This is a genomic window from Nonomuraea jabiensis, assembly GCF_014204795.1.
Taxonomy (GTDB): domain Bacteria; phylum Actinomycetota; class Actinomycetes; order Streptosporangiales; family Streptosporangiaceae; genus Nonomuraea; species Nonomuraea jabiensis.
Map to the genome: position 1 here is coordinate 57,148 of NZ_JACHMB010000001.1, position 115,343 is coordinate 172,490.

Below are 115,343 nucleotides of genomic sequence, written 5' to 3' on the forward strand. Positions count from 1 at the left end.
GCACCTGACGAACCTCGTGCTGCCGCTCGGCGACCTGCTGGGGCCATGGGCGGACACCGTGCTCGACCGGCTGGCCTCGACGCCGTCGTGGCCGGACCGGCTGGCGCTGGCCGACCGGCTGCTCCGCGAACGGATCGCCGCCGGGCCCTGCCTGCGCCCCGAGGTGCCGTGGGCCTGGGCGCGGCTGCTGGAGTCGGGCGGCCGCGTGAGCGTGTCCCGCCTCGTGGAGTCGCTCGGCTGGAGCCACCGTCACCTCGTCGCCCGCTTCCAGGACGAGGTGGGGCTGCCTCCCAAGACGGCGGCGCGGGTGATCAGGTTCGGGCGGGCGACGCGGCTGCTGCGGTCGGGGCTGTCCATCGCCTCCGTGGCGGCGGAGTGCGGCTTCTACGACCAGGCGCACATGAACCGCGAGTTCCGGGTGCTGGGCGACACGACGCCAGGTCAGATTCGTCCAAGACCCCCGGCGGCGTATCCGGCATCCTGAGTCCCATGAGCCGAACCGTTTACGCCATCGCCCGCTACCAGGACTGCCAGGCCGCGATCGACTTCCTGACCGGCGCGTTCGGGTTCCGGGTGCACGAGGTCTCCAAGGACGACGAGGGCCGGATCAAGCACGCCGAGCTGCTGGTCGGCGATGATCTGATCATGATCGGACCGGGGAGGGCCGGCGGGCCGGGGATCTACGTCGCCGTCGAGGACGTCGACGCCCATCACGATCGCGCCAGGGCCGCGGGGGCCGAGATCACGATGGAGCTCGTGGACCAGCCGTACGGGTCCCGCGAGTACGCCTGCGAGGACCCGGAGGGCAACCCCTGGTACTTCGGGACGTACCGGCCGTAACCGCCCGGCCACAGCCTCAGCCCGGGGTCAGGGAGTCGGGGGCCGGGACAGGGAGCGGGTGGGCGGCCTCGGGGCGCAGCCCGTCGAAGATCAGTCTCAGGTAGCGCCGCCAGAGCCCCGGAACCGCGTCGCCCAGCGGGGCCACCGCCTGGGCGGCGGCATTGATCAGCAGCACGACGTCGTGCCCCGTGACGTCGTGCCGCACGACCCCGTCGCGGCCGGCCCGGTCCGTGAGCGACCGGGCGACCGCCACCAGGCGATCGCTCGCGGCCCTGATCTGCGGGTCCTCGCGCATGGCGGGGGTGAACGCCGCGCAGAACGAGCGCAGCTCGACCCCGGCGGCCATGAACTCCAGCAGCGCCGCCCCGGAGTCCGCCTCCTCGCACAGCGCCTCTCCCCTGGCCGCCAGCGACTCCAGCTGGTCGCTGAAGATCGCGGCCATGAGCTGCTCCTTGGTGGCGAAGTGCCGGAACACGGTGCCCTTGCCGATCCCCGCCCGCGCCGCGATGCGCGCGATCGAGACCTCCGTGCCGTGCTCGGCGACCTGTCCCGCTGCCGGGCCCCGGCCAGGTCCAGGTCCGCGTCGCGGCGGCGGGTCTCAACCCCGCGGACGTCCGGCTCGTGAGCGGGGCGTTCAAGGAAGTGGCCCCGCTGGAGTTCCCGCACGTCCTCGGCAGCGACTTCGCCGGCACGGTCACGGCCGTCGGGGCGGGCGTGGCACGATTTTCCACGGGTGATGAAATATTCGGACTCGGCCTGGCGCGGGCCGCCGGGAGCATGGCGAGCATGACGTCCTCGCCGCCGTCGTTCACGACGGGCACGATGGCCGAGTACGCGATCTTCGACGCCGACACGCCGGCCCTCGCGCACCGGCCGGCCGGCCTTCCCGCCGAGCAGGCCGCCACCCTGCCCATCGCCGCCCTGACCGCCCTTGCGCTGCTTCGCGCGGGCAACTTCGCGCCCGGCACGAAGGCGCTGGTCATCGGGGCGGCCGGCGGGGTGGGCGGAGCCGTCGTGCCGCTACTGGCGGCCCAGGGCGTACACGTGATCGCCACCGCGATCCCGGCGGACGAGAGCTACGTACGCGGCCTGGGAGCCGCGGAGACGATCGACCACAGCTCCGCGGACACCGCCGCCGAGACCCTGCGCCGCCACCCCGGCGGCGTCGACGCCCTGGTCAACCTGGTGCTCCCCGGCCCTGCCCTGGCCGGGCCGGCGCGGGTCGTCCGTCCGGGAGGCCCGCTGCTGACCGTCGCCTTCCCCAGCCCCGACCCGTCCACCGGCTTCAGGACCGTCTACACCCGCGCCCGTCCCGGCGATCTGGACGAGGTGGCCGCCCTGGCGGTGAAGGGCACGCTGCCCTCCACCGTCAGCCGCCGCTACCCGCTGGCCGAGGCGGCGCGGGCGTACCGGGATCTGGTCCACGAGCACGTACGAGGCAAGCTGATGATCAACGGGTAGCTAGCGCGGGAAGACGACCGTCTTGTGGCCGTCCAGCAGGACCCGCTGCTCGGCGTGCCACTTGACCGCCCTGGCCAGCGCCAGGCACTCCACGTCGCGCCCGATCGCCACGAGGTCCTCCGGGGAGTGGCTGTGGTTGACCCGGGCCACCTCCTGCTCGATGATCGGCCCCTCGTCCAGGTCGGAGGTCACGTAGTGGGCCGTGGCGCCGATCAGCTTGACGCCGCGGTTGTGGGCCTGGTGGTACGGCTTGGCGCCCTTGAACGACGGCAGGAACGAGTGGTGGATGTTGATCGCCCGCCCGGCCAGCTTCTCGCACAGCTCGCCCGACAGCACCTGCATGTAGCGGGCCAGCACCACCAGGTCCACCTGGTAGTGCTCCACCAGCGCCAGCACCTCGGCCTCCTGCCTGGCCTTGGTCTCGGGGGTGACCGGCAGGTGGTGGTAGTCGATCCCGTTGGACTGGGTGAGCGGCCGCAGGTCGGGATGGTTGGAGACGACCGCGACGATCTCGATGTCCAGGGCCTTGGACCTGACGCGGTAGAGCAGGTCGTTCAGGCAGTGGTCGAACTTGCTCACCATGATCAGCACCCGCGGCTTCCTGGCCACGTCGCGCACCTTGAACTCCATGGCGAAGTCCGGCGCGAGCGCCGCGAAGGCGCCGTTGAGCTCGTCCTCGCCCAGCGGCCCCGCGAACTGGACGCGCATGAAGAAGCGCTGCCCGACCCGGTCGCCGAACTGCTGGCTCTCGATGATGTTGCATCCGTGCCGGGCCAGCAGGCCGGAGACGGCGGCCACCACACCGGGCCGGTCGGGACAGGACAGCGTCAGGATGTATTCGGCGGGGCTGGTCATGCCTCTTCACTCTCGCGGGCGTGGAATCGGCGGTCACCGCAGGGCTGAGCCCTGGCCGGTGACCATCACAGAGAGTACCCGACACACGTTACGCGCCTGATCGTCCATCATCCAGGTGAACCCGGGTAGTCAGGGGGGAACGCGGATTCGGCAGGGGCGACCCCGGTTGTCCCGCAGCTTGGGATGGAGCGTGGTCCTTGGACGTCGCCGTGCTGATCGTGGTCGCCGGCCTCTTCGCCGTCGTGTCCGGGGTCAACGACGGGGGCGCCCTCCTCGCCACCGGGCTCAAGCTGCCCTCGGTACGCCCGGCCACCGGCGTCCTCGTGCTCGTGGTGCTGGTGGCAGTGGTCCCGCTGGTCACGCATCAGGTGGCGGTGACGTTCACGACCAGGCTGGCCTCGTTCCAGGCGCCGGGCGGCGAGATCGCGATGACCATCGCGGTGATCTCGGCGCTGGCCGTGGTGACCGCGCTCAGCATGAAGGGCCTGCCCACCAGCCTCACGCTCGCCATCGTGGGCGGGCTCACCGGTGCGGGGCTGGGCTGGGGGCTGCCGGTGTCGCCCGGCTCGGTGCTGCTGGTGCTGGCGTTCGGGGTGGCGGCGCCCTTCGCCGGCGGGCTGCTGGGCTGGCTGCTCGTCCGGGTGCTCCTGATCACGACCTCGGGCCGCGGGCTGTGGCGCTGGCACCAGGTGGGGTTCCTCCTGCAGAGCCTCGCCTACGCCGCCAACGACGGGCAGAAGATGCTGGCCGTGTTCATGATCGTGCTGGGCTTCTCGGACGCGCCGCTCCCGTACACGTCGCTGGTGGCCGTCCTCTTCGGGCTCGGCACCATGTACGGGCTCCCCAGGGCGGGCCGGACGCTGGGCCGCGAGCTCATCGCCTCCCGGCCTCCGCACGGAGTCGCGGCCGAGCTGGCCGCGGGCACGGCGGTGATCGCCTGCGCGGCCGTGGGCATGCCGGTGAGCATGACCCAGGCCATCGCCGGCGGGCTCATCGGCGCGGGCGTGGCCCGGGGCAGCGGCCGCGTCCGCTGGCACGCCACCGGCAAGATCGTCGCGGCCTGGCTCCTGACGCTGCCGAGCGGCGCCCTGCTGGGCGCGGGGCTCGCGACGCTGGTGAAGGGCATTGCGAGCGTGGAACTCTCATGAAGGGACGGCGAACGTGAAGCACTCTTCGAGACCGGCTCCACCCGTGACGCGCTGCCCCGCCTCCCCGAAGGAGGCCAGATCATGAAACGGCTGCGGCGGATCCGCAACCTCATGACCGGCCGCATGGACAGCGCGCTCACGGAGGCCCTGCTCGGCCAGCTCCGGGCCACCAAGGAAGGCGCGTGGCTGGCGATGGCGATGATCGGGGGCGAGGTGGGCAGGACGGGCGCGCACGAGCAGATGCGCTCGATCGAGCACATCGGCGACGAGGAACGCGCCTGCCTCATCGAGGAGCTCAAGACGGCCCTGGTCACCCCCATCGATCCGGAGGACCTGTTCCGCCTGTCCCGCGCCATCGACGACATCCTGGACTCCTTGCGGGACTTCGTCCGCGAGTCCCACCTCTACCGGATCCCGGACCAGATCCGCTTCACTCCCCTTCTCGACCAGGTCATCGTCGGCATCGACGCCCTGGAGAACGCGGTCCGCGACCTCGCCTCCCGCCCCTCCGCCGTGGCCCACGACGCGCTGGAGGCGAAGAAGGTGGGCGGGTCGATCCGGCGGATGTACCAGTACGAGATCTCGCACATCTTCTCGGGCGAGGTGACCGCGGAGGCGCTGAAGAAGCGGGAGCTGGTGCGCCGCCTCGAGATCGTCGGCGTCGCCATCGGCAACGCCGCCGACGCCATCGCCGACGGCGCCATGAAGCGCTAGCCGAAGGCGTTGACCCCGGTCAGCTCGGCGGACAGCGCCCACAGCCGGGCGGCCTGCTCCGGGTCGATCGCATAGTCGCGCACCCCTGGCCCGGCGCCCTCCGTGGTCGGCTCGGCGAGGTCGCAGTCCTCGCAGTAGACGCCGCCCATGCCCGCCAGCTGCGGCGAGGTGGCCGCCCACACCTGGGTGGCCGCGCCCTGCTCGGGGGTCTTGAACGTGGGGTCCAGGGCGTTGCCCTCCTCGTCGATCCACCCCGCGGCGACCATCTCCTCCTTGCGGAGGTGGCGCTGCAGAGGCGTGAGGATGGCGCCCGGATGCAGCGCGAACGCCCGCACCCCCGCGTCCCGGCCGAGCGCGTCGAGCTGGACGGCGAACAGGACGTTGGCGGTCTTCGCCTGCCCGTAGGCCTGCCACTTGTCGTAGCCCCGCTCGAACTGCACGTCGTCCCACCGGATGCCCGCATGCCGGTGCCCCGCGGACGAAACGGACACGACCCGTCCCCGGCCCTGGGCCACGGCCGGCCAGAGGCGGTTGACGAGCGCGTAGTGGCCCAGGTGGTTCGTGGCGAACTGCGCCTCCCACCCGGGGCCCACCCGCGTCTCTGGGCAGGCCATGATCCCGGCGCTGTTGATGACGATCTCGACGCTGCGGCCGGTGGCCAGGAAGCGCTCGGCGAACTGCCGCACGCTCTCCAGATCGGCGAGGTCGAGCTCGTCCACCTCGACCCCGCCGATGCCCGCGACCGCTTCCTCGGCGACCTCGCGGCGGCGCGCGGGCACCACCACGCGTGCTCCGGCTCGGGCGAGCGCCCGCGTGGTCTCCAGGCCGATGCCGGAGTAGCCGCCGGTGACGATCGCCAGCTTTCCCGAGAGATCGATCCCGTGGAGCACGTCGTCCGCGGTGCTCCTGGCCCCGAACCCCGACCCGATCTTGTGTTGTGGCGTTGTCATGCGACTCACGCTACGAGTTGGAGCCCACTCCAGGTCAAACGCCCGCGGGCGTCACAGGCCGAGGGGCTGGGCGAGCTCGGTCAGCTGGGTCAGGGCGTGGGCGAGGTCCGGGGTGTCCGGGGAGAGGGGCTGGATGACGACGTGGTCGGCCCCCGCGTCCAGGTGGTCGTGCACGCGCTTGGTGATCGCGTCGGCACTGCCCCAGGCCACGATGGCGTCCACGAGGCGGTCGCTGCCGCCTCCGGCGACGTCCTCGTCCGTGAAGCCCAGCGTGCGCAGGTTGTTGAGGTAGTTGGTCAGCGTCAGGTAGTGGGACATGTGGGCGCGGGCGATCTCGCGGGCGCGGGCCGGGTCGGACTCCAGGACGACCGCCTGCTCGGGGATCAGCAGCGGGCCCGGGCCGAGGATCCGGCGGGCCTGCGCGGTGTGCTCCGGTGGCACGAAGTAGCTGTGGGCGCCGTCCGCCAGGTCCCTGGAGAGCTCCAGCATCTTGGGCCGCAGCGCGGCGAGGATCCGAGGAGCCGGGGTCGAGGGCACGGGCAGCGTCTGGTCGGCCTGCTCCATGGCCGCCAGGTAGGTGCGCATCGCGGCCAGGGGCTTGGCGTAGTCGTGGCCGCGGCCGGTGACCAGCGGGGCGTGGCTGACCCCGATGCCCAGCAGGAAGCGGTCGGGGAAGGCGTCGCCCAGCGCGGCCGCGCCCGCGGCCATGGCCGTGGCGTCGCGCACCCAGAGGTTGGCGATGCCGGTGCCGACCGCGATGCGCCGGGTGGCCGCCAGCAGGACGGCGGACATGACGAGCGGCTCCTTGCTGCCCATGCCCTCGTTGACCCAGAGCGAGCCGTAGCCCAGCGACTCGATCTCGGCCGCCGCGCGGCGGGCCTCCTCGGCGGGGGCCTTGCTGATCATGGGATGCCACACTCCGACGCGCCCGATGTCCACGGCCGCTCCCCTCGCATAGAATGTTCGATCGAGATGGAACACTACAGTAATGTTCGATCGCAGTCGAACAGGACGCGCGGTCTGACACACACATCCCCGATCGAGGTCTCGCTGCAGGCCGCCCTCGACGCGCTGGGCGATCCGATCCGGCGCCGCATCGTGCGGGAGCTGGCGGACGTCCCCGACTGGACGCGCGCCTGCGGCACGTTCTCCCACCTGCCGGTGGCCAAGTCCACGCTCAGCCACCACTTCTCGGTGTTACGCAACGTGGGGCTGCTGGAGCAGCGCGACGAAGGCGCCCGGCGGCTCAACCGCCTGCGCCGGCAGGAGTTCGACCACCGCTTCCCCGGATTGCTGGGGCTCGTGCTGGAGGAGGAGCGACAGGGGTAACGTCTGGCGGGTGGGTGCCATGGAGGGGCAAGCGGGCAGCAGCGACCGGCCGGCGGCCCGGGTCGTCTGCCTGGATCGCGACGGCAGGGTGCTGCTCATGCACTGGTACGACTCCGTCAGCCGCACGGACGTCTGGGAGCCGCCCGGCGGCGGGATCGACCCCGGCGAGACGGCGCTGGAGGCGGCCAGGCGGGAGCTGGGCGAGGAGACCGGGCTGCCGGGCTCGGCGGTGCGGGAGCGGTTCGTCGAGGTCGAGCGCGACTTCTCGTGGCTGGGAGTGCGATATGTGAAGACCGAGCCGTTCTTCCTGGCCATCTTCGAGGAGGCGCGGCCGGAGGTGGATCCCGGGCAGCTCACCGAGGAGGAGCAGGCGGCCTACCGGGGATACGCCTGGGCCGAGGAGCTGCCCGCCGACGTGGAGCCGCCCGAGCTGGCGAAGGTGATCGAGCGGCTCACCACGCGGTGGGTCACAGGTCCAGCGTGACGCCCTCGGAGGCGACCGCCAGCGTGCCGTCATAGGACTTCGCGGCGGCCAGCAGCGCTAGCGCCGCCGACGTGTCGGGCCACAGGTGGGTCAGGAGCAGGCGGGCCACCCCCGCCGAGGCCGCGGTGTGGCCCGCGTCCAGGGCGCTGGACAGGTAGGGCGCGTCCTCCTCGGGGACGCGTTCCGGATAGGTCGCCTCGGCCACCAGCAGGTCCGCCCCCTCCGCCAGCGCCACCAGCTCGGGGGACGGCCCCGTGTCACCGGTGTAGGCGATCACGCGACCTCCCGCGCTCAGCCGCAGGCCGGCGTTGGACACGTGGTGCGGCAGGTCGAACACGTCCAGGCGGAACGGACCGACCTCGTACGGCACGCCGGGCGCAAGATCGCGCGTCACGAAGCTGCCCGCCAGCATGCGCGGCTTGTCCAGCGCCAGGACGGCGTCCAGCGCGCCCGGTGGCGCGTACACCGGCAGGGCGGGAGCGGGGACGTCGGCGAGGGCGCGGGCGCGCAGCAGCGGGTTGAGGTCGGCGCAGTGGTCGGGGTGGCCGTGGGTGACCAGCACCGCGTCCACCTCGTCGGCCCGTATGTGCCCGAGGAGCCTCGGCAGCGTGGCGTAGCCGGGATCGACGAGGACGCGGAACCCCTCGGCCTCGACCACGTAACCGCTGCACGCCTGCCCCGCCGCGGGCCAAGCCCCGCAGCCCCCCAAAACCGTAAATTTCACACTAATCCCCAGAAAGTAGCCGTGCCCTCACGCATGGGGGCCGTCGCGGAAATGGCCGAGTTCGTCGAGCGTCGTCACCAGGAGCCCGCGCAGCAGCCGCCCCGCCACCTTCTCATGATCGGGCTCCACGGGCACGCCCTTGCCCACCTTCTCCGCGTACACCTCGCGCTCCCGCAGGTCGGTGTACGGCAGCGCGGTCATCCCCACGGCCACGGCGACCCGGGTGCCGCCTCGGGGCAGCACGGCCACGGTGTGCGTACGCAGGCAGGTCTCGTCAGGGGCGCCGTACCAGCCGCTCTTGACCCCGGCGCCGGGCGAGCGGATCGCCTCCCGGGCCCCGAACGCCTGCGACGCGCTGACCTGCCGCATCCACCCCAGGATGGTCTCCGCGACCGGGTCACCGGCGACGGCGGCCTGCGCGAGCACCGCGTACGCGATCGCGACCTCGTCGGCGGCCACCTCGACGGAGCCGAACCGCGAGGGGTCGCCGTTGGGCGGCGACCAGGCGATGCCGGTGCGGCTGCGGAGGTCGTCGAGGATGACCCGGGGGCCGACGGCCAGCCACAGGTTGAGCGTGTCGGCGTTGGAGGACACGACCACGGCGGGCTCGGCGTGCCGCCGCCACCGTTCGGCGTCGGGGATGCGGGCCGCGCTCACCCACGCGTACAGGGGTTTGAGCAGCGAGGCGCAGCGCAGCCGCGCCAGGCCCACGGTGACGCCCACCGTGCGGGCGGGCGGCCCGCCGTAGCCGCGCCTGATGCCCGCGGCCTGGACGCTGGCGCTGGGATCGAGGTTTTTGAGCAGGTCGTTGAAGCCCACGCCACCACCGTAGACCTACGGAGGGCTCCCCCAGCGACCTTCGTACCACTCCAGGCCCGGCGGGTCGCCGGGCAGCTCGGTCGCCCCCGGCGCGCGCAGGCCGTCGAGCGCGATGGTCAGCAGCCGCTGCTTGGCGTGCGGATGCTCGCCGCCGGGCGCCGGCCGGCTGAACTGCTCTATGAGCAGCGAGATGTCCAGCGTGGTGACGTCGCCCCTGAGCACGCCGGCCGCGCGCGCCCTGGCGATCAGCCGGTCGGCGAGCTCGGTGCCCCTGCGGGCCGTGCGCCACATCTCGTCGGTGACCTCGATGGTGCCGGCGACCGGTGCGAGTGCGCCCGCCCTGAACCCGACGCACGCGCGGAGGTAGGAGGCCAGCCCCTCCCACGGGTCCGGCTCGGCCAGCCCCGCCTCGGCCGCCTCGGCCCCGCGCTCCATGGCGATCACGCACAGGCGCTGGAGCAGCTCCTCCTTGGTGCGGTAGCGGCGATAGAGGCTGCCCATGCCCACGCCCGCCGCCTTGGCGATGGCCGACACCGGCGCGTCGAACCCCTGCGTCGTGAACACCTCGTGCGCGGCCCGCAGCAGCCGCAGATCGTTGCGCGCGGCCTCGGCCTGCCTCCCGCGGGTGCTCATGCCGTACAGGATATTAGTATTTTCGGAGCGGATCGCTCCGATAAAGAAGGGCTCATCATGCGTGCGGTGGTCTTGAGGCGGTACGGCGGGCCGGAGGCGCTGGTCGTGGAGGAGGTGCCGGACCCGGTGGCCGGGCCCGGGCAGGTGCTCGTGGACGTGTCGGTGGCGGGCATCACGTTCGTCGAGACGCAGGTACGCGCCAACCGGGGGCCGCGGCAGGCCGAGCTGCCCGCGATCCTGGGCAACGGCGTCGCGGGGACGGTGGCCGCGACCGGCGAGGGCGTCGACCCGGCGCTGACCGGCACGCCGGTGGTCAGCACGCTCGGCGGTCACGGCGGATACGCCGAGCTCGCGGTGGCGAGCGCCGACGACCTGATCCCGATCCCCGACGGCCTGTCGCCCGAGTTCGCGGTGGCGCTGCTCGCGGACGGGCGCACCGCCGTGGGCCTCGCGCGGGCCGCCGCCCCCCAGCCCGGGGAGTGGGTGCTGGTCGAAGCGGCCGGCGGCGGCGTGGGGAGCCTGCTGGTGCAGCTCGCCACGGCCGCGGGGGCGCGCGTGGTGGGCGCGGCGAGCAGCGCCGCCAAGCGCGACCTGGCGGCGGGCCTGGGCGCGGAGCTGACGGTCGACTACACCGACCCCGGCTGGACCGAGCTGGTACGGGACGCGACGGGCGGCCTCGACCTGGTCTTCGACGGGGTCGGCGGCGAGGTCGGCGCGGCGGCGCAGGGGCTGCTCAAGGACGGCGGCCGGCTGAGCGTGTACGGCATGGCGGGCGGTCCGATGACCACGCCGGAGCCGCGCGTGACGGCGGTCGCCTGGCCGCAGGCGGACCTGCGCGAGCTGGCCAGGCAGGCTCTGACGCTGGCCGCCGCCGGACGCCTGCGCCCGACCGTCGGCGCCGTCTACCCCCTGGAGTCGGCCGCCGAGGCGCACGCCGCCATCGAGGCCCGCGCGGTGACCGGCAAGAGCCTGCTCACGATCCGGCCCCTTTAGGAGCCGAAGCGCGCCCACGACACGACGAGCGCGGCCGGCACCAGCGCGACCACGCCCAGCGCGGTCACCACCTTCCACCGCCGCGCCACCCCCGGCTCCGTCATGAACGCCGCCACGGCCCCCGCCCCGGCGAAGACCGCCCCGGCCGTGACGGCGTGCGCGAGCGAGGACGTCCACGAGGGCATTGCCTCGCCGACGAGCCGGAACACCACCAGCACCCCGCCTGCCACCAGCGCCACCCGCCGCCCGGGCCGTACGTCCACCCGCTCCAGCACGAGCGTGGCCCCGGCGAGCAGGGCCAGTGTGATCACCACCACGACGCCGACGGCGGGGGCCAGGCACCCCCAGTCCTCGCAGCCGATGCCCGCCCAGGCCAGGCGCACGCTGGCCCACCACAGCACCCCCAGAGCGGCGCACACCGCGGCCGCTCGCCCCATTCGCCCCCGCATGCCCCCATAGTCCCACCGCGCCCAGGCGGTCGTCAGGAGAGGCGATCGGCCCGCCGCTCGTCCGCGTCGGCCTCGGCGGCGCGCCCGAGCGCGCGCAGGGCGACGGCCCGGTTGGTGTACAGGTCGGGCTCGGGCCGCAGCTCGATGGCCCGGCTCAGGTCCTCGACCGCCCCTTCCAGGTCCCCGGCGGCATACCGCAGCACCCCCCGGTTCCCCCAGGCGGCGGCGAGCCCGGGCGCGCCCTCCACCGCGCGGTCCAGCGCCTCCCCCGCCGCCGCCAGCCGCCCCGCCGCCGTCTCCAGCTGCCCCAGCACCGTGAGCAGGTGGGGGTTGCCGGGCTCCAGGACGAGCCCGGCGACGACGTCGGCCAGGGCCTCCTCGTCCCGGCCCACCGCGGCCAGCAGCCCGGCCCGGTTGATGTACGCGTCCAGGTAGGACGGGTCCAGCTCGATCACCCGCCCCAGGTCGGCCAGCGCCCCGTCGGTGTCGCCCCGCACGGTGTGCAGCTCCGCCCGGTTGTAGTACGCCTCCGGCAGCGGCGGCCCGGCCCGCATGGCGCGTTCGAAGTCGGCCAGCGCCTCCTCGTGCCGCCCGAGCTTGAACAGCAGGTTCCCCCGCTCCAGGTAGTAGTCGGGAAAGGCCGGGTCCAGCGCGATCGCGGCCGCGTAGTCCTCCATCGCCTCCTTGACGTGACCGAGCGCGGCCAGCAGCTGGGCCCGGTTGGCCAGCAGCACCATCCGGTGCAGCGGATGCCGCTCCCGCAGCTCGCGCGCCAGCTCGACGGCCGACTCGACCAGCGACAGCGCCGCGCCCGGCCGGCCGTGCCGCAGCTCGATCAGCGCCAGGCCGTTGAGGTCGAAGCCCAGCTTGAACGCCCGGTCCAGCGGCTCCGGCAGCAGGGTGGAGATGGCGATGGCCTCGTTGATCCAGCGCCGGGCCCGGCCCAGGTCACGGTGTGCGGGGTCGGGGTGGCGGGCGTCGAGCATGGCGGTGCCGTACGCGCTGGCGGCGTGCATCGCCGGATCCTGGCTGGCCGCGCGCACCTGGTCCCAGATCGCCCGGGCGTCGTCGGTGCGGCCGAGGCCGCCCAGCGCGGTCGCGGTGCGCTGGGCGAAGCGCCACCACTGCTGGCCGCCCGGCTCGGTGCGCGCCATGCCGCGCTCCCCCAGCTCGACGGCGGCGTGCAGGAATCCGTCGCGCATGCACCGGTCCACCAGGGCCCAGAGCTCGTCCGCGCTCCGGGTGTCGGGCGGCGGGTCGGGGCCGCCTGAGTAGCGCATGATCGTGAGGAGGTCCGGCGGGATGCGCCGCATCATGACGTCCAGGAGTTCGGTGTCCGTCGGGTCGGCCTCGGCGCCGTTGCACACGGCGATCGCCTGCCCGGGGCGTACGGCGACCATGAAGAACTCCGCGAGCCCGTTGGCCAGCCGCAGCGTGCGGCGCGGCGCGGGCACGAGGATGCGCTCGTCCTCGGACAGCCCGGCGTCGATCGTGGTGCGCCGGACCGGCACGAGAGGGGCCAGTTCGGGCGCGGCGGCCCGGATCTCGATGTCGTGCGCCGCCACCAGGTCCCCGTCCCGCTCCAGAGCCTGCGGCACCAGGTGACGCAGCAGGGCGGCGGCGACAGTGTAGGGGCCGCGCGGCCGACGATGTCCGTCGATCAACGGTGTCAGCAGCCGCACGGCCCCCCATTGAGCGGGTGGTTCGCCCTGGACTCTGAGATGGGACTTTGCCTCGGTCACCCCTTGTGAAGGACGCTGGAGGTCCCCGCCAGCCTCGCGGTGCCAGGCTTGCGGACAATGATGCGCTTCATGACGTACCTCTCCCCTGGTGCTATTTCCCCATTATTGGTGCACCCCGCCGAATATCAAGATTTATGGTGAATAAGTGGGAGGTTAAACTCCAAAAAGCAGTTGCCTTTTGATTGACACCTGTAACCTATTGGGGCCGAAACCAACGCGGGAGGGCTTTCGTCCGGGATTGCTGCTCGGCCTCCTCCATCAGATCGCACAGGCACCGGCCGAGCAGGGTGACCGACCGGCAGCACCCCGGCCCCGGCAGATTCCTCGCCCGGACGATGAGCGTGGCCCGCTCGATCAGCCGCTCGAGGCTGGGCTCCCCGCCGCCCTTGAGCGAGCGCGTGTGCCAGGGGCACGTCTCGACGTTCGCACAGGCCCCTCTGTCGAGGTACGGCGGCTGGCCGCCGCCGCCGAGCGGCAGCGCGTCCTCACGTTTGATCCTCAGGTCGGCCAGCGTCCTGGCCGCCCGGGCGGCGACGGCGAGCAGGGCCTGGTTGGCGCTGGGGCGCTCTTTTCCCAGCGCGGCGGTCCTCGCGGGCAGCGCGAGCAGCATCGCGCCGGCCATCAACCCCCCGCCGACGACCATGCCCCAGCCGATCTGCTCGTGGAACCAGATCACCGAGATCGCGGCCACCCAGAGCGGCTGCGACGACATGAGGATCGCGCTCGGCACGGCGGTGACGTGCGCCTGGCCGTACGAGCGGGCCAGGAACCCCAGCGCGCACGACACCACCGCCAGGTGGCCCAGGATCAGCCAGTCGGACCCTCCCGACGGCAGCACGACCCCGTCGCGGACGGCGACGACCCCGGTGAGCAGCCCGATGGTGAACAGCTGGATCACCGTCAGCGCGTACGCGTGGAAGGTCTCACCCCGCTTGGACAAGTGCGCCAGCAGCAGCGTGTGGCCGGAGTAGAGCGCGGCGGCGGACAGCGTGACCCCGAGCGCCAGCACCGAGATCTCGTGGCCCTCCACCCCCCTCAGCAGCGTGAACACGGTCATCCCGGCCAGCGCGAGCACCACCCCCACCCAGATCCGGGTCGGCACCTTCACCTTGAACAGGACGAGCGCCAGGATGGGCGTGATCACCACGCTGCAGCCGACGGCGAACCCCGACAGCGAGGACGGCAGGCCGTGCAGCGCGGCGGCCTGACCCGCCTGACCGAGCCCGAACATCACCCCGAGAACGACCCCGTTGATCCAGGTCCTGCGCGGCAGCTCCCGAAGGCAGCGCGGCCTGATGGCGAGGAGGGTGAGCGCGGCGATCAGGTAGCGCTCGGCGAGCAGATCCTCCACCGGTAACCGCTGGATGAGATCCTTCATCAGCGGGAACGCCGACCCCCAAGCGGCGCTGACGAACAACAGAAGCACGGCTCCCAGGAGGGGTCGGGGAGCGGGCACGACTGCCATGGCAAAAGCATCTCACTACTATTCGCAGCCACTGATGTACAGGGAGCAGTCGGTGAGGTTCCTCTACAACTCGGTATTAGGAGCCTCACCCGCGGGTTCGTACATCCATACCGCGGACACCGGAATCGGCGTCGTCGCGTACTGCGGGTGACGGAAGGAATGTCGGCGGAGAAGTCACGCCGGGAGCCCGGGAAAGATCACCGGGGAAGGGGTGGAAGCGGCCCCAGGAGGGGTGCCCCAGGAGGGGTGAGGGTGGGGCCGTGCGCCAGGGTGGCTCTCAGAGCTCGATGACCGCCGGAGGGGCCAGGCGTTTCTCGAGGTACACGACAGTGTGGTCACCGACCCGCTGTCTGGACAGCTCGCGCCATCCCTCTCGCTCGTAGAGCGCCAGGGCGGCCTCCTGGCTGAGCGTGGTGTCGCCTCTGACGCGCTCGAAGCCGAGGTCCACCGCGCGCCGTTCGAGTGCGAGTAGCATGGCCGCGCCGTAGCCGCGCCGCTGGAAGTCCGGGTGGACTCTCAGCCGGCACATCTCGACCGTGGCCGTGTCGACGGGTTTGAGCCCGCCCATCGCGACGACCCGCTTGTCCACCTCGCCGACCAGGAAGTCACCGCCGCAGCCCAGGTAGATCTCCTGGATGCGCGGGAAGTCGTCGTCGTAGTAGACGCCGTCGCCCGGCACCAGTCCCACCTCGGCGAGGGAGATCCGGTGGAGTGCGAGGATGGTGTCGAGATCGGACCACCGATAGCGCCGGATCTCCAAGTTCATGCACCGCCGCCTTTCATCTGGACCTTCGGCCGGCGCAGTTCGGCCCTGTACTCCTCGAGTTTCGCGTGGTTGGCGTCACGGGCCATGATCGCCTGTTCGAGCGCCAGGGCGGGACGCATGATGAAATCGGTCATGTACTCGTCGCCGAGCATCCGCAGCGCCCTGGTGCCGATGTCCAGCGCGGAGTCGAGCTCCCCGTCGATCACGCGGCACTGGGCCTGGTCGAGCCTGATCAGCGTCTGGTCGAGGATGTGGTCCTCGTACTTCTCCAGCGCCTGGTCGAGCACCACCTCGGCCTCCAGCGTCTGGCCGAGCTTGGTGAGCACGTCGCCCTGGTAGAAGTAGAGCTGCTTCTCCGTGTAGCCGAACGCCATGTCCGACTGGTGCTCGGGCCGCATGTGGGAGAAGGCGCTCCTGGCCCTGGCCAGCGCGCGTTTCGCCTGGTCGACGATCTCCTTCTTGTTCTCGGAGCCCGAGAGCATCGCCAGCGCCCGCGCCTCGACGACCGGTGCCATCGCCTGCGCGGGGCAGGCCACGGCGCCCGCCAGGTCGCGGCTCTTCTTCGCCAGGTTGAGGGCCTCCCGGGCGTCGCCGAAGTAGAGCGGGACGAGCGACTCGCGGGCGGTGATCCACGCGCGCAGCGCGCGGTCGCCCGTCTCGTCGGCCGCGGTGCGCCCGGTCCTGAAGAAGGAGCGGGCCAGCCGGTGGTCACCGAGATTGATCATGATCATGCCGCCCAGCCCCGCCAGCTGGGCCGCCATCCGCAGCAGGCGGTCCTGCAGGTCGACGGGCTGCCGGCAGCCCAGCGCCTGGCGTACGGCGCTCATCTCGAGCATCACGTCGCACAGCAGGCGCAGGGGGGCCGTGGTCGTGTACTGGCGGCCGAAGCTCTGCGTGGCCTCTTCCCACTGGTCGAGCATCGCCGCCGACACCGTGGCCTTGACGAGCGTCTCGTCCATCCGGCGCCTGATGCCCTCGCACGCGCCGAGCACCGGCCCGTCGAGCTCGGTGGCGGCGCTGGTGCCGGGGTTGAGCAGGTTGAGCATGGTGCGCCGGAGGATGTTCTCGTCCTCGTCGCTCTCCGCCTCCGGGGGCGAGCCGGGCTCGCGCTCCGCCGGCGCTAACGGCCGGTCCGTGCCGTCTTCCAGCGGCACGCCCGGAGTGCGGTGCCCGCGGCCGCAGATGCACGGCCCGTCGAAACCGAGCTCCAGCGGCTCCACCCGATAGACCGTGCACAGATAGTGCAGGTATTCGGGCCCTGGGCGCTTGAGCCCGCTCTCGTAGGCCGACAGCAGGGTCTCTCCGATGCCGGGCATCGCCTTGTTGTCACGTTCGAACAGGGCTCTGATCTGCTCGATGACATCCGCCAGCGCGATGCCGTAGGAAAGACGGTGGGATTTGACGCGGCTGGTACCGAACTGCGGAGTGCACTGCTCATGGATCTCGTCAGCTATCTGGGCCGAAGTGCGCCCGGCGGCCAGCCCCTTGGCTCTGATCCGCCGTGCGATCTCCGTTTCCCTGTGCTGTCTGCCGGACATCCCGGCCCCTCTCGCGCGTGTCTCGACCGGTCCACAACTGGTGACTCAGCGTAGCGTCCATGTAGCTGTGCGCCTACCCAAGAGTGTGAACCAATGTCGCCAGCTTGAAAACGCCCGGCATCCAGCGTACGGATAAGGATCGTCCTCCGAGGGACTGTTTCTTACATCCCACGAGGGAGAAGCAACTCCCCGTGACCGGGGGGCCGGCGTTGCGCCCGCCCTTGACATGAGCCATGTTTGGCCCACCAGCCGATTCCCAAAAGGAGGGGACGAAAGGTGGGGGACGACAACTTCGAGCATCTGAAGCGTCTCGTATCCGAACTCGACGCTCACGGGTTGCTCGCGAGAGTGGTCCAGACCCAGGGCGGGCGCATGTTCGCACGGGTCATCAACCCGAACGCGACCAGCCTGTCGGAGAACGTCACCTGTCGGTCGACGAGCGCATCCGACGCACCGGACTGGTGGTACTGCTGGTCCTGGGGAGAACGGATGCACAAGGCCGACGACCCGGCTGGAGCGGCCACGAAGGTCGCACGCGTGCTGGCCGCCGTGGGCGAGTGACAAAGCGGTGACCCGGGTGGAGCGCAGCCACCCCGGCTCACCGCACCCACGGCGGCTTCAACGGAGCCGGCGGGGTGGCCGGTGCGGAGGGACTCCCGTATGCCGGAGCCCTTGGTCGCCCCGCCGGTTCCGGCCCCAGGCACGGTCTCGCACGCCGTGCCTGTCCACCCCTGGGCACGGTCGCGCAGCTCGTATGCCGTGCCTGACCACAGCCACCCGACCGGTCTTCCCGGGCGGGTGTTCGGGGGATCCCTCCCGGAACCGGCACGGGACACGCTTCCGGGTGCGCGTCCCGTTCCGAGCCGTCCGTCATCGGAGCGTCCGCTCTCTCCCTCCGCGGCCCAGAGAGCAGGCGTCCCCGTCTTCCCCGGCGTGATGTGACGGCGGGCGGTCCGGTCGGCGGTATTTTTGGATCGAATCGGTCCAAAGCAGCCGACCGAACCGCTTCCGGAGGGGGATCTACCCAGTGTTACTGCTGGTGACAGCGTCGCCACCACCCGCTTCTCCGTCGGGCCTGTCCGACTTCGAGAAGCTGACCCAGCAAATGGCTGGGAGCTGCGAGAACGACCCGGCGGGCATTTGCTCTACCCTTGTCGGGATGTGGGACAACCCGACCTGGGCGCCCTTGGTGGCCAGCCTGATCACCATCGTCCTGATCCTCGTGCTCGCGATCGTGCTCCGCAAAGTCGCGCACCGGGTCATCACGAGGGTGGTCAACCGCGCGGCCACGGGTGGTTCGATCACCAGCAGGTTCCGCAAGAACGCGGTGCCCGACAGCATCGACGCGCTGCTGCACGAACGGCGCAAGCAGCGCGCCGAGACCATGGGCTCCGTGCTCAAGCACGTCGCCTCGATCGTCATCCTCGGCACCGCGGTGCTGACCGTGCTCGACCGGCTGACGATCCCGATCGCGCCCCTGCTGACCAGTGTCGGCATCCTCGGCGTGGCCATCGGCTTCGGCGCCCAGGAGCTGGTCAAGGACTTCATCGCGGGCATGTTCATGCTGCTGGAAGACCAGTACGGCGTGGGCGACGTGATCGACGCCGGCGCCGCGGTCGGCACGGTCGAGGCGGTCACCCTGCGCGTCACCAGGCTGCGCGACGTCGACGGCCGCGTCTGGTACGTCCGCAACGGCACCATCACCCGGGTCGGCAACGAGTCGCAGGGCTGGTCGCGGGCCTATATGGACGTCCCGGTGGCCTACGACGCGGACATCGTGAGCGTCCGGGTGCTCCTGGAGCACGTGGCCGAGGAGATCTGGGCCGACGGCGAGTTCCGCGAGACCAAGATCGTGGAGCAGCCGCAGGTGTACGGCGTCGAGCAGATGTCCGACAGCTCGCTGGTGTTCCGCATCAGCGCCAAGACCCTGCCCTCGGCGCAGGCCGAGGTGTCCAGGGAGCTCAGGTTCCGGGTCAAGTCCGCACTCGACTCCGCCGGCATCCCCATGGTCGCCACCGCATAGGCTGAGACGGTGAGTGAGACCTCCTTCTACGACGCCGTCGGGGGCGACGAGACCTTCCGGCGCCTCGTGCACCGTTTCTACGAGGGCGTCGCGGAAGACCCTTTGCTGCGGCCGCTCTACCCGGAGTCCGATTTCGAGGGCGCCGAAGAGCGGCTGCGGGGCTTCCTGATCCAGTACTGGGGCGGGCCCAACACCTACAGCCAGCAGCGCGGCCACCCGAGGCTGCGCATGCGGCACATGCCGTTCGTGATCGGCGAGCCGGAGCGGGACGCCTGGCTGCGGCACATGCGTGACGCGGTCGACTCGCTCGACCTGCCGGAAGAGCTGGAGACCAGGCTCTGGGACTATCTGGTCTACGCGGCCCACAGCCTGGTGAACTCCCCGACATAGCGGGCAGAACACGCCACATGGATATCCCCTGGTGGCGTGATGCCATCGTCTACGAAATCTACGTTCGCAGCTTCGCCGACGCCTCAGGAGACGGCGTCGGCGATCTGGCCGGGGTGCGCGAGCGCCTGCCGTACCTTCGGCGGCTGGGGGTCGACGCCATCTGGCTGACGCCCTTCTACCCCTCCCCCATGGCCGACGGCGGCTATGACGTGGCGAACTACCGGGGTGTCGATCCGCTGTTCGGCACGCTGGCCGACTTCGAGTCGCTGGTCGAGCAGGCGCACGAGCACGGGTTGCGGGTGCTGGTCGACATCGTGCCCAACCACAGCTCCTCCGAGCATCCCTGGTTCCAGGCGGCGCTGCGCGGCGAGCGGCGCGACCGCTACATCTTCCGCGACACCACCAACAACTGGCAGTCCACGTTCGGCGGGCCCGCGTGGACGAAGGTGGCGGACGGGCAGTACTACCTGCATCTGTTCGCCCCCGGGCAGCCCGACTTCAACTGGCGCAACCCCGAGGTGCACGCCGAGTTCCTGGACATCCTGCGGTTCTGGCTGGACCGGGGCGTCGACGGGTTCCGTATCGACGTGGCCATGGGGCTCTACAAGGCCGAGGGGCTGCCCGACGTGGGCGACCAGTCGTTCAAGTCGGTCTCGCCGGTGTGGGGGCAGCCCGAGGTGCACAACGTCTACCGCGACTGGCGGCGGCTGCTGAACGGCTATCCGGGCGAGCGGATGGCCGTGGGCGAGGTGTGGACGGACAGCTCCGAGGACCTCGCCCTCTACGTACGCCCGGACGAGCTGCACCAGAGCTTCAACTTCGCCTGGCTGCAGGCGCCGTGGTCGCCGACGGCGTTCAAGAAGGTGATCGACGACACCCTGGCCTCCGTGCCGTTCGCCACGTGGGTGCTGTCCAACCACGACGTTGTACGCCACCGCACCCGCTACGGGACCGCCGACCCCGGCACGGGGCTCGCGCGGGCCAGGGCGGCGCTGCTGACGATGCTGGCCCTGCCCGGCTCCGCCTACCTCTACCAGGGCGAGGAGCTGGGACTGCCCGAGGTGACCGACCTGCCCGACGAGGCCAGGCAGGACCCCGTCTTCTTCCAGTCGAAGGGCAAGCTGCCCGGGCGCGACGGGTGCCGGGTGCCGATCCCGTGGACGGTGGACCCGCCCTCCCACGGCTTCTCCCCCGGCGGGGTGGAGCCGTGGCTGCCGCAGCCGGCCACGTTCGCGGAGCTGAGCGTGGAGAAGCAGGAAGGGGACGCCGGCTCGACGCTGGAGTTCTACCGCCAGGCCCTGGCCTGCCGCCGTGACCTGGTCGGAACGATTCCTTATACCTTGGAGTGGCTCGACTCACCCGAGGGTGTGCTTTTCTTCTCCCGCGGCCCGCTGACCTGTGCCATCAACTGCGGGCTCCAGCCGGTACACCTGCCCGAGCACGACACCGTGCTCCTGTCGAGCGGTCCGCTCAAGGGCGACCTGCTGCCGCCCGACACCGCGGCGTGGCTCATGACTTCCTAGAACGCTCGCCGCGCCAGGGGATGACGGGCAGCGAGAGCAGCGCGCACGCCAGACCCCCCGCGAACCCCGCCCAGAACCCGGCGTGCTCGATCAGCACGCCGGCGAGCGGGGTGATGACGAGGGAGACGGTGTTCTGGATGGTGTTGTGGGTGGCCAGCACCCTGCCGGCCCAGGCGGGTCCGGCCAGCTCGCCGGCGGCGAGGTAGGCGAGCCCGTTGCCGGCCACGGTCATCACCGCGGCCAGGGCGAGCATGGCCGGTCCCAACGCGCCGCCGGTGAGCGTGCCGGTGACCAGCAGCACCAGCACGCCGAGGGTGGCGATGGTGATGAGCAGCAGGGGCCGCATGCGCAGGCCGGTCCTGTCGGACCAGCGCCCGGCCGCGATGCGCACCACCGCCCCGCCGATCGCCGCCACCCCGAACAGCTGCCCGGCCGCCACGCTGTCCCAGCCGTACAGGTGCACCAGGCAGGTCACGCCGTACGTGCTGACCACCATCTGGGGCGCCACGTGCAGGGCGCTGGTGGCGTGCACCCGCCACAGCGCGGGCTGCCGGTACGGCGTGCCCGCCGGCGCGGTGCCCGGCCCGGAGATCGTACGCGGCGGCTCGGCCAGGAAGATCGCGGCCAGCACGGCGGCCAGCAGGCTGAGGGCGGCGCAGACGGCGAGCACGCCGGGCAGGCCGTGCGCCCGCGCGACCGGCGGGAGGACGAAGGCGCCGATGGCCATGCCGAGGGTGAAGGAGACCTGGCGCACGCCCATCGCGACGCCGCGTTCGGGCGGCTCGAACCAGCGCAGCACGATCCGCCCGCCGCCGACCAGCGCTGCCGAGCCGGCCGCGCCCGCCAGGGCCAGCAGCGCGATCACCGCCCAGGTCCGGTCGACGAACGCGACCACGGCGAACAGCACCGCCGCCAGGCCCACGCCGGTGCCCAGGACCACCCGCTCGCCGTGCCGGTCGGCCAGCGCGCCCCAGGCGACCAGGGCGAACAGGATGCCGATGGCCGGGGCGTTCGCGATGATCCCCGCGACCGGCAACGAAACTTCGAAATGTCGCTGTATTTCGGGCAGGATCAGGGGCAGGCCGCCCAGTCCTAAGGTGACGCTGGTGTGCGCGTTGACGCCCAGCGCCAGCATCAACCATCGCTTCACGAGAAGCGTTTGAGGTAGGCCAGTTCGCCCTCGGTGAGCCTGCGCGGTGCCGCCCGCTCGACGTCGTAGGCGGCGAGGACCGAGGTGGCGGTCACGTACACGTCGCTGTCGTCGCGGATCTCGTACTGAATCGTGAACCGCACCGACCTGATCTCGGTCACCCACGTCTCGACCCGCACGGGCTCGGCACGGAAGCCGAGGGGGCGGCGGTAGTCGATCTCGTGGCGGGTCACCACCAGCCCTTTGAACGGCTCCTCGCCCGCGTTGTACGGATCGATGTGGAACATGCCGAAGCGGGCGTCCTCGAGGTAGTCGAGGAAGCGCACGTTGTTCACGTGATCCTGGGAGTCGATGTCGGCAAATCTCACCGTTCGGAGGTATATGTGCCGCTGGGCTTCGGAGCGTTCAACCACGTCCGCCACCGTACCCGCCCGGGTCCGGTGTCCTGGCGTCAGGTCTGTTTCTCGTGGTTGGGGGTGTCGCACGAACGGGATGGCCAAGGACCGCGTGATGACCACCGGGGGATCGATCAATTACCCAGCGTAATCATCCCTTCGTCCCGCCCACCACCAAGTCCGCGCCCACCATCCGCCCCGCCTCGCCGTTGCACGCCCACCATCCGCCCCGCCTCGCCGTTGCACGCCCACCACCCACCACTCGGCCCCCCGTCATTGCACGCCCACCACCCACCACTCAGCCCCCCGTCATTGCACGCCCGCCACCCACCACTCAGCCTGTCCCGTCGATGCACGCCCACCACCCAGCCCGCCCCGCCGTTACACGCCCACCACCCACCACCCAGCGCGCCCAATGCGCCGTCGACCCGGCCGGTTCCAGCGCGCCCGCCGCTCATCGCGCAACGCGCCCATTGCGGATCGATCAGCATCCTGGTCAACCCGAGTACAGGTTGTCCCCACACCGGTCGATCGGATCACCCCTGTTCGCCCAGGGCTCTCACATCGGGACGCCCTGATGGCCTGGCGTCCGTGCAAACCGCCTGCCGCCCCACCACAACCGGCCGCCCGCACGAGGGCGCACCTCAGCCCGGCAGCGGAATCCGTACAGAAATATGGGTCCCCTCACCCGGCGCCGCCTCGAAACTCACGGTCCCGCCAACAGACGCCATCCGTTCGATGATCGACCGCGAGATCCCCAGCCCGTCCGGCCGCTCCCCCATGTCGAACCCCGCCCAGTTGATCCAGCACGCTCAACCTCACCACGCCCGCCCGGACCTCCGCCCACACCACGGCATGCTCAACGTCGGCGTGCTTGACCACGTTCGTCAGGGCCTCGCGTAGCGCGCCGGCCAGCGCGTCCACGATCTCGCCCGGGAAGCCGCGACGCACCGGGGACCACGCCAGGCAGCCGAAACCGAACGAGCCGCGACTCACCGCAGGTCACGCCTGGAACGCGGGGATGTGCTGGCGTTCTTCCGGATCATCTACTGCTTCGTGGAATCTCGCGCCGCCCTGTCTCAGGTCCCCGTCGAACCCTGAAGGTCGAGCCCTGGAAGAACACTGCGGCCGATCGGCGCTACCTGCCCCAGCGCGCCCATCACATCGCCGGTCACCTGTCTGTCCACCACCGGACTGACCGCAGGTTCCGGCACCCCCACACCACCTGACGATCCTTACACTCGTACACCACCCGGCGGCCGGTCGACGATTCCGACGACCGGCCATGTGCGGCAGGCGATGTCACCCGCGCCCCGCCGTACACGACGAGGGTTCCCCCCGGAACGGCGGAGCGCGTGCGGATCAGCTCAGTCGCGGTGCAGCTTCCGGTACGTGACACGGTGCGGACGCGCGGCGTCGGCGCCCAGCCGCTCGATCTTGTTCTTCTCGTAGTCGGCGAAGTTGCCCTCGAACCAGAACCAGTTCGAGCCTTCCTCCCACGCCAGGATGTGGGTGGCGATGCGGTCGAGGAACCACCGGTCGTGCGAGGTGATCACCGCGCAGCCCGGGAAGTCGAGCAGCGCGTTCTCCAGCGACGACAGCGTCTCGGTGTCGAGGTCGTTGGTGGGCTCGTCGAGCAGCAGGACGTTGCCGCCCTGCTTGAGGGTGAGCGCGAGGTTGAGCCGGTTGCGCTCGCCTCCCGACAGCACCCCCGCCTTCTTCTGCTGGTCGGGCCCCTTGAAGCCGAACGCCGCGATGTACGCCCTGGACGGCATCTCCACGTTGCCGACCTTGATGTGGTCGAGCCCGTCGGAGACGACCTCCCAGACGTTCTTGTTCGGGTCGATGCCGCCGCGGCTCTGGTCCGCGTACGAGATCTTGACCGTCTCACCGACGGTGATCGAGCCGGCGTCAGGCGTCTCGCTACCGGTGATCATGCGGAACAGCGTCGTCTTGCCGACGCCGTTGGGACCGATGATGCCGACGATGCCGTTACGCGGCAGGTCGAACGTCAGCCCCTCCATCAGCAGCCGATCGCCGAAGCCCTTGGTCAGCACGTCGGACTTGATCACCGTGGTGCCCAGGCGCGGGCCCGGCGGGATCTGGATCTCTTCGAAGTCCAGCTTGCGGTACTTGTCCGCCTCAGCCGCCATCTCCTCGTACCGCTGGAGTCGGGCCTTGCTCTTGGTCTGGCGGGCCTTCGGGTTGGACCGGACCCACTCGAGCTCGTCCTCCAGGCGCTTCTTGCGCTTGACGTCCTTCTGGCCCTCGACCTTGAGGCGCTGTGCTTTGGCCTCCAGGTAGGTGGAGTAGTTGCCCTCGTACGGGTACGCGCGGCCGCGGTCGAGCTCCAGGATCCAGTTTGCGACGTTGTCGAGGAAGTAGCGGTCGTGGGTGACGGCCAGCACCGTGCCGGCGTACTTCTCCAGGTGCTGCTCCAGCCACTGCACGCTCTCGGCGTCGAGGTGGTTGGTGGGCTCGTCGAGCAGCAGCAGATCGGGGGCCTCGAGGAGCAGCTTGCACAGCGCGACCCGGCGACGCTCACCACCGGACAGCTTCGTCACGTCGGCGTCGGGCGGCGGGCAGCGCAGCGCGTCCATGGCCTGCTCGAGCTGACTGTCGAGGTCCCACGCGTTGCGGTGCTCAAGCTGGTCCTGGAGCTTGCCCATCTCCTCCAGCAGCTCGTCGCTGTAGTCGGTGGCCATCTGCTCGGCGATCTCGTTGTAGCGCTGGAGCATCGCCATCGTCTCGGCGACGCCCTCCTGCACATTGCCGAGGACGGTCTTCTCCTCGTTGAGCGGCGGCTCCTGCTGGAGCATGCCCACCGTGAAGCCCGGCATCAGTCTGGCCTCACCATTGGACGGCTGCTCCAGGCCGGCCATCATCCGGAGCAGCGTCGACTTCCCGGTGCCGTTCGGGCCGAGAACACCGATCTTGGCTCCGGGCAGGAACGACAGCGTGACGTCGTCAAGGACAACCTTGTCGCCGTGCGCCTTGCGCACGCGCTGCAGCGTATAGATGTACTCCGGCATGCCCTCTAGCTTAGGGGCTCTCCACCCAGGCTTCCGCCGCTCCTCCCAGTAAGCCCCGAAAGACCAGCCAGCACCCACCCGTCCAGGGAGCGTGGAGGAGGCGGGGATCGGACGACAGGCATGCAGACACGGTCCCGCCCCACCAGAGCCACCGGCAACCCAGTCAGGCTCAGGAGATCAGAAGTTGTGATCGCCACTGGGGAAGGGAACGCGGAGGAGGCGGGGATCGGACGACAGGCAGGCAGACACGGTCCCGCCCCGCCAGAGCCAGTGGCAACCCGAGGGGGCCCAGGAAGTCAGGCGTTGTGATCGCCACTGGGGAAGAAAACGTGGAAGGGGCGGGGACTGGACGACAGGCAGGCAGACACCGTCCTGCCCCGCCAGAGCCAGCTGCAACCCGGTGGGGCTCAGGAGGTCAGGGGTTGTGATCGTCGCTGGGGAGGGAGCGTGGAGGGGGTGGGGATTGGACGACGGGAATGCAGACGCGGTCGCGGCCCAGCTCCTTCGCCCGGTAAAGAGCCAGGTCAGCAGCTGCCAGGAGGTCGATCAGGTCGTCGCCGTGCACGCTCATCAACGCGACCCCCGTCGAAATGGTCACCCTGACGAGGGCGTCGTCGACGGGGATGGCCATGTGGCCGATGCGGGTGCGGAGGCGTTCGGCCACCTGGCGGGCCTCGTGGATGTCGGCGCCAGGCAGGAGGACCACGAACTCCTCGCCCCCGAACCGGCCCACAACGTCGTAGTCCCGCAGTTGGCTGCGCAATGTGGACGCCACTCCCACCAGCACCTGATCGCCGACCAGATGTCCGTAGGCGTCGTTGACGCGTTTGAAGTGATCGATGTCGATGATCAGGAGCGCCAGCGTTTCACCCGTCCGGCGGGCCCGGACGATTTCGGTGTCGGCCTCGCGCTGCCAGGCGGCGGCGTTCAGCAGGCCTGTCTTGGCGTCTGTGCGGGCTGCGGCCTGGAGCTGGGCGTGGAGGAGGCTGCGCTGCAGCAGCACCACCGGCGGCAGCGTCAGGATCAGCAGGGCCAGGTTGAGTCCGCAGCAGATCGAGACCGTCACGCCCAGGCAGAGCTCGACGATGTCCAGCAGCACGCTCTCCCTGTTCCACAGGACCTCCCGCCACGGCATGTCGGGGTCTGCGGTGTGCGCGGCGATGGCGATGAGGGCGATGTTGAGCAGGGAGAACAGCACCGCTGCCCCGACCGCACAAAGGATCGGCGGCCCGCTCCCCAGTGACAGCACCCAGGGGTCCTCGATCATCCAGTGGAACGCGACCGACGCCGCGCAGCCGGCCAGACCGATGGCGGCCGCGCTGAACACCCGGCGGTACAGAACGGTCGCGCGCACGCGTACCTGGAGCAGAATCTGCAGGACGATCGGCGCGAAGATGGCGTAAAGCGGCGGCAGGAGCAGCGCAACCGGCAGCCACCAGGCCGACAGCAGGTCTCGCGAGACGCCGGCGGGCATGCCCAGCCGCCGACTGGCCTCGATGCAGACCGCGCCGCAGGCCATGAGGGCGCCGAACGTGACCAGGTCCCACCATTGGAAGACCGTGGTCACCGCGAACACCATGATCGCGGCAAGGTCGAGAGCGACGATCGCACACAAATAGATCACGAGCGGGCGACGTTGCCCGAGCAACGGCCAGCGGCCGGCCAATGTTGACACACCGTCGCGAGACCCGATCGAGGCGTGACTGGTCGCCGCCATCTCGTCTCCTCCCTGACTAACGATGTGTAACACAATAATTGCGGAGTGTGCGATGTGCGATGGGAACGGATACGTTGGCAATGACTACACACAGCCTGCTCATGCCGCGAGTGGGTCGTGTTGGACAGCCGTGCCGGAAAGGAGCAGCCATGGTGCGGGGCGTGACCTGGACCTGACAGATGCTCTAGCCATCTGCCGCGGACAACACACCATCGGCCGCCCTCGGGGGTGCCAGTCAACGGGCCACGGCCGGTGCCCCCCTCCCTCTCCTTCCCTCCACCTCAGCCTTCGGCTGCTCCCTCTTCGCTCGTCTGCCTGTTCAGCGCCCTTTGTGGCTCGATTTCCGGGAGTCGCTCGCCTTCGGTTTCTCCGTTCGCCCCGCCCCGCCGCGCCGCCCACGGGTCACGTCCCGCGGCGCGGCGCCGCGCCCGCCACCATCACTTCGAGGAGCCCTCCGCTTCCGCTGCCACTTTTTGAGGGTTGGCTGTGTCGATGCCATCCGTTCGAGGGGGCTTCTTTCCGCTCGCGCGTGCGCTCGATGTCGTTGGTGCTGCGGCTTGCGGTCCCGCCGCTGGCATTCGCAGGTGCACAGGACAGCGCCGTTGGCCGGTCGGCGTCTGCCTTGGGTGTGAGGGGCACCGGGGCCGGGCGGTGCCCCCTTCGCGTGCTCCTACGCCGCTACTCGTTCCTCCAGCAAGGGCTCTTCGGCGTGGCCGTCTTCCTCGTCCACGCCTACCTTGCTCGCTGTCTCGTCGGTCTCGGGGCCCAGGAAGCGGAGCGTGTGGTCTCCCGTGCTCGGCGTGCGCTTCTTCCTGCTCGTCTCCCCTGCGGAGCCCTGGGTGTTGTCATCGCCTTCTGAGAAGCCTGCAGGGCTGGTGGCTTCTGCTGATCGCAGGGTGTCGGCCTCGGACGCCTGGGTGTGTGCCACGTCGTCCGGGCCCGAGGTGTGGGGGAAGTCGCCGTCCGTGCTGACGGTGTGGAAGGGGTTGGCTTCGGGGGTGGAGCCGGAACGGGGGAGGCTTCGGAAGCTGCGGGTGCCCATGGCCCAGTCGCGGGTCTCCTCGTCCAGGCGGTCGCGCATCTCCTTGCTCATCGAGGTGATTCCGGAACGGTCCGGCTTGGCGAAGACGCCGGTGCCCCAGCGCAGGTCGTGCCCGACGGCGCTGGCCTCTATTTCGGGCACGAAGCGGCGGTCACCTTCCGGGCCGAACTCGCGGATGCGCAACTTGCCGGAGACCACCACAGGGTGTCCTGCCCGGATGGAGGAGGCGACGTTGTCGCCCAAGGTGCGCCAGCAGCGGACCGTGAAACAGACCCTGTCGCCGTCCATCCATTGCCCTGCCTTCTTGTCGAAGTAGCGGTGTGAGGAGAACACCTTCAGCGAGGTGACCCTGCTGCCGTCATCGAAGCTGTACTGCCTCGGCTCTGCTGCGACGTTGCCGGTGAGCGTGATGTAGATGTCGTTCATCCCGTGCCTCCCATGCGGCGGGCCGGCTGCCCGCGATCTGGGATCAGGGTGCCGGGGAAGGGCTTGGTCGCGAGCTCTGGAACGGGGTTCTGTGGATAGGCGGGGCTGTATGGGTGGGCCTGTGGATGAGGGTGCTGTTGGAGGTTAGGCCGCTGTCGAGCAACTCGAAACCGAATGGCTTAGCAGGTGAGCCCGCCCAAGCGGCCGTGGGGCGCGACCCCGAACGGCCGTAGACCCGCAGGCCCGAACGGCCCGGCCGTAGACCCCGTCCGCACGACCGTAGAGCGCGTCCGGGTGGCCGTGGGATGTGGGAGTCCCGAAGGGTCATAGGACGGGTGCCGGGCGGGCGTGGGCGGTGGAGGTCGGGGGCTGGTGGGGTCTCGGGGTGTGGGTGTTCAGGGGCTGGTGGGCGCTCGGGCCGGTGGGGTGGGCACGGCGTGCATGGTGACCGGATGTCAGGAGCTGGTGGGGTGGTTGGAGCTGGTGGGGTGTGGGTGGTCAGGGGGACAGGTCGCGTAGGGCTGTGTAGAAGGCGTGGTGGCGGGTCAGTTCGCGTTCGACCGGCTCCACGACCATCGTGGTCGACACGGCTGCCACGCGGCGGCGCATTTCGCGTTCCAGGCGCTCCCGTTCCCGCGAAGCCCCCAGTTCCACGAAGTTGCGGGAGGCGATGCCCGACAGTGCTCCCAAGCCCAGCACCGACGCCATCATCAGCCCCACCCACGGCAGCGTCGCGCTGTCGCCCAGCAGTTCCAATGCCGGAGGAAGCTGTCCCGGCATCAGCAGGCCCGCGGCCAGCCAGGCCAGGCCGGCGACGAAGGCGACCACCAGGACGTACTGCCACACCTTGAGCGCGCGCCACCACCCGGGTACCCGGTCGAGCTGCGGCGCGATCTCCGTGAGGTCCTCGGTGAGGGCCTGCGGGAGCTGGCTGGAGCGGGAGCGGGCGGCCTGGTGGACGGCGGTGCGCCACACCGGGTGCATCCCCACCGACAGGCCGTCGGCGAGTGCCTGTACGGCGTTGGCGACCTCGGCCGACTGCGCGCTCACCGAGCCGGTCGTGATGCCGCGGATCTCCTCCCCGAGGTCCTGCAGGCGCAGGCTCTTGAGGGGGTCCGAGCGGAACTTCGAGAACCACCGCGGGTACGGCCAGCCCACCCAGTGGCTCGACCGCTCGGCGTAGACGTTCTCCATGGCCTCGCCCACGGCCGGTACGCCCACCGCGTCGCACAGCGCGTCCGTGAGCCCCATCCGGCGGGCCTCGTCGACCGAGGACGGCGCCGACAGGGCCTCGCCCAGCGGCATGGCCTTGCTGAGGCGCTGTTCCAGCCGGTGGAGGTCGGCCTCCAGCTTCTGGATGGCGGCGCGCCGGCGTGCCACCGCGGTCGCGATGACGCTCCTGAGGCTCTCGATGCCGCGGCCGGTGACCGCGGAGGTGGGTACGACGCTGGGATGCTCGACGCCCTCGCGGCGCAGCAGGTCGTTGAGGTCGATGACCAGCTCGGCCAGCTCTTCCTTGGTGAGCCTGTCGGCCTGGTTGAGTGCGAACACGGTCACCGCGTCATGCCCCGCCAGCTCCGTCACGTAGCGGCGGTGCGTGGACGCGTCGGCGTACTTCTGCGGGTCGAGCACCCAGACCACCAGGTCGGCCAGGCCGATGAGCCGGTCGGCCTCGGTGTCGGTGAGGGCCCTGATCGAGTCGTGGTCGGGCAGGTCGAGCAGGATCAGCCCGTGGAGCTGGCTGTCGCCCTTGTCGAGCGCGCTGGCCCGGGAGAAGCGGTGCCGCCACTGGATCTGCAGCCAGTCGAGCAGCGGGCCGGCGCCCTCCAGCCCCCAGACGCAGGCGTGCGTACGGGCGGTGGTCGGCCGGCGCACGCCGGTGGGCGACAGCTCCAGCCCCGAGATGGCGTTGAACAGCGACGACTTGCCGCTGCCGGTGCCGCCGGCCAGAGCCACGACGGTGTGCTCGGAGGACAGCTTGAGCCGATCTCCGGCCTGCGTGAGCAGCGTGTTGGCCTCGGTGAGCAGCTTCTTTTCCAGCCGCCCCGGGCCGTGCTCCACCACCTTGGTGAGCGCGGTCAACCGCGGAGCCAGCCCGGGCCTGGTCGCCATGGTGGTCATCGGGCGACCTCGAGGTTGTACGTCGCCTGGTAGAGACGGGTCGCCACGGACTCGTCCGGAATGCCCGCGGTGTCGAGGGCTTGCACGTAACGCATGGATTCCTCGTCGAACAGCATGCCGATCCTGGCCCGCAAATCGCTGAGCGCCTTGGCCCCGATGCCGCGCAGCGACTCTGCGCCGAGCAGGGCGTTGACCAGCCGGTGCGGGACCCCTTCGCCGTTGGTCCCGCTGAACATCGCGACCGTGAAGATCAACGAGAGCGCGTCGGGATCGAACGACACCAGCTTCGACACCGACCGCTTGGCCACGCCGTCGGTGCGTACGAGCTCGCTCAGGTGCTCCTGCCACGACGCGATGGCGCGACCGGCGTGACGTACGAGATTGTCGGAGGGCCTGTCGAGGCCCTCACCGAGCTTGGCGCCCAGCTCGGAACGGTGCCGCCAGCGCGCGACCACCTCCTCGGTGGCGCGGTTGGCGGCGGCGATGATGACCGCCTCGAGCCCGGCCCGGATCGCCGCCTTGAACGCCAGCACCCGCTCCGGCGCGTATTTGGCCGACCGGCCGCGTTTGCGCACCTGGAGCGAGCGCATGAGGTCGCCGGAGCCGGCGAAGTCCTGCCAGCGGGCCAGCACCTCGCCGTGCAGCAGCGAGCCGTTCTTCGACGCCTTGTCGACCTCTTTGAGCGCGCCCCGGAAGGCCGCCTCCACGTCGCTGCGCAGCTCCGTCCTGAACGCGACCTGCCCCTCCAGGTGTCTGGCCAGCGCGGGTACGCGGGTGCGGAAGCTGTTGAGCACGCCGTTGAGCGTCTCGCGTACGGCCTGGGCCCTGCGCTCTTCGTCGACCGACAGCTCAGCCAGCCAGAGCCGCAGGTCGGTGACCTCCGCGTCGGGCAGCCTGCCGTCGGTGACCTTCGCCTCGTTGATGACGAACCTGTCGATCTCGCCCAGACCGTACTCGGTGAGCATCCGTACGAAATGCTTCAGAACCACGTCGGCGGACCTGGGCTGCACCCGCGACAGCACGATCGCGAGCCGGGCGCCGCGCTCCTTGGCCAGCTTCAGCAGCTTCCAGGCGGGGGCGTCGGCGTAGCGGGCCGCCGTGGTCACGAAGATCCACAGGTCGGCGGCGTCGAGCATGCGGTGGGCGACCTCGTGGTGCTCCTCGACGACCGAGTCGATGTCGGGGGTGTCGAGCAGCGCGACGCCCTGCGGGAGCTTCTCCGTCGCGACCACGACCATGCTCCGCACCCCGGCTTCCGGGGCGGGCTTGTCGAGCCGCCGGAGACTGCCGAGCAGCTCTCCCTCCGCGAACCACTTCCGGTCCTCCGGGTGGCAGACCAGCACCGGGGTGCCGGTGGTCGGGCGGCGTACGCCGGTGCGCGAGACGTTCTTCTCGGCCAGGGTGTTGACCAGGGTGGACTTGCCGGCGCCGGTGGAGCCCGCGACCACGATCAGGGCCGGGGCGGCGCTGGTCCTGACCCTGGGGAGCACGTAGCCCTCCAGCTGGGCCAGCAGCTCGGCCTGCGTCTGCCTGGCCTCGTCCGCGCCGGGCAGGTCGAGGCCGAAGCGCAGGTCCGCGACGCTCTCCCGGAGCGTGCCGAGCGCCGCCATGAGCGCCTCGGCGGCCTCGGCGGGCAACTCCTCCCCACGGCCCGGCTTCTCGCCACGGTCTGGCTTCTCGCCACGGTCTGGCTTCTCGCCATGGCCGGGCTTCTCTCCGGTTGCCGCGCCGCCTTCGGTCTTCTCGCCCGTCGCCGACGGCTGGTCACCCTGCGGCTCAGCGCCGTCCCGCGGCTCTGCGCCGTCACGGGGCTCGTCACCGTCGCGGGACTCTGCGCCGTCACGGGGCTCTGCGCCGTCACGCGACTCCGCGCGATCATGCGGGTCCTCGCCGTCGCGGGGCCGCCGCTCGGCCTCCGGTTCGTCGCCATCCGCCGCCTCGGGCTGCGGTCGCTCGTCGTCATCCGCGCTGTCGGCCTGGTACGGCTCGTCGAGCGTCGGCTCGGCCTGCGACTGCTCATCGGCCGTATGGACGTCCTGGGGCTGCCCGTCGCCCGGCTGCGCGTCCTGGGGCTGCTCTGAGGCCAGCTGCGCGCCTTGAGGCTGCTCGTCGCCCAGCTCCGCGCCGTGAGCCTGCCCGGAGGCCAGCGCCGCGCCTTGAGGCTGCTCATCGCCCGGCTCCGCGCCGTGAGGGTGCTCGTCGCTCAGCTCCGCGCGGTGAGGCTGCCCGTTGCTCGGCTCCGCGTCCTGAGGCTCGTCGTCCTGCGTCGCCACGTCGTCCAGAGTCTGCTCGTCGAGTGACGGCGGCCCGTCCAGCGACGACGGCTCCTCGGCGCGCGCCACAGGCTCCGGCTCCCGTTCAGGCGCAGGCTCGCGCTCAGGCGCAGGCTCCCCCTCAGGCTCCGGCTCGATGTCGGAATCCTCGGCGGACGAGTCCTCCGTCGGGAAGGACGGCTGGTCGCCGCCGGACGGACGCACGCGCCGCTCCTTCCCGCCCCCCGGACCGCCCAGCGCCGCCGGCTTCACGAAGAGGGACGGCCGTTCGGCCTCCTCGGGCACGTCGTCATCGGCCGGACCCGCCTCGGCGACGGCCGGAGCGGTGGCCTCGCCGGGCTCCTCCGGCACCGGTGGCTCGGGGGAAGACGCGGCAGCCTCCCGCTCCCCCGGAGCCGCCGGCTCCGGGGACGCCGCAGGCTTCTTCCGCGCCTTCTTCGTGCCGAAGGCATCGAAGGCGTCGTCGCCCTGGACCTCTGCCAGGTCCTCGTCACTCACCGGGCGAAAGCTCAACGTCTGCTCTCCCGGTGACTCCTGCCGCCCGTCATCCATGGCCGTGTTCACGGCAAGCGCTCCGCTCGAACCATCTCGACCTCCTGGCCGACCCTCACGACGTCGCCGACGATGACGATCGCCGGCGGCCGGATCCCAGCCGCGGACACGCGGTCGGCCACGGTGGAAAGCGAAGCGGTGACCGCCCGCTGGGTCGGAAGGGTACCGTCCTGTACCACCATTGCGGGAGTCTCCGGGGGACGTCCGTCTCGGATGAGCGCTTCTGCCACCTTCGCGAGCCGCTCGACGGCCATCATCAGCACCAGCGTGCCCTGGGAACGGGCCAGGGCGGGCCAGTCGACGGTGGACTTGGGGTCGTCGGGCGCGACGTGCACGGAGATGACGTGGAACTCCTGGCTGACGCCCCGATGCGTCACCGGCACCCCGGCCGCGCCGGGCACCGCCACGGCGCTCGTGATGCCGGGGACCACCAGCACGGGAATGCCGGACCGGGCGCAGGCGATCATCTCCTCGCCGCCGCGCCCGAACACGAACGGGTCGCCGCCCTTGAGCCGGACCACGAACTTGCCCTGTCTGGCTCGATCCACGAGCAGCTCGTTGATGGTCTCCTGGGAGAGCGAGCGGCCGTAGGGGACCTTGGCGGCGTCGATCAGCTCGACGTCGGGGGCCAGCTCGTCGAGCAGGGCCCGGGGCGCGAGCCGGTCGGCGACCACCACGTCGGCCTGGGCGAGGAGCTGCCGCCCGCGCACGGTGATGAGGCCGGGGTCGCCGGGGCCGCCGCCGACGAGCGCCACGCCGACCGGTTTGGTGCGGTTGCGCCGGGCGTCGACCGTGCCGTCGCGCAGAGCCCCCACGACCGCGTCCCTGATGCCGGCGGCCCTGCGCGGGTCACCGCCCGCGGTGACGGCCACGTTGATCTCGTCGACGCGCCCGGTGGCGGGCGTCCAGGCGGCCGAGGCGTCCTTGTCGTCGGCCCGCACGCACCACACGCGTTTGGCCTCAGCCTCGGCGGCGATCGCCGTGTTGACGGACCTGTCGTCGGTGCAGGCCTGTACGAGCCAGGCACCGTCGCAGTCGCCGACCTCGTAGGGCCGGGCGTGCCAGGTGACCCTGCCGGCGGCGATCAGGTCGTCGAGCGCCGGCGTCACGCTCGGCGACACGACCGTGACCTCCGCACCGGCCTCTAGCAGCGCGGGAACCCGCCGCTGCGCGACGCGCCCGCCGCCCACGACGAGGACCCGGCGGCCGGAAAGCCGCAGGCCGAGGAGGTAGGGGCCCATGGGGGGAATCTCCCGTTCGCGAAGGTTCTGTGTTAGGACGTAAACCTACCGGCTCCGGAAGCGTCATTTGCTGCGCACTGGTCAACGACCGTCGAGAAGGGGCTGCCGCGGGTCCCAGCGCGGCCCGCCCTGAGCGTCCTTCCGGCGTCTGGCCATCGCTGAAAGCGCTTCAAGGATAACCCGGTTTCCCAGGTAGGCGGTGATGTCCGCGTGGTCGTACGGCGGCGCCACCTCGACGACCTCCATTCCGGCCACGGGCAGTTCGTAACAGATGCGACGAACGGCATCGAGCAACTGCCTGGCGGTCAGTCCCCCCGGCTCGGGCGTGCCGGTGCCGGGAGCGTGGCCGGGGTCGCAGACGTCGATGTCGACGGACAGGAAGATCTGGTCGCATTCGTCGAGCGCGATCGCGAACGACTCCGTCAGGCACTCTTCCAGCCCACGAGCCACGATCTCCGTCATTTCGTACGAACGCATGTTTTGAGCGGCCATCCAGCTCAGCGTCTCCGGCTCCGGCCAGTAACCGCGCAGCCCGATCTGCAGGAACCTGTCGCCCCGGATGGCCCCCGACTCGATGAGCCGCCGCATCGGCTGGCCGTGCCCGTAGAGGTGGCCGAACGCGATGTTCCCGGTGTCGGCGTGCGCGTCGAAGTGGATCATCGACGTACGGCCGGGCGCGTACGCCCTCGCGGTGCCGCGGGCGTCGGGCAGCGCCACCGTGTGGTCGCCCCCGAGCACCAGCGGGATCGCCCCGGAGGCGGCCACGCGGTGGACCGCCTCCTCGATCGCGGCCAGCGAGCCCTCGACGTCGCCCGAGTAGCACTCGACGTCACCGGCGTCCAGCACCCGCAGGTCGCGCAGGGCGTCCACGCGCAGCGCCAGGCTGGGTCTGGAGCCGTCGTGCGGCAGGTAGCAGGCCTGGCGCAGCGCCATCGGGCCGAACCTGGCGCCAGGGCGGTTGCTGGTGCCCCCGTCGAAGGGCGCGCCGACGATCACCACGTCGGCGCCCTCGTAGGAGGCCGGATCGTTGACGTCGCAACGGTCCACGCCCAGGAAGGTGATGTCAGGACCGTACATGGGGCCGTAACGGGACACCCCTCCATCATCACACGGTCTTTTCGGTCACTCCCGCCGAATCGAACGTCGCCACGTCGTGCATCACCCGTACGGCCGCGCAGACCACCGGATACGCCAGCAGGCCGCCCGTGCCCTCCCCCAGCCGCAGCCCCAGGTCCACCAGCGGGCGCAGCCCGAGGTGGGCGAGCGCGGCGGCATGGCCGGGCTCGGCCGAGCGGTGGCCGGCGATGCAGTGGTCGAGCGCGGCCGGGTCGAGGGCGGCGGCCACGAGGGCGGCGGCACCGGCGATGACGCCGTCGAGGATCACCGGCACGCGGGCGGCGGCGCCGCCCAGGATGAAACCCGCGATGGCCGCGTGCTCGAACCCGCCCACCGCCGCCAGGGCGCGCAGGGCGTCGCTGGGCGCGGTCAGGGCCCCCGACAGGCCGTTCGTGCGCAGGGCCGCGCGGACGATGTCCACCTTGCGGTCGAACGTCTCGTCGTCGATCCCGGTGCCCCTGCCGGTCACCTCGGCCGGGTCACGGCCGGCGAAGACGGCGATGAGGGCGGCGGAGGCGGTGGTGTTCGCGATGCCCATGTCGCCGGTGATCAGGCACCGGGCTCCCGACGCCACCAGGTCGCGGGCCACGCCGATCCCCGCCTCCAGCGCCCTGACCGCCTGGTCGACGCTCATCGCGGGGCCCTCGGACAGGTCGGCGGTGCCGTACGCGATCTTGCGGTTGACCAGGTTGGGCGCCTCGGGCAGGTCGGCGGCGACGCCCACGTCCACGACCGTCACCGACACGCCGGCCTGGGCGGCGAAGGCGTTGGCGACCGCGCCGCCGGACAGGAAGTTGGCCACCATCTGCACCGTGACCTCCTGCGGCCACGGGGTGACGCCACGCGCGTGCACGCCGTGGTCGGCGGCGAAGATGGCCAGCGCCGCGGGCTCGGGCATGGGCGGCGGGGTGGCGCCGGCGGCGCCCGCGAGGCGTACCGCGATCTCCTCGAGCGCGCCCAGCGAGCCGCGCGGCTTGGTGAGGCGGTCCTGGTACGCGCGGGCCTCGGCGATGGCTCGAGGATCCGCGGGACGGATCGCGGCGAGCGTCTCAGCGAGCACGGCAAACCTCCACTTACGGGACGAGTTGGAGCGCTTCCTCATATCGGTCGATCACGACGTCGGCCAGGGTCTCACAGTCGCCGATCACCTCGGCGCAGCGGATGTCGAGATCGGGGTGTCCCGCGCCGTACGCCAGCGCCTGGGCCCACACGCGCTCCAGCAGGCCGCCCGCGAACAGCAGGTACGGCACCACGATCACGCGCTTGGCCCCCAGACGGCGGCAGCGCTCGAGCCCGCCGGGCACCCCGGGCGGGGTGACCGACACGAACGCGGTCTCGACGGTCATGAAGTCGTAGGCGTGCGTCTCCCAGAACAGCCGGGAGACCCGGTGGATCTCGGCGTTGGCGGTCGCGTCCGTCGAGCCCTCGCCGACCAGCACGACCGCCGTCTCGCCCGGCTCGATGTGGACGGGATGGTCCTCGACGGGCAGGGAGTCGACCGCGCGGAGCCGGGGCCTGGCGCCCACGAGCTCCAGGGCGGCGCGCGGCTTGGAGATCTCCGTCGCGGCCTCGTTCAGCCGCTCGGCCAGCAGCCCCAGGACGCGGGGGTCGGGGCCGAGGGGACGGCCGTAGTCGTACATGAGCGTCGGATGCCGCTTCTGCTCCAGCTCCATCGCGGCCGGGAACTCCTCGCTCATCCTGCTGAGGCTCATCGGCAGCGCCACCAGCCGGTGGTGGCCCCGGGCGACCAGGGAGGCGACGGAGTCGCTCAGCCGCGGAGAGGCACGTTCCAGATAGCCGCCGGACACGTCGGCGCCTGTCTGGTCCAGCCGGCAGCGCAGCCGGTGTACGAACCTGCCGAACTCCGCGGCGTAGGCGTCATCCTGGGAGCCCTGCCCGATCAGCAGGAGCGGCGGCTTCATTGTGAGGGAATCTCCGGTGCGTTAGACAAAGACACGCGAGGATAACCGATGCGCCCCGGTAGGGAACAGGTCACGCTGTGTGCGCGGGCGTCGCATGCACGACGAACACGGGGTCGGAGGCGGTCAGACGGTGTGATCCGTCGGGGTCGAGCGTCAGTCTCGAGGCCAGGATCTGGGTGCCCTCGCCGCGGTAGCCGTGCTCGCGCAGCCGTTCGAGAACGGCCGTGACCTGCTCGACCTTCCTGAGCGAGCACACCAGCGTGCGCGGGCCGCGGGCGGCGCAGGCCACGACGACGTCAGGACCGCCGCCGCCCACGTAGACGGCGTCGGGGTCGGGCAGCGGCTCCAGCGCCGGCGGCGCCTGGCCCCTGGTCAGAGCCACTTTGACGCCGTGTTCGAGCACGTTGGCCCGCAGCCGGGCGCAGGACTCCTCCTCGCGCTCCACGGCGACGACGGCGGCGCCCATCCGCGCGCACTCGACGGCGATCTCGCCCTCGCCCGCGCCGACGTCCCAGACCAGGTCCCCGAGCCGCGGGCCCAGCTTGGCCAGGATGAACGCCCGCACCTCCGGCGGCAGCGCCCCCTCGAACGGCAGCGCCCACTCGGCCGGGCCCGGCTGGGCGCCCGCCAGCCAGCCCGGCTCCTTGGGCTGGTGCAGCGGGTCGATGACGAGGACCACGTCGGGGTCCTTCCACGGCCTGGTCGTGGCCTCGCCCATGCGGCTGTGCGTGACCCGCTCGTCGGGACCGCCGAGGTCCTCGCAGACGATCAGCGCGCGGGGCGTGGTCGGCGCCAGCTCCCTGGCGATCTCGCCGGGGCCGACGCCGGGCGCGACCAGCAGCGCCACCTTGGGATGGGCCCGGCAGGCGTTCACGACCCGGTCGATCTGGCCCGGGCCGGACGGAGCCACGACCAGCGCGTCCTCCCAGTTGATCCCCGCGCAGGCGAAGGCGCGGGTGATCAGCGAGATCGCCGGCACCACCTCCGGATTGAGGCCATGGGCCCGCAACGTGCGGACGACGCCGAAGAATCCGGGATCGCCCTCGGCCACCACGACCGCGGGACCTTCTCCGTGTTCGAGGTGATCGTCCAGAACGTCGAGCAGCGCGCCGTCGGCCACCGTCGGCGCGGAGAGCTTGAGCTGCCCGAGGACGGCGTCGGGCCCCACGACGAGCCGCGCCTCGCGGAGCTTGTCCACCGCCTTGGCCGAGAACTCGTGCCCGTCCCACCCGACCACCGTGATCATCACGCCTCACCGTCCTCATCTCAAGGGTGACGGCTGCGACCGGGTTTCACAAAGGGTACGAAGGTCAGTCCGGTGTGCCCTCAGGCCAGGTCGGACGGGATGAGGCTGTAGACGATCACGTCCTGGCCGCCCAGCGAGGACCTGGCGACGCCTTCGCGGACGAAGCCCGACTTCTCCGCCACCCGCTGGGAGGCCGTGTTCGTCGCGAGGGCGCGCAGCTGCAGCCTTCTGAAGCCCTGCCGCTCGAACAGCCAGCGCGCGATCGCCACCACGGCCTCGCCCGCGTACCCGTTGCCGCGGGCCCACGGCGCGGTCATGTAGCCGATCTCGGCCGACCTGTGGGTCCAGTCGACGTCCCGCAGGTCCACGTTCACGGCGAACCGCCCGCTCTCCCGCTCCACGACCGTCCAGGTGATGCCCGTGCCCCTCATCCGGATCCGTTCGGCCGTGCCGACGGATGCCCGCGCGTGCTCCTGCGTGTAGTCGCGCGGATAGCCCGTCATGGCCTGGGTGACCGGGTCGGCGACGGTGGCGGCCAGGTCGGGCGCGTCCTCGGCGGTCGGCTGGCGCAGCAGCAGCCGCTGGGTACGCAGCTCCGTCCTGGGCAGAGCGTCGGCCGGCCGGCGGCGGTCATAGGCCAGCAGGCCGAAGATGACCAGATCGTGCGGCCCGTCCTCGTCCAGCACCGCGTCGCGCAGCAGGCCTTCCCAGGTGAAGCCGGCTTTCAGCGCCACGCGGAGCGAGGCGAGGTTGTCCAGCTTGGCGGTCAGGTCGACCCGGCGCAGCCCGACGGTCTCGAACGCCCAGCTCACCAGCCCGCGCACGGCCTCGGTGGCGAAGCCGCGGCCCCGGTAGAGGGGGTGGACGCCGTACCCGACCTCGGTCGTCCCCGCGGTCCACGAGGTCTTGAACAGGCTGATCGCGCCCACGATGACGCCCTCGGCGTCGGCCATGGCCAGATGCAGGCCCTGCCCCGAGCGGCGCAGCTCGTGGACCCCGATCGAGAGCCACCGGGGGATGCCGGAGGTCTTCTCGGGGGCGCCGGGCGGGAGGAACCGGACGCCGGACCGCACGATGGTGCGGATCCTGGCGGAGTCCTTGAGGCTGAACGGCCGCAGTGTCAGCCGTTCCGTGGCGATGCTCACGTCAGCGTCGAACACGTCGGCAGGGTACACACTCGCGATGTTTGCCCATGAAAGCGGGGGTAGGGGCGCAATTGAGAGGAGTGACGTGACTATGGAGCAACGTGGGAGCGACAAGCACGGTCCTCGGCTGGACGACCAGCAGAAGCACGAGACCGAGGGCATGGTACGCGGCGGCGGATCGACGCACGCCGAGGAGTGGAAGGAGCCCGAGGCCATGCCGGGTCCCGGCGAGGAGTCGTCGAAGTCGTACCCGCCGGGTCACGAGCCCGGCACGCCGTCCGGCATCACGCAGGAGGGCGTCGACATCCGCAGCGACCTCGCGAAATGGCTGAGCGACGCGCACTGGCCCGCGGGCCACGACGATCTGGTGCGGCACGCCGACAGCGCGGGCGCGCCGGACCGGGTGGTGGACATGGTGCGATCCCTCCCGGACCGCCAATACCGGAACGTGGCCGACGTGGCCAAGGCGCTCGGGCTCGGCGTGGAGAAGCGGAGGTGGTGAACGGTGCGGCTCGACTTCATCCGCCCGCTGTACGAGCGGCAGGGCCCGTACGCGTCCGTCTACCTGGGCGCGTACACCGGGCAGGAACGTGAGGCCCACTGGCGCGGCGTGCGGGACCCGCTCGAGAAGGACGGGGCCGACAAGGCCACCCTGGAGGCCCTCGACGAGGCGGCCCTGCGGCCGGTGGCCGGGCTGGCGATGTTCGCCTCCCGCGGCGACGTGGTGCTGGCCGACTCGCTCCCGAAGCCGCCGGGGGAAGTGGGCAGGTGGTCTCCGCTGCCGCACGTCACGCCCATGCTCATGTACCGCGGCGAGAACGTCCCGCACATCCGGGTCATCGTGGACCACGCGGGCGCCGAGCTGACGGTGTTCGGCGGCGGGTCGCCGCGCCGGGCCGTCGTGGAGGCGGAGGACTGGCCGCTGCAGAAGACCGCGCAGGGCGGCTGGTCGCAGAAGCGGTACGAGCGGGCGGTGGACGAGACCTGGGAGAAGAACGCCGTCGCCGTCGCGCACGAGATCGACGAGCAGGTACGCCGCATCGGCCCGGAGCTCATCCTGGTCGCCGGCGAGCCGAAGTCGCGCTCGTACCTCCTGCACCACCTCAACACCAAGTCCGCGGACCGGGTGATGATGGTCGAGCACGGCAGCCGCGCCGACCACGGGCAGTTCGAGGAGGACGTGGAGCGGGCGCTCGACCAGTGGCTCGACCGCAAGCGCGCCGAGCTGCTGGGGCGCCACCAGGAGACGTCCGGCCCCACCGGGGTGGCCCGCGTGGCACACGCGCTGCGCGAGGGCCGCGTGCAGGCGATCCTCGTGCCCGGCGAGCTGCCGCGGGAGATCTGGATCGGCGCGGGCGGCACCCAGCTGGCCACCGATCCGCAGGAGCTGCGGCGCTGGGGCGTCGACGAGCCCGTCAAGGAGCGCGCGGACTCCGCCCTGGCCAGGGCCGCCGCGATGACGGACGCGGAGCTGTGGTTCTGCGACGGCCTCTCCGACGTGGCGGCCGTGCTCAGGTACTGATGATCACCTCGAGGGTCCTGGGGCCGTGCACGCCCTCGACCCGGTTCAGCTCGATGTCGCTGGTGGCCGAGGGGCCGCTGATCCAGGTGAGCGGGCGCGCCGGGTCGAGCCTGGCGATCGCCTCGGGCACCCCGGCCACGATCTGGTCGGCCCGCACCACGCACAGGTGGTAGTCGGGGACCAGCGTCTGGGCGCGCGTGCCCTGGCCGGGGCCGTGGTCGAGCACGATGGTGCCGGTCTCGGCGATGGCCACGGCGCAGGACGTGATCACGCCGTCGGCCGTGTCGAGGTCGGCCCAGCCGCCCTCCCGGTCGAAGCCGTCGGGGACGACCATGCGACGTCCCGCGACGGCTTCGTCGATCTTGGCGGGCACCTCGGCGGCCGGCAGCACGTGCACGATGGCCCGGTAGTCGTCCACCCGCTCGGCGAACAGCCCCACGATGTCCTCGACCTGCTGCGCCGTGCGGTAGTGGCGGGGGATCTCGACGTCCGCCGCCCCGGACACGGCCTTGCCGATCCTGGCGAGGATCTCCTCACGCGCGCTCATTCCGCTCCCACCAGTCTCTGAAGGATTCTTCCGGAATCTCGGGTATGTCCCTGGTGTCCGTCCAGGCCGACATCGGCCCCGGCAGGCGCTTCGGTACGAGCCCCCGCAGGCGGGTCGCCGCCCGCTGGGCCTTGGCCAGGCGTTCGTGGTCGTTGAGGATCCAGCCCGCGACCTTCATCCCGGCCCGCTCGGCGGCCGCGTGCGGGGCCTTGGCACGCAGGTCGACCAGGACCTCGGGGATGTCGATGGCGACCGGGCAGACCTCGTAGCAGGCGCCGCACAGGCTGGAGGCGTACGGCAGGGAGGCGTCCAGGTCCGACGACATGCCGCGCAGCTGCGGGGTGAGGATCGCGCCGATGGGGCCCGGGTAGACCGAGCCGTACGCGTGGCCGCCCGCGCGCTCGTACACCGGGCACACGTTCAGGCAGGCCGAGCAGCGGATGCAGCGCAGCGCCTGGCGGCCCACCTCGTCGGCGAGCACGTCCGTGCGGCCGTTGTCCAGCAGCACCAAGTGGAAGTCCTGGCCCTCGACGGCGCCCGTCCACATGCTCGTGTAGGGATTCATCCGCTCGCCCGTGGAGCTTCTCGGCAGGAGCTGGAGGAACACCTCCAGATCCCGCCAGGAGGGCAGGAGCTTCTCGATGCCGACGACGCTGATGAGGGTCTCCGGGAGCGTCAGGCACATCCGGCCGTTGCCCTCCGACTCCAGGACGACGAGGGTGCCGGTCTCGGCGATCATGAAGTTGGCGCCGGAGATCGCGACCTTGCTCTTGAGGAAGCGTTCGCGCAGGTGGAGCCGGGCCGCCTCGGCCAGGGCGGGCGGGTCGTCGGTCAGGTTCGGCGGGACCTTGGGCATCTTCTCCAGGAAGATCTCGCGGATCTCCGACCGGTTGCGGTGGATGGCCGGGACCAGGATGTGGCTGGGGAAGTCGTCGCCGAGCTGGACGATCAGCTCGGCCAGGTCCGTCTCGTACGCGGTGATGCCCTGCGCGGCCAGCGCCTGGTTGAGCTCGATCTCCTGGGTGGCCATCGACTTGACCTTGACCACCTCGGTCTCGCCGGTGGCCTTGATCAGGCTCGCGACGATGGCGTTGGCCTCGGCGGCGTCCCTGGCCCAGTGGACGGTGCCGCCCGCCCGGGTCACGGCCGCTTCGAGCTGGATCAGGTAGCGGTCGAGGTTGCGGAGGGTGTGATCCTTGATCGCCTTGCCGGCCGCGCGGAGCTCCTGCCAGTCGGGGAGCTCGCCGACGACGTTCGCGCGCTTGCCGCGGATTGTGTGCGTGGCTTTGCGGAGGTTGTAGCGAAGCTGCGAGTCCTGTACGGCTTTAGCAGCATTTTTCGGGAAATTTCCGGGCATTCCGAGGAAAGTCGCGCTCACTGGTCCTCCTCCGTCGATGCGAGGATCTCGGCCAGGTGCATCGTCCTGACGCCGGTCTTCTGGCGGCTCAGCGTGCCGCCGATGTGCATCAGGCACGAGTTGTCCGCCGCACAGAGCACCTCGGCGCCCGTGTCCAGGATGCTGCGGGTCTTGTCGGCGCCCATGGCCGCGGAGACGGCCGGGTTCTTGACCGCGAACGTGCCGCCGAAGCCGCAGCACTCCTCGGCTCCCGGCAGCGGGACCAGTTCCAGGCCGCGGACGTTCCGCAGCAGCCTGGTGGGCCGGTCGCCCAGGTGGAGGCCGCGGAGCGAGTGGCACGTCGGGTGATATGTCACCCGGTGCGGGAAATATGCGCCTACGTCGTCGACCTTCAGGACGTCCAGCAGGAACTCGGACAGCTCGTACACCTTCGGCGCCACCTCCGCGATGGCCGCCGCTCCCCTGCTGCCCGGCTTGGCCAGCTTCGGGTACTGCTCGCGCACCATGGCCGCGCACGACCCCGACGGCGCCACGACGGCGTCGTACCCGGCGAACACCTCGGTGAAGTGGCGGGCCAGCCGCACGCCCTCCTCCCGGTAGCCGGTGTTGACGTGCATCTGGCCGCAGCACGTCTGGGCGGCAGGAAAGTCCACGTCGCACCCGAGCCTGCGCAGGAGCGACACGACGGCCTTGCCGGTGCCGGGGAAGAGCGTGTCGTTCACGCACGTGATGAACAGGGCGACTCGCACGGCTCTCCTTCCACAATATGGTCCGACCACAGTATGGTCAGACCATACCGAACCACATCCTTTCCAGCCACCACCGAGGGGGTCCGTTGGACGACACCGGCTGGCGTCCCGTCAAGCGCACGCGGACGTTCGAGGACGTTCTCGCACAGATCGAGCGGCGCATCGCCGAGGACGGCCTCACCGTGGGCGACCGGCTGCCCGCCGAGCGCCAGCTTGCCGAGCAGCTCGGCGTCAGCCGCTCCTCGGTACGCGAGGCCATGCGCGTCCTGGAGACCCTCGGCGTGGTGTCCTCGCAGGTGGGCCGGGGACCCGACGCGGGGGCCGTGCTCACCTCACGCCCCGACACGGCGCTGACCGACCTGCTCAGGCTGCATCTCGGCCTGGCCAGCCTGGAGATGCGCGAGGTCATCGACACCCGGCACATGATCGAGCAGTGGGCCGCCGCGCACGCCGCCGCCGCGCGGGCCGACACCTCCGCGCTCGCCGCCGCCCTTTCCGGGATGGACGGGGCGAAGAGCGCCGAGGAGTTCGTGGAGCACGACATCGCCTTCCACTGCGCGATCGCGGACGCGTCGGGCAACCGGCTCATCGCCGCGATCATGCGCTCGCTACGCGACTCGATGCGGAGATACTCGGTCGAAGCGGTGCAGCGCCTGGGCGACACGTCGATCCTGCGCGCCGACCACGTACGCATCCTCGGCGCCATCGACCGGGGCGAGCCGGACGAGGCCACCCTGGCCGTCTCCGACCACCTGGCGCACGCCTACCCCTCCCTGTTCGACGAGCTCGATCACTGACGGAGGTCGGCCTGCCGGCACGTGGCGCCCGAGCAGGCCACCATCGCGTCCAGCCGCTGCCGCAGTCCTTCGAGCAGCGCGGGATCGGCGGTCACGGCCAGGTTGCGCAGCTCGTACGGGTCCGCGCGCAGGTCGTAGAGCTGGGTCTCCCCCGTCGCGTACCGGACGTACTTGTACTGATCCGTACGCAATGCTCGATAGGGCGGCACCGGCGTCTGCGCGGCCGACGACTGGTCCGTCGGCCTGGCGAACTCGACCAGGATGTTGCGCCGCCACACCGCCGGCGGCTTGCCCTTCAGCAGGGGCACCAGCGACCGCCCCTCCGCGAACGGCGGCGCCGCGGCCCCGCCCAGCTCGGCGAACGTCGTCGCCAGGTCGACCGACGAGGTCAGCTGGCTGACCGTGGCGCCCGCCTTGATGCCGGGGCCGCGCACGACGAGCGGGACCTTGATGGCCTCCTCGAACGGGGTGGTCTTGCCCTGCTTGAGCCGGTGCGTGCCCAGATGGAAGCCGTTGTCCGAGGTGAAGAAGATGTAGGTGTTGTCCAGCTGGCCGGTCCGCCGGAGCTCCTCCACCACGGTCCCGACGAGGTCGTCCACACCGAGCATGGACCGCATCCTGGCGCGGTAGCGCTCGTCGACCTCGTCGATGGTCGCCTGGTCGAGGCTGGGCCGCTCACGCAGCCACTGCGGCTCCGCGCTCACGTCCTCCTGGTTGAACGACGGAGTGCGCGGCGCGATCGCGCCGGGGAACGCGTTCGCGTGCCGGACGGCCGGGTTGGCCGGGTTGTGCGGGCCGATCGGCGCCAGATAGAGGAAGAACGGCTCGCCCTTCGAGCTCGCGATGAAGTCGCGGGCCTTCCCGGCCAGCACGTCCGACAGGTAGGCCTGCTCGGAGAGGCCGTAGTCGTTCAGGGAGCCGTTCTCGTTGAGCCGGTAGTCGTACTCCTCGTACAGGCGCCGGGTCGGCACGTCCCACTCGTCCCAGCCGGGCGGCACGAACGTCTCCTCGGCCGACCCGCCCGGGTAGTGGTTGAGATATTTGCCCATCAGCGCCGTGCGGTATCCGGCCTGCTTCATCCAGGTCCCGACCGTGGAACGTTCCAGATCGCCGGTATGGAAGCGGTCGAACCCGCCCTCCGGCGGCGTGTTGGTCCACACGCCATGGCTGTGGACGTACTGGGAACGCAGGATCGACGATCTCGACGGGCAGCACCAGGAGTTCGTCACGAAGTACCGGTCGAAAGAGGTGCCCTGCTGCACGAGTTGCCGGGTGATATTGGGAAAGTACGGCAACGTCCCGGATTCGAGGTCGTCGGCCATCACGAACACGATGTTCGGCCGGGACTCTACCTCGGCCATCGCGGGCCCTGCCGCCAGCAGTAGTAGCAGCAAGCACACGAGTCGACACAGACCGTTGACCACACGGTCTGAATACCCCGGAATATCCGCCATTGACACTCACCGCTGTCACAGCCGTAATAGAACTTAATTCCGGAGGTGTCCTATGAAGCTCGGCCTGAACCTGGGTTACTGGCAGCGCAACGCCGACGACGCGACCGAATCCGTGCTGGCGGCCGAGCGGCTCGGCTACGACTCGGTGTGGACCGCCGAGGCGTACGGCAGCGACGTCTTCACGCCGCTGGCCTGGTACGGAGCGCGTACGAGCCGCATCAAGCTGGGCACCTCGATCGCCCAGATCTCCGCCAGACCGCCCGTCACGACGGCCATGACCGCCATGACCCTCGACCACCTGACCGGCGGCCGGCTGCTGCTCGGCGTGGGCGCCTCGGGCCCGCAGGTCGTGGAGGGCTGGTACGGCCAGCCGTTCGCCAAGCCCCTGGCCAGGACGCGCGAGTACGTCGAGATCATGCGCAAGGTGTGGCGCCGCGAGGAGCCGGTCACCAGCGACGGCCCGCACTACCCGCTCCCCCTGGCCAACGGCCTGGGCAAACCCCTCAAGCTCATCACGCATCCGCTCCGCGCGGACATCCCCGTCTATCTCGGTGCGGAGGGCCCCAAGAACGTCGCCCTGGCCGCCGAGGTGGCCCAGGGCTGGCTGCCGCTGTTCGCGTTCCCCTCCAAGATCGAGGAGATGTACGGCGAATCGCTCGCGGGCGCTCCCCCGGGCTTCGACGTGGCCGCGATGGTGATGGTGGTCATCTCGGACGACGTGCAGGCGGCGCTGGACGGCGTGAAGATGATGCTCACGCTGTACATCGGCGGCATGGGCGCCCGCCAGCGCAACTTCCACGCCGACATCATCGGCCGCATGGGGTACGCCGAGGCCGCCGAGCGCATCCAGGCGCTCTACCTGGCGGGCCGCAAGGACGAGGCGTTCCGGGCGATCCCGGACGAGCTGGCCGACGGCATCTCGCTCGTCGGGCCGCCCGGGCGGATCAAGGAACGCCTGGAGCTCTGGCACAAGAGCCCGGTCACGAGCCTTCTGGTCATGGGCCCGCGCGACGAGCCCTCGCTGAAGCTCATCCGCGACCTGGTGCTCGGCTGACCCCGCGCTAACCCGTACGGCCGATCGCGGTCGAGCCCGGCGCCGGTTGGGGCGGCTGGGACGAGAACGCGTGAACCGTGCCCGGCTCGGCGGCGCGGGGCACGCGGGCGGCCCGCTGGAGGCGCGTCAGCTCGCGTACAGTCCCCGCGCACAGCAGGGCCGCCAGCGCCGAACAGAGCAGCTCGGGCAGCCCCACGCCCGTCAGGTCGCCGGCGGAGGAGTCGAGCGGGAGCCGGATCGTGACCAGCGCGAGCATGGCCAGCCAGCTCAGCCACCACCCGGTCAGCAGCGCCAGCCACCTCACCCGCCGGCCCGCGGGCGGCCTGGTGCCACGCCACACCTCGTCCACCAGCACGGCGGGCGCCACCAGGTTGTAGCCGGGGATCAGCCAGGCGGCCGCCACGGGGCCGGAGACGGCCGAGCGGTCGTTGGCCTGCCTGGCACGTACCAACCACGTCACGTAGGCGGCGGCCGCCGCGATCGAGGTGCCCGCCACCAGCATCATCAGCACCGCGAACGCCGTCACCGCGCCGACCACGGCCTCTGCGTCGGCTCCCTGCGGGCGGCCGCCGAACTCGGCGAGCTGGGCGGCGAGGTGGCGCCCGCGGGAGTACTCGAAGATCACAAGTGCGCCGAGGGAGAGAACCTGGGCGGCAAGCGTCACATATACGGCAGAGGCGGCTCTCGTCGGTGTTGTCTGGTCATAGCGCACGTTGTTCTCCCCCCGGGCCATGCGCTGAGGTTCTGATTCACTTGTATCCCGGGAGCCCCGCTGTTAATCAGCTCACCACGCCGGATTCCCACGCCCAAGCTGCGATTTCGACTCGATTTCTGACACCGAGCTTGGCGAAGATGCTGCCCAGGTGCGTCTTGACCGTCGAGAGCGACACGAACAGCTCAGCGGCCACCTCCTGGTTGGTCCGGCCCCTGGCTATCAGGCGCACGACGTCCAGCTCCCGATCGGTCAGCGGGTCGTTCATGGGGGGCACGGTCCGCCTGGGCCGGGCCAGGTGCTGCAGCAGCCGTACCGTCACCGACGGCGACACCAGCGCGTCGCCCGCCGCGGCCGCCCTGACCGCCTCGATCAGCAGGGTGGGGCCGCTGTCCTTGAGCAGGAAGCCGGTCGCGCCGGAGCGGAGGGCTCCGTAGACGTACTCGTCCAGGTCGAACGTGGTGACGATGACCACCCGCAGCGGGTTCTCCACCCCCGGCCCGGCCAGCGCCCGGGTCACCTCGATCCCGTCGAGCTTCGGCATCCGGATGTCGAGCAGGCACACGTCCGGCCTGAGCCGCCTGGCCTCCGACACCGCCTCCGCGCCGTCGGCCACGGCGGCGACGACCTCCATGTCCGGTTGAGCGTCCAAAATCATCTGGAAGCCGGTTCGTACCAGTTGCTGGTCGTCGGCGATGAGAACCCGAATAGTCACGGCCCCAACTCTAAGGATCGGCCGTTCGGCCGAGGCGGAAATGGTCGCACGGCCGATCCGCCGCACCCCCGCCCGCCGAGATTCTTTACGGCATGAACGACGTGCTTGTTGGACGAACCCTGACCAAGAGGTTCGGGCAGACGGTCGCCCTGGGCGGCGTGGACATCACGGTACGGGCGGGCGAAGCCGTGGCGATCATGGGGCCGAGCGGTTCCGGCAAGTCGACGCTGCTGCACTGCCTGGCCGGGATCATGAAGCCGGACGCCGGGGAGGTGCACCTGCTCGGCCAGCGCATCGACGCGATGGGCGAGCGGGAGCGCAGCGCGCTGCGCCGCACCCGCTTCGGCTTCGTCTTCCAGTTCGGCCAGCTCCTGCCCGAGCTGCCCGCCGAGGAGAACGTGGCCCTCCCGCTCATGCTGGGCGGGGTGGCGAGGACCCAGGCGGTACGCCAGGCGCGCGAGTGGTTCGCGCCCCTCGGCCTGCACTCGATGGAGGCCCGGCGGCCCGGCGAGCTGTCCGGCGGGCAGGCCCAGCGGGTGGCCATCGCCAGGGCGCTGGTCACCAAGCCGGCCGTGGTGTTCGCCGACGAGCCCACGGGGGCGCTCGACCAGCAGACCGGGCAGGACACGATGCGGCTGCTCGTCGAGGCGACCAGGCACAACGGCGCCTCCCTGATCGTCGTCACCCACGACCCGAACGTGGCCGCCTGGTGCGACCGCACGGTCGAGGTCCGCGACGGCCAGCTCCTCACCACGAGCGGGGCACGCGCGTGAACCTCGACCTGACCTGGCGGCTGCTCAAGGGCGGTGGCCGCAAGGGGATGCTGGGCACCTGGCTCACGCTGGGCGCCGTCGCCGTGTCCACGGCTCTGCTGCTGTTCGCCGTGGCCGCGAACTTCGCCTTCGAGGCCAGGGGCGACCGCGGCGCCTGGCGCAACCCCGTCCCCGCCAAGGAGAACGCGGTCGCCATCGAGGCGGCCCGCTTCGACTTCGTCGGCGACCAGTCGATCACCGTCGTCGACCTGGCCGCGCTCGAGGCCGGGGCGCCCGCGCCGCCCGGGATGCCGCGCTTCCCGGCGCCGGGCGAGGTGTGGCTGTCGCCGGCGCTGGCGGAGCTGGCCAGGACGCTGCCGGCCGATCAGCTCGCCAAGCGTTACCCCGACCCCAAGGGCGTACTGGGGGACGAGGCGCTGGTCCACCCCGGCGAGCTGGTCGCGGTCGTCGGCCACGAGCCGGACGCGCCCGCCATGACGGCCGCGCGCAGCGACGACTGGATCATCGGCAAGGGCCCGGCCCGGGTGGCCGACCTCGCGGGCGCGCCGTCGGAGGACTCCGAGGCCTACCGCGCGCTCACGCTCGTCGCGAGCGTGCTCATGGTGGTGCCGCTGCTGGTGTTCGGGGGCGCGGCGGCCAGGCTCACGGTCGCCCGGCGCGACCAGCGGCTGGCCGCGCTGAGGCTGGTGGGCGCGACGCCGGGCCAGGTGATCCGGATGACCGTGGCCGAGGCCGTGATCGTCGCGCTGGCGGGCGCGCTGCTCGGCGCCGTCGGTTACGCACTCGCCGCGCCGCTGCTGGCCCGCATCCCGATCGGCGGCGGCGCGTGGTTCGTCTCCGACCTGTTCCCCTCCCCGCTGATCCTGGCCGCGATGCTGGTCGCGGTGCCGCTGCTGGTGGGCCTGTCCGCGGTCGCCGGGCTGCGGCGGGTCGTGGTGAGCCCCCTCGGGGTGGCCAAGCGCGAGACGCCGCCCGGCATGAAGTTCGTCCGGGTCCTCGCCCTGCTGGCCGTGCTGGCCGTGTTCCCGCTGCTGACCAGGGGGACCAGCATCGCGGTCGTGGCGGTGGCGCTGGGACTGGCGTTCCTGTGCATCAACCTGGCCGGCCCGTGGGTGGTCGGCGTCATCGGCCGCGTCACCGCCAAGAGCGCCCGGGCGCCCGCCCGGCTGCTGGCGGGCCGCCGGCTGGTCGACGATCCGCGCTCGGCCTGGCGTACGGTGAGCGGCGTCGCCCTGACCGGCTTCGTGGCGGGCTTCCTCGGGCTGCTCAGCCCGGGCGCGTTCGCCGGCGACCAGGAGCCCCCGCAGCTGCGGGTCTCCGCGCCCGCCGCCCAGGCGACGGCCGTCGCCGGCCAGGCCCGCGACCGGCTGCGGGCGGCCGGGATCACCGCGACGGTGAAGGTCACGGGCCGCTCCTCCGATCGGGTCGTGGCCGCCGCCCTGGGCAGCTCGGCCGACCCGGCCACGATCGACCGCGCCCGCACCGCGCTCGCCGGGCTCGTCCCCGGGCGCACCCCCACGACGGGGGACGACGACCGGCGCTTCGGCCTGCAGCTCCTGGCCGACGTCCGGGTGGGCACGATCGTGGTGCTGTCGGTGTCGTTCCTGGTCGCCATCGCCAGCTCCGGCATCACGGCCGCGTCGTCGGTGCTGGACCGGCGGCAGACGTACGGGCTGATGCGGCTGGCGGGGACCCCGCTGGAGGTCCTCGACCGGGCGCGGCGCGCGGAGACGCTCATCCCGCTGACGGTGATGGGCGGCGGGGCGATCCTGGTGGGGGCGTTCTGCGCGGTGCCGTTCATGATCGGCGCGATGAACGTGGTGGGCGTGGTCACCCTGGCGGGCTGCGTCGCCGTCGGCTTCGGCGGCGTGATCGCCGCGGGCGCCCTGAGCCGCCCCCTGCTCCGCTCCGTCACCACCGACCCGGCACCCCGCCCGGACTGACCCGTGACCGGGAGGGGGTCAGGCCGCTGTGGGGCCGGAGCTGCCCGGGCTGGCGTGCCAGAGCTGCCGGGGCGGGTCGGTGACGGCCGGGCCGAGGTCGGAGTAGGGCGAGAGGCGGAAGCCGTTGGCGTACTCGATCTTGCGGCCCCCCACCCCCGCGACCTGCTCCGGCGCCTGGGAGAGGAGGGCGCGGACCGCCTCGATGCCCTCCGCGCGCCAGAGCCGGTCGAGGTCCACGAGGTCCCAGCAGTCCACCGCGCGCATCGACACCGCCCGCGTCCCCGTGCGCCTGACCACCCCCCTGGCCAGCATCAGCCACGAGCCGAACACCGTGGCCGCGCACCGCCCCTGCACCGACTCGAAGAACGTCAGGTCGATCGGCCCCGTCGAGTCGTCGAGCGTGGTGAAGATGACCCGCTGCCCCGAGCGCACCGCCGGCGTCTGGGTCGCCACCTTGACCCCCGCGACCAGCACCTCCGCGCCGTTGCGCTGCTTCAGGAGATCTCTGGAACGTACCACTCCGAGCGCGTCGAGCAGCTCGTCATGGAAGCTGATGACGTGGCGGCTGATGTCGATGCCCAGGATCTCCAGCTCGGCCTCGACCATCTCCGTCTCCGTCATCTCCGGCAGCTCCCCCGGCGGCAGGTGCTCGGTGAAGCCCAGCGGGAGCTGCACCGACGGCGCTTCCTCCACGTGGGCGGGTCGCGGGGTGTAGCGCCGGGAGGCGCGCGGGCCCGACCGCACGCCGCTCGACGAGCCCCGTTCGAGGGCCCCCACCTGGGCGATCAGGTCGCGCCGGGTCAGCACGCCCGGACGCCAGCGGGGCCCGCCCGGGTGCAGGTCGTGGAGCGCGTCCAGCCCGCCGACCTGGACGATCCGCTCGATGGTCGGCCGCGAGGGCCGGGCGCGGTCCCAGAAGTCGGCCAGCGACGTGTACGGCTGCCCGGCGACCATGCGTTCGACCTCGGCCTCGCTCACCCCCTTGACCGCCGAGAACGGCACCCGCAACGCGTACCCCTTGCCGATCTCCCCGACCTTGAACTCCCTGCGCACCGGGGAGGAGGCGCCCTCCAGCGCGGCGGGACGCACCCGCAGCCCCAGCCGCTCCACCCGCCAGTCCTTGCCCGACTTGTTGATGTCGAGCGGCAGGATCTTGACCCCGCACTGCCGGGCCTCGTCGATGATGACGCGCGGCGGGTACATGCCCGGCTCGTGGGTGAGCACCCCGGCGAAGAACGCCGCCGCGTGGTGCCGCTTGAGCCAGGCCGACTGGTACGTGGGCAGCGCGAACGCCGCCGCGTGCGCCTTGCAGAACCCAAAGGCCCCGAACGCGTCCAGCACCTGCCAGGCCCGCTCGACGGCCGCGTCGTCGAAGCCGTTGGCCTTGGCCATAGGCACGAACGTCTTGCGGACCCGCTCCCGCCCCTCAGAGGTGTCCAGCGTGCGCCGCAGCCGCTCGGCGAACGACAGGTCCCGCCCCGTCATCACCTCGATGATCCTGAGCACCTGCTCGTGGAACACAACGACGCCGTGCGTCTCCTTCAGCGCCTCCCGCAGCCTCTCGTGCGGGTAGTACGGCCGCCGCCACCCGTGCCTGGCCTCCAGGTAGGGGGTGACCATGTCGGAGTTGACCGGGCCCGGCCTGAACAGCGAGATGTCCACGATCAGGTCGTGGAGGGTGCGCGGCTCCAGCTTGGCGACCAGCTCGCGCTGCCCCGGCGACTCGATCTGGAAGCAGCCGAGGGTGCGGCTGGCGCAGATCATGTCGTAGGTGTCCTGGTCGTCGTGCGGCACGTACTGGATGCCGGGGTCGTCGCCGCGCTGGGTGTCCAGGGCGACCACGACGTCGTCCACCCGCTTGATCTCGCTCAGCGCGTACGCCATCGCGGACTGCATCCGCACGCCCAGCACGTCGAGCTTGAGCAGCCCGGCCTCCTCCACGTCGTCCTTGTCGAACTGCGACATCGGGAAGTCCAGCAGGCTGCGCTCCACCGGCGTCCTGTCGTGCAGGCCCGCGTTGCCGATCAGCACGCCGCACGGGTGCATCGCGATGTGCCTGGGCAGCCCGTCGAGCCGCTCCGCCAGCCGGAACACCCGGTCGAGCCCCGCCTCGCCGAGCCGGCTGTCGCGCAGCTCGGGCAGGTCGTGCAGGGACGCGGTGATCTGCTTGGCCCTGATGTGCGGGAACGCCTTGGCGATGGCGTCGATCTCGTGCGGCGGCAGGCCCATCGCCCCGGCGACGTCGCGGATGGCGCTGCGCGCCCGGTAGGTCTCCATCATGGACACGCAGGCCACGCGGGCCTCGCCGTAGCGCTCGAAGATGGCCTTGTAGCAGTCGAGGCGGCGGGCCGACTCCACGTCCACGTCGATGTCGGGCAGCCCGATGCGGCCCTCCGACAGGAAGCGCTCCATGAGCAGGGCGTGGTCGAGGGGGTTCACCTCGCCGATGCCGATGAGGTAGTTGACCAGGCTGCCCGCGCCCGAACCCCGGATGGCGCAGCGGATGCCCATGCCGCGGATCATGTCCGTGATGCCGGCCACGGCGATGAAATATCCGGACAGGCGCTTGCGCTCGATGATGGCCATCTCGTCCCGCAGGCGCCGCCGGGCCTCGCCCGAGCGGTCGAGGCCGCGCGAGATCAGCCCGTCCTCCACCCGGTGGCGCAGCAGCGGCACCGGGTCGCGGCCGATCTCGGGCAGGTGCAGGTCGGGCGGGTCGCTGCGCAGCGCGAGCAGTGTCTCCGGCACCATCGCGCACGCCTCGGCCAGCCGCCTGGTCGTGGACAGCAGCCGCGACACCCGCTCCTGGTCCGCCCCGCAGACCTTGTTGGCCACCTGCCGCATCTCCTTGGTGCCCTTGAGGTAGGCGTGGGAGGTGGTGCGATCGAGGTGGCGCGGGTGCAGCGGGACGAGCTGGCGGGCCGCGTCGAGCACGTCGCCCACCTGGTGGTCGGCCGGGTCGAGGTAGCGCACCGCGTTGGTCAGCACGGCCGGCACGCCCATGGACTCGGCCAGCCCGAGCATGCGCACGGCCGTGGTGGCGTCGCGGTAGCCGTACTGGTCGACCAGCTCGATCACCACGCCGGGCACCGCGGCCCGCCAGAGGCCGAGCAGCATCCTGGCGTGCTCGTCGCGCCGCTCGGCCACCGCGCGGCCCACGTCGGACCTGGGGCCGAGCAGCACCACGAGGCCGTCCTCGGCGCCGAACCCGTGCTCGCCGCCGTGTCCGTCATCGCGCCCGCCGGCCCACTCCCCGATCAGCTCGCGGGTCACCTTGGGCGCGCCGCGCTCGCCCGCGTAGTGCGCGGCCGTGACCAGGCGGCACAGGCGCGACCAGCCCTTGGCGCGGGCCAGCACCGTGACACGGTCTTCGGCGTCCGGCCCGGTCTTGGGGGCGGGCGCGCGGCGGCGCCCGGGCAGGTCCAGCCCGGGCACCCCGAGCCCCGGCAGCGGGGGCAGGGCGTCGAGCGCCAGGTTGACGCCGAAGACCGCGGAGATCCCGGCCGCCGCGCACGCGTGGGCGTGCTTGATCGCGCCGTAGAGCCCGTCGCGGTCGGTCAGCGCGAGGATGTCCATCCCGTGCTCGACCGCCCGGCTCACCAGCGCCGCCGGGAAGGCCGTGCCGAAGCGCATGGAGTACGCGGAGCACACGCTGAGGTGCGGGAACGGCGCCGCCATCAGTCCCACGCCCTCAGCAGCAGCCAGGCGTTGCCGGCGGTGTCGTAACGCAACTCGTACGAGCCCACCTCGCGCCCCGGGCTGGCCTCCACCCGCCAGAACTTGCGTTCACCGGGATCACCTTCGCTGGTCTTCCACCACTCGCGCGCGACCACCCAGTGGTCGAGGACCCGGCGGACGAGATAGAGCCGGTCTCGCCAGACGAACTGGGTCGGCTCCCCGTCCCGGGTCCACACCTCTATCGGATCGCCATAGAGTCTGCTCAAGACGCTTCTCCCCGCGGCTCTGGTCGTTATGCTGAGCCACCCGGGGGAAGGCGGGCGCTTATATGTCGAACATATGTTCTCAGCGCCCCGAACGCAAGTCGCCGGCCTGTCTCACGAGAGGGTTGGCGCCGATCGAGTTGCGGATGCTGAAGGCCACGCTGCCCGCCCGGTAGCGGTCGTCCGAGGACTCCACCGGGCGGCCCTCGTGCGTGGTCGTGACCCGGCGCTGGCGCAGGAGCGGGCTTCCCCTGCGCACCCCCAGCAGGCGGGCGTCCTCGGCCCCGGCCGGCACCGCGTCGATGAGGTGCTCGCCGTAGGCGAACACGAGGCCGATCGAGTCGTACAGGGCCTCGGTGACGGACTCGCAGTCGGCCGGGATCCGCTCGACGGCGGCGGCCACCCATTCGGCGTACACCGTGCGTTCGAGCAGGACGGGCTCGCCCTCCAGCGAGCGCAGCCGCAGCACCTCCAGGACCTCGCCGGGACCGAGCCTGGCGGACTCGGCGGCGCTCGCGGTCCTGCGGCGCTGGGTGATCACCTGGCCGCCGAAGCGGTAGCCGTTCGCGCGCGCCCACTGGGCGAAGCTGTGCAGCTCGGCGAAGCTCTGGCTGCGCGCCCTGCCGAGCACGATGCGCCTGGCCCCCTGCCGGGAGCCGACCAGGCCCTCGGCGGCGAGCACGGCCACCGCCTGGCGCACGGTGCCGCGGGCCGCCCGGTGGCGTTCGGCCAGCTCAGCCTCGCTCGGGAGCTGCGAGCCGACCGGGAGCGCACCGGAGACGATCTCGTTTCGAAGATCATCAGCGATCAGTTCATAGCGCGCAACCATCAGCGACCCTTCCCATTCACGAAAGAGCAACATTCGTGCGACTTACTGGTGCTCGCTTGTTTGTACAAGTTCCCTTAGGTTCCTTCCATACCCCCTGATAGTGGAGGCGTCGTGTTCACACCTCGCGCCCGTGCGGCCGGCGTTGCCGCAGCCCTTACCGTAGTCACCGCGGCGTGCGGCGCCGCGCCCGGCACCCAGCAGTCCACCGCGTCCTCCTCCGGGCCGAACGCGGCCACCGCCACCTCGGCGGCGGACTTCGGCGGCCTCGACAAGCTCGTCGAGGCGGCCAAGAAGGAGGGGAATCTCCACGTCATCGCCCTTCCGCCCGACTGGGCGAACTACGGGGAGATCATCCAGAAGTTCCAGGCCAAGTACGGCATCAAGATCGAGAGCGAGACGCCCGACGCGGCCAGCGCCGACGAGATCAACGCGGTCAAGACGCGCAAGGGCCAGGACCGCGCCCCCGACGTGCTCGACCTCGGCCAGTCGTTCGCGATCAGCGGAGCCGGCGAGGGCCTGTTCGCGCCGTACAAGGTGCAGTCCTTCGACAAGATCCCCGAGGGGCAGAAGGAGGCCACCGGGCTCTGGGTCAACGACTACGGCGGCTATGTGTCCATCGGCTGCGACGCCAAGAAGATCGCCACGTGCCCGACGAGCTTCGCCGACCTGCTCAAGCCCGAGTACAAGGGCAAGGTCGCGATGAACGGCAACCCCACCAAGGCGGGCTCGGCCTTCGCCGGCGTGTACGCCGCCGCCCTCGCCAACGGCGGCTCGTTCGACGACATCCAGCCCGGCATCGACTTCTTCAAGAAGCTCAAGGACGCGGGCAACTACAACCCGGTGGAGACCACGCCCGCGACCATCGAGAAGGGCGAGACCCAGATCAGCATCGACTGGGACTACAACAACGCCGCCTACGCGCCCCAGATGGCCGCCAAGGGCCTCGACTGGAAGGTGAACATCCCCTCCGACGGCAAGTACTTCCAGATGTACGCCCAGGCCATCAACAAGGACGCCCCGCACCCGGCGGCCGCCAGGCTGTGGCAGGAGTACCTCTACAGCGCCGAGGGCCAGAACCTCTTCCTCAAGGGCTTCGCCCGCCCCGTCCTGCTGCCCTCGATGACCTCCGACGGCACCGTGGACAAGGCCCTGGCGGAGAAGCTGCCGTCGGTGGAGGGCACGCCCACCTTCCCGACGAGCCAGCAGGTGGACGCCGCCAAGGCCAAGCTCGCCAGCGGCTGGGACGCCGCGATCTCGGGATGAACCGCTCCGGTTCGAAGGGCTGGCTGGGGGCGCTGCCGCTGCTGGCCTTCTTCGCGCTCGTCTTCGGCGTCCCCGCCATCGCGCTGGTGGCAGGGGCGTTCACGGCGCAGGGGCGGCCGAGCCTGGCGAACCTGTCGCAGAGCCTGCAGGGCGGCTACCTCGTCGCGATGATCGGCAGCGTGAAGCTGTCGGCCGTGGTCGCCCTGCTGGGTGCCGTGCTGGGGACGTTCCTCGCGTACGCCGTCGTGACCTCCCGCCTCACGTTCCTGCGCGAGGCGGTGCTGACCGCCTCCGGCGTGCTGGCCAACTTCGGCGGGGTGCCGCTGGCGTTCTTCTGGATCGCCACGCTCGGCAACTCCGGCGTGGTCAGCGGCCTGGTGGGGCTGCCGTCCGGCTCGCTCTACACGTTCTGGGGCCTGGTGGTGACCTACCTGTACTTCTCGATCCCCCTGATGGTGCTGGTCATGGCGCCGGCGCTGGACGGGCTGCGGCCGCAGTGGCGCGAGGCGGCGGCCAACAACGGGGCCACCGCCTGGCACTACTGGCGCTTCGTCGCGCTGCCGGTGCTGACGCCGTCGATGCTGGGCGGGGTGGTGCTGCTCTTCGGCTCGGCCTTCTCCGCGTACGCCACCGCCAACGCCATGGTCGGGACCGTCGTCCCGCTCGTCACGTTGAAGATCGCCAGCGCGCTCACCGGCGACGTGCTGATCGGCTACGAGAACATCGCGCTCGCCCTCAGCCTCGACATGGTCGTGGTGGCCGGGCTCGTGATGGCGATCTACCTGCCGCTGCAGAAGAGGAGCTCCCGATGGCTGCACTGACCGGCCTGGAGCGCGTCTCGGGTGGCTCCGCGCGCCCTCGCGTGTGGCGCGGAGCGGTGTTCCTGCTGGCCGCGGCCTACTTCCTGATCCCGCTCGGGGCCTCGCTCTGGTACACGATCTACACCCCGGCCACGGGAGTGTCGTTCGCGGCCTATGGCGAGCTGCTGACGGCCGAGGGGTTCGCGCGCTCGCTGCTGCTGTCGCTGTCGCTGGCCGTCGCCACGATCGTGCTGGTGCTGCTGCTGGCGTTGCCGGCGATGCTGGCCGTACGGCTCTTCGCGCCGCGGCTGCGCCCGCTGATGGAGGTGCTGTGCACGCTGCCCCTGGTGGTGCCGCCCATCACCTTCGTGGCCGGGATCGGCACGTCGCTGCGCACCGGGACCGACGTGCTGGCTCCCACGCCGTTCTGGGCCACGCTGATCGCGGTCCAGGACCCGGCGTTCCCCGTGGTGCTGGTGCTGGCGTACGTGGTGCTCGTGCTGCCGTTCGTGTACCGGTCGCTCGACGCGGGGCTGCGCACCATGGACGTGCGGACGCTGGTGGAGGCGGCCCGCAACCTGGGCGCCTCGTGGCCGTACGTGCTGGTCAGGGTGGTCGTGCCCAACCTGCGCTCGGCCCTGGCCAGCGCGTCGTTCCTGACGCTGGCCCTCGTGCTGGGCGAGTACACCGTGGCCAGCCTGCTGGGGTACGAGCCGTTCGCGGTGTGGATCGTGACCGTCGCCGGCTCCAAGGGGCAACTCTCGGTCGCGGTGTCGATCCTCAGCCTCCTGCTCATCTGGTTGCTGCTGCTCGCCGTGTCGTCGGCGTTCGGTAAGGAGAAGAACAAGTGACCGCATCGGTGGAGTTTCGCGCGCTGCGGCGGGTGTTCGGCAAGACGGTCGCGCTGGACGGCTTCGACCTCATCGTCGCGCCCGGCGAGTTCGTCGCGCTGCTGGGGCCCTCGGGCTGCGGGAAGACGACCGCGCTGCGGTGCGTGGCCGGGTTCGAGCGGCCGGACTCGGGCGCGGTGCTCGTGGACGGCCGCGACATCACGGACGTGCCGGCCAACAAGCGGGACGCAGGCATGGTCTTCCAGTCCTACTCCCTCTTCCCCAACCTGAACGCCCGCGACAACGTGGCCTTCGGCCTGCGCGTCCGCAAGGTGCCCGTGGCCACCAGACGGAAGAAGGCGGACGAACTACTCGAACTGGTCGGCCTCCCCTCGCACGCCGACCGCTACCCGCACCAGCTCTCCGGCGGCCAGCAGCAACGCGTCGCCCTGGCCCGCGCGCTCGCCCTCGAACCGCGCGTCCTGCTGCTGGACGAGCCGCTGTCGGCGCTGGACGCCAAAGTACGCGTGTCGTTGCGCGAGGAGATCCGCCGCCTCCAGCTCGACCTGGGCATCACCACCATCTTCGTGACCCACGACCAGGAGGAGGCCCTGTCGATCGCGGACCAGGTGGCGGTGCTGCGCGACGGGCGGCTCGAACAGGTCGGCTCCCCCGCCGAGATCTACGACCGCCCGGCCACCCCCTTCGTGGCGGAGTTCGTCGGCACCATGAACCACCTCGCCGGGCAGGTCTCCGGCGACCAGGTCACGGTCCTCGGCCAGCTCCTGCCGGTGGACGGCCAGGTGCCCCCGGATCCGTCCGTGGACGTCCTGATCCGTCCGGAGGCCGTCAAGGTCGCCCCGGTCGAGGACGGTCCCGCCCAGGTGCTCGCCGCCTCCTTCCGCGGCGCCTCCGTCCGCCTGCGGGTGGCGGTGGAGGGCGGGGAGGTCCTGGCCGACGTCCCCGGCCACGAGGCGGCCCGCCTCACCCCGGGAACGCGGGTCACCGTCCGCCTGGTGGACCGGCCCGTCCTGGTGGCGCCCCGCACGGTCACGGTCCCGGCCCCGGTCGTGGCGGCCGATGCGATCTGAGCACGCCGGCCCGGATGCCGTCCTGTTCGACATGGACGGCACCCTGGTCGACACCGAAGGGCTGTGGTGGCAGGCCACCGTCTCCGTGGCTGCCTCCCTTGGGCGGGCTTTGGGGGCGGAGGACATGCCGTACGTACTCGGCCGCACGGCCGAAGACGTAGCCACCCACCTCCTCACCCCCGCTCCAGAAACTGCTCCCTCGTCCCGCCACAACCCTTCACCCGATCCGGAAACCGCTCCACCGCCGGTCGCCCGGCCGGGCCGGGACACGCCGCTCATGGTGGAGGTGCAGGTGGTCAGGCAGCTCACGGACGCCTTCGCCGACCTCATCGAGCAGGGCGTGAAGGTCACGCCGGGGGCGTCGGAGCTCCTGGCCGAGCTGGCCGCCACCGCCATCCCGACGGCCCTGGTCACCGCCTCTCCCCGGACCATCGTGGAGCTGGTGCTGCCGCGGCTCGGGCACACGTTCGACCTGGTGATCGCGAACGAGGACACGGCCCGCGGCAAGCCGCACCCGGACCCGTACCTGGAGGCGGCCCGCCGGCTCGGCACGACGCCCTCCCGCTGCGTCGCCGTCGAGGACAGCCCCACAGGCGTCGCCGCCGCCACGGCCGCGGGGTGCCGCGTCCTGGTGACGTCCCCGGAGAAGGGCCTGCCGTCGCTGACCCACCTCCTGGCCGACGCCCACCCACCAGAGGGCTGACGCTGAGCCTGAGGGCTGTTGGGCGAGGGGTGAGCGCTGAGGGGTGGGTCCTGGGAGCCGAGGGCTTGGGATGACGGGCTGGGCAGTGCGGGCTGGGCAGTGACGGCTAGGCGGCGAGGCGCTGAGTAGGTGACGAGCCCCTGTGACGACGGCCCGGCTGACGACGGGCCCAGGTGGTGACGGGCCGGGTGGTGACGGGCCGGGTGGTGACAGGTCGCGCGACGCCCAGCCCGCGTAACGCCCAGCTCGCGCGACGACCAACCCGCGAGACGACCAGCCGGATGGTGGCGAGCCCAGTGGCGACGGGCCGGATGGTGGTGAGCCCCGTGGTTACGGCCGGATGGTGGCGAGCCGGGTTGTGAGGGCCGGGGGGTTGGCGGGTGAGGGCGCTGAAGGGGTCGTGGTTGGTCAGTCGATGCTGATGCGGGCCAGGGCGCCCGCCTCCAGAGCCACCCAGATCGCCCCGTCCGGCCCGACCGTCAGCCCGTGCGGCTCGGCCTTTCGCACCGTGCCATCGTCCCCCGACTGCGGTCCGGTGGGGAGCGGGTACGAGTCGATGGTGCCGTTGACGGTGATGCGGCCGACGCGGTCGGCGGCCCACTCGGTGAACCAGAGGGCACCGTCGGGACCCGTGACGATCGCGTGCGGTCGTGCGACCCGGTCGGCCAGAGGGTACTCGGTGATCTTGCCGGCGGTGTCGATCCGCCCCACCTGACCAGCGCCGATCTCCACGAACCAGAGCGCCCCGTCCGGCCCCAGCGTGATGCCCACCGGGGCGGCGCCCTCCGTGGGGAGCGGGTGAACGGTCACCTCACCCGCCGTCGAGATCCGCCCGATGGCGTTGCCCTGGTTGATCGTGAACCAGAGGGCGTCATCCGGCCCCGCCGTGATGAAAGCGGGCATGCCGCCCTCCACCGGCACCTCGAACTCCGTCCGCTCCCCATCGGGCCCGATGCGCCCGATCCGCCCGGTCTGCATCTGGGTGAACCACATCGCCCCGTCGGGCCCGGCGGCGATCCCGTACGGCGAGTCCGCCTCGTAGGAGGTCACCTGCCCGTCGGCGGTGATCCGGGAGACCCGGCCGCCTTGGCCCTCCGCGAACCACATCGCCCCATCCGGCCCCGGAGTGATCACAGTCGGCTGCCCGTCGGCCGGATCGAGCTGATGGATCACCGGCTTCTGACCCGGCACCATCCTGCCGACACGCCCTTCGTGGACGAGCGTGAACCAGAGCGCCCCGTCCGATCCGGTGGCGATGCCGTACGGCGCGCCCTCATCAATCCTGGTCAACATCTGCGGTCCTTCACTGGTCGATCCTGCGCTGCTCAACATATGCGTCCCCCTGCCATCGTGATCTCGGTCCCCCGGAAGCGCCGGATGAGGGCGCGGTCGTGCGACACCACGACGAGCCCGCCGCGGTAGTCGTCGAGTGCCTCCTCGATCTCCTCGGCCAGGACCGGCGACAGGTGGTTGGTCGGCTCGTCGAGCAGGAGGAGGTCGTACTCCTGCGCCAGCAGCCGAGCCAGCGCCAGTCTGCGCCGCTGCCCGACCGACAGCGTGCCCACCTTCTGGTCGAGGGTCCGGGGCTTGAAGAGGCCGGTGCCCAGCAGGGCTGCTCGCTGCTCGTCCGCATAGCCGTGGTTGTGGCGGTAGGCGTCCAGGACGGTCAGGTCGGGATCGAACGTGGCCTCCTGCGGCAGGTGGCCGACCCTTACCTGGGCGTGCTCGGCCAGGGCCTGGAGCAGCGTGGACTTGCCCGCGCCGTTGGCCCCGCGGACCAGCAGCCGGTCACCGGCTTCGATGGTCAGGAAGGGAACGTGCAACCGATCGCCGACCCGGACATCGCGCAGCTCCACGAGCACGCGAGCCTGGGCACGATCGTGTCCGCCCGCATGCCCGTGCCCGACCGCATGCCCGTGCCCGGCTGCATACCCGTGCCTGGGACGCTGGTGTCCGGGGCCGAGCTCACGTCCCGCATCAGGGGAACGTCGCACGTCAGGCGCATGTCCCGAAGCGGGCGCATCGCTGAGAGCGGGCGCGTATCCCGAAGCGAGCTGATGGCTCGGGGTGGGCTGATGGCTCGGAGTGGGCTCGCGGGTCGTATCAGGCGCGCCTTCTGTGCCGAGCTGGCGACCCGGGATCGGCTCCGGCGCTGCGTCGCAGGCGCGTTGTGTGCCGGGCTGGTGGCCCGGGCTGGGCTCGGGGGATCCGTTGGGTGTGTGGTCTGGGGGGCTGGGAGTGGGTGTGTTGGTGTTTGGGGTGGTGGGGAGGGTTGGGGTGGTGGTGAAGGTGCCGTGGAAGCGGAGTGGGGCCGGGGGCCGAGGGACGGGGGCGGCCTCCAGGCGGCGGAGGCGTTCGTGGGCGTTGCGGACCCGGCTGGCCACCGAGCTCTGCACCCGCCCCGCGTTGCGGTCGTAGGCCATCTTGTTGTTGTCGCGCATCAGCCGCCCCGCGGCCACCCGGTGGGCGGTCGTGGCCGCGTAGTCGCGTACCTGGCGCACTTCCTCGCACCACGCCGCGTACGACTGCTCCCAGCGGGCCCTGGCGGCGGCCTTGGCCGCCAGGAAGCCGGTGTAGCCGCCGCCGAAGCGGGTGATCGACCCGTGCTCGACCTCGAGCACGGCCGTGGCCACCCGGTCGAGGAAGACGCGGTCGTGGGAGACCACGACGACCGTGCCGCGGTGCTCGCGCAGCCGGGCTTCGAGCCAGGTCAGGGCCGACTCGTCGAGGTGGTTGGTCGGCTCGTCGAGCAGCAGCACCGCAGGCGCGGCGGCCAGGACGCAGGCCAGGCCGAGGCGGGCGCGCTCGCCGCCCGACAGGCTGGACAGGGGCCGGTCGCGGGCCACGTGGGACAGCCCCAGCCCGTGGAAGGCCTTGTCGACCCGCGCGTCCGCCTCGTAGCCGCCCCGCAGCTCGTACGCCGTCAGCAGCTCCCCGTACTCGGCCATGACGTCGTCGGTGAGCGCCGACTCCAGCTCGCGGATCCGGCGCTCCATGGCGCGCAGGCCGGCCAGCGCGGCGTCGACGGCCTGCTGGACCGTGTGGCCGGGCGGCAGGTCGAGCGTCTGGCGGAGGTAGCCGGTGTCGTCGGCCAGCGTCACCTCACCGTCGTCGGGCCGCTCGACCCCGGCCAGCAGCCGCAGCAGCGTGGACTTGCCCGAGCCGTTCTCGCCGACGACGCCCACGCGCTCGCCGGGCTTCACGGACATGGACACGTCAGCGAGGACGACCTGCTCGCCGTATGACTGGGAAACCCCTCGAAGGCTGATCAGAATGGAACTCCAATCGCAACTGATGTAGCTTTAGTGTGCCACGTGGGGGACGCTAAAGCAACTGGAGTAGTTTTTGGAGTCGAACAAGCGGCCGGGCGGGCGAAGCGCCCGGGTTCGGGATGCCGTACGGCAGGCCACTCTCGCCGAGCTCGCCGAGCACGGATACCGGGGCCTGACGGTGGAGAACGTGGCCGAACGGTCAGGAGTGCACAAGACGACCGTCTACCGGCGCTGGGGCAGCGTCGCGGGGCTGATCTCCGACGCCCTGGAGCTGGCCAGGGAGGAGCCGTGGCCCATTCCCGACACGGGCTCGATCGAAGGCGACCTGAGGGGCATCGTCCAGCTGGTGCGCAGCGGCTTCGACGACCCGGAGCTGGGGCCGGTGTCGTCGGCGTTCGTGGCGGCGGCCGTACAGGATCCCGACGCGGCGCGGGCGCTGCACGAGTTCTTCACGGCCCGGCACGAGCAGTCGGCCGAGGTGGTGCGGCGGGCGGTCGCACGCGGCGAGCTGCCTGACGTCGTGGATGTCAGGGAAGTGATCAGGGTGGCCGTCGCGCCTGTCTATTACCGGTTGTTCGTGGCGCATGAGCCGGTCACCGAGCGGGACGCCGATCGTGCCGCCGACGCGGCGCTAGCCGCCGCCCGTGCCGGTGTTCTCTAAGCCGCCCGCCCGTGCCGGCGTTTCTGAGCCGACCCTCATGGCGGCGTTCTCCGCGCCGCCGCCCGTGCCGGTGTTCTCCGAGCGACCCTCATGGCGGCGTTCTGCGAGCCGCGCGGCGGTCAGGGTTCCTTCTGGCCGCGTAGTTCGAAGTCGTCGAACGTCGTCTTCAGCAGCGACGTCTCGTCCTTGGGCGTACGCGCGAACAGCCCCACGGACCCGTTCCCGAGCCCGTTCGGATCCTCCACCTGGTGCACCCGCTGATCGTTCACCCACATCGTCAGCCGCACCGCCGACCCGACCTGCTCGCACGCCGCCACCAGCCGGGCCTTGCCGGGCAGCCCGCCCACCTGCACCGGCTGGGCCAGCGTCCCGCCCGATCCGTCCGCGATCCGCCGGATCCTGGCCTTCCCGGTCGTGTCGAGCGCGAACTCGTAGTACGTGTCGTCATCGTCGACGTTGTGGCAGTAGACGCCGTACTCACCGCTCCCGACCGATTTCTTGACCTCGGCGGTGACGGCCACGACCACGGACGAGGGCAGCATCGGCGTGGGTGTGGCCGACGGGTCGGGCGTGGTGCTCGGCGTGGCGATGAGGAAGGGTATGGGTGCCTTCGCCCACCGCTCCTCGGACCCCTTCTCCACGTCCAGCCCGTACGTCCCGTCCGTCCGGTAGCCGTAGCCGGCCGTCTCGTCCGGGTCGTAGACGCCGTTCCAGCCGCCGGAGGTCTGCGTGAAGTCCTCGCGGTACAGAACGCTCATGTCGGGCGGCCCGCTGGGACTGAACACCGCCCACGCGGCCACGGAGCCCGCCACGAGCACCGCCGCGCCCGCCGCCGCGACGCCCGCGATCAGCTTGGTGCGGTTGCCCTTGGACGTCTGCTGGACGGACGTGTACGGCGCCGTGGCCTGCTGCCAGGCCACCTGTACGGTCTGCGCCGCCTGCTCGGGCCCGGCCGACCGCCCGACGAGCTGGTCGAGCAGCTGCTGCGCGGTGGGCCGCGCGGCCGGGTCCTTCCGCAGCGCGGCTCCGACCAGCTCGCGCAGGCCCGGCTCGACGTCGCTGAGATCCGGCTCGGTGTTGAGCACCTGGTAGACGATCGAGGGCAGCGTGTCACCGCCGAAGGGCGCCCTGCCGCTGGCGGCGAACGCGACCAGGCACCCCCAGGAGAACACGTCGCAGGCCGGGGAGACGGGTTCGCCCCGCAGCACCTCGGGAGCCATGTAGCGGGGCGTGCCCACCAGCTCGCCGGTGCCCGTGACGCCTCCGAGCGTGTCGAGCGCCCGCGCGATGCCGAAGTCGATCACGCGCGGGCCGACGGGCGACAGCAGCACGTTCGACGGCTTGAGGTCGCGGTGCACCACGCCGGCGCCGTGGATGGCGGTCAGCGCGGTGGCCACGCTGACGGCCAGCGCGTCGAGGCTGGAGCCGCGCAGGGGGCCCGACTGGCGCACGGCGGCCTCGAGGTTCGGGCCGGGCACGTACTCGGTGACGACATAGAGCTGGTCGCCGTCGAGCGCGGCCTCGATCACCGCGGCCGTGCAGAACCTGCGCACCCTCTGGGCGGCGTCCGCCTCCCTGCGGAACCGCATGCGGAACTGCTCGTGCTGGGTCAGCTCCGGGTTGATCACTTTGACGGCGACCCGCTGCCCGGCCGGATCCTCGGCGAGATGGACCGTGCCCATGCCGCCCCGACCCAGCACGCTAAGCAACCTGTAGCGCCCGATGTGGGACGTTTCACCGCTCACGCCGCGCAAGCTTACCGACCCGCCGCACACCGCGCAGGGCCGAGCACGCCACGTGTACGCCACCTGGGAAGGCGGCCCCGGGTGGCATTCCCCCGCACGTACGGAGTTGACTGGACGCCATGCATGCCATCATCGTCTCCGCCCCTGGCGGTCCTGAGGTTCTCGAATACGCCGAGCGGCCCGATCCCGTCCCCGGCGAGGGGGAGATCGTGGTCGACGTCGCGGCCAGCGGCGTCAACTTCATCGACATCTACCACCGCTCCGGCGCGTACCCGCTCGACCTGCCCACCCCCATCGGCTCCGAGGGCGCGGGCACGGTCTCGGCCGTCGGTCCTGGAGTGCGGGAGGTGGCCGTGGGCGACACCGTGGCCTGGGCCAACGTCCTGGGCAGCTACGCCGAGAAGGCGGTGGTCCCGGCGGAGCGGGCGGTGCCGGTGCCCGACGGCGTCCCGGCCGACGTGGCCGCGGCGGCGATGCTGCAGGGGATGACCGCCCACTACCTCACCCACTCCACCCACGAGGTGCGGGAAGGCGACGAGGTGCTCGTCCACGCCGGAGCGGGCGGCATGGGGCAGCTGCTCGTCCAGCTGGCCAAGCTCAAGGGCGCCAAGGTCCACACCACCGTCTCCACCAGCGAGAAGGAGAAGCTGGCCAGACAGGCCGGCGCCGACGAGGTGCTGCGGTACGACGACTTCGCCGAGGCGCTGCGGAACAAGATCGACGTGGTGTACGACGGCGTCGGCAAGGCCACGTTCGAGGGCGGGCTCGAGGCGCTGCGCCCGCGCGGCCTCATGGCCCTGTACGGCGCCGCCAGCGGCCCGGTCCCGCCGATCGACCCCCAGATCCTCAACCGCAACGGCTCGCTCTTCCTGACCAGGCCCACGCTCGTCCACTACATAGCCGACCGCGAGGAGCTGCTGCGGCGCGCCTCCGACCTGTTCGGCTGGATCAGGTCGGGACAGCTCACCGTCAACGTCTCGCACCGCTACCCGCTGGCCGAGGCGCACCAGGCGCACGAGGACCTGGCGGCCCGCCGGACGACAGGGAAACTGCTCCTCATCCCCTGAGACGCCCGGCAACCGCCTCGCCGTCACCGGCCGAAGCCGGGGCTCGTGGGCCAGCCCAGCAGGCGGGCCCCGAGCACGGCGGTCTCCAGGGTGAAGCGCTGCGTCGGGTCGTCCGGCGAGAAGCCGGTCAGCCGGCGGATGCGTTCCAGCCGGTACGTGACCGCCCGCGGGCTGAGCCCCAGCCGCCGGGCCGCGGCGGTCTGGTTGCCGTGCGAGGCGAAGACGGCCTCCAGCGTCTCCAGCAGCGGCTCGTGCCCGCCCCGCGCCTCCAGCAGCGGGCTCAGCACGCTGGTCACGAGGTCCTCGATCGCGCCCCGGTCGCGCAGCAGCACGGGGAAGACGAGCAGGTCGGCCGCCTTGACCACGTCGGCCTTGAGCCGCAGCCCGTCGGCCAGCTCCAGGGCCTGCGCCGCCTCCCCGTAGGAGGCCACCACGCCGCCGGGGCCGCGCTGCGGGCGTCCGACCGCGACCCGCCAGCCGGGCGGGAAGCGGGCGCGTACGTGATGGGTGAACTCCCCCACCGCGGCCGGCAGCGTCGCCGGGGCCACGCACACCAGGAGCCCGTCGCGCACGGCCACGAGCACGTTGTGCGAGCCGAACCGGGCGATCAGGTCCCGCTCGATGCGGTCCTGGTCGCCGTCGCGCATGCCGCGGGCCACGGCCACGACGTACGACCCCGCCAGCCGCAGCCCGAAGTGCTCGGCCCGCTCCGCCAGCCGCTCGGCCCGCCCCTGGAGCAGGTCGTCCACGAACTCCCGCCACGCCTGCTCCTCCTCGCGGATGGCGGCGAGCTGTGCCCTCTCGTACCCCTCCATCAGCGCGGAGACCGCCCTGCGCAGCGCGGGCAGCGCTTCCGGCAGCCCCTCGCCGGCGGCGAGCGCGCCGTCCACCAGGGTCCGCAGCGGAACCCCCAGCCTGGCGGCGCGCCTGCCCGCGGCGCGGTAGGCGTCCAGCGCCTCGCGGGCGGGTAAGCGGCCGGTCGCGGCGTGCTCGGCCAGCACCTGCCGATGCCCGCTGAGCAGGTCGGCGAGCAGGTCGGCGGGCAGCTCGGAGATCGCCATCACACTCCTACGTCACGCCTGTCGAAGGAGAGCACCGCGGTGAGCGCGAGCACGACCGTCGCCCCCGCCAGCACAAGGTAGTCCCCGACCGGGAGCCCCTCATAGAGCGGCCGGCCCTCGGCGTAGTAGTGGAACGGCGAGATCCACTTCAGCCAGGCGATGGCGTCGATGTTCCGGCCGATCGTGACCACGACGAAGCCGGCCACCACCCACACGCCGACCACGGCGGAGGCGATCGCCCTGCGCCCGGTGGCCGCGCCGACGGCCAGTCCCATCGTCCCGAACAGCAGCCCGACCAGGAGCACCCCGAGGTGGGCGGCCAGGATCCGGTCGAACGGCACCCCCATCTCCACGGCCTGGCTGGTCGCCCACGTGGCGAGCAGCGTCACGGCGGCCAGCACGAGCATCGCCGCCGCCAGCGCGGCGAACCTGTCCAGCACCAGCCGCCGCCGGTCCACCGGCAGCGTGACGACCAGCTCCAGCGTGCCCGACTCCTCCGGCTGCGCGATCGCCCGGTTGGCCAGGAGCATCGCGAACACGATGAACAGCATGGGGACGAAGAGCTGGTAGACGACCGTCTGCAGGTAGCCGGTGCCGGAGGCGAAGTCCCCGAGGCCGCCCATCAGGTCCTTGAGCGGCCCCGGGAACTTGGCCGTGGCCATGGAGCCGTAGCTCTTGGGGTCCAGCCTGACGGTGGCGTACGCGCCCAGGTAGACGCCCATGAAGGCGCTGATGCCCAGGCACCAGGAGATGAGCGACCGCCGGTTGTCGCGCAGGCTCTTAGCGATCATGGTGTCGCTCCTCGTTCCCGTAGTAGGTCAGGAAGATCTCCTCCAGGTCCGGCTCCGCGCTCACCAGGTGCACCACGGTGAAGGCGGCCGCCGCCTTGATCAGCGCGTCCGGCCGGCCGTCGATCGTGCAGCGCACGCCGGCGCCCTCCACGCGCAGGTCGCGCACGCCGGGCAGGTTCTCGAACGCCGCTCGCGGCACGGGCGCGTCGAAGTGCAGCTCGACCCGGCGCACCGCCTTCTCGCGCAGCGCCGTCACGTCCTCCACGGCCACCAGGCGCCCGTCCCGGACGATTCCGACCCGGTCCGAGACGTTCTCCACCTCGGCGAGCACGTGCGAGGACATCAGCACGGTCCGCCCGGATTGGCGCACCTCCCGGACCATGGCCAGGAACTCCTGCTGCACCAGCGGATCCAGCCCGCCCGTCGGCTCGTCCAGGATGAGGAACTCCGGCTCGTGCATGAACGCCTGGATCAGCCCGACCTTCTGCTTGTTGCCCTTGGAGAGCTTGCGCATCTGCACCGACAGGTCGGCATCGAGGCGCTCGGCCAGGGCCTCGATGCGCGTGTCCGGCACGCCGCCGCGCATCCTGCCGAGGAAGCGCAGGTAGTCCCTGGCCCGTTCGCGGCCCTCCAGCGCCAGCTCGCCCGGCAGGTAGCCGATCCTGGAGCGGGTCGCGGCCTCGCGCGGGTCGGCGCCGAGGATCCGTACCGTGCCCCGGGTGGGCCTGATCACGTCGAGCAGCAACCGGAGCGTGGTCGTCTTGCCTGCGCCGTTCGGCCCGAGATACCCGAAGATCTCCCCCGGCTGGATCTCCAGCGTGAGATCTTCCAGGCCGCGGCGCCTGCCGTAATACTTGGTCAGCCCTTCGGCCTGCACCACTGCTGTCATGGCCGAATCGTCCCGCCGCGCGGGACCTCCGTCACCGGACGGGTCCGGCAGCGTGCGGATGGCTTTGCTTCCGGGACGCGGCAACGAGAGGGTGTGTTGCGTGGAAACGGCGTTCGTGCTCGGTGGCGGAGGCGTGCTCGGCGCGCACGAGGTGGGCATGCTGCAGGCGCTCGACGAGGCGGGCATCAGCCCCGACCTCGTGGTGGGCACGTCCGTGGGCGCCCTGAACGGGGTGGTCATCGCCGCCGCCCCGGCCGAGGCGGTGGAGCGGCTGACCACGCTGTGGCGCTCCGACGTCGTACGTACGGCCTTCGCCGGCTCGTGGGTGGCCCGGCTGTCCACCCTGGCCAAGACCGGCACCCATCTGCACCCGATCGGGCCGTTGCGCCAGGTTCTGAGCGGGACCGTGGGGGTTTCGCGGATCGAGGAGCTGGAGGTCCCCTTCCAGTGCGTGGCCGCCTCGGTCGAGCGGGCGGCGGCGCACTGGTTCACCGGCGGGCCGCTGGTCGACGCGGTGCTGGCCTCGTGCGCGGTGCCCGGGCTGCTGCCGCCCGTCGTGATCGGCGGCGAGCACTTCTACGACGGGGGGCTGGTGCACAGCATCCCGGTGGGGCGGGCCGTGCAGCTCGGCGCCAAGCGCGTCTACGTCCTGCACGTCGGGCGGATCGAACGGCCGCTGTCGCCGCCCAGGAGGTTCTGGGAGGTGGGCATGGTGGCGTTCGAGATCGCGCGCAGGCACCGGTTCGCCGAGGACATGGCCAGCCTGCCGCCCGGCGTGGAGGTGCACGTGCTGCCCGCCGGGATGACCGAGGCGCTCTCCCCGCTGCGCTACCGCGACATCTCGCAGATCTCCGCCTGCATCGAGCGGGCGTACGACGCTTCTTCCCGCTATTTGCGTAACAGAGGAGGATGAGGGTTAGACCCTTGCAGGGAGGCCGCCGTTGCTTCCACCTCGCATTCTCCGCCGGCTGGTGCTGGCTCCGCTGGTCATCGTGGTGACCGTGTTCATGGTGGTGACGCTGCCGTTCTGGCTCCTGGTCACGGCCGCGGCCTCGCTGCGGCTGCCGCCGCCGCGGCGCAGGGGGGCGAGGTTCGTCTGGTTCGCCACGGTCTGGCTGACGCTGGAGTCGGGCGTGCTGATCACGTGCCTGTGGCTGTGGGTGGCGGGCGGGGCCCGGCGCCAGGAGCGGCACTACGCGCTGATCACCTGGTTCCTGTCCAAGGTGCACGCGGCCGCCGTGCGGATCTTCCGGCTGACGCTGGAGATCCAGGAGCCCGACCTGACGGCCGAGGAGCAGTCCGCCAGGCTGACGCGACCGGTCATCGTGCTGTCGCGGCACGCGGGCCCCGGCGACTCCTTTTTGCTGATTTATTACCTTTTGGCGATCTATCGCCGGCAGCCGCGCATCGTCATGAAGGCCGCGCTCCAGTACGACCCCTCGGTGGACGTCGTGATCAACCGGCTGCCGAACGCGTTCGTGCCCCGCAAGTCCGGACAGAAGCGGATCATCGAGGAGATCCACCGCCTCGCCGCCACGATGGGCGACCAGGACGCCCTCGTGATCTTCCCCGAGGGCGGCAACTTCACCCCGCGCCGCCGCCGGCTCGCCATCCGGCGGCTGGAGGAGAAGGGGCTGGCGGAGGAGGCGGAGCGGGCGCGCGGCATGGACCACCTGCTCCCGCCCCGCCCGAACGGCGCCATCACCGCCATCGAGGCGTGCCCGACGGCGGACGTCATCTTCGTCGCGCACACCGGGCTCGACGACCTCATCACGCTCGCGGACGTCTGGCGCAAGCTCCCCTTCAACGCACAGATCACCGCGAAGTGGTGGCGGGTGCCCGCGGCCGAGATCCCGGCGGAGCGCGAGGACCGGATCCGGTGGCTGTACGACCACTGGGAGCAGATCGACGCCTGGATCGACGCCCAGCGCATGGCCCGGACGAGAGAAGCCCAGACAGGATGAGCGCAGGCTAGCTGAGCGGCGGCGCGCCCGGGGGCAGGACCGGGACGTCCGGCGGGCCGTGCTCGATGAGCCGGAGCAGCGCGTCCGTGTCGAGATGCCGCTCCACCAGGTCGCCGAGCGCGTCGAGCCGCTCCTCCCGGAGCGCGGCGAAGTCCGTGCCGGGGGCCGGCGCGAAGTCGCGTCCCGCCCGGGCGGCCACGTCGGACAGGAAGGCCCGGCGGAAGCCGTCGTTCTCCAGGGCGCCGTGCCAGGTGGTGCCCCAGACGTTGCCGGCCCGGCAGCCGTCGAGGAACGGCTCGCCGCCGTCGATCGAAGCCAGCCCGTGGTGGATCTCGTACGCGCGGACCGGCTGCCCGTACGCCGTGCCCTCGGGCCGCCCGAGCCGCTTCTCCTTCGCGAACTCGACGCGTACCGGCAGCCGCCCGAGCCCTTCGACCTTGCCCGCGCCCGACTCCACCTCGTCCACGATCTCCCGCCCGAGCATCTGGAACCCGCCGCAGATCCCCAGCACGGGCCCCGCGCGCTCGGTGATCGCCGCCGCCAGCCCGCGCTCCCGCAGCCACGCCAGGTCGCTCACCGTGGCCCTGGAGCCCGGCAGCACCACCAGGTCGGCGTCGTCCAGCTCGACCGGATCGGTCACGAAACGCACCACGACCCCCGGCTCGGCGGCCAGGGCATCCGCGTCGGTGAAGTTGGAGATCCTCGGCAGCCGCACGACGGCCACGCGGAGGGTCTGCCTGCCGTACGGGGCGCCTACCGCGACCTTCCGGCTGTCCAGGGCCAGCGAGTCTTCGACGTCCAGCCAGAGGCCGTCGAGCCAGGGCAGGACGCCGTACACCTCGCGCCCGGTCAGCCGCCTGAGCATGTCGAGGCCGGGCTCCAGGAGCTCCCGCGCGCCGCGGAACTTGTTGACGACAAACCCGGAAATATGCGATTGGTCGTCGGCGTCCAAGAGGCCCACCGTGCCGTAGAACGCGGCGAACACCCCTCCCCTGTCGATGTCGCCGACCACGACCACGGGCAGGTTCGCGGCCCTGGCCAGGCCCATGTTGGCGATGTCACCGCGGCGCAGGTTGATCTCGGCGGGGCTGCCCGCGCCCTCGCACACGACCACGTCGTACCGGCCCCTGAGCCTTTCGAGCGCCTCCAGCGCGGTGGCGCGCAGGAGGTCCTTGAGCGCGCCGTACTCCATCGCGTCCACGTCCGCCACCGGGTTGCCCATGAGGACGACCTGGCTGCGGCGGTCGGTGCCCGGTTTGAGGAGGATGGGGTTCATGTCCGCCGTCGGCTCCAGGTAGGCGGCCTGCGCCTGCGTCGCCTGGGCCCGGCCGATCTCGGCGCCTTGAGCGGTGACGTACGAGTTGAGCGACATGTTCTGCGCCTTGAAGGGCGCCACGCGCACGCCCCTGCGGGCCAGCCACCGGCAGATCCCCGCCGTCAGCACGCTCTTGCCCGCGTCGGACGTGGTTCCCGCGACCAGCAACCCCCCTCTGACCATGCGATCACCGTACAGGCCGCGCGTTAGGCTGGCCGCATGCCACCGGCCGACCTGCCCATCTGCCGCACCTGCGGCGTCCAGTACGCCGAGCCGCGCCCCGACTGCCCGATCTGCGAGGACGAACGCCAGTACGTCGGCTGGGACGGCCAGCGATGGACCACGCTGGCGGGCCTGGCGGCCGAGGGCCATCGCGGCCGGGTGGAGGAGGAGGGCCCGGGCGTGGTGGGCGTCGGCACCGCCCCGCCCACGGCGATCGGGCAGCGCGCGCTCCTGCTGCGCACGCCGGAGGGCAACGTGCTCTGGGACATGGTCTCCTACCTCGACGACGACCTGATCGCCGAGGTGCAGGAGCTGGGCGGGGTGTCGGCCATCGCCATCAGCCACCCCCACTTCTACGGCTCCATGATCGAATGGTCCCGGGCCTTCGACGCCCCGGTGTACATCCACGCCGCCGACAGGCGGTGGGTGGCCCGGCCGGACGACTCGGTCGTCTTCTGGGAAGGCGACACCCACCGGCTGTCGGAGGACCTCACCCTGATCAACGCGGGCGTGCACTTCGAGGGCGGCCAGGTGCTGCACTGGTCGTCCGAGCGTGCCCTGTTCTCGGGTGACATCCTCCAGGTCGTCCAGGACCGGCGCTGGGTGAGCTTCATGTACAGCTACCCCAACTACATCCCCGAACGTCCGCACGTCGTGCGCCGTGCCCTGGACCTGCTGGAGCCGTACGCGTTCGAGAGGGTTTACGGGGGTTGGTGGAAGCGCATCGTGTACGGGGACGGCGCGGAGGCCGTCCGCCGCTCAGCCGACCGCTACCTCTCCTTCGTCGCGGACGCCGAGAACGCCGAGGACGCCGAGGACAGGTAGCCGGCCGTTCACCCCTCGGGCCGCTGGTCCCGGGTCTCCTGGTCCCGGGCGGGCGGCTGCTTCGGGGCACCGCCGCCGTAGCGCTGCTGCACCGCGTCGGCGCCCTTCGAGATCTGGTCGTCGTATTTGTGGCCGGTCCGCTCCTTGGCGTAGCGCTCGGCGCGGTCCAGCAACTGGTCGGCCTGCTTGGAATGCCCCCTGGCCAGGTTCTCCGCCTTCTTCAGCCATTCCCCGATGCGGCTCATATACCTTCCCCGCTTTCTTCGGACTACGGGCGCCCCCTACCCCCGCATCCGGCACATTCACCCCCGCCGCCAGGCGGCGAGCAGCGGAACCACCGCCCACCAGCGCCGCGGTCGCCACGGCCCCGTTGCGCAGGATCGCGCCGAGCGACAGCCCGAGCAGCGTGGCCACCACGATCATGAGCGTGCCACCGGCGACCACCGTCCAGGCCCCGGCGGGCAGGAGCGACGGGTGGAACTCCGCGGCCAGGAACCGTCCGTAGAGATAGCCGGGAACCGCGATGAGCAGCGAGCCGGCGACCGCGGCCCCGCTCAGGACCACCGCCTTGGCCGCCCTGAGCACGGTCAGCCGCCACCCGGCGGTTGATCCAGCGGTACGTGAGCCCGGCGCCGCCGGTCCGCGGCCTGGACATCACGCCGCGTCCACCTGGTCATCGCCGCCTACGAGGCCCGGCTGGTCTGAGGCCGCCGGGAATGGCCTAGACTCCGGCAGATGTTCAGGGCCCCCGCCCGGCTGGCCTGGCTGGACGCCCTGCGGGGGCCCGCCGCGCTGGCCGTCACCATGCACCACGCCGGCTGGACCTTCGTCCCGGAGCTCTGGACGGAGGTGGACCGGCGGATCGACCTCGGCACCTGGGGCGTGTTCGTGTTCTTCCTGGTCAGCGGGTACATCATCCCCGCCTCCCTGGAACGGCGCGGCGACGTGCGCGCCTTCTGGACCGGGCGGGCCTTCCGCCTCCTCCCCCTGCTGGTCAGCGCCTGCGGCCTGGTGCTGCTCCTCGCCCTGGCAGGCGTGCTCCCTCTCGAACCCCAGCTCGCCGAGCGCCCCCTCCCCGTGGTCGCGCTCGGCAACCTGACCATGTTGCAGGAGCTGCTCAACCTGCCGGCCGTCATCAGCGTGACGTGGACGCTCTCGTACGAGATGGCGTTCTACCTGATCAGCGTCGCGCTGTTCCAGGTGCGGCAGGCCGGCAGGTCCGCGGAGATCGCCGTCGTCCTGGCGCTGGTGGCGGTGGGCCTGGGCCTGCTGGTCCCGCAGACGATGATCGGCGGCCGGGACGACGTGGCCGCCGTGCTGCTCCCCGCCGCGGTCGTGGCGGCCGTCGCGGTGACCGCCCTCGGGCACGGCCGGGTACGTACGGCCGCCGCGGTCGCGGGCGGTCTCCTCGGGCTCGGGCTGGTGATCCTGGGCAGCCGGGCCGGCACCTGGCAGGGCGTGATCATCTTGGCGACGATGTTCGCGGGGACGGCGGTGTACCGGGCCGAGCAGGGAGCCGTCCCCCGGCGTACGGCGGCCGTCGCGGTGGCGGTGGTGCTGGGCTGCGGGCTCTTCGCCAGGGACGAACCCAGCTGGGCGCCCGCGATCGCGCTGGCGTACGGGGCCTTCGGGCTGGCGTTCGCGCTGCGCCGCCGGGCGTTCCCGCGCTGGCTGGCGTGGCTCGGCGTGATCAGCTTCTCCGTCTACCTGCTGCACCCGATCCTGCTGCACGTGATCCCGGACCCGGTGCTGTACTTCCTGGCCCTGATCCCGCTCAGCGCCATGACCTACCGGCTGATCGAGGCCCCGGCCCAGCGCCTCGGCAAACGCCTGATCGCCGGCGGCGCGGAGCCTCGATGAGGGGGCTCACGGCTTGCGGCCGACTCCCCCGTACAACCATCGCGTGGCGGCGGGAGCCGGGTCGGCCGGGTCGGGGTGCCAGGCGTCGATGGTGACCAGGCCGGGGTCCACCAGGTCGAACCCTTCGAAGAAGCTCGCCACGTCGGCGTGCTCGCGGAAGTAGATCGGCGTCGGCGTGGCCGCGTACACCGTCTCGATCTGGGCGACCGCGTCGGCCGGGTGGCCGTCGACGGTGACGTGGGTAGCCGTCAGGTGGCTGCCGGACACCAGGGCGTGGCGCAGCTGGCCCATGACCGAGGCGCGTTCTTCGAGGGTGAGGAAGTGCACCATGGCGATCATCAGGACGCCGACCGGCTCGTTGAAGTCGATGAGCTTGACGGTCTCCGGGTGCCCGAGCACGTCGGCCGGGCGGCGCATGTCGGCGGCGGCCACGGTGGTGTGGTGGTCGGTCGCCAGGAGCGCGCGACCGTGTTGCAGCACGACCGGGTCGTTGTCGACGTACACCACCCGGGCGTCCGGGATGATCTGCTGGGCGATCTCGTGAGTGTTGCCCACGGTGGGCAGGCCGGAGCCGATGTCGATGAACTGCCGGATCCCCTGGCCGGCCATGTAGCGCACCGCGCGGCGCAGGAACGCCCGGTTCTCCTGCGCCAGCTGGCGGATCTCGGGCATGGCCTTCTCGACCCGCCGTACGGCGTCCCGGTCGACCTCGAAGTTGTCCTTGCCTCCGAGGTAGTAGTCGTACATACGGGCGACGCTTGGCCTGGTGACGTCGATCCCCAAAGCTCCGTCACCGCCTTGCTCCGGCATGCCACGGCCTCCATTCGTGATCATTCCGTACACAAGCTATCGCAATCCGCGAAGGAGGCTAGTCAGGTTTTGGTGTCAAACGTGGTGTTCTGCTCCCATCGTCGGGCCCGGCCGGGGCCGCCTGCGACGTTATTCAGCCGGAATTGCTCCCGTTACGGCCGAATGGCGTGATGGTGGATATCCGCGCGGCGAGCTCGGCCAGGTGGGTCTGCCACGAATCGGCGGCGGGGTCGGGCACGGCGACGATGACGTGGTCGATGCCCAGGGCGGCGAGTTCGGCGCAGCGCCGGACGCTCTGTTCGACGCTCTCGCCCTCGGGGATGCGCATGTGGAGGGTCTTCTCGATGTCCTCGTAGGGCCGGCCCAGGCGTTCGCAGTGGGCGCGCAGGACGCCGAGCTTGTGCCGGACGTCGGCGCCGTGCAGGAAGTTGCAGGCGTCGGCGTACTGGGCGACGAGGCGGAGGGTCTTCTTCTCGCCGCTGCCGCCGATGAGGATGGGCGGGTCGGCCTGCGGCGCGTTGAGCGTGCGCGCCAGGCTGTAATGCCGGCCCCGGTACGGCCCGTCCTGGTCGCTCCACATCTGCCTGGCGATCTGGAGGGTCTCCTCGAGCCGCTCGAACCGTTCGGCCAGCGGCGGGAAGGGCAGCCCGAGACCGCGGGCCTCGGGCTCGTACCAGCCGGCCCCGATGCCGAGGACGGCACGGCCGCCGGAGAGCGCGTCCAGGGTGCTGACCTGCTTGATCAGCAGGCCGGGCGCGCGGTAGACGGCGCCGGTCACGAGCGCGCCCAGGCTCACCCGGCTGGTGAGGGCGGCGGCGTACGACAGCGCGCCGTACGCCTCCAGCATCGGGTCCTCCGCGGAGCCGAAGTTGGGGATCTGGAAGAAGTGGTCCATCACCCAGAGGCTGCGCAGCCCCGCCCGGTCGGCGCCGCGGGCGACGGCGGCGAACTTGCCGGCGATCGCGGCGTCGCCGCCGGACCAGAGGAAGCGCGGGCAGGTCAGACCGAGGTCCATAGGGGAGCTCCTTGATGGGGCTGAGGGGAAGGCGCCCGTCCTGAATGCGGGCATGAAAAAACCCTCCCGCCCGGGGCTGTGCCCGAGGCCGAGAGGGCTCCGATAAGTGCATTATCTCACGGATGCGGAACACGTCCGCCTACTGACCCATGTGACCTGCGGAGATTTCCAGATAACGGAATCACCTCATTCCTACTTATCCTCCGCATAACCTCCTAGCCTGTTCCTCGCACTCAAAGGGGATCTTGTTCGACACCGGCGGCCGGCTGAGCACGCGAGGCTGTCGCACTCCCCTACGCAGCCCCGTCCGGACGAGACGGGCCCGTTCCCCCGGAGGATCAGTGAGACTACGGTCTCTGCTGGCGAGCGTTTCCATGCTCGCCACCACGATGACGGGCGCCTTGGCCGTCGCGTCGCCCGCCCAGGCGGCCGCGGACGATCCCGCCGTCGCCAAGAGCCTCGCCGCCGAGGTGAAGAGCGGCCGCAAGGTCCGCGCGATCATCGAGATCAAGGGCGGTGAGAGTCTCGCGGCCGTGGCCGACACCACTGAGAAGGCCTCGGGCAAGACCAAGGTCATCGACCGGACGAGCTCCAAGGAGTTCCTGGTCGCCTCCCTGGACCAGGCCACGCTCGACAAGCTCAGGACCGACGACCGGATCAAGTCCATCTACGAGGACGAGCTGAGCGCGCCCTCGCTCGACGTCAGCACCAAGCTGATCGGCTCCGACTGGGCCAACAAGACGGGCTGGACCGGCAAGGGCTCCACCGTCGCCATCGTCGACACCGGCATCGACCGCGACCACCCGTTCTTCGCCGGGCGGATCGTGAACGAGGCCTGCTTCTCCACCGTCGACAACGACCCGGCCCTCCAGGCCGAGTCGCTGTGCCCGAACGGCCTGCCGGTGCAGACCGGCCCCGGCGCGGCCGACGCCGAGACCCCCAAGTGCCTGGTCCAGGGTTCGAACAAGTGCGACCACGGCACCCACGTGGCCGGCATCGCGGCGGGCAAGAAGGCCGGGAACGCTCCATCCAACGGCGTCGCCCCCGAGGCGGGCATCCTGGCCGTCCAGGTCTTCACCCGCTTCAACGGCCCCATCTGCGGCGAGCTGGGCACCAGCGCCCCGTGCTTCCTCAGCTACACCTCCGACCAGAAGCTGGCCCTGCAGTACGTCGACAGCGTCCACGCCGCCTACAAGGTCGTGGCGGCCAACCTGAGCCTGGGCGGCGGCCCGAAGCAGACCAAGCACTGCGACGACGACCCCGACTACGGCGCCCTGAAGGACGAGATCGTCTGGCTGCAGCAGTTCGGCGTGGCCACGGTCGTCGCCTCCGGCAACAACGGCTTCACCGACGGCGTCTCCAGCCCGGCCTGCATCTCCCGGGCGGTCGCGGTCGGCGCCACCGATGACAACGACGCCGTGGCCTCGTTCGGCAACCGCGGCCCGCTGCTGGACTTCTTCGCGCCCGGCATGGGGATCAACTCCTCGGTGCCCGGCAACGGGTACGGCTCCAAGAACGGCACCTCGATGGCCGCCCCGCACGTCGCCGGCGCGCTGGCCGTGATGCGCCAGGCGTACCCGAACCTGTCCATGGACCAGCTGATCGACAAGCTCAAGGCCACCGGCAAGAACGTCACCTACAGCAGCGGCAGCACCTCGGTCACCACCAAGCGGATCGACGTCGCCAGGGCGATGCCGTGGACCCCGGACGCCACGCCGACCCCCACCCCCACGGCGACCCCGACCGCGACGCCCACGGTGACCCCCACCGTGACGCCCACGGGCACGCCCACCGCAACGAGGACGCCGACCCCGACCGCGGCGCCGACCCAGTCGCACCGCCCGACCGACCCCGGCACGGACGCCGAGCCGGTGCCGGTGCCCACCCCCGACGACTGCACGCGGGGCAGGGGCACCAAGCCGCTGAGCGCCAAGGCCTGGGCCAGGGAGATGCTGCGCGGGAAGGGCTCGCTGAGCGACCAGACGCTGTCGTGCTACCTCGCGATCGCGCAGAACGGCAGCAAGGTCTTCCCCGAGCTGACCGACGCCACCACGCTGTCGGCCGCGTACAAGGCCCTCGCCACCAAGAGCAAGGCCGCCAAGGCGCTGCTGGACCGTGAGCTGCTGGCCGCGTGGCTGAACTACGCGCACGGCGTCCACAACGGCTCGGCCAAGGTGTCCGGGAAGACGACGCTGAAGCAGGCGATCGCCGCCGCGGAGCGGCACCGCACCGGCCGGGCGAGCGCCGCCCAGTTGAAGAAGGCCGCCGTGTTCCTGTACAGACACGTCAACAAGTAAGGGGCCTGCGGGCAGCGGGGCGCCGGGGGTGAACCCTGTCGTACGCTCAACCCTGGGGAAGACCCTCGGCCTCGTCGAGACCCAGAGAGGCGGCGACACGATCATGCACGCTCCCGGCGTACCCCCCGCGCGCACCGACCGGCCGCGCGGAGTCGCCGTGCTGCGGCTGCGCGGGCACGACGTCGCCGAGTATGTCTGGGAGCCCGACCTGCCGCTGTCGGCGTCCCCGCGCCCCTACCTCCATCCCGTGCGCACGCTCGCCGGCGTCACCGTCACCGACGCGGCGCCCGACTCGCACCCCCACCAGTTCGGCATCAGCGTGGCCGCCCCCGACCTCGACGGGTGCAACTTCTGGGGCGGGCGCACCTTCGTCGCCGGCCACGGCCCGGCCTGGCTGGACAACCACGGCACCCAGCACCACCAGCGCTGGCTGCGCCGCACGAACACCGAGCTGCACCACACCCTCGAATGGGCCGACCCGCGCCAGGCGACGCTGCTGCGGGAGCAGCGCTCGATCACCTGCCGGCCGGTGGACGAGACCGCCTGGTCCCTGAGCGTGCACAGCCGGCTCACCAACGCCACCGACCGGCCGCTGCCGTGGCGCACCCCGGCGGCGCTGGGCCGGGTCGGTGCCGGCTACGGCGGCATCTTCTGGCGCGGCCCCGCCTTCGCCGGCGCCGCGCAGGTGCTCAGCCCGGACGGCGCCGACGTCCAGCGCGTCCACGGGCAGGCCGCCGACTGGGTCGCCGTCACCGGCCGCGACCGCGACGGCCACTCGTGGACAACGCTCTTCACCCACGCCGAGGAGTCCGGCGCGCGGGACAGGTGGTTCGTCCGTGCCCGCGACTACCTCGGGGTCTGCTCGTCGCCGGCCTGGGACGAGCCGCTCGTGCTGGCGCCCGGCGAGAGCATCGACCGGCAGGTCGTCACCGTGGTGATCGACGGTGCCGTCACCGCCGCCACGGCCGCCGAGCTCGCCGGCACCGCCCGGTCGGCCGCATGACCGCCCGCGTCCGGCCGAGCAGGCCCCGCCAGCCGGAAGAGCCCGTACGGCAGGAGAACCTGCGCACCCTCAACCTGGAGCTGGTCTTCCGCCACATCCTCGCCGCCGGGCGCCCCATCTCCCGCACCGAGCTCGCCTCCGTCACCGGGCTGACCCGCCCCACCATCACCCGCATCGCCGAGGAGCTCCTGGCCGGCAAGCTCATCACCGAGGCGGGCCTGTCGCACAACGGGCGCGCGGGCCGGCCCCGCGTCGGCCTGACGCTGTCCGAGAAGGGGCCGGCCGGGCTCGGGCTCGACATCCGCGCCGACGGCCTGGCGGCCTGCGTGGTCGATCTCACCGGCACCGTCCGGCATCTGGCCTTCACCCCCGCGACGTACTCCGGCTGGGGCGCTCCCGACGTGCTCGCCCAGCTGGCCCGCATGGCCCGGGCGGCCATCGACGCCACCGCCGCCGAAGACCTCACCGTCCTGACCGCCACCCTCGCCGTCCCCGGCCCGGTGCAGGCGGGCATCGTGCAGTCCGCGCCCGAGCTGGGCTGGCGCGACGTCGACGCCCAGGCGTTGCTGCGCGACGCCCTCCATCCCCTCGACCTGCCGATCACGGTGGACAACGAGGCCAACCTGGCCGCCCTGGGCGAGCTCTACGCCAGCGACAACACCCTCGACAGCTTCGTGTACGTCTCCGGCGGGCTGGGCATCGGCGCCGGCATCGTCCTGGACGGGCAGCTCATGCGCGGCGCCCGGGGCTGGAGCGGCGAGCTCGGGCACGTGACGGTCTACCCCGACGGCGACGCCTGCCCGTGCGGCTCGCGCGGCTGCCTGCAGGCGTACGCCAGCCTGTCCGCCGTCCTCGGCGACGAGCCCGCGCCGGCCGGCATTACTCCCGACGCCGCCGCCACCGGCCGGGCCGAGGCGGGTCACCCCGCCACCATCGCCGCGCTGGAGGCGGCCGGCACCGCGCTGGGCATCGCGCTGGCCGACATGCTCAACATCCTCGACATCGACACCGTGCTGCTGGGCGGCAGCTTCTCCCTCCTGGCGTCCTGGCTCACCGCCAACGCCAGGGCCGAGATCGACCGGCGCGTCCTGACCGCCGCCTGGGCGCCCATCACGCTCCGGCCCGCCCTGCTGGGCCCGGACGCCGCCGTCATCGGCGCCGCGCTGACCTCCATCGACCAGATCCGCCGGCATCCGACCACCTGGCTCGCCCGCCGGCAGAGCCAGGTCACCTCGGCCTGAGGGTCTTCCCGGCGGGGCCGCCGGGAAGACCCGCGCCCGTCAGCGGGCGTGCAGGCGCCAGGGCAGGCGGACGGTGATGAACTCGTCGTTGTCCGGCTGGCCCGGCGTGCGTCCCGACGAGAACGGGAAGTTGTTGTCGTTGAGGATCCCGAGCGTACGGTCGTCCAGGATGACGACGTCCTCGATGGTCTGGAACGGGAAGCGGAACGTCTCGCCGAACCCGCCGAGCCCCTTGGGGTTGGCCAGGTTCAGCAGGTCGGCGGCCAGGGTCTTGTCCATGGCGCCGTCGCGGTCGCGGTCGCGGTTGTCGGCCAGGTAGACGCGCTTGAGCGCGGCCGCGTCGCCCTGGTTGTTGTCCCGCTCGATGATCAGGAAGCGGTGCTCGTCCACCGCGATGGCGTCGCCGATCGCGTTGGCGGGGCTGTCCAGCCGGTACGTCCACCGCTTGCCGGTGTAGACGCGCTTGCGCACGTCGAACTCGTTCATCCGCAGCGTGCCCGCCGGATCGCCGCTGACCGTGCCCTCCAGCAGCGGATACAGCCACCGCCCGTCCGCGGAGCGGGCCATGCCCTCGAAGCCCTTGCTGCCGGCCAGGTTGGGGGTCGCGCCGTTCAGCGTCGGGTTCTCGGGCGCCTTGACGCCCGGCAGCTCGATCGGCGCCTCCAGCAGCGTGCCCCGCGCGGAGAAGTGCAGCAGGAACGGGCCGAACTCGTCGCCGATCCAGTACGTGCCGTCATCGGCCCGCACGATCGACTCCACGTCGAAGTCGGCGCCGGTGAGCTTGCGGTCGGCCCTGGTCAGCGGCCAGGGCACCCGGCCGCGCGGGTCGGACAGGTTGAACCCGCCGAGCACGTCCACGGTGCCCGCGCGGAAGTCCGGCTTGATGCGGTGGACGCGCAGGAGGAAGTCGGCGCTGTTGGCCTTGTTCCCGTACCCGTTGTCGGACAGCACGTCGAAGGAGCCGTCGCCGCGCCGGACGATGCCGCTGAACCCCTGGACCGGCTGGCCGGCGAAGGGCGGGGTCACCCCGTTGATCGGAGCCGTACCGATCTGGGAGCCGGACGGCTCGCTGCCGGGCACGAAGGTCTGCGCGGGGAGCGAGGCGAACCCGGTCAGCGTGGCCCGGGCCGCGCCGTCCGGCGTGGCGGCAGCGGTGGCGTAGGACGCGGGACCGGTCGCGGCGATGCTCGCGGCCAGCGCGGCGGCGCCTACCGCCAGGGAGATGCGTTTCATGCCCGGCACGGTAGAGGGTGCAAATGACGCGTTTCCTAACAAAACGTGCATGCCGCGTTCATCTATAGCGGCAGGGGGATGCGGTCGAAGAACCAGTACAGGCTGACCGCCACGATGGGGACCGTGATCGCGGCCACCGCCCAGCGGGCCGCGGGCGTGCGGCGCAGCAGCGCCAGCAGCGGGAAGAGCACGGCGACGAGCACGAGCTGGGTCACCTCGATGCCGACGTTGAAGCTCAGGAGCGACAGGAGCAGCCCCCAGGACCCGCTCTCCTTGATGTCCAGCGCGCCCGCGAAGCCCAGCCCGTGGATCAGGCCGAAGGCGAAGACGATCGGCAGCCGCCAGCGGCCCAGCTTGTCCTCGTCGCGGCCCAGGAGGTTGGCGACCGCCACGACGATGATCGACACCGCGATGACCGGCTCGACGATCGCTCCCGGAACGTCCACGATCCCCATCGCCGCCAGCAGGAACGTGATGCTGTGGGCGACGGTGAAGGCGGAGGCCGTGACGACCACGTCGCGCAGGCGGCGGGCCCCGATGACCAGGGCCACCAGGAAGAAGATGTGGTCGAGGCCGAACAGCAGGTGCTCGGCGCCGAGCACGAAGAACTCCCCTATCTGGCTCGACGCCTGGTGTTCGCCGACCTTCACCGTCGGCGCCGTGGCCTCCAGCACGGCGGAGCCGCTCTCGCCGTCGAGCTCGTAGCGGACCATCGTCTTCGTGCTGTGGACGAAGCTCTCGGCGTCGGGGAACAGGGCGCTGGAGATCTCGTGCGCTCCCCCGCTCTCGCCCTGGCAGGCGTAGGCGTAGGTGAGCACGGCGAAGGCCGCCTTGCCGCGGACGCGTATGTCCGCGTCGCCGACCTGGGTGGGCGTGCAGGGCCTGCCGGCGTACGACACGGCGAAGCGGCGCGTGACATAGTCGGTCACGGCGTCGCGGTTGATCTTGAGCTGCCGGAGCTGCTCGGTCCGCTCCTTCGCGTCGTAGGCCTCGGCGTAGAGCCAGGCCGACTTCATGAGCAGGTCGTATTCGAGGTCGAGCACGGCCTTGGCGTCCAGGCCCGAGCCGGTCACCTCGGCGTGGGCGGTCGTGGTCGCGTCGTGCGCCGCCGCCGGGGCGGGACGCGCCAGGTCGGCCAGCACACCGCCGAGGACCAGGGCGAGGACGACCGCGGCCAGCCAGCGCATGCGGGGCATGTCTCGTCTCTCCATGTGAGGGGATGAGGGCCGCCCCCCGGACCGGGGTCCGGGGGGCGGCGGGGATGGGGTCAGCGGTTGAACCAGTGGTACATGGGCGAGTCCGGGCCCCACTTGCCGGGGCGGCCGTGCTCGTCCCTGGTGACGAAGACGCTCGGCTCGGAGGCGGTCACGCCGCCGCCCGCGGAGCGCGCGGTGACGAACCAGGCGTAGGCCGTGTCGTCCTTGAGGTGCTTCCAGGTCACCGAGGCGACCTGGCCCGAGGTGACCGTGCTCTTGCCGATGACCTTCGTCGGCTTGTAGATCGCCAGCGAGTCGGTCTGGAACGTCGTCGTACGGGAGGTGAGGTCGACCGGCAGCACCATGTTGTCCTCGAGCCCGTTGTAGCGGCGCAGCGGGTCGTACTCGTTGGCGCCGAACTCGTTGAGCAGCGGGGAGTAGGTGTCCACGCTCAGCTCCGCCCGCTTGACGTTGAACTGCAGCATGCGGAAGAAGCTCGCGCCGAACTGGAGCTGGTCCTGCGGGTTGTAGCCGCCGATCGCGGTCAGCCCGAGCCGGTCGGCCGACACCGTGTAGAACTGGTAGTCCGCCAGGAGCTCGACGACGCCGTTGCCGACCTGGCCCACCTTCGGCTTCACGTTGGTGCCCACGCCGTGCTCGTGACCGGCGAGGATGAGGAAGACGTTGGGGTTCTTCTCGACCACCGTCTTGTACAGCATGGAGCCGTCGGGGGCCGCGAAACCGGCGCCGCGGCCGTCCGGGTTGGTGCTCGGCACGAGGTAGTCGTGCGAGAGCAGGATGCCGTTGCGGTTGGGGAACTTCTTGAAGACGGAGTCGGCCCACTCGGCCTCCTCCCGCGTCACGCCGTACGACAGGCCGACCACGACGAAGTCCAGCCCACCCGCGGAGAACAGGTCGTAGTGGTTCTGGTTGTCGCCTTCCTTCCACGGGCCGCCGTACTTGGCGTGCTGCCAGCCCTGCGAGGCGCCCTGGTACCGGCCGGGGCCGTAGTACTTGTTGTAGATCGCCTCCGGCCCGTTCTCGGTGCCGGACTGGTTGTCGTGGTTGCCGGCGATCACGCCGTTCGGGATGCCCGCGTCGTCCAGCACCTTCTGCTGCTTCGAGGACACCTCGAACTCGCCGGTGACCTGCTGCTGGGTGGCCTCGTCGGCGGGCTTGCGGATGTTGTTCTCGATGATGTCGCCGGTGTGCGCGACGTACGAGATCTTGCGCTGGTCCTTGTTGTCCTTGATCCAGTTGACGATGCCGGCGTAGGCGGACTCCCACACCGCGCGCTCCTCGGCGGTCTCCTGCTCCACCGCGCCCTCGGAGATGTACTGGGTGTCGGTGAAGTGGACGATCGAGAAGTCGTAGGAGGAGGGGTCGGCGAAGCCGTTCGGGTCGCCGGGGTCGATGTCGTCGGCGAACGGGTCCTCGCCCGTCACCATGACGTGGACCTGGTTCCTGTCGATGTAGTCGTCGTCGACGACGGCCGTGAGCACGGTCTTGCCCTCGGCGGCGCCGCGGGCGCTCGTCAGCAGCTCCCACGCCTTGGACGTGGTGTTCCACGCCCGCAGCCCCGCCAGGCGCTCGGGGTCGATGGCGCCCTCCCAGCGCAGGACCGGGGAGTCCACGTGACCCTGCACCTCGACGTCATAGCGCTGGTAGACGAGATCCTGCCCGGAGGGCGCGTCCAGCGTCCTGCCGTCGGCGGGCTCGAGCCCGTCGGTCCTGACGCGCTTCTCGCCCGGCACCCGCAGGGTCGTCGGGAGAGACTGCGTCGTGCCCTGGTACACCTGCTCCGGGGTGAGGATCTTCGCCTCGTTGAACGTGGCCGTCACCTGGCCGCCGTCGGGCTCGGCCACCTTGGCCGAGAGCGTGACGGGGTCCGACACGTCGGTGGCCCCCCGCGCCGGGCTCAGCTCGGCCGGCGCGTCCGGGATGCCCGCGGACTCGAACACGACCTCGCGGGTCGTGGTGTTGCCGAGCCCGTCGGCGCCCGTCACGGCCAGCGTGTGCTTGCCTGCGCGCAGCCCCGGGCCCACCTGGGCCCCGAGCTCGATCGGCCGGCCGTCGAGCTTGACGTCCGGCCCGGACACGACGCCGGAGGCGTCCTCCAGCTTGACGTCCAGCACGACCGAGGCGGTGATCTTCTCACCCTCGGCCGGGACGCTCCTGGCGACCTTCGGCGCCGAGTTGTCGGTGATCAGGGTGCGGGTGGCGACCTCGCCGGTGGCCGACTCCGCGGCGAGCTTGTGCTTGCCGTCCTTGATGGCGGCGGTGTCGAGGTCCGCGCGCAGGCCGCGGGCCGGGGCGTCCACCAGGAACTCGAGGTCGATCTCGGTGAGCGGGTTGACGTTGTCGCCGCAGTTGCCGTCGCCCAGGCTGTACGAGGTCTTCAGCAGCTGCCCGGTCGCCGTGCCCTGCGCCGGGGTGAGCGCGATGTTCGAGATCGCGAAGTCGTCGCGGTTGCTGCCGCACGAGGTCGGGAAGGTGCCGGCCACGAAGTCGATCGTGTTCCAGCCGGGCACCAGGAACTCGTTCGGGATCGTGAAGTCGACGCGCTTGCTCACGAAGTCGCCGTCGAGCACGACCTTCTGGCCGTTGACGAGCAGGAAGTTCTGGTAGCGCGCCTCGATCGAGTTGCTGCCCACGTTGAAGCTGAAGGTCGCCACGCCCGAGCCGAGCGTCTCGATGACCTGGACGGCCGGAGCGTCGATCTTGTAGCGCAGCTCGGCCTCGCGCAGGAGGGTCTGGCTGCTGCCGCAGGTGCCGTCGCCCATCTCGTACGACGGCTTGAGGTCCTGGCCGGTCACGGTGGCGCCGTCGAGGGCGAGCTCGAGGTTCGTGATCGTGAAGTCGTCGCGGTTGTTGCCGCAGGTCTCCTTGGCGTCGCCGGTGACGACCTTGATCGTGTTGTCGCCGGGCACCAGGAACTTGGCCGGGACCGCGATGGTCACCCGCCGGCTCGCCCAGGTGCCGCCCAGGTCGATGCGCTTGCCGTTGACGAGGAGGAAGTCGTCGTACTTGTCCTCGATCCCGTCCGCGCCCACGTCGAAGCTGAGCATCGCGGCGCCGTTGCCCAGCGTGGGCTTCGTGACGGGCTTCTCGCCGTCCACGGTGAGCGACTTGACGCCGCCTCCGCTGTTCGCCGGGACGTTCGCGAAGACCGGCTTGGTGCCCGCCACGAGCGTGCCGTCCGTCGGCAGCAGGCGCGGCGCCCCGGCAGGGGCGTTGTTCACGGTCACGGTGTTCTTGACGGTCACGCCGGCCGCGGTCGTGGCGGTGATGGTGTGCTCGCCGTTGGACAGCGTCGTGGTGTCCAGGTCCGCGGCGAGGCCCGTGGTGCCCTGCGGTTCGCCCTGGACGAAGAACTTGAGCGTGGCGCGCTTCAGCAGCGTGGTGTTCGTGCCGCAGCTGCCGTCGCCGAAGGAGAGGGTGTACGGGTTGTCCTCGCCGTCCGCGACCTCGCCGAGGAGTTCGAGGCCCACGTCGGACAGCACGAAGTCGTCGTAGTTCGTGCCGCACGAGGACGGGATCGCGCCGACGACGATCTCGACGGTGTTCTCTCCCTTGACGAGGCGCTCGTTCGGGATGTCGATGGTCGCGCGCTCGTTGACGAAGTTGCCGATTTCGCTGCGGTACTCGCCGTTGACGAGCACGTAGCTGTGGTACTGCGCCTCCGTCGAGTTCGAGCCCACGTCGAAGCGGAGCTTGGAGACGCCGACCGTACGGGTGGCGTTGAGCGCGGTGTCGTCGACGGCGAGCTTCGTGACGCTGTCACCGGCCGCGGTCGGGACCGCCGCGACCTTCGCCGTGCCCTCCAGGTACGAACCGGTGGCCGGGGTGAGCGTCGGAGGGCTCGGGACGGCGGTGGTCGTCGGCGTGGGGCTGGGCCGACCCCGGTCCTGTTCCGCCGGCGCCGGGTCGGCGTACGCGGCCGTGACGAAGCTGCTCACCAGCAGCGTCGCGATCGAGGCGGCCAGGGCGAAACGCGCCCGGCCGCCTAAACCGCGCAATGACTTTCGTGCTGCCATCGGCAGTCCCTTCTTATGTGCATAAGCCCCCCATAAGGCGGCTTGCTCTCGCGCGGACACATTGGAGCGCACGAGTGAACGGTGTGCATAGAGAGGCTGAAGGGACGATAAACGGTTGCGTCATTCTGGTCATCCGTCACAAATAGGTCTCAATGGGCGCGTACCGGAAGATTGGGATGTCACACCACGGCCCTCTCAAGGGCTCTAAGAGCAGCAGTCACACGCATAGGGGGGATCCGTGATGTCCGATGTCACCCAGGTGTTCGCCGGCCACCGCGAACTGCTGTTCTCCATCGTCTACAACATGCTGGGCAGCGTCACCGACACCGAGGACGTGCTGCAGGAGACCTGGCTGGCGTGGGCGTCCCGGGATCCGGACGAGATCGGCCATCCGCGCGCCTACCTCGTACGCGTCGCAGTGAACCAGGCGCTCGCCCACCAGGGCGCCCTGCGCCGGCGCCGCGAGACCTACGTCGGGCCCTGGCTGCCCGAACCCCTCGTCACCTCACCCGACGCCGCCGACCACGCCGTACGGACCGACACGCTCTCGCTCGCGCTGCTGGTGGTGCTGGAGACGCTCACGCCGCTGGAACGGGCGGTGTTCATCCTGCACGAGGTGTTCGCCTACGCCCACACCGAGATCGCCCCCATGATCGGCCGCAGCCCCGCCGCGGTGCGGCAGCTCGCCCACCGCGCCCGCGAACACGTCCAGGCCCGCCGCCCCCGTACCCAGGTCGACCCGCGCCTCCAGCGGCAGGTGACCGAGCGGTTCGTGGCCGCGACCTTCGGCGGCGACCTGGAGGGGCTGATGGAACTGCTGGCGCCGGACGTGACGCTGTGGACCGACGGCGGCGGCAAGTCGAACGCCGGCGGCCCGCGTCCCATCCGCGGCCGCGACAACGTCTCCCGCGTGCTCGTCTCCCGCGCCGCCCAGCCCCTCGACGGGCTGGACATCCAGTACCGCGAGGTCAACGGCGACCCCTGCGCGGTGCTGTTCGTGGAGAACGCCCCGTACGCCGTCATGGTCGTGGACATGACGCCCGACGGCTCCCAGATCAAGGACGTCTACACCGTCAGCAACCCCGACAAGCTCACTCACGTCCCCGAGAAGTCCCGGACGCGGCGGGGCAGCGGGCCGAGGTGATGGGGGAAACGGTGGCGCAGCACGCCGGTCGCGGCGGCGGCCGGCGCGACGAGGGCGGCGCCGACGAGGTGGTGCGCGTGGCCGCGAAGACCGGTGAGCAGGGCGTCGGCGGCGATGACGAAGATCAGCGCGCTCGCGATCCCGGTGACCAGCCGGAGCGACGACCAGAGCGCGCCGACGTGCGTGCCGCGGGGACAGCCCGGCCTGCGCGTGCATCATCGGCAGGATCGGGGTGTAGGCGAAGCGGCCGACACCCATGCCCGCCGCACCCTGCCTGACGATCCGCCAGGGCCGATCCGCCCGGGGCGCCTCGCCGCCGTCCGTGCCGCGCTCTCGTACGGAGGTCAACCTTCGCCTTTCGTTCGGCCGGCGGGAGCGGGCGCACCCGGTGGCAGGACTCAGTGACCGGCGCTCTGGCCGCCGTCGACGTGCAGGATCTCGCCGGTGACGAACGAGGCCGTCTCCAGGTAGACGATCGCGTCGACGATGTCGCCAACCTCGCCCATCCGGCCCACGGGGTGCAGGCCGGCGAGGAAGTCGTGGGTCTCCCCCGGGTGCATCGGCGTACGGACGACGCCGGGCGCGACCGCGTTGACCCGGATGCCCCGGGAGGCGTACTCGATGGCCAGCGACTTGGTGACCGAGTTGAGGCCGCCCTTGGTCAGCGCCGCCAGCGCGGACGGCACGCGGCTGTCGGCGTACTCGGCCAGGGTGGTCGTGATGTTGACCACGTGCCCGCCGCCCTGGGCGAGCATGGCGTCGATGGCCCGCTGGGAGATCTCGAAGAACCCGCGCAGGTTGACCCCCGTCACCAGCTCGTAGTCCTCGTCGGTGTAGTCGGTGAACGGCTTGCCCACGAAGACGCCGGCGTTGTTGATCAGCGTGTCGACCCGGCCGTACGCCTCCAGCGCCTGCTCGATGACGCGCCTGCCGACGGACGGGACGGCGATGTCACCGGCGATGGTCCGCACCAGGGGGTCGTCGGAGGGCGCGATCGATCGGGAGTTCGCGACGACCGCGTAGCCGAGCTTGCGGTAGGCGGTCACCAGCCCCGCGCCGATGCCCTGGGACGCGCCGGTGATCACGGCGACTCTGTGCGTGCTCATGGGTTGCTCTTCTCATAAGGATTGAGGCCATACGTCCGGGCCTCGATCAGCGCGGCCGGTCAGCGAACGGGGCGGACCGGCACCGCGCGGTCATGGTTCAAGCTTGCGCCGGCCGGGCGCGATCCCGCCACGACCGGTTGGCTCCCTGTTGTCAGGCTGCGCCTCCCCGCGCACTACCCTGGGCGAATGGAGCTACGCCGGCTGCGATATTTCGTCGCGGTGGCCGAGGAGCTGCATTTCGGCCGGGCCGCGCTCCGGCTGCGCATCGCCGGCCCGTCGCTCTCCCAGCAGATCAAGGCCCTGGAGCGGGACCTGGGCGTACACCTGTTCGACCGGGACCGCCGTTCGGTCGCGCTCACCCCCTCGGGGCAGGCGCTGCTTCCCCAGGTCAGGGCGCTGCTGGGCCAGGCCGAGGAGCTGCGCCGCGTCCGGCATGGCCGCCACCGAGCCGGTCCGGCTCGGCTACGTCAGCTGGCGCCCGCCCGACCTGACCATCTGCTGGGTGCGGGCCGACGACCTGGCCGCCCACGGCCTGGAGGCCCGGCTGATCGGCGCCGACCGGCTCTTCGCGGTCTCCACGGGCACCGGCACGTCCGCGGTCCCGGCCAAGGACACGTCGGTGCTGGTGGACGCCGACACCGCCACCTGGGACTCGTGGAACCGCTATGCCGAGGAGTTCGCCCGCGACACCGGTGCCCGCGTCGTACGCGTCGACGACGGCGGCATCATCGGGCCGGCCTTCTTCGACCACGTACGGCGACTGCGCCGGCCCGTCGTCAACTCGCCGAAGGGCCAGACCGCGCCGGTGCCGCCGGACCTCGCCCGGCGGCCGGTGGTCGACCCGGCGCCGTACTGGACCTGGGCCCTGGTGTCCCGGCGGGACGAGACCCGCATGGCCGTACGGGCCGCCGTCGAGGCCCTGACCCGGGACGTCGGCGGGCTCGGCCTGGACGCCGAGGCGGCCTGGCTGCCGGCCGGCGACCCGTTCCGCACCGCCGGATGACGCGACGCCGGTCGGCCTGACGCGGGTCAGCGCGATGCCGGCCGGCGTGGCGCGGGTCAGCATGGCGCGGGTCAGCGTGGCGCGTGGTGATCGTGGTCGTGTGGTGATCGTGGTCGTGTGGTGATCGTGGTCGCGTGGTGATCGTGGTCAGCGGGCTTGCAGTGTGGCGAGGTCGCGCACCGTGTAGCGGCGGTGCTCGCACTCCTCCTCCATCACCACGCGCAGGCAGCCGCCGACCGTGCGCGGCTCCTCCGGGTAGCCGGGCGCGGGTGCGCGGGTGCAGGCCCGTTCGAGCCCGGCGTCGGTGAGGTCGTCGAGGATGCCGCGCACCAGCGCCACCCGGCCGGCGCGCGCCTGCGCCACCTCCGCGTACGACGGGCGGGCGTCGAGGTCGAGGCCGAGCGCCGCCGCGTCCTCGGGCGGGTAGCCGGAGTGGGTGAGGCCGAGCCGGTGGAACGGGTCCGGCGCGTCGAGGATCGCCCGGCCCGCCCAGGCGTCGGTGGCGAAGACGAGGTGGCGAAGCGTCTCGACGAGGGACCATTCGTCGTCGACCCGTTCGTGGCGCGCCGCTTCGGGCAGCCGTTCGGCGCGGGCGAGCGTTTCGGACCAGAGCCGCTCGATGGTCTCCCACATCGCGCGGAAGTCGCCGGCCGTGCGCATCTCCCGTAGCCGTACGCGTTCGGGATGGCGCCGATCGAGCTCGGCCTCGACGTAGGGGGTGACGTCCACGTCGTTGACGCGGAAATTACGGATTTCTCCGGACACGTTGACGTCCATGAGCCAGGAGTCGACGATCTTGACCCGGCGCAGATCGCAGCTGCGGAACGTCGTGGCGGAGAGATCGGCCATCGTGAAGCTCGCGCCCTGGAACGCGTCAGTGTTGTCGTACTGCGCTGCCATCGCGCCATTGTGCCCGCGCCAGCCGTGACCGTACAGCGCCTATTTCCGAGGTGGCCTCACCCCGCGCACGACGGGCAGGCCCGTGCCCGAGTCGAGCACGAGGCGGTCGCCGAGCGGACGCGCCAGCGTGACGGTGATCCTGGCTATCTTGAGCATCAGGCTGCACGGCCCGCTGGAGCCCTCCTCGTCCACGTCCACCACCACGAGCTTGCCGGTCTCGTACGCCCGCGCCCCGTGAATGCGGTCACAGGAGCCGTGGCCGTACTCCAGGAGCAGGTCGTGAGGCTTGCCGGCGACGAGGTCGTACCCCGTCACCTCTTCGTACTCCCCCTCCGCTGCCTGTGGACGGGCGGTGATGGCCGAGGGGGCGACCGCCACGTACACGTACTTCGGCCCGACCCCCCTGACGCTGAACAGCCAGGCGGGCACCCGGATCGTGCCGCGGCTGGTCGTCAGCGTCGTCTCCCCCAGCTCGGCCCCGGTCACCCGGAGCGGGCGGCAGCCCTTGGCCGGGCACTCCTCCTCGATGAAGTCGGCCGGCTTGCTGAGCTCCGCGTACGCGTCGGCCGCCGTGACGAGCGGCACTTCCGAGACGGAGCCGTCCGGCCACCGCAGGCGCGCCGCGGCCAGAGGGTTCGCGGGCAGCTCGGCCGCGAGCTGCCACACGCCGTTGTGCGCGCTCAGGGCGGCCCAGGCGGGAGGGTCGGTCCAGCCACCCCGATCCTGGAGCCCTCCGAGCGGGACGAAACCCGAGCGCCAGGCCCGGTCGCCGGCCGATCCGTCCCAGCGCGCCACCACCTCCCGGGCGCGTGCCTCGAACCGGCCCGGCGAGACCCGATAGGACCAGCTACAGGAGGCGGCCAGGAGCAGCACCAGGCACAGGCCCGCGATCGTCCTACGCAAGAGTTCGTGATCACCCCCGGGCGGCTACGGTAGCCGCTCATACACCGGCAAAGTGCCCCTCTTATCGGATTTGCGGGGGAATCTCCCTTAATTAGGGGCGAACGCACTCCATGTGGTCTTCTGACTACCGGGGTGTGGAGTGATCAGACGGCTGGGCCGGTCGCTGCGACTGCGGTTGGCGCTGCTCGCCAGCTTGGCCATGTTGCTGCTGAACGTCGTCGTCAGCGCGTTCGTGCTGTTCGCCATCCGGAACGAGGCCGGCGACATCCGGGCGTACGACGTGGCCAGCCAGGCCCTGCGCGTGCTCCTCATGGTCAAGCGGAACCAGCTGCCCCCGACGGTGACCACCGACGGGCTCGACGGCATCCAGGTGCTCGACTCGGCGGGACGGGTGGTCTCCTCGACGCCGAACCTGGCCGGCCTGCCCCGGCTGACGACGGTCATCCCCCACCGGAACACGGCCAACGACGTCGCCGAGCTCTGCGATCTGCCCGCGTTCCCCGGACGGTGCGAGCTGGTGGTCTCCATGCACGCCTACCAGCCGGACGGCGCGTGGGTCATCTACGCCTTCGCCCCGGCCGTGCCCTGGTACGTCAGCCTGAAAGTGCTCCTTTTCGAGATCTGCGTGGCGGCGCTGCTGGTCGCGCTGACCTGGTTCGGGGTGTCGCGCGTGGTGGCCCGGACGCTCGCGCCCGTACACAACCTCACGAAGAGGCTGGCCGAGATCACCGCGGGCGGAGGCGGGATGCGGCTCCCCGTACCGCAGAACGTCGACGACGAGATCAGGCGGCTGGCCGAGACCGGCAACCAGATGCTGGAGCGGCTGGAAGCCGCGATGAGGAAGCAGGCGGAGGCGGTGGAGCAGCAGCGCAGGTTCGCCGGGGACGCCTCGCACGACCTGCGCAGCCCGATCACGGCGATGCGTACCCAGGTCGAGGACGCGCTGCTCAACCCCGAGGACGCCGACTGGCGGGCGACCGGCGCGGCACTGCTGGCCAGCCTGGACCGGCTCCAGGCCATCGTCACCGACCTGCTCACGCTGACCAAGCTGGACGCGGGCGCGCCGAGCTCCCGGGAACCGGTCGATCTGTGCGAGCTGGTCGGCGCCGAGACCGGCAGGCCGCGTTCGAAGAACGTCGTCACGACGCTGCAGCCGGGCGTGGCCGTCACGGGCGACCGGCTGCAGCTGGCCCGCCTCCTGACGAACCTGCTGGACAACGCCGAGCGGCACGCCGAGTCCCAGATCCTCATCACCGTACGGCGGCAGGACCGGCAGGCCGTGCTGGAGGTGCTCGACGACGGGGCGGGCATCGAGCCCGGGCATCGCGAGACGGTCTTCCAGCGCTTCACCCGCCTGGACGCCGCGCGCAACCGCGACGCCGGCGGGACCGGGCTCGGCCTGCCCATCGCCCGCGAGATCGCGCACGCCCACGGCGGCACGCTCACGATCGAGGACTCCGAGCGCGGCGCCCGCTTCGTCCTGCGCATCCCGGTCCGCGAGGACTGAGCATCCCGCCCGAGACGACCGAGCATCCCGCCTGCTTCGTCCTGCGCGTCCCGCCTGCTTCGTCCTGCGCGTCCCGCCTGCTTCGTCCTGCGCATCCCCGGTCCGCGAGGACTGCGCCACACCCCCAAGTCGGCTCCAAGCCACGCACAAGAGCCGGACCTCACCATTTCCAGACGTGAGCGGAAATTTCAGGACAAGATTGATGAAGATCGCCGCGGGTGCGGCGGTCGCCATGGCGGTCGCGCTGCCCGCGTTACCGGCGGCGGCCGACACCCCCGACGAGCGACCCGACGTGCCCGTCGGCACCTGGCTGGCCGCGCGTACCCAGCCCGCCGTCCAGCTGACGAGCTTCACCTACACCGGCACGGTCGCCGTGCCGACCAGCACGATCAACCAGACCGCGTTCAACCGGCTCGTGGAGCAGGCCACCGCCACCGTCGCGTCCGGCAAGATCTCCTCGGACGAGCGCAGCATCGCCAAGTGGCTGTTCCAGCAGATCGCGGCCGACGTGGATACCTACCTCGCCTCGACCACCCCTGAGCGCACGGTCGAAGCCGAGGTCGGCGGCCTGTGCACCGGCTGGTGGGTCACCCCTGACGGCTACATGGTCACCGGGGCGCACTGCGTCCAGGTCGGCGAGACCGAGCTGAGCCAGCTGTTCGCGCAGCAGGCGCTGGCCAAGTTCAACAAGCAGGACGCCAAGGAGATCATCAGCGGGCTGCAGGGCCTGGAGGCCGACGAGGAGATCGTCAAGCTCGCGCAGCAGATCTACGTCACGTTCAACACCAACCACATGCAGCTCCGCAACCTGAAGCAGAGCCTGTCGGTGGTCCAGAGCCTGCCCGGCGGCGGCGTGGACAAGACGGCCAAGCCGGTCCCGGCCGAGCTGGTGTCGGTGGGCGAGAGCTACCCGGGCAAGGACTTCGCGCTGCTCAAGGTCAACGGCCAGCAGAACCTGCCGACCGTGCCGCTCGGCGACGACTCCGACGTGCGTACCGGTGACACGCTCTACATCAGCGGCTTCCCCGGCCTGGTCACCAATACGCCGTTCTTCAGCCTGGAGTCCAAGCTGGAGCCGGCGCTGACCGAGGGCCCGTACAACGCCAAGCGCACCACGCAGACCGGCGTGCCGTACATCCAGACCCAGGCGCCCTCCTACCACGGCAACTCCGGCGGCCCGGTGTTCAGCAAGGACGGCAAGGTCATCGGCATGCTGATCGCCGGCACGGTGAGCGAGAACGGCGAGGCGTCGGAGAGCGAGAGCTTCGTCCTGCCGGTGGGCATCATCAAGGAGAAGCTCGGCGAGAAGAACATCAAGCCTGCCCAGACCACCACGACGATCCGCTACAACGAGGCGCTCAACGACTTCTTCCGGCACTACTACTCGGACTCGCTGCCGAAGTTCCGCGAGGTCCAGGCGCTGTTCCCGAACCACCCGTACGTGGCCAAGTACATCAGCGACGCGCAGCAGGCGATCTCCGCCGGCAAGGACGAGTCGCCCAAGCCGATCCTGCGGTGGGTGCTGATCGGGGCCGGCGTGCTGGTCGCCGCCGTGATCGTCGCGGTCCTGGCCAAGGTCCTCCGCGGCCGCGGGCGCCGGCGCCGCCACTCCGAGCCGTCCTTCGTCCAGCCCCCGCCCGGCGCGGTCTCGCCCCCTTCGTGGCGACAGCTCCCGGCGGGCCAGGTGCCGCCTCCGGCGCAGGAGGCGTACGGGCAGGCCGCACACGGTCAGGCCGCACACGGTCAGGCCGCACACGGTCAGGCCGCACACGGTCAGGCCGCACACGGTCAGGCCGCACACGGTCAGGCCGCACACGGTCAGGCCGCACACGGTCAGGCCGCACACGGTCAGGCCGCACACGGTCAGGCCGCACACGGTCAGGCCGCACACGGTCAGGCGGCGTACGGACAGGCCGCGTACGGGCAGGGCGCCGACGGGTACGGCCCCGTCGTCTACAACGCCGGCGGCTACGGCGCCGCGCCGTACGGCTCGGCCCCCGACCACGCCGGCCCCCAGTACGGCTCGGCCCCGGAGCACGCCAACCCCCAGTACGGACGGGGCCCGTACGGATACCCCGCGCCCCCGCACGGCCAGGCGCAGCCGCCCTCGGGTGAGCAGACCCGCGCCGTCCGCTACGGCCAGTTCACCCCGCCGCCGAACGACCGGGCCTCCTAGTCCTGGATCTACCTTGCCCACCCTTCCATACTTGAGGCGACGCCCGGGAACATGGCTGCCGTCATCACCGGGCGGGATCCCGCTCGTGCCCGTGAACGCGAAACCCCCGATTCCGTCGTCGGCCAAAAGGGAGACAGGAATGCGCACGTCGTACAGACTCGTCCCGCCCGCTGTCCTCGCGATCGGCCTGCTCCTCTGCCCGGCCGCGCCCGCGTCGGCCGCCGCCACGACGGCCGGCCCGGCGACGGTCATGGCCCTGACCCTGGACGAGGGCAGCTGCGAACCGCTCGCGCGGCGCTTCCTCTGCTCCGTCTCCTACAGCGGGGCGATCGCGCCGGTCGCCATCCGGTGGTTCGTCAACGGCGGCTACATCCCCGCGTACGACAACAAGAGTTTCGTGGGGATCGGCTGCCAGCCCACGGTGCGGTACGACATCCGGGCGGTGATCTCCGACGCCACCGGCGCGTCCGTCGAGTACCACACCACGCCCGTCTGCCGATCAGGCAATCCCTGACGGGTCCCGGCTGCCCGACCTCGGTTGATCTTTCCCTTTAGGGTGGTTACCTGAGGGAGGTATCGATGCCGAGCAATGCCGGGCGTTCCACGCTGGCCACCATCGCCGCTTCGGCCGGCGTGTCCGTGGCCACCGTGTCCAAGGTCCTCAACGGCCGCACCGACGTCGCGCCCGCCACCCGTTCGCTGGTGCAGTCCCTGCTGCAGGAGCACGGCTACGTCGCCCGCCGGTCACGCCGGGCGCGGGCGGCGGCTCCGGCCACCGTCGAGGTGGAGGTGGCCTCGGACCTGTGCGCCTATTCCGCCCAGATCATCCAGGGCATGATCGAGGCCGGAGCCGAGTCGGGCGCGGCCGTCGTCGTCACCAGCCCGGCGGTCATGGCCGATGGCGGGGCTTCCTGGGTCCGCGGCCTGGTCGACGCCGGGCGGCGAGCGTTGATCACCTTCGGCAGTGAGCCGGCCCCGGCCCAGCTCGCCGCGCTGTCCCGGGCTCGCCTGCCGGTGGTCGTCATCGACCCGATGAACCTGCCGGACACCCCTGTGACCAGCGTCGGCTCCACCAACTTCGCCGGCGGCCTGTCCGCCACCCGGCATCTGCTGGACCTCGGGCACCGTCGCATCGCCTACCTCGGCGGCATCGCCGGCGCGGCGTCCAACCAGGCACGCATGCACGGCTATCGCGCCGCGATGGAGGCCGCGGGCATCCCCGTGCCCGCCGAATACGTCCGTGCTTCGGGCTTCTGCTATCCCGACGGGGAGACGGGCGGAGCCGCCCTGCTCGACCTGCCGCTCCCGCCGACGGCCATCTTCGCCGTCAGCGACGAGAGCGCCCTCGGCGCCATACAGGCCGCCAGGGCGCGGGGCCTGCGCGTCCCGGAGGACCTCAGCGTGGTCGGCTTCGACGACACCGAGATCGCGGTCATGACGTCGCCGCAGCTGACCACCGTACGCCAGCCGCTGCGCGAGATGGGCGGCGTCGCCCTGCGCACGGCCCTGCGCCTGGCCGCCGGCGAGAAGATCGAGTCCCGCCACATCGAGCTCGCCACCGAGCTGATCGTCCGCGGATCGAGCCGGGCGGCCGGACCGTGAGATCGCGCGGCGGCTCTGGACAACGCGCCCCTTACGTGATCTGACGGAATAAGAGCGCCGACGATCGCGAACAGGAGCACCTGGACATGAGCGACACGCCGCGACTGCACACCGCGGGCAACACCCTGCTGGAGCGAGCCCGCGCGCTGCGCCCACTGATCGAGCGCGACGCGGACCAGGCCGAGGAGCAGGGCAGACTCACCACCTCCGTCGTGGACGCCTTACACGAGGCAGGACTTTTCGGCATATGGGTGCCGGTGCCGCTCGGCGGCGCCGAGCTGTCACCCACGGAGCTGATGGCCGTCTTCCAAGAGCTCTCCTACGCCGACCCCTCGACGGGCTGGGTGGTCATGGCCACCACCCTGGAGAACGGCACGGCCGGCGCCTACCTGGGCGACGAGGCCGTCGAACGCATCTTCAAGGGCCCCCGGATGCCCCTCTTCGCGGGCCAGGGCACCCGTCCGGGCATCGCCGTCCCCGAGGACGGGGGATTCCGTCTCAGCGGGCAGTGGAGCTTCGCCTCCGCCATGCTGCACTCCCAGTACGTCCACAGCCTGGGCGCCGTCGAGGGCACCGACGAGGCCCGGATCTTCATCACCCCTATCGACGACGTCAAGCCGCTCGGCAACTGGGACGTCCTGGGCCTGCGCGCGACCGGCAGCATCGACTACTCCATAGACGACGTCTTCGTGCCGGAGTCGCAGTCGCACGCCTTCGACACGAACGAGCCCCTGCGCGGCGGCGCCATCTACCGGCTCGGCCTGCTCGACCAGGCGCTGATCTGCCACTCCGCCTGGGCGCTCGGCGTCGGCCGCCGGCTGCTGGACGAGCTGAGCCGCTACGCCCTGTCGCGGGCCGGGCGGCCCGGGCAGCTCGCCGGCAGCGACGCCTTCCACACCGACTTCGCCCGCGCCGAGGCGAAGTTCCGCGCCGCGGCGGCCCTGGTGCGCGAGACGTGGGACGACGTGGAACGCACCCTCGACTCGGGCCGGACGCTCGACGTGCGGCAGGAGACGATGGTGCGGCTCGCGCTCAACCACATCACGTCGACGATCACCGAGGTCTCCCACTTCGTCTACGCGTCGGGCGGCACCTCGGCGCTGCGCGACGGGTTGATCCAGCGGCTGTTCAGGGACGTACACGCCGGCGCCGCGCACATCACCTCGGGCCCGCAGTCGCTGCGGGAGTGCGGCCGCGAACTGGCCGGCCTGGCCGCGGGCGAGTCCTGGGTGCTGTTCGGGCTGGAGCCGTAAGACCGCGCGTTCAAGGGCGGCCGAGTCGCCGTCCCGCGGTGAGACTCCGGTGAAATGTCCGTGGAACGCCGTACTTTCAGGCTTGTCCGCATGCCAATGACTGACATGACCAGGAGCCTGGCCTGCGGGACGGCGCTCGTGCTCGCCCTTTCCGCCTGCGGTGCGCTGGGACGGCCGGCTCAGCCTTCGGCCTCGGCGAAGGCTCCCGACGCCCCGGCGCAGGAGGACCCTTCCCCCACGCAGGAGGAGTCCCCCTCGCCCTCGGAGTCTCCCGCGGAGGGCGTGGTCACCGGGCCCACCTCATCCGCCCTGCCGATCGAGGGCCGGAACCTCCGCCTGGTCAGGTCCGGCGAGAACGAGCTGGCGCTGCAGTTCGAACTCTTCAACGGCACGGACGACGAGATCTCGCTCGGCACGCTCGGCCTCGACAGCCGCGAGCAGCTGATCACGCTGGTGGACCTGCCCCGGGGCACCGCCTACGGCCTGATCGGCAGCTCGGGTCCGGACGGGCGGATCAGCGCGGACGTCGACATCGAGCCGGGCGGCTCGGCCCCGGTGACGGCGGTCTTCGCGGCGCCGCCCAAGGAGGCCACCGAAATGCTCGTCGTCCTCAACGGCCTGCTCCCGGTAACCGTGCCGATCACGGACGCCGAACCGGCCGACGACCCAGCCCTGCACGGCCCCCACAACAAGCTCCAGGTCGGTCCGCTGGTCTGCAAGACGACGGGCGGCACGCGAGAGGCGTTCCGGCTGCCCAGCGACGTGCTGTTCGAGTTCGGCAGTTCCAAGCTGTCACCGTCGGCCAAGTCCGCCATCGAGGCGCTGCGCGGCCGGGTCTCCGCCTCGTCGGGATCGGTGACCGTGGACGGGCACACCGACGCGATCGGGGGCACCTCCGACAACCAGACGCTGTCGGAGGAGCGCGCCGCGGCCGTCAGCCAGGTGCTGCGCCCTTCTCTCGGCGACGGCTTCGCCTACCGGACCAAGGGGCACGGCGAGGGCGAGCCCGTGGTGCCCAACACCAAGCCCGACGGCAGCGACGACCCGGACGGGCGGGCACAGAACAGGCGGGTGGAGGTGCGGATCGACAGCGACACCACCGTACGGGCCCCGGAGACGGGCACCGACCTGACCGACGCGGGGCTGCAGGCGCGGGTGGAGAGCGTACGGCGGCTGTCGGGCTACCTGCTGGCGAGCGTCAAGGTCACCAACCCCGGGTCGCAGGCCGCGTCCCTGGAGTACGAGAACCACTTCACACCCAAGGAGCTCACCTCGGGCCAGCTGTCGATCGCGGCCCAGAACGGCCGGCAGGAGCTGTGCGGCTTCGCCGAACCCACGTACTTCGACTTCGTCGGCACGATGAGCGCCTCTTTCGCGCCGGGCAAGCTCGACACGGTGCCCGCGGGCGCCGAGGTGACGCTGTGGGGGCTCTTCCCGGCGCCGAGCACGAACGTCACGTCGGTGAAGGTCCAGATCGGCGGCTACGACCAGGCACTCCCAGCCGAGGTGGTGGCGAGCTGAGTCCGGTGTTGCTCGGGCCGGTCACGGTGTGGCGAGCGCGACTCTGACCTCCTCCAGGCGGGCGGCGTAGCGGGGCCAGCCGAAGCCCGAGGCGGCGTAGGCGGCGGCCGTCGCCTCCGCCAGTTCCCCGGCCCGCCGCCGGTCCCGGCTCGCGAGCGCCAGCGCCGCCGACACGGCCCGGGCCGCCAGCCAGGGCGTGCTGTGCTCGGCCGACTCGGCGTAGACCTCGTCCAGCAGCGCCGCCGCCTCGTCGAGCTCCCCGCGCCGGATGAGCACGTCGGCCAGGTCGATGTGCGCCATGCTCGCCCCGGAGCCGTCGGTGACCGCGTAGCCGACGGCCGTACGCATGTGGCCTTCCGCCCGGGCCAGATCCTGCTCGGCCGTGGCGACGGCACCCCTGATCAGCTCGTTGAGGGGGAGGATCTGCCGGTCGTCCAGCCGCGCGGCGTAGTGGTCGGACTCGGTGGCGCACGCCAGCGCCTCCTTGAAGTGGCCCATGCCCAGCAGCGCCTGGGCCTGGTTGCTGAGACCGCGTGCCAGGCCGTGCTCGTCGCCGGTCTCCAGGTCGAACGCGTTGGCGGTGACGTAGCGCTGGAGTGCCTGCTCGGCATCGCCAGAGTAGAGGTGGAGCGTGCCGAGCGCGTCGGCGAAGGCGGACACCCGCTGCGTGTGGGAGACGCTTTCGGCCAGCTCCAGGCCCTGGAGCAGCGGCGGAAGCGCCTCGCGCAGGCGGCCGCGCTCGATCTCCACGATGCCGCGGTAGTAGAGGACGTTCATGGTCACCATGTCGTCCGACGCGACCTCGGCCAGCGCGGCAGCCCTGGTCAGCAGCTCGGCCGCCACATCGAACTTGCCGACCATGGTGGAGACGAAGGCGTGGTCGCTCAGCGCGGTCGCCTGCTCGGTCGGCGTGCTGCCCGGCGCGTCGGCCAGGGCCGAGAAGTGCCGCTCTGCCTCGCCGTACCAGCCGCGGATCAGCCACGGTGTGTGCAGTTCGAGCGCCAGCCGCAGGCCGTCGGCCGCCCGCTCGGTGCCGGGGGCGCGCTCCAGCGCGTCGAGCAGGTTGGGCCACTCCGCGAACACGGCCGACACCTCCTCCGCCGCGAGGAAGTCGGTCGGCGCGCCGATCCGGCGGACGAACGCCACACACCAGCCCAGATGGGCGGCCAGCGCGCCCTCCATCTCCCCTGCGGCGACCAGCTTCGCCCGCGCGTAGTCGCGCACGGTCTCCAGCATCCCGAACCGCCGCCCGCCCCCGGACGTCTCCACGGTGACCAGGCTCCGGTCGACCAACTCGGCCAGCGCAGGCGCAACGTCCGCAACGGCCATGCCCTCCTCGGCAGAGCCACCCGCGCCAGGACCGGCCGTGCCGGGGGCGGTTGCCACGGTCGGGACGACGTGTTCGGTGGCCTCCAGGTCGAAGCCGCCGCTGAAGACCGAGACCCGCCGCAGCACCAGCCGCTCCCGTTCGGCCAGCAGGTCGTGGCTCCAGTCGAGGGCGGCGCGCAGGCTCGTGTGCCGGCCGCCCGCGTTGCGGCCGCCGCCCACCAGCAGGCGCAGCCGGTCCTCGACCCGGGCGGCCAGCTGCGCCACGGTGAGCGTACGGGTCAGACCGGCGGCCAGCTCGATCCCCAGGGGCAGCCGGTCCACGGCGGCGCAGATCGCCGCGACGGCGGCGGGGTCTGCGTCGGCCTGGTCGGGGGCGCACCGCTGGGTGAACAGGGTCGCCGCCGCGTGCGCGGGCAGCGGTCCGACCCGGTTGAGCTCCTCCCCCGCCGCCAGCAGCGGGAGCTGCGAGGTGACCAGCACGGCCAGCCCGTCGGTACGGCTCAGCAGCCCGATGACCAGCTCGGCCACCTGGTCGACGAGGTGTTCGGCGTTGTCGAGCACCAGGAGGCCGCCGTCCAGGCGCGCGGCCAGCTCCGGCAGGGGATCGTCGGACTCCGACTCCAGCCCCACGGCCGCGGTCACCGCCGCGCGCACCGCCCCTTCCCGGTGTAACGGCGCCAGCTCCACCAGGGTCACCGCCCTGGGCTCCGCGGCCGGGGCCTGAGCCACGGCCTTCGCCGCCTCGATGGCCAGCCGCGACTTGCCGCTGCCCGGCCCGCCCGTGAGCGTGACGAGCCCCGGCCGCGCGAGCCGCCTCACCAGCGCCGCCAGCTCGCCGTCCCGGCCGACGAAGCTCGTCGCGGGGCCCGGCAGACGTACCCGGGGACGGGCCTGATCCGGAGCCGCCGACTCGACAGGGAACGGGGACGGCTCCGGCCCGGGCGACGCCGCAGGAAGCGGGGACGACGGCTCCGGTCTGATCGTGGGCCCGGCTTTCGCTGGGGTGGTGTCTGCGAGTTGGAGGGACGGGTCCTGGCGGAGGATGTGCAGCTCCAGCGCGGCCGTCTCCGGGACCGGGTCGACGCCGAGCGCGTCGTCCAGCTTGCGGCGGAGCCTGGCCAGCCGGTCGAGTGCGTCGGCCTGCCTGCCGGTGCGGTAGAGGGCCAGTGCGAGCATGCAGGACAGCCGCTCGTGCAGCGGATGCTCGTCCGCCAGCCGCTCCAGCTCCGCGCTCACCTCCGCCGCCGCGCCGAGGGCGAGGTCGGCGGTGAGCCGCTGCACCATCAGGTGCAGCCGCCACGCCTCCAGCCGCTCCCCCTCCAGCTCGGCATAGGGGATCGCCCGCAGGTCCGCCAGTGCGCTGCCGCGCCAGAGGCCGAGCGCCTGCGCCGCCGAGTCCCGGGCGCCCGCGTGGTCGCCGGACCTGGCCGCCGCGTGCGCCTGTTCGGCGGCGGCCCGGGCCGTGACCAGGTCGGCGGCGTGGGCGTCGAGCGCGTAGCCGCCAGGTGTCCGGACCAGGAGTGACGCCTGCCGCGACCGGCCCACGCCGGTCCCACCCTGCCCCCACTGGCCGGCGCCGGCCCCGCCCTGCCCGAGGTCGGCGGGGAGGGTGGGGAGGGCGGCGCGGAGGCGGGAGACGAGGACTCGCAGGCGTTCGGTGGGACGGGCCAGTTCGGCCTCTCCCCACAGGTCGGCGGCCAGCCGCGCGTCCGGGACCGGAGACCCGCCCGCGAGCGCGAGCCGGGTCAGCAACGCACGCTCAAGGAGGCGATCCACCACGATCGTCGCATCTCCGGCACGGACAGTGACCGGCCCGAGCACGAGGACGTCCAAGCCGGGGAGGGAGGGCATGGGGGGATTATCTCAGCGAATTCCGTGAGACGTCCGTGAAACGGGTGTGCAAGGTCATCCGCTCAGGCTGGCCTCATGACACAAGACATCACGGACCTGCGAGCCACCGTACGAGGAGAGGTCCTCACCCCGGAGGACCCGGGCTACGAGGACGCCCGGGCCCTGCACAACGGCATGATCGACCGCAGGCCGGCCGCGATCGTGCGCGTCAGCGGCACCGCCGACGTCGTCAGCGTGCTGTCCTACGCCCGCGAGCACGCCCTGGAGGTCAGCGTGCGCGGCGGCGGGCACGGGGTGGCCGGGCACGCGCTCGGCGGTGACCTCGTGATCGACCTGTCGGCGCTGCGGGGCGTCACCGTGGACGCGGCCGGCCGGACGGCCGTCGTTCAGGCCGGCACGATCTGGGGCGAGGTCGACCAGGCCACGCAGGCGTACGGCCTGGCCGTGCCCGGCGGCCGGATCAGCCACACCGGCGTCGCCGGGCTCACCCTCGGGGGCGGCGAGGGCTGGCTGTCCGCGAAGTACGGGCTGAGCTGCGACAACCTGATCGCCGTCGAGCTCGTCACCGCCGACGGCCGGGTGGTCGTCGCCGACGACGAGAGCGAGCCCGAGCTGATGTGGGCGCTGCGCGGCGGGGGCGGCAACTTCGGCGTGGTCATGTCGTTCACGTTCCGCCTGCACCCGCTGGGCCCGCTGGTGCTCGGCGGCATGCTCGGTTACCGGGTCTCCGACGCGCCCGCCGTACTGGAGGCCCTGGACAGGCTGTGCTCGGCCGGGCACGACGACTTCGCCCCGGCGGCGGTGTTCCTGACGGCGCCGCCGGCGCCGTTCGTGCCCGGGCACGTGGTGGGGCGGCCGATCCTGGCGATCGTGCCCGTCTGGCTCGGTGATCCGGAGGCGGGCGCCGAGGTGATCCGGCCGCTGGTCGAGGCGGCGACGCCGCTGTTCGACGCGGTCCAGCCGATGCCGTACGTGGCGCTGCAGTCGATGCTGGACGACGGCTCGCAGCCGGGGCGGCGCAACAGGTGGTCGGCGGAGTTCGTGCCCGGCCTGGATCCGGGCCTGATCTCCGACCTGCAGGACGCCGCGATCGCCGCGCCGAGCCCGCTGTCGCAGCTGATCGTCTCGCCGCTGCCGGAGGCGGTCAGGACCGCGCCGGACTCGGCCTTCCCCAGCCGCCACGGCGGGCGGTGGCTGGTGCACCCCGTCGGCGTCTGGGTGGATCCGGGCGGCGACCCCGCCAACCTGGCCTGGGTGGAGGAGGTGACCTCGGCGATCAGGAAGCACGGGGTCACCGGCTCCTACCTGAACCTGGAGCAGGCCGACGACGACCGGGTGCGCTGGGCGATGGGGGTGCGCAGGTACCGCCGGCTGCAGCAGGTGAAGGCGGCCTGGGACCCCGGCGACGTGTTCCGTCACTGCGCCCACGTCAGCCCATGAGCCCGGCACCCGCCCGGTCGGCGGGCGGGTGCCGGTCACGTCAGGACGGCTGCCTGGCCGCGCGCCACTCGGGCGCGAGCACCGACCAGATCTCCAGGTCGTGCCGCTTGCCCCGGTGCAGGTAGCTCTCCCGCAGCACGCCGTCCTTGGTCATCCCCAGCCGCCGGGCCACGGCGATGCTGGCCGCGTTCTCCGACGCGACCACCCATTCGATGCGGTGGATGCCCCGTTCCTCGACCGCCCAATCGATGATCATCCGTGCGGCCCTGGTCACCAGGCCCTTGCCCGCCGCCGACGGCTCCAGCCAGCAACCCACCTCCGCGACGCCCATCGCGACGTCCATCGTGCGGAAGAGCACCCCGCCGACCAGCGTGCCGTCCGTCCAGATGCCGTAGATCCGCCCGGTGTCGGTGGCGGCCTTCTCCGCGTACGACTGGAGCAGGGACCGGCTCGACTCCAGGTCCGTGGCCCTGTCCGGGAACTTGATGAACTGCCCGACGAACTCCCGGCCCCGGTCCATGTGGGCCAGGAGCTCCTCGGCCTGCCACGGCTCCAGCGGCCGCAGCTCCGCGCCGTCCTCACCCAGGGATTTTGCGAACATCGTTCCCCCAACGATCAAAAATTAGGCCATATCGCCAGAAGATCCTCTCACGCGGGCAGGCGGGGCAGGTCGGCGATCTTCCTGAACAGCCCAAAACTGTGCATCGTCCCGCACGCCGACCGGCCGGGCCCGGCAGGCGCCCGACGACACTGCTGCCATGGACCTGCATGACACCGATGGCGGGCAGGGGCGGACCGGGTTCGCTGGAGCCGTGTACGGCTCGCTGCTGGCGGCCTCGGTCGTGGCCGGCAGCGCGGTGGACGGCACGCCGCTCTACGCGGGTGACCTCGTGGTCGTGCTGATCTGCACGGGCGTGGTGTTCTGGCTCGCCCACGTCTACGCCTGGGTGGTGTCCAGCAGGAGCCAGCCCCTGACCTGGCAGCGGCTGCGCACGGCCGGCCGGCACGACTGGCCGGTGGCGCAGGCCTCGTTCCCCCCGGCCATCGGCGCCGCCTTCGCCTCCTCGCTGGGCCTGTCCGACAGGGCGGTGACGTGGGTGGCGCTGGTCGTCGCCGTGGCGAGCCAGGTGGCGTGGGCCGTCGCGGCGGCCGTCACGGCCCGGGCCCCGGCGCGGGTCGTGGCCCTCTCCGGCGCCGCCAACCTCGTGCTGGGGCTGGCCATCATCGCGCTCAAGACCCTGGTCGGCTCCCACTGAGGTCTTGACAGGGCGCCGCCGATTTGAAAACTTCCTTAACAGATCGGGGTTGACAACGCTGTCATCACTCCTCCTGGGAGACCGCTGTGAGCACCCTCTGGCCTTCCCCGTCCCGTCGTAAACGATCTCTTATGATGGCGGTCTTATGCGCCGTGACCACCCTCGCCCTCGCCGCACCCGCCGCCGCGCTGACCGGCTCGGCCGGTCCTGAGCCCGTGCCCAATCCCGGCCCTTCGGGCACTCCGACCCCCAACCCCTCCTACAGCCCGCCCCCCGGCCCGCAGGCCGCCGAGCCGGCTCCGCCCGTGGCGGAGACCCGGCGGGCGGCACGGGACGCGCAGGCCCTGGCCCGGGCCGAGGGCGCGGCCTTCGCCTCCTCCTTCGAGCCCGAGGACCCGCAGCCGACGTGGGCCGACACGACAGAGACCGACGCCCGCGGCGTCAAGAAGGCCGCGAACGTCACCGGCAGCCTGCCCGGACGCATCGAGGGCAGCATCTCGGACCGGATCGCCCGGTTCAGCGCCAGCGGCGAGAACGCCTCCGGCGGCGAGGGCAAGGAGAACCTGGCCGACGACGACGCGAACACCAAGTGGCTGGCGTTCGCCGGCACCGGCTGGGCGCAGTACGGATTGTCCGCCCCCGTCGCGGTCGTGCACTACGCGCTGACCTCCGCCAACGACGCCCCCGAACGCGACCCGCGCGACTGGCAGCTGCAGGGCTCGCAGGACGGGCAGAGCTGGACCACCCTGGACACCCGGACCGGCGAGACGTTCACGGCGCGTTTCCAGCGCAAGGAGTACCGCCTCGCCAACCCGACCGCCTACGCCCACTACCGGCTGAACATCACCCGCATCGGCGGCGGCTCGACCCTGCAACTGGCCGAGTGGGAACTGTCTGACGGCCGGACCGGCCCCGAGCCGCCCAGCGACATGCGCAGCCGGATCGGCGCGGGGCCGAACGGCGGGTTCGTGTCCAAGCCGCGCGCCGGCTTCTCCGGCCTGCGGGCGTTCCAGTACGCGGGCAGCACCACCGCCCGGACCGGCGGCCACTCCACCAACAAGGTGTTCGAGGTGGACATCCCGGTCACGGCCACGACGGAGCTGTCCTACCTGGTCTTCCCCGAGTTCACCGCGGCCGACCTGCGCTACCCCAGCACGTACGTCTCGGTGGACCTGGCCTTCCGCGACGGCACGTACCTCAGCGACCTGAAGGCCGTCGACCAGCACGGCGTCCGGCTGGCGCCGCGCGCGCAGGGCGAGTCCAAGACCCTGTACGCCGACCAGTGGAACTACAAGCTCTCCCGGATCGGCGAGGTCGCCAGGGGCAAGCGCATCAGCCGCATCCTGGTGGCCTACGACAGCCCCGTGGGGCCCGCCGGGTTCCGCGGCTGGGTGGACGACATCAAGATCGTCACGGAGCGGAAGCGGCAGCCGTACGAGGGCCGCCCGGCACACGGCGATCGCAGCCCCACCCAGTACGTGGTGACCACCCGGGGAACGCACTCCACCGGCGGCTTCTCGCGGGGCAACAACTTCCCGGCCACCGCGGTGCCGCACGGGTTCAACTTCTGGACCCCGATGACCAACGCCGCCTCGACGAGCTGGCTGTACGACTACCACCGGGCCAACAACGCCGCCAACCAGCCCGAGATCCAGGCGTTCACGGCCAGTCACGAGCCCAGCCCGTGGATGGGTGACCGGCAGACGTTCCAGTTCATGCCCTCGGCGGCCGAGGGGGTGCCCAACGCGTCCCGTACCGCCCGCGCGCTGGCCTTCCGCCACGAGCGGGAGGTCGCGCAGCCGCACCTGTACGCGGTCACCTTCGACAACGGCCTCAAGACCGAGATCGCCCCGGCCGACCACGCGGCGCTGGCCCGCTTCACCTTCCCCGGCACCGAGGCCAAGCTGATCTTCGACAACGTGAACAACAGCGGCGGCCTGACCCTGGACCCGGCCGGCGGCGTGGTGAGCGGCTACTCCGACGTGCGCAGCGACCTGTCCACCGGGGCCACGCGGATGTTCTACTACGCCGTCTTCGACCGCCCGGTCACCGGCGGCGGCAAGCTGACCGGCCAGGGCCGCGACAACGTGCTCGGCTACCTGTCCTTCGACGCGGGCACGACGAGAACGGTCACCATGCGCATCGCGTCCTCGCTGATCAGCGTCGACCAGGCCAGGCACAACCTGGAGCTGGAGATCGCCGCCTCGGACACGCTGGAGACGGTCAGCGAGCGGGCGCGCCGGGCGTGGGACGCCAAGCTGGGCGTCATCGAGGTCGAAGGGGCGAGCCGGGACCAGCTCGTCACGCTGTACTCCAACCTGTACCGGCTGTTCCTGTATCCCAACTCCGGCTTCGAGAACACCGGCACCGCCGCCGCGCCGGTCCACAAGCACGCCGTGCAGTCGGCGACCAGCACCCCGCCCAGCACGCCCACCCAGACCGGGGCGCCGGTGGCGGACGGGAAGGTGTACGTCAACAACGGCTTCTGGGACACCTACCGCACCACCTGGCCCGCGTACGCGCTGCTCACGCCGAAGGCGGCCGGGGAGATGGTCGACGGGTTCGTGCGGCAGTACCTGGACGGCGGCTGGATCGCCCGGTGGTCCTCGCCGGGTTACGCCGATCTGATGGTCGGCACCAGCTCCGACGTCGCCTTCGCCGACGCGTACCTGAAGGGGGTGACCGGCTTCGACGCCGTGGCCGCCTACCAGGCCGCGGTCAAGAACGCCACCGTCGCCCCGCCCACCCGGCAGGTGGGCCGCAAGGGCCTGACCACCTCCGTCTTCCTGGGGTACACGAGCGTCCAGTCGACCGGGGAGGCGATGTCGTGGGCGATGGACGGCTACATCAACGACTTCGGGATCGCGAACATGGCCAAGGCGCTGGCCGAGCGGTCCACGGGAGCGCAGCGTGCCCGCTACCTGGAGGAGTACGAATATTTCCAGAACAGGGCGCGTAACTACGTCCACCTGTTCGACCCGGCGGTCCGCTTCTTCCAGGGCAGGAACGCCGACGGCTCCTTCCGGCTCAAGCCGGGCGCCTACGACCCGCGTACGTGGGGCTTCGACTACACCGAGACCGACGGCTGGAACATGGCCTTCCACGTCCCGCAGGACGGCCGCGGCCTGGCCAACCTGTACGGCGGCGCGGACAAGCTGGCCGCCAAGCTGGACGCGTTCTTCGCCACCCAGGAGACGGCGACGTTCCCCGGCTCGTACCGGGGGATCATCCACGAGATGCGCGAGGCCCGGGACATCCGGATGGGCCAGTACGGGCACAGCAACCAGCCCTCGCACCACATCGCCTACATGTACGACTACGCGGGACAACCGTGGAAGACCCAGGCCAAGGTGCGCGAGGCGCTCTCGCGGCTCTACCTGGGCAGCGAGATCGGCCAGGGCTACCCCGGCGACGAGGACAACGGGGAGATGTCGGCCTGGCAGGTCTTCGGGGCGCTGGGCTTCTACCCGCTGCAGATGGGCAGCCCCTACTACGCGATCGGCTCGCCGCTGTTCGAGAAGGCGACCGTGCACCTGGAGGGCGGCAGGAAGCTGGTGATCAAGGCGCCGGGCAACAGCGCGCGCAACGTCTACGTGCAGGGGCTGAAGGTCAACGGCAGGGCGTACGACAAGACGTACCTTCCGCACGACCTGATCGCCAAGGGCGGCGAGCTGGTGTTCGAGATGGGGCCGAAGCCGTCGCGCTGGGGCACGAGCAGGAACGCCGCCCCGCCCTCGATCACCGGCGACGACCGGATCCCCGCCCCGCTGCACGACCTCACGGGGCCGGGGCGCGGCACGGCGTCGGCGGCCGGCGGCGCCGACGTGAGCGCGCTGTTCGACGACGACTCGGCCACCCGGGCGGCGCTGCCCGAATGGGTCCGGTACACCTTCGACGGCGACCGGGAGGCGCGCTACTACACGCTCACCTCCGGCGCCGGGCAGCCTTCGGAGGATCCGTCCGGATGGGTCCTGGAGGGCTCCGCCGACGGCACGTCGTGGAAGGTGCTCGACGAGCGGGCCGGCGAGAGCTTCCCGTGGCGGCTGCAGACCCGCCCGTTCAAGATCGCGCATCCGGGCGCGTACGCCCACTACCGGATCAGGTTCACCGGCGGCACGTCGCTCGCGGAGATCGAGCTGCTCGCTCCCGCGCCGCCCGCCACGTCACCGCTGGTCATCGAGGCCGCCGGGGTCTTCGCCGCTCCCGGGGAGACCGTGACGCTCCCGGTGACCGTGTCCGACCACGCCGACCGGCCCGCCACCGGACGGCTGACCGCGACCGCCTCCGAGGGCTGGACCGTCCAGCCCTCGGAGGCGGTCGCCTTCGGTCCCGTCGCGCCGGGCGCGTCCCAGACCGTGACGTTCCAGGTGACGGTGCCGGCGACGGCGGGTCCCGGCAGCCACCCGATCCGGCTCGCCGCCACCTCCGACCAGGGGCAGGCCGCCGAGCAGGTGACGGTCACGGTGGTCGGCGACACCGTGGAGTTCACGCCCGGCACGGCGGCCGAGGAGCCGTGGCTGCTGGAGGCCGACGGGTCCCAGCTCGACGGCGAGGTGTTCGACGGGCGCGCCCGTTTCACCGACGGCGACAGCCACGCCACGTACAAGTTCGAGCTGCCGGCCCAGGTGAGCGGCGGTTCGGTGACGCTGGACATCGGCAACCAGTTCCTGGTGCAGGTCTCGGCCGACAACCGGAGCTGGCGGACCGTGCTGCAGGAGAGCGCCGACGTGCGCGACCTGTCCAACCGCTCGGCGCGCACGCTCGACCTCGACGAGCTGCGGGGCCAGGCCCGTACGTTCTACCTGCGCATCGGGGACAGCCGGCCGGACAACGGCTGGGGGTCCTGGCTGGCCAGGGTGCGGCTGGACCTGCGGCGCCAGGAGTTGCGGAAGATCACGTCTCCCTGAGGAGGTCTCCAGGCGAAGCCCGCGGCCAGCGCCGAGCCCGTACGCGGGCAGGGCCGCCGCGGGCACCGCGACGGCGGGCAGCGCCACCGGGTGCCACGCCTTGCCGTCCCAGCGCACGCCGCCCCGGATCCGGCCGGCTACGCGGAGCTGAACGGTTGAGGAACGTCACCCCATCCGGGCGGTCAGCGCGCGCAGGCCCGCCAGGACCTCCGCCCCCGTCGGGGCCTGGTCCGGGTCGTTGAGCCACTGCGCCATCACGCCCAGCAGCAGCGCGAGATGGACCGAGCCGACGGTGCGCACCTCGCGCTCGGCGATGTCGGCCTCGTCGCCGTCCACCAGGTGCGCGGCCATGCCGCGGCGGCCCTCGCGCTGGCCGGCCACGAGCTCGTCACGCAGCTCCGGCGAGTGCTCGGCCTGCACCATGGCCTCCAGATTGGCCAGCCACAGCGTGCGGTGCTCGCCGATCGACGCGATGAGCCGCTCCCAGAGCGCCTCGAAGCGCTCGCCGGGCGGGGCCGCCTCGTCCACGGCGGCCATCGCGGCGCCGATCTGCTCGCCCCACTCCCGCATCGCCTCCACCAGCGCCGCGTTGAGCAGCGCCTCGCGCGAGCCGAAGTGGTAGCCGATCGCGGCCATGCTGACGCCGGACGCCGCCGCGATGTCGCGGACGGTCGTGCGCGCCCACCCCTTCTCCTCCAGGCAGCGCCGCGCCCCGGCCAGCAGGTCCTCACGGTTTCCCATGGCGGGCAGCCTAGCACGAGCGCATGAGACGAACGTCTTGCGCATTTGCCCAAATCCTGCGTACGGTTGCCCCACACCAACCGAGAAGGGAAGTCCCATGCGGATCCTGATCTCCGGCGGCAGCGTCGCCGGCCCCGCCCTGGCCTACTGGCTGCACCGGCACGGCCACGCGCCCACGATCGTGGAGCGGGCCCCGGTCGTCCGCGGCGGCGGCGCCGCCATCGACTTCCGCGGCAGCGCGCTGGAGGTGCTGGAGCGGATGGGCCTGCTGGCGGAGATGCGCCGGCACGAGACGGGGATGACCGGGATGACGCTCGTCGACGAGGCCGGCGAGCCCCTGGCCGAGCTGCCCGCCGACGCCATCTCCGGCGACCTGGAGGTGCTCAAGTCCGACGTGACCGCCATCCTGTACGAGGCCACCCGCGACACCACCGACTACCTGTTCGACGACACGATCACGGGGCTCGACCAGGACGGCTCCGGCGTCCACGTGACCTTCGAGCGCGCCGGATCCCGTACGTTCGACCTGGTCATCGGCGCGGACGGGATGCACTCGACCGTGCGCCGGCTCGCCTTCGGCCCCGAGTCCCGCTACGTCCGCCACCTGGGCATCTACGGCGCGCTGTTCACCACGCCCAACCTGTTCGGCCTCGACCGCACGGGCCTGATGCACAACACCGCCGGCCGCAGCGCGCTGGCCTTCGCCGCCCGCGGCAACAGCGAGCTGCGCGTCGGCCTGTCGTTCGGGGCCGACCACCTGGACTACGACCGGCGCGACCGCCGGCAGCAGGAGAAGCTGGTGGCCGAGCACTTCGCCGGCGCGGGCTGGGAGGTGCCCCGGCTGCTGGAGGCCATGAGCGAGGCCGAGGAGTTCTTCTTCGACTCTTCCGGCCAGG

Annotated in this window: 97 protein-coding genes and 1 pseudogene (2 of these 98 only partly in view); 45 read left to right on the forward strand and 53 right to left on the reverse strand. The window is 71.6% G+C overall.

Translation table 11 applies throughout. The features are described from left to right. Window positions 1-484, forward strand: partial view of a helix-turn-helix domain-containing protein gene (locus HD596_RS00265; protein WP_185067304.1) — the 3' portion only. Its footprint begins 308 nt before the window's first position; the window shows 484 of its 792 coding nt (coding positions 309-792); its start codon lies off the left edge, out of view; it ends in the stop codon at window positions 482-484. Window positions 485-489: 5 nt separating this feature from the next. Continuing rightward, a complete protein-coding gene (locus tag HD596_RS00270; RefSeq protein WP_185067305.1) occupies window positions 490-840 on the forward strand; it encodes a VOC family protein in 351 nt (116 codons plus the stop codon). 16 nt (window positions 841-856) lie between these two features. Here the strand turns inward: HD596_RS00270 and HD596_RS00275 are convergent, their stop codons facing one another. Beyond that, window positions 857-1,315: an SbtR family transcriptional regulator gene (locus HD596_RS00275; RefSeq protein WP_246554034.1), complete on the reverse strand. Its 459-nt coding sequence runs from the start codon at window positions 1,313-1,315 to the stop codon at window positions 857-859. Window positions 1,316-1,392: 77 nt separating this feature from the next. On the opposite strand from HD596_RS00275, the gene HD596_RS00280 reads away from it, so the two are divergent. Continuing rightward, the gene (locus HD596_RS00280; protein WP_185078203.1) at window positions 1,393-2,301 is read left to right on the forward strand and encodes an NADP-dependent oxidoreductase; all 909 of its coding nucleotides are present in this window, start codon (window positions 1,393-1,395) and stop codon (window positions 2,299-2,301) included. On the opposite strand, the gene purU is transcribed toward HD596_RS00280, so the two are convergent. Continuing rightward, window positions 2,302-3,156: a formyltetrahydrofolate deformylase gene (purU, locus tag HD596_RS00285; protein WP_185067306.1), complete on the reverse strand. Its 855-nt coding sequence runs from the start codon at window positions 3,154-3,156 to the stop codon at window positions 2,302-2,304. It lies immediately after the preceding gene. A 197-nt stretch (window positions 3,157-3,353) separates the two neighbouring features. Here purU and HD596_RS00290 point away from each other — a divergent pair, with 197 nt between their 5' ends. Then, complete coding sequence (locus HD596_RS00290) at window positions 3,354-4,304, forward strand: inorganic phosphate transporter (RefSeq protein ID WP_185067307.1); 951 nt, start codon at window positions 3,354-3,356, stop codon at window positions 4,302-4,304. Between the two features lie 81 nt (window positions 4,305-4,385). Further along, entirely contained in the window at window positions 4,386-5,018 is a 633-nt protein-coding gene (locus HD596_RS00295) for a DUF47 domain-containing protein (protein WP_185067308.1), read from the forward strand. Here the strand turns inward: HD596_RS00295 and HD596_RS00300 are convergent. Both HD596_RS00300 and HD596_RS00305 read right to left on the reverse strand, forming a co-directional pair. After that, window positions 5,015-5,968: an SDR family NAD(P)-dependent oxidoreductase gene (locus HD596_RS00300; protein ID WP_185067309.1), complete on the reverse strand. Its 954-nt coding sequence runs from the start codon at window positions 5,966-5,968 to the stop codon at window positions 5,015-5,017. The two genes, HD596_RS00295 and HD596_RS00300, sit on opposite strands and share 4 nt — an antisense overlap. 51 nt (window positions 5,969-6,019) lie before the next feature. Continuing rightward, entirely contained in the window at window positions 6,020-6,907 is an 888-nt protein-coding gene (locus tag HD596_RS00305; protein WP_185067310.1) for a TIGR03620 family F420-dependent LLM class oxidoreductase, read from the reverse strand. 33 nt (window positions 6,908-6,940) lie between these two features. Here HD596_RS00305 and HD596_RS00310 point away from each other — a divergent pair, with 33 nt between their 5' ends. After that, window positions 6,941-7,297: an ArsR/SmtB family transcription factor gene (locus HD596_RS00310; RefSeq protein WP_185067311.1), complete on the forward strand. Its 357-nt coding sequence runs from the start codon at window positions 6,941-6,943 to the stop codon at window positions 7,295-7,297. Between the two features lie 19 nt (window positions 7,298-7,316). Next, complete coding sequence (locus HD596_RS00315; protein ID WP_185078206.1) at window positions 7,317-7,781, forward strand: NUDIX domain-containing protein; 465 nt, start codon at window positions 7,317-7,319, stop codon at window positions 7,779-7,781. Here HD596_RS00315 and HD596_RS00320 read toward each other — a convergent pair. Genes HD596_RS00320 through HD596_RS00330 form a run of 3 tightly spaced genes read right to left on the reverse strand, consistent with a single transcriptional unit; the run spans window position 7,765 to window position 9,957 of the window. Beyond that, entirely contained in the window at window positions 7,765-8,505 is a 741-nt protein-coding gene (locus HD596_RS00320; RefSeq protein ID WP_185067312.1) for an MBL fold metallo-hydrolase, read from the reverse strand. The two genes, HD596_RS00315 and HD596_RS00320, sit on opposite strands and share 17 nt — an antisense overlap. Window positions 8,506-8,532: 27 nt before the next feature. After that, complete coding sequence (locus HD596_RS00325) at window positions 8,533-9,324, reverse strand: hypothetical protein (protein WP_185067313.1); 792 nt, start codon at window positions 9,322-9,324, stop codon at window positions 8,533-8,535. 15 nt (window positions 9,325-9,339) lie between these two features. Continuing rightward, window positions 9,340-9,957, reverse strand: coding sequence for a TetR/AcrR family transcriptional regulator (locus HD596_RS00330; protein WP_185067314.1), 618 nt, complete (start codon window positions 9,955-9,957; stop codon window positions 9,340-9,342). A 57-nt stretch (window positions 9,958-10,014) separates the two neighbouring features. Here HD596_RS00330 and HD596_RS00335 point away from each other — a divergent pair, with 57 nt between their 5' ends. Next, window positions 10,015-10,950, forward strand: a complete 936-nt coding sequence (locus HD596_RS00335) for a zinc-binding dehydrogenase (RefSeq protein ID WP_185067315.1) — start codon at window positions 10,015-10,017, stop codon at window positions 10,948-10,950. Here the strand turns inward: HD596_RS00335 and HD596_RS00340 are convergent. The 5 genes from HD596_RS00340 to HD596_RS00360 form a co-directional block, all read right to left on the reverse strand. After that, window positions 10,947-11,399: a hypothetical protein gene (locus HD596_RS00340; RefSeq protein ID WP_185067316.1), complete on the reverse strand. Its 453-nt coding sequence runs from the start codon at window positions 11,397-11,399 to the stop codon at window positions 10,947-10,949. The genes HD596_RS00335 and HD596_RS00340 overlap by 4 nt on opposite strands. Window positions 11,400-11,431: 32 nt before the next feature. Beyond that, on the reverse strand, window positions 11,432-13,081 hold the full coding sequence (locus HD596_RS00345; protein ID WP_185067317.1) for a tetratricopeptide repeat protein: 1,650 nt from the start codon (window positions 13,079-13,081) through the stop codon (window positions 11,432-11,434). 256 nt (window positions 13,082-13,337) lie between these two features. Beyond that, on the reverse strand, window positions 13,338-14,567 hold the full coding sequence (locus HD596_RS00350) for a DMT family transporter (RefSeq protein ID WP_185067318.1): 1,230 nt from the start codon (window positions 14,565-14,567) through the stop codon (window positions 13,338-13,340). A gap of 316 nt (window positions 14,568-14,883) precedes the next feature. Beyond that, window positions 14,884-15,372: a GNAT family N-acetyltransferase gene (locus HD596_RS00355; protein WP_185067319.1), complete on the reverse strand. Its 489-nt coding sequence runs from the start codon at window positions 15,370-15,372 to the stop codon at window positions 14,884-14,886. Further along, a complete protein-coding gene (locus HD596_RS00360) occupies window positions 15,369-16,910 on the reverse strand; it encodes an NsdA family TPR-like regulatory protein (RefSeq protein ID WP_185067320.1) in 1,542 nt (513 codons plus the stop codon). The genes HD596_RS00355 and HD596_RS00360 overlap by 4 nt, the downstream gene beginning before the upstream one ends. Before the next feature lie 276 nt (window positions 16,911-17,186). Here HD596_RS00360 and HD596_RS00365 point away from each other — a divergent pair, with 276 nt between their 5' ends. The 4 genes from HD596_RS00365 to HD596_RS00380 all read left to right on the forward strand — a co-directional run bounded on the left by HD596_RS00365 (window position 17,187) and on the right by HD596_RS00380 (window position 20,846). Then, window positions 17,187-17,471 carry a hypothetical protein gene (locus HD596_RS00365; RefSeq protein WP_185067321.1) on the forward strand — a complete coding sequence of 95 codons (285 nt, stop codon included), beginning with the start codon at window positions 17,187-17,189 and terminating at the stop codon, window positions 17,469-17,471. Window positions 17,472-18,069: 598 nt separating this feature from the next. Then, window positions 18,070-18,933: a mechanosensitive ion channel family protein gene (locus HD596_RS00370; RefSeq protein WP_246554037.1), complete on the forward strand. Its 864-nt coding sequence runs from the start codon at window positions 18,070-18,072 to the stop codon at window positions 18,931-18,933. A gap of 9 nt (window positions 18,934-18,942) precedes the next feature. After that, entirely contained in the window at window positions 18,943-19,323 is a 381-nt protein-coding gene (locus HD596_RS00375) for a globin (RefSeq protein ID WP_185067323.1), read from the forward strand. 17 nt (window positions 19,324-19,340) lie between these two features. Continuing rightward, window positions 19,341-20,846 carry a glycoside hydrolase family 13 protein gene (locus HD596_RS00380; protein ID WP_185067324.1) on the forward strand — a complete coding sequence of 502 codons (1,506 nt, stop codon included), beginning with the start codon at window positions 19,341-19,343 and terminating at the stop codon, window positions 20,844-20,846. Here the strand turns inward: HD596_RS00380 and HD596_RS00385 are convergent. The 13 genes from HD596_RS00385 to HD596_RS00445 all read right to left on the reverse strand — a co-directional run bounded on the left by HD596_RS00385 (window position 20,833) and on the right by HD596_RS00445 (window position 40,239). Next, the gene (locus HD596_RS00385) at window positions 20,833-21,996 is read right to left on the reverse strand and encodes an MFS transporter (protein ID WP_185067325.1); all 1,164 of its coding nucleotides are present in this window, start codon (window positions 21,994-21,996) and stop codon (window positions 20,833-20,835) included. The genes HD596_RS00380 and HD596_RS00385 overlap by 14 nt on opposite strands. After that, entirely contained in the window at window positions 21,993-22,364 is a 372-nt protein-coding gene (locus HD596_RS00390) for an acyl-CoA thioesterase (RefSeq protein ID WP_364839229.1), read from the reverse strand. Before HD596_RS00390 ends, HD596_RS00385 begins: the two co-directional genes overlap by 4 nt. 1,394 nt (window positions 22,365-23,758) lie before the next feature. Beyond that, window positions 23,759-25,423 carry an energy-dependent translational throttle protein EttA gene (gene ettA / locus HD596_RS00395; RefSeq protein ID WP_185067327.1) on the reverse strand — a complete coding sequence of 555 codons (1,665 nt, stop codon included), beginning with the start codon at window positions 25,421-25,423 and terminating at the stop codon, window positions 23,759-23,761. A 415-nt stretch (window positions 25,424-25,838) separates the two neighbouring features. Continuing rightward, complete coding sequence (locus HD596_RS00400) at window positions 25,839-27,221, reverse strand: GGDEF domain-containing protein (RefSeq protein ID WP_246554039.1); 1,383 nt, start codon at window positions 27,219-27,221, stop codon at window positions 25,839-25,841. Between the two features lie 589 nt (window positions 27,222-27,810). Beyond that, window positions 27,811-28,608, reverse strand: a complete 798-nt coding sequence (locus HD596_RS00405) for a single-stranded DNA-binding protein (RefSeq protein WP_185067328.1) — start codon at window positions 28,606-28,608, stop codon at window positions 27,811-27,813. A 498-nt stretch (window positions 28,609-29,106) separates the two neighbouring features. After that, complete coding sequence (locus HD596_RS00410; protein WP_185067329.1) at window positions 29,107-30,729, reverse strand: YfjP family GTPase; 1,623 nt, start codon at window positions 30,727-30,729, stop codon at window positions 29,107-29,109. Continuing rightward, window positions 30,726-33,500 (reverse strand): dynamin family protein, encoded by a 2,775-nt coding sequence (locus HD596_RS64545; RefSeq protein ID WP_313042076.1) that lies wholly within the window; start codon window positions 33,498-33,500, stop codon window positions 30,726-30,728. The genes HD596_RS00410 and HD596_RS64545 overlap by 4 nt, the downstream gene beginning before the upstream one ends. A 62-nt stretch (window positions 33,501-33,562) precedes the next feature. Continuing rightward, window positions 33,563-34,795 (reverse strand): uroporphyrinogen-III C-methyltransferase, encoded by a 1,233-nt coding sequence (cobA, locus tag HD596_RS00420; protein WP_185067330.1) that lies wholly within the window; start codon window positions 34,793-34,795, stop codon window positions 33,563-33,565. Window positions 34,796-34,876: 81 nt separating this feature from the next. After that, window positions 34,877-35,890, reverse strand: a complete 1,014-nt coding sequence (gene speB / locus HD596_RS00425) for an agmatinase (RefSeq protein ID WP_185067331.1) — start codon at window positions 35,888-35,890, stop codon at window positions 34,877-34,879. A 10-nt stretch (window positions 35,891-35,900) separates the two neighbouring features. Then, on the reverse strand, window positions 35,901-36,971 hold the full coding sequence (gene cobT, locus HD596_RS00430) for a nicotinate-nucleotide--dimethylbenzimidazole phosphoribosyltransferase (RefSeq protein ID WP_313042077.1): 1,071 nt from the start codon (window positions 36,969-36,971) through the stop codon (window positions 35,901-35,903). A 13-nt stretch (window positions 36,972-36,984) separates the two neighbouring features. Beyond that, complete coding sequence (locus tag HD596_RS00435; RefSeq protein WP_185067333.1) at window positions 36,985-37,833, reverse strand: sirohydrochlorin chelatase; 849 nt, start codon at window positions 37,831-37,833, stop codon at window positions 36,985-36,987. A gap of 70 nt (window positions 37,834-37,903) precedes the next feature. Beyond that, entirely contained in the window at window positions 37,904-39,079 is a 1,176-nt protein-coding gene (locus HD596_RS00440; protein WP_185078211.1) for a bifunctional cobalt-precorrin-7 (C(5))-methyltransferase/cobalt-precorrin-6B (C(15))-methyltransferase, read from the reverse strand. 80 nt (window positions 39,080-39,159) lie between these two features. Next, complete coding sequence (locus HD596_RS00445; protein WP_185067334.1) at window positions 39,160-40,239, reverse strand: GNAT family N-acetyltransferase; 1,080 nt, start codon at window positions 40,237-40,239, stop codon at window positions 39,160-39,162. 76 nt (window positions 40,240-40,315) lie between these two features. On the opposite strand from HD596_RS00445, the gene HD596_RS00450 reads away from it, so the two are divergent. Together HD596_RS00450 and HD596_RS00455 are read left to right on the forward strand one after the other, a co-directional pair. Then, window positions 40,316-40,726 (forward strand): DUF2795 domain-containing protein, encoded by a 411-nt coding sequence (locus HD596_RS00450; protein WP_185067335.1) that lies wholly within the window; start codon window positions 40,316-40,318, stop codon window positions 40,724-40,726. 3 nt (window positions 40,727-40,729) lie between these two features. Further along, a complete protein-coding gene (locus tag HD596_RS00455) occupies window positions 40,730-41,746 on the forward strand; it encodes a baeRF2 domain-containing protein (protein ID WP_185067336.1) in 1,017 nt (338 codons plus the stop codon). Here HD596_RS00455 and HD596_RS00460 read toward each other — a convergent pair. From HD596_RS00460 to HD596_RS00470, 3 genes are read right to left on the reverse strand one after another with little or no spacing between them, the layout of a single operon-like run. Then, window positions 41,736-42,293, reverse strand: a complete 558-nt coding sequence (locus HD596_RS00460) for a LutC/YkgG family protein (protein WP_185067337.1) — start codon at window positions 42,291-42,293, stop codon at window positions 41,736-41,738. The genes HD596_RS00455 and HD596_RS00460 overlap by 11 nt on opposite strands. Then, the gene (locus HD596_RS00465) at window positions 42,280-43,671 is read right to left on the reverse strand and encodes a lactate utilization protein B (RefSeq protein WP_185067338.1); all 1,392 of its coding nucleotides are present in this window, start codon (window positions 43,669-43,671) and stop codon (window positions 42,280-42,282) included. Before HD596_RS00465 ends, HD596_RS00460 begins: the two co-directional genes overlap by 14 nt. After that, window positions 43,668-44,399, reverse strand: coding sequence for a (Fe-S)-binding protein (locus HD596_RS00470; RefSeq protein WP_185067339.1), 732 nt, complete (start codon window positions 44,397-44,399; stop codon window positions 43,668-43,670). Before HD596_RS00470 ends, HD596_RS00465 begins: the two co-directional genes overlap by 4 nt. Window positions 44,400-44,485: 86 nt before the next feature. Here HD596_RS00470 and HD596_RS00475 point away from each other — a divergent pair, with 86 nt between their 5' ends. Continuing rightward, on the forward strand, window positions 44,486-45,196 hold the full coding sequence (locus HD596_RS00475) for a FadR/GntR family transcriptional regulator (RefSeq protein WP_185067340.1): 711 nt from the start codon (window positions 44,486-44,488) through the stop codon (window positions 45,194-45,196). Here the strand turns inward: HD596_RS00475 and HD596_RS00480 are convergent. Continuing rightward, window positions 45,190-46,596: a sulfatase family protein gene (locus HD596_RS00480; RefSeq protein WP_313042081.1), complete on the reverse strand. Its 1,407-nt coding sequence runs from the start codon at window positions 46,594-46,596 to the stop codon at window positions 45,190-45,192. The two genes, HD596_RS00475 and HD596_RS00480, sit on opposite strands and share 7 nt — an antisense overlap. Before the next feature lie 106 nt (window positions 46,597-46,702). On the opposite strand from HD596_RS00480, the gene HD596_RS00485 reads away from it, so the two are divergent. Beyond that, a complete protein-coding gene (locus HD596_RS00485) occupies window positions 46,703-47,704 on the forward strand; it encodes an LLM class F420-dependent oxidoreductase (RefSeq protein ID WP_185067342.1) in 1,002 nt (333 codons plus the stop codon). Window positions 47,705-47,711: 7 nt separating this feature from the next. On the opposite strand, the gene HD596_RS00490 is transcribed toward HD596_RS00485, so the two are convergent. Together HD596_RS00490 and HD596_RS00495 are read right to left on the reverse strand one after the other, a co-directional pair. After that, window positions 47,712-48,368: a DUF4328 domain-containing protein gene (locus HD596_RS00490; protein ID WP_313042086.1), complete on the reverse strand. Its 657-nt coding sequence runs from the start codon at window positions 48,366-48,368 to the stop codon at window positions 47,712-47,714. Between the two features lie 115 nt (window positions 48,369-48,483). Then, window positions 48,484-49,131: a response regulator gene (locus tag HD596_RS00495; protein ID WP_185067344.1), complete on the reverse strand. Its 648-nt coding sequence runs from the start codon at window positions 49,129-49,131 to the stop codon at window positions 48,484-48,486. Between the two features lie 92 nt (window positions 49,132-49,223). Here HD596_RS00495 and HD596_RS00500 point away from each other — a divergent pair, with 92 nt between their 5' ends. Both HD596_RS00500 and HD596_RS00505 read left to right on the forward strand, forming a co-directional pair. Continuing rightward, window positions 49,224-49,904 carry an ABC transporter ATP-binding protein gene (locus HD596_RS00500; RefSeq protein ID WP_185067345.1) on the forward strand — a complete coding sequence of 227 codons (681 nt, stop codon included), beginning with the start codon at window positions 49,224-49,226 and terminating at the stop codon, window positions 49,902-49,904. Next, window positions 49,901-51,847 (forward strand): FtsX-like permease family protein, encoded by a 1,947-nt coding sequence (locus HD596_RS00505; protein WP_185067346.1) that lies wholly within the window; start codon window positions 49,901-49,903, stop codon window positions 51,845-51,847. Before HD596_RS00500 ends, HD596_RS00505 begins: the two co-directional genes overlap by 4 nt. Before the next feature lie 18 nt (window positions 51,848-51,865). Here HD596_RS00505 and HD596_RS00510 read toward each other — a convergent pair whose 3' ends face one another. From HD596_RS00510 to HD596_RS00520, 3 genes are all read right to left on the reverse strand, one after another. Continuing rightward, window positions 51,866-55,525 (reverse strand): DNA polymerase III subunit alpha, encoded by a 3,660-nt coding sequence (locus HD596_RS00510; RefSeq protein WP_185067347.1) that lies wholly within the window; start codon window positions 55,523-55,525, stop codon window positions 51,866-51,868. After that, window positions 55,525-55,791 (reverse strand): DUF6504 family protein, encoded by a 267-nt coding sequence (locus HD596_RS00515; protein WP_185067348.1) that lies wholly within the window; start codon window positions 55,789-55,791, stop codon window positions 55,525-55,527. The genes HD596_RS00510 and HD596_RS00515 overlap by 1 nt, the downstream gene beginning before the upstream one ends. A 79-nt stretch (window positions 55,792-55,870) precedes the next feature. Continuing rightward, entirely contained in the window at window positions 55,871-56,617 is a 747-nt protein-coding gene (locus HD596_RS00520; RefSeq protein ID WP_185067349.1) for a GntR family transcriptional regulator, read from the reverse strand. A 111-nt stretch (window positions 56,618-56,728) separates the two neighbouring features. Between HD596_RS00520 and HD596_RS00525 the strand changes: the two genes are divergently transcribed. Genes HD596_RS00525 through HD596_RS00545 form a run of 5 tightly spaced genes read left to right on the forward strand, consistent with a single transcriptional unit; the run spans window position 56,729 to window position 61,304 of the window. Then, entirely contained in the window at window positions 56,729-57,880 is a 1,152-nt protein-coding gene (locus HD596_RS00525; protein ID WP_185067350.1) for an ABC transporter substrate-binding protein, read from the forward strand. After that, window positions 57,877-58,701 carry an ABC transporter permease gene (locus tag HD596_RS00530; RefSeq protein ID WP_185067351.1) on the forward strand — a complete coding sequence of 275 codons (825 nt, stop codon included), beginning with the start codon at window positions 57,877-57,879 and terminating at the stop codon, window positions 58,699-58,701. Before HD596_RS00525 ends, HD596_RS00530 begins: the two co-directional genes overlap by 4 nt. Next, window positions 58,689-59,531, forward strand: a complete 843-nt coding sequence (locus HD596_RS00535; protein ID WP_185067352.1) for an ABC transporter permease — start codon at window positions 58,689-58,691, stop codon at window positions 59,529-59,531. Before HD596_RS00530 ends, HD596_RS00535 begins: the two co-directional genes overlap by 13 nt. After that, window positions 59,528-60,601, forward strand: a complete 1,074-nt coding sequence (locus tag HD596_RS00540; protein WP_185067353.1) for an ABC transporter ATP-binding protein — start codon at window positions 59,528-59,530, stop codon at window positions 60,599-60,601. The genes HD596_RS00535 and HD596_RS00540 overlap by 4 nt, the downstream gene beginning before the upstream one ends. After that, window positions 60,591-61,304, forward strand: a complete 714-nt coding sequence (locus HD596_RS00545; RefSeq protein WP_185067354.1) for an HAD family hydrolase — start codon at window positions 60,591-60,593, stop codon at window positions 61,302-61,304. Before HD596_RS00540 ends, HD596_RS00545 begins: the two co-directional genes overlap by 11 nt. Before the next feature lie 408 nt (window positions 61,305-61,712). Here the strand turns inward: HD596_RS00545 and HD596_RS00550 are convergent, their stop codons facing one another. Together HD596_RS00550 and HD596_RS63465 are read right to left on the reverse strand one after the other, a co-directional pair. Beyond that, the gene (locus tag HD596_RS00550; RefSeq protein WP_185067355.1) at window positions 61,713-62,597 is read right to left on the reverse strand and encodes a Vgb family protein; all 885 of its coding nucleotides are present in this window, start codon (window positions 62,595-62,597) and stop codon (window positions 61,713-61,715) included. Window positions 62,598-62,629: 32 nt separating this feature from the next. Beyond that, window positions 62,630-64,519, reverse strand: a complete 1,890-nt coding sequence (locus HD596_RS63465; RefSeq protein ID WP_313042099.1) for an ATP-binding cassette domain-containing protein — start codon at window positions 64,517-64,519, stop codon at window positions 62,630-62,632. 130 nt (window positions 64,520-64,649) lie between these two features. Here HD596_RS63465 and HD596_RS00560 point away from each other — a divergent pair, with 130 nt between their 5' ends. Further along, a complete protein-coding gene (locus HD596_RS00560) occupies window positions 64,650-65,237 on the forward strand; it encodes a TetR/AcrR family transcriptional regulator (RefSeq protein WP_185067356.1) in 588 nt (195 codons plus the stop codon). 119 nt (window positions 65,238-65,356) lie between these two features. Here HD596_RS00560 and HD596_RS00565 read toward each other — a convergent pair whose 3' ends face one another. Then, window positions 65,357-67,012, reverse strand: a complete 1,656-nt coding sequence (locus HD596_RS00565; RefSeq protein ID WP_313047504.1) for a serine/threonine-protein kinase — start codon at window positions 67,010-67,012, stop codon at window positions 65,357-65,359. 89 nt (window positions 67,013-67,101) lie between these two features. On the opposite strand from HD596_RS00565, the gene HD596_RS00570 reads away from it, so the two are divergent. After that, on the forward strand, window positions 67,102-68,049 hold the full coding sequence (locus HD596_RS00570; protein WP_185067357.1) for a quinone oxidoreductase family protein: 948 nt from the start codon (window positions 67,102-67,104) through the stop codon (window positions 68,047-68,049). Window positions 68,050-68,072: 23 nt separating this feature from the next. Here HD596_RS00570 and HD596_RS00575 read toward each other — a convergent pair whose 3' ends face one another. Genes HD596_RS00575 through HD596_RS00585 form a run of 3 tightly spaced genes read right to left on the reverse strand, consistent with a single transcriptional unit; the run spans window position 68,073 to window position 70,790 of the window. Next, window positions 68,073-69,110 (reverse strand): PucR family transcriptional regulator, encoded by a 1,038-nt coding sequence (locus HD596_RS00575; protein WP_185067358.1) that lies wholly within the window; start codon window positions 69,108-69,110, stop codon window positions 68,073-68,075. Continuing rightward, window positions 69,110-69,901 (reverse strand): DUF2705 family protein, encoded by a 792-nt coding sequence (locus tag HD596_RS00580; protein WP_185067359.1) that lies wholly within the window; start codon window positions 69,899-69,901, stop codon window positions 69,110-69,112. Before HD596_RS00580 ends, HD596_RS00575 begins: the two co-directional genes overlap by 1 nt. Next, window positions 69,891-70,790, reverse strand: coding sequence for an ABC transporter ATP-binding protein (locus HD596_RS00585; protein WP_185067360.1), 900 nt, complete (start codon window positions 70,788-70,790; stop codon window positions 69,891-69,893). The genes HD596_RS00580 and HD596_RS00585 overlap by 11 nt, the downstream gene beginning before the upstream one ends. A 100-nt stretch (window positions 70,791-70,890) precedes the next feature. Between HD596_RS00585 and HD596_RS00590 the strand changes: the two genes are divergently transcribed. Both HD596_RS00590 and HD596_RS00595 read left to right on the forward strand, forming a co-directional pair. Next, entirely contained in the window at window positions 70,891-71,703 is an 813-nt protein-coding gene (locus HD596_RS00590; RefSeq protein ID WP_313042107.1) for a patatin-like phospholipase family protein, read from the forward strand. 28 nt (window positions 71,704-71,731) lie between these two features. Continuing rightward, window positions 71,732-72,754, forward strand: a complete 1,023-nt coding sequence (locus HD596_RS00595; RefSeq protein WP_185067362.1) for a 1-acyl-sn-glycerol-3-phosphate acyltransferase — start codon at window positions 71,732-71,734, stop codon at window positions 72,752-72,754. Window positions 72,755-72,761: 7 nt separating this feature from the next. Here HD596_RS00595 and HD596_RS00600 read toward each other — a convergent pair whose 3' ends face one another. After that, a complete protein-coding gene (locus tag HD596_RS00600) occupies window positions 72,762-74,252 on the reverse strand; it encodes a cobyric acid synthase (protein WP_185067363.1) in 1,491 nt (496 codons plus the stop codon). 36 nt (window positions 74,253-74,288) lie between these two features. On the opposite strand from HD596_RS00600, the gene HD596_RS00605 reads away from it, so the two are divergent. After that, window positions 74,289-75,116, forward strand: coding sequence for an MBL fold metallo-hydrolase (locus HD596_RS00605; protein WP_185067364.1), 828 nt, complete (start codon window positions 74,289-74,291; stop codon window positions 75,114-75,116). A gap of 8 nt (window positions 75,117-75,124) precedes the next feature. On the opposite strand, the gene HD596_RS00610 is transcribed toward HD596_RS00605, so the two are convergent. Then, window positions 75,125-75,361: an antitoxin gene (locus tag HD596_RS00610; protein ID WP_185067365.1), complete on the reverse strand. Its 237-nt coding sequence runs from the start codon at window positions 75,359-75,361 to the stop codon at window positions 75,125-75,127. 490 nt (window positions 75,362-75,851) lie between these two features. Here HD596_RS00610 and HD596_RS00615 point away from each other — a divergent pair, with 490 nt between their 5' ends. Next, window positions 75,852-76,976 carry an acyltransferase family protein gene (locus HD596_RS00615; protein WP_185067366.1) on the forward strand — a complete coding sequence of 375 codons (1,125 nt, stop codon included), beginning with the start codon at window positions 75,852-75,854 and terminating at the stop codon, window positions 76,974-76,976. A gap of 6 nt (window positions 76,977-76,982) precedes the next feature. Here the strand turns inward: HD596_RS00615 and HD596_RS00620 are convergent, their stop codons facing one another. Further along, window positions 76,983-77,786, reverse strand: coding sequence for an SAM-dependent methyltransferase (locus HD596_RS00620; protein WP_185067367.1), 804 nt, complete (start codon window positions 77,784-77,786; stop codon window positions 76,983-76,985). A gap of 133 nt (window positions 77,787-77,919) precedes the next feature. Next, window positions 77,920-78,801 carry an LLM class F420-dependent oxidoreductase gene (locus HD596_RS00625; RefSeq protein ID WP_185067368.1) on the reverse strand — a complete coding sequence of 294 codons (882 nt, stop codon included), beginning with the start codon at window positions 78,799-78,801 and terminating at the stop codon, window positions 77,920-77,922. 341 nt (window positions 78,802-79,142) lie between these two features. Between HD596_RS00625 and HD596_RS00630 the strand changes: the two genes are divergently transcribed. Genes HD596_RS00630 through HD596_RS00640 form a run of 3 tightly spaced genes read left to right on the forward strand, consistent with a single transcriptional unit; the run spans window position 79,143 to window position 83,342 of the window. Next, window positions 79,143-81,098, forward strand: a complete 1,956-nt coding sequence (locus HD596_RS00630; RefSeq protein WP_185067369.1) for a S8 family peptidase — start codon at window positions 79,143-79,145, stop codon at window positions 81,096-81,098. 28 nt (window positions 81,099-81,126) lie between these two features. Then, window positions 81,127-82,101 carry a DUF6807 domain-containing protein gene (locus tag HD596_RS00635; RefSeq protein WP_185067370.1) on the forward strand — a complete coding sequence of 325 codons (975 nt, stop codon included), beginning with the start codon at window positions 81,127-81,129 and terminating at the stop codon, window positions 82,099-82,101. Next, complete coding sequence (locus HD596_RS00640; RefSeq protein WP_185067371.1) at window positions 82,098-83,342, forward strand: ROK family transcriptional regulator; 1,245 nt, start codon at window positions 82,098-82,100, stop codon at window positions 83,340-83,342. The genes HD596_RS00635 and HD596_RS00640 overlap by 4 nt, the downstream gene beginning before the upstream one ends. Window positions 83,343-83,381: 39 nt before the next feature. Here the strand turns inward: HD596_RS00640 and HD596_RS00645 are convergent, their stop codons facing one another. The 3 genes from HD596_RS00645 to HD596_RS00655 all read right to left on the reverse strand — a co-directional run bounded on the left by HD596_RS00645 (window position 83,382) and on the right by HD596_RS00655 (window position 89,808). Further along, window positions 83,382-84,575, reverse strand: coding sequence for an esterase-like activity of phytase family protein (locus tag HD596_RS00645; RefSeq protein ID WP_185067372.1), 1,194 nt, complete (start codon window positions 84,573-84,575; stop codon window positions 83,382-83,384). 62 nt (window positions 84,576-84,637) lie between these two features. Further along, a complete protein-coding gene (locus HD596_RS00650) occupies window positions 84,638-85,771 on the reverse strand; it encodes a HupE/UreJ family protein (protein ID WP_185067373.1) in 1,134 nt (377 codons plus the stop codon). Between the two features lie 71 nt (window positions 85,772-85,842). Next, window positions 85,843-89,808, reverse strand: coding sequence for a metallophosphoesterase (locus HD596_RS00655; RefSeq protein WP_185067374.1), 3,966 nt, complete (start codon window positions 89,806-89,808; stop codon window positions 85,843-85,845). 241 nt (window positions 89,809-90,049) lie between these two features. On the opposite strand from HD596_RS00655, the gene sigJ reads away from it, so the two are divergent. Further along, the gene (sigJ, locus tag HD596_RS00660; protein WP_185067375.1) at window positions 90,050-90,952 is read left to right on the forward strand and encodes an RNA polymerase sigma factor SigJ; all 903 of its coding nucleotides are present in this window, start codon (window positions 90,050-90,052) and stop codon (window positions 90,950-90,952) included. A gap of 398 nt (window positions 90,953-91,350) precedes the next feature. Here sigJ and HD596_RS00670 read toward each other — a convergent pair whose 3' ends face one another. Beyond that, a complete protein-coding gene (locus HD596_RS00670) occupies window positions 91,351-92,058 on the reverse strand; it encodes an SDR family NAD(P)-dependent oxidoreductase (RefSeq protein ID WP_185067376.1) in 708 nt (235 codons plus the stop codon). A 186-nt stretch (window positions 92,059-92,244) separates the two neighbouring features. On the opposite strand from HD596_RS00670, the pseudogene HD596_RS64550 reads away from it, so the two are divergent. Beyond that, a pseudogene (locus HD596_RS64550) lies at window positions 92,245-92,370 on the forward strand (LysR family transcriptional regulator); the annotation flags it as partial. Window positions 92,371-92,491: 121 nt separating this feature from the next. Next, on the forward strand, window positions 92,492-93,061 hold the full coding sequence (locus HD596_RS00675; RefSeq protein WP_246554044.1) for a hypothetical protein: 570 nt from the start codon (window positions 92,492-92,494) through the stop codon (window positions 93,059-93,061). Between the two features lie 147 nt (window positions 93,062-93,208). Here the strand turns inward: HD596_RS00675 and HD596_RS00680 are convergent, their stop codons facing one another. Both HD596_RS00680 and HD596_RS00685 read right to left on the reverse strand, forming a co-directional pair. After that, on the reverse strand, window positions 93,209-93,961 hold the full coding sequence (locus tag HD596_RS00680; RefSeq protein WP_185067377.1) for a DinB family protein: 753 nt from the start codon (window positions 93,959-93,961) through the stop codon (window positions 93,209-93,211). Between the two features lie 39 nt (window positions 93,962-94,000). After that, the gene (locus HD596_RS00685; RefSeq protein ID WP_185067378.1) at window positions 94,001-94,864 is read right to left on the reverse strand and encodes a hypothetical protein; all 864 of its coding nucleotides are present in this window, start codon (window positions 94,862-94,864) and stop codon (window positions 94,001-94,003) included. Between the two features lie 139 nt (window positions 94,865-95,003). Between HD596_RS00685 and HD596_RS00690 the strand changes: the two genes are divergently transcribed. The 6 genes from HD596_RS00690 (at window position 95,004) to HD596_RS00715 (ending at window position 102,923) form a co-directional block, all read left to right on the forward strand. Further along, window positions 95,004-96,371 (forward strand): sensor histidine kinase, encoded by a 1,368-nt coding sequence (locus HD596_RS00690; protein WP_313042132.1) that lies wholly within the window; start codon window positions 95,004-95,006, stop codon window positions 96,369-96,371. A gap of 202 nt (window positions 96,372-96,573) precedes the next feature. Next, complete coding sequence (locus HD596_RS00695) at window positions 96,574-98,547, forward strand: serine protease (RefSeq protein WP_221519114.1); 1,974 nt, start codon at window positions 96,574-96,576, stop codon at window positions 98,545-98,547. A gap of 139 nt (window positions 98,548-98,686) precedes the next feature. Beyond that, complete coding sequence (locus tag HD596_RS00700) at window positions 98,687-99,061, forward strand: hypothetical protein (RefSeq protein WP_185067379.1); 375 nt, start codon at window positions 98,687-98,689, stop codon at window positions 99,059-99,061. A 65-nt stretch (window positions 99,062-99,126) separates the two neighbouring features. After that, complete coding sequence (locus HD596_RS00705) at window positions 99,127-100,149, forward strand: LacI family DNA-binding transcriptional regulator (protein WP_185067380.1); 1,023 nt, start codon at window positions 99,127-99,129, stop codon at window positions 100,147-100,149. Window positions 100,150-100,235: 86 nt separating this feature from the next. Continuing rightward, window positions 100,236-101,402 (forward strand): acyl-CoA dehydrogenase family protein, encoded by a 1,167-nt coding sequence (locus HD596_RS00710; protein ID WP_185067381.1) that lies wholly within the window; start codon window positions 100,236-100,238, stop codon window positions 101,400-101,402. 90 nt (window positions 101,403-101,492) lie between these two features. Next, window positions 101,493-102,923: an OmpA family protein gene (locus HD596_RS00715; RefSeq protein WP_185067382.1), complete on the forward strand. Its 1,431-nt coding sequence runs from the start codon at window positions 101,493-101,495 to the stop codon at window positions 102,921-102,923. Between the two features lie 21 nt (window positions 102,924-102,944). Here the strand turns inward: HD596_RS00715 and HD596_RS00720 are convergent, their stop codons facing one another. Then, the gene (locus HD596_RS00720) at window positions 102,945-106,103 is read right to left on the reverse strand and encodes an AfsR/SARP family transcriptional regulator (RefSeq protein ID WP_185067383.1); all 3,159 of its coding nucleotides are present in this window, start codon (window positions 106,101-106,103) and stop codon (window positions 102,945-102,947) included. 75 nt (window positions 106,104-106,178) lie between these two features. On the opposite strand from HD596_RS00720, the gene HD596_RS00725 reads away from it, so the two are divergent. Next, window positions 106,179-107,543: an FAD-binding oxidoreductase gene (locus HD596_RS00725; RefSeq protein ID WP_185067384.1), complete on the forward strand. Its 1,365-nt coding sequence runs from the start codon at window positions 106,179-106,181 to the stop codon at window positions 107,541-107,543. Window positions 107,544-107,583: 40 nt separating this feature from the next. Here the strand turns inward: HD596_RS00725 and HD596_RS00730 are convergent, their stop codons facing one another. Beyond that, on the reverse strand, window positions 107,584-108,144 hold the full coding sequence (locus HD596_RS00730) for a GNAT family N-acetyltransferase (protein ID WP_185067385.1): 561 nt from the start codon (window positions 108,142-108,144) through the stop codon (window positions 107,584-107,586). A gap of 157 nt (window positions 108,145-108,301) precedes the next feature. On the opposite strand from HD596_RS00730, the gene HD596_RS00735 reads away from it, so the two are divergent. Further along, the gene (locus tag HD596_RS00735; RefSeq protein WP_185067386.1) at window positions 108,302-108,799 is read left to right on the forward strand and encodes a hypothetical protein; all 498 of its coding nucleotides are present in this window, start codon (window positions 108,302-108,304) and stop codon (window positions 108,797-108,799) included. Window positions 108,800-108,951: 152 nt separating this feature from the next. Then, window positions 108,952-113,706 carry a GH92 family glycosyl hydrolase gene (locus HD596_RS00740; protein ID WP_221519115.1) on the forward strand — a complete coding sequence of 1,585 codons (4,755 nt, stop codon included), beginning with the start codon at window positions 108,952-108,954 and terminating at the stop codon, window positions 113,704-113,706. Between the two features lie 165 nt (window positions 113,707-113,871). Here the strand turns inward: HD596_RS00740 and HD596_RS00745 are convergent, their stop codons facing one another. Further along, window positions 113,872-114,447 carry a TetR/AcrR family transcriptional regulator gene (locus HD596_RS00745; protein WP_185067387.1) on the reverse strand — a complete coding sequence of 192 codons (576 nt, stop codon included), beginning with the start codon at window positions 114,445-114,447 and terminating at the stop codon, window positions 113,872-113,874. Window positions 114,448-114,544: 97 nt separating this feature from the next. On the opposite strand from HD596_RS00745, the gene HD596_RS00750 reads away from it, so the two are divergent. Further along, window positions 114,545-115,343 carry the 5' portion of an FAD-dependent monooxygenase gene (locus HD596_RS00750; RefSeq protein WP_185067388.1) on the forward strand. It continues 308 nt past the right edge of the window, so the window shows 799 of its 1,107 coding nt (coding positions 1-799); it begins with the start codon at window positions 114,545-114,547; the stop codon falls past the right edge of the window.

Bases quoted from the DNA above. Each gene is read 5' to 3' on its own strand.
- HD596_RS00270 (WP_185067305.1), top strand. From the start codon at position 490: ATGAGCCGAACCGTTTACGCCATCGCCCGCTACCAGGACTGCCAGGCC.
- purU (WP_185067306.1), bottom strand. From the start codon at position 3,156: ATGACCAGCCCCGCCGAATACATCCTGACGCTGTCCTGTCCCGACCGG.
- HD596_RS00295 (WP_185067308.1), top strand. From the start codon at position 4,386: ATGAAACGGCTGCGGCGGATCCGCAACCTCATGACCGGCCGCATGGAC.
- HD596_RS00300 (WP_185067309.1), bottom strand. From the start codon at position 5,968: ATGACAACGCCACAACACAAGATCGGGTCGGGGTTCGGGGCCAGGAGC.
- HD596_RS00310 (WP_185067311.1), top strand. From the start codon at position 6,941: ATGGAACACTACAGTAATGTTCGATCGCAGTCGAACAGGACGCGCGGT.
- HD596_RS00315 (WP_185078206.1), top strand. From the start codon at position 7,317: ATGGAGGGGCAAGCGGGCAGCAGCGACCGGCCGGCGGCCCGGGTCGTC.
- HD596_RS00330 (WP_185067314.1), bottom strand. From the start codon at position 9,957: ATGAGCACCCGCGGGAGGCAGGCCGAGGCCGCGCGCAACGATCTGCGG.
- HD596_RS00335 (WP_185067315.1), top strand. From the start codon at position 10,015: ATGCGTGCGGTGGTCTTGAGGCGGTACGGCGGGCCGGAGGCGCTGGTC.
- HD596_RS00340 (WP_185067316.1), bottom strand. From the start codon at position 11,399: ATGCGGGGGCGAATGGGGCGAGCGGCCGCGGTGTGCGCCGCTCTGGGG.
- HD596_RS00355 (WP_185067319.1), bottom strand. From the start codon at position 15,372: ATGAACTTGGAGATCCGGCGCTATCGGTGGTCCGATCTCGACACCATC.
- HD596_RS00360 (WP_185067320.1), bottom strand. From the start codon at position 16,910: ATGTCCGGCAGACAGCACAGGGAAACGGAGATCGCACGGCGGATCAGA.
- HD596_RS00370 (WP_246554037.1), top strand. From the start codon at position 18,070: ATGTGGGACAACCCGACCTGGGCGCCCTTGGTGGCCAGCCTGATCACC.
- HD596_RS00380 (WP_185067324.1), top strand. From the start codon at position 19,341: ATGGATATCCCCTGGTGGCGTGATGCCATCGTCTACGAAATCTACGTT.
- ettA (WP_185067327.1), bottom strand. From the start codon at position 25,423: ATGCCGGAGTACATCTATACGCTGCAGCGCGTGCGCAAGGCGCACGGC.
- HD596_RS00405 (WP_185067328.1), bottom strand. From the start codon at position 28,608: ATGAACGACATCTACATCACGCTCACCGGCAACGTCGCAGCAGAGCCG.
- HD596_RS00410 (WP_185067329.1), bottom strand. From the start codon at position 30,729: ATGACCACCATGGCGACCAGGCCCGGGCTGGCTCCGCGGTTGACCGCG.
- cobA (WP_185067330.1), bottom strand. From the start codon at position 34,795: ATGGGCCCCTACCTCCTCGGCCTGCGGCTTTCCGGCCGCCGGGTCCTC.
- HD596_RS00435 (WP_185067333.1), bottom strand. From the start codon at position 37,833: ATGAAGCCGCCGCTCCTGCTGATCGGGCAGGGCTCCCAGGATGACGCC.
- HD596_RS00440 (WP_185078211.1), bottom strand. From the start codon at position 39,079: ATGATCACGGTGGTCGGGTGGGACGGGCACGAGTTCTCGGCCAAGGCG.
- HD596_RS00450 (WP_185067335.1), top strand. From the start codon at position 40,316: ATGGAGCAACGTGGGAGCGACAAGCACGGTCCTCGGCTGGACGACCAG.
- HD596_RS00460 (WP_185067337.1), bottom strand. From the start codon at position 42,293: ATGAGCGCGCGTGAGGAGATCCTCGCCAGGATCGGCAAGGCCGTGTCC.
- HD596_RS00485 (WP_185067342.1), top strand. From the start codon at position 46,703: ATGAAGCTCGGCCTGAACCTGGGTTACTGGCAGCGCAACGCCGACGAC.
- HD596_RS00500 (WP_185067345.1), top strand. From the start codon at position 49,224: ATGAACGACGTGCTTGTTGGACGAACCCTGACCAAGAGGTTCGGGCAG.
- HD596_RS00510 (WP_185067347.1), bottom strand. From the start codon at position 55,525: ATGGCGGCGCCGTTCCCGCACCTCAGCGTGTGCTCCGCGTACTCCATG.
- HD596_RS00520 (WP_185067349.1), bottom strand. From the start codon at position 56,617: ATGGTTGCGCGCTATGAACTGATCGCTGATGATCTTCGAAACGAGATC.
- HD596_RS00530 (WP_185067351.1), top strand. From the start codon at position 57,877: ATGAACCGCTCCGGTTCGAAGGGCTGGCTGGGGGCGCTGCCGCTGCTG.
- HD596_RS00535 (WP_185067352.1), top strand. From the start codon at position 58,689: ATGGCTGCACTGACCGGCCTGGAGCGCGTCTCGGGTGGCTCCGCGCGC.
- HD596_RS00545 (WP_185067354.1), top strand. From the start codon at position 60,591: ATGCGATCTGAGCACGCCGGCCCGGATGCCGTCCTGTTCGACATGGAC.
- HD596_RS00550 (WP_185067355.1), bottom strand. From the start codon at position 62,597: ATGTTGACCAGGATTGATGAGGGCGCGCCGTACGGCATCGCCACCGGA.
- HD596_RS00570 (WP_185067357.1), top strand. From the start codon at position 67,102: ATGCATGCCATCATCGTCTCCGCCCCTGGCGGTCCTGAGGTTCTCGAA.
- HD596_RS00575 (WP_185067358.1), bottom strand. From the start codon at position 69,110: ATGGCGATCTCCGAGCTGCCCGCCGACCTGCTCGCCGACCTGCTCAGC.
- HD596_RS00580 (WP_185067359.1), bottom strand. From the start codon at position 69,901: ATGATCGCTAAGAGCCTGCGCGACAACCGGCGGTCGCTCATCTCCTGG.
- HD596_RS00585 (WP_185067360.1), bottom strand. From the start codon at position 70,790: ATGACAGCAGTGGTGCAGGCCGAAGGGCTGACCAAGTATTACGGCAGG.
- HD596_RS00600 (WP_185067363.1), bottom strand. From the start codon at position 74,252: ATGGTCAGAGGGGGGTTGCTGGTCGCGGGAACCACGTCCGACGCGGGC.
- HD596_RS00605 (WP_185067364.1), top strand. From the start codon at position 74,289: ATGCCACCGGCCGACCTGCCCATCTGCCGCACCTGCGGCGTCCAGTAC.
- HD596_RS00610 (WP_185067365.1), bottom strand. From the start codon at position 75,361: ATGAGCCGCATCGGGGAATGGCTGAAGAAGGCGGAGAACCTGGCCAGG.
- HD596_RS00615 (WP_185067366.1), top strand. From the start codon at position 75,852: ATGTTCAGGGCCCCCGCCCGGCTGGCCTGGCTGGACGCCCTGCGGGGG.
- HD596_RS00620 (WP_185067367.1), bottom strand. From the start codon at position 77,786: ATGCCGGAGCAAGGCGGTGACGGAGCTTTGGGGATCGACGTCACCAGG.
- HD596_RS00625 (WP_185067368.1), bottom strand. From the start codon at position 78,801: ATGGACCTCGGTCTGACCTGCCCGCGCTTCCTCTGGTCCGGCGGCGAC.
- HD596_RS00640 (WP_185067371.1), top strand. From the start codon at position 82,098: ATGACCGCCCGCGTCCGGCCGAGCAGGCCCCGCCAGCCGGAAGAGCCC.
- HD596_RS00645 (WP_185067372.1), bottom strand. From the start codon at position 84,575: ATGAAACGCATCTCCCTGGCGGTAGGCGCCGCCGCGCTGGCCGCGAGC.
- HD596_RS00650 (WP_185067373.1), bottom strand. From the start codon at position 85,771: ATGCCCCGCATGCGCTGGCTGGCCGCGGTCGTCCTCGCCCTGGTCCTC.
- HD596_RS00655 (WP_185067374.1), bottom strand. From the start codon at position 89,808: ATGGCAGCACGAAAGTCATTGCGCGGTTTAGGCGGCCGGGCGCGTTTC.
- sigJ (WP_185067375.1), top strand. From the start codon at position 90,050: ATGTCCGATGTCACCCAGGTGTTCGCCGGCCACCGCGAACTGCTGTTC.
- HD596_RS00670 (WP_185067376.1), bottom strand. From the start codon at position 92,058: ATGAGCACGCACAGAGTCGCCGTGATCACCGGCGCGTCCCAGGGCATC.
- HD596_RS00675 (WP_246554044.1), top strand. From the start codon at position 92,492: ATGGCCGCCACCGAGCCGGTCCGGCTCGGCTACGTCAGCTGGCGCCCG.
- HD596_RS00680 (WP_185067377.1), bottom strand. From the start codon at position 93,961: ATGGCAGCGCAGTACGACAACACTGACGCGTTCCAGGGCGCGAGCTTC.
- HD596_RS00695 (WP_221519114.1), top strand. From the start codon at position 96,574: ATGAAGATCGCCGCGGGTGCGGCGGTCGCCATGGCGGTCGCGCTGCCC.
- HD596_RS00700 (WP_185067379.1), top strand. From the start codon at position 98,687: ATGCGCACGTCGTACAGACTCGTCCCGCCCGCTGTCCTCGCGATCGGC.
- HD596_RS00705 (WP_185067380.1), top strand. From the start codon at position 99,127: ATGCCGAGCAATGCCGGGCGTTCCACGCTGGCCACCATCGCCGCTTCG.
- HD596_RS00710 (WP_185067381.1), top strand. From the start codon at position 100,236: ATGAGCGACACGCCGCGACTGCACACCGCGGGCAACACCCTGCTGGAG.
- HD596_RS00715 (WP_185067382.1), top strand. From the start codon at position 101,493: ATGCCAATGACTGACATGACCAGGAGCCTGGCCTGCGGGACGGCGCTC.
- HD596_RS00720 (WP_185067383.1), bottom strand. From the start codon at position 106,103: ATGCCCTCCCTCCCCGGCTTGGACGTCCTCGTGCTCGGGCCGGTCACT.
- HD596_RS00725 (WP_185067384.1), top strand. From the start codon at position 106,179: ATGACACAAGACATCACGGACCTGCGAGCCACCGTACGAGGAGAGGTC.
- HD596_RS00730 (WP_185067385.1), bottom strand. From the start codon at position 108,144: ATGTTCGCAAAATCCCTGGGTGAGGACGGCGCGGAGCTGCGGCCGCTG.
- HD596_RS00735 (WP_185067386.1), top strand. From the start codon at position 108,302: ATGGACCTGCATGACACCGATGGCGGGCAGGGGCGGACCGGGTTCGCT.
- HD596_RS00745 (WP_185067387.1), bottom strand. From the start codon at position 114,447: ATGGGAAACCGTGAGGACCTGCTGGCCGGGGCGCGGCGCTGCCTGGAG.